This window comes from Thalassobaculum sp., from assembly GCF_040219215.1.
Classification (GTDB): domain Bacteria; phylum Pseudomonadota; class Alphaproteobacteria; order Thalassobaculales; family Thalassobaculaceae; genus Thalassobaculum_A.
On record NZ_JAVJSX010000044.1, the window covers coordinates 170,417 to 281,963 of the forward strand.

The 111,547-nt window shown below is 65.2% G+C and carries 111 protein-coding genes, 2 tRNA genes and 1 riboswitch (2 of these 114 cut by a window edge); of the genes, 39 read left to right on the forward strand and 74 right to left on the reverse strand.

Annotation, left to right across the window (positions count from 1 at the left end; all coding sequences use genetic code 11):
• Nucleotides 1–452, forward strand: partial view of an AMP nucleosidase gene (locus tag RIC54_RS26015; RefSeq protein WP_350094126.1) — the final stretch only. Its footprint begins 1,021 nt before the window's first position; the window shows 452 of its 1,473 coding nt (coding positions 1,022–1,473); its start codon lies off the left edge, out of view; it ends in the stop codon at nt 450–452.
• A 6-nt stretch (nt 453–458) separates the two neighbouring features.
• Here the strand turns inward: RIC54_RS26015 and RIC54_RS26020 are convergent, their stop codons facing one another.
• The 14 genes from RIC54_RS26020 to RIC54_RS26085 all read right to left on the reverse strand — a co-directional run bounded on the left by RIC54_RS26020 (nt 459) and on the right by RIC54_RS26085 (nt 13,726).
• Nucleotides 459–740, reverse strand: coding sequence for a hypothetical protein (locus RIC54_RS26020; protein ID WP_350094129.1), 282 nt, complete (start codon nt 738–740; stop codon nt 459–461).
• An 84-nt stretch (nt 741–824) separates the two neighbouring features.
• Entirely contained in the window at nt 825–1,871 is a 1,047-nt protein-coding gene (locus tag RIC54_RS26025) for a Leu/Phe/Val dehydrogenase (RefSeq protein WP_350094133.1), read from the reverse strand.
• Nucleotides 1,872–2,030: 159 nt separating this feature from the next.
• Nucleotides 2,031–3,047: a branched-chain amino acid ABC transporter permease gene (locus tag RIC54_RS26030; RefSeq protein WP_350094136.1), complete on the reverse strand. Its 1,017-nt coding sequence runs from the start codon at nt 3,045–3,047 to the stop codon at nt 2,031–2,033.
• A gap of 13 nt (nt 3,048–3,060) precedes the next feature.
• The gene (locus RIC54_RS26035) at nt 3,061–3,936 is read right to left on the reverse strand and encodes a branched-chain amino acid ABC transporter permease (protein WP_350094139.1); all 876 of its coding nucleotides are present in this window, start codon (nt 3,934–3,936) and stop codon (nt 3,061–3,063) included.
• 14 nt (nt 3,937–3,950) lie between these two features.
• Entirely contained in the window at nt 3,951–4,655 is a 705-nt protein-coding gene (locus RIC54_RS26040) for an ABC transporter ATP-binding protein (RefSeq protein ID WP_350151586.1), read from the reverse strand.
• Nucleotides 4,649–5,449 (reverse strand): ABC transporter ATP-binding protein, encoded by an 801-nt coding sequence (locus RIC54_RS26045; RefSeq protein ID WP_350151588.1) that lies wholly within the window; start codon nt 5,447–5,449, stop codon nt 4,649–4,651. Before RIC54_RS26045 ends, RIC54_RS26040 begins: the two co-directional genes overlap by 7 nt.
• 48 nt (nt 5,450–5,497) lie before the next feature.
• The gene (locus RIC54_RS26050) at nt 5,498–6,805 is read right to left on the reverse strand and encodes an ABC transporter substrate-binding protein (protein WP_350094148.1); all 1,308 of its coding nucleotides are present in this window, start codon (nt 6,803–6,805) and stop codon (nt 5,498–5,500) included.
• Between the two features lie 231 nt (nt 6,806–7,036).
• The gene (locus tag RIC54_RS26055; RefSeq protein ID WP_350094151.1) at nt 7,037–7,834 is read right to left on the reverse strand and encodes an ABC transporter ATP-binding protein; all 798 of its coding nucleotides are present in this window, start codon (nt 7,832–7,834) and stop codon (nt 7,037–7,039) included.
• Nucleotides 7,818–8,681, reverse strand: a complete 864-nt coding sequence (locus RIC54_RS26060; protein WP_350094154.1) for an ABC transporter ATP-binding protein — start codon at nt 8,679–8,681, stop codon at nt 7,818–7,820. The genes RIC54_RS26055 and RIC54_RS26060 overlap by 17 nt, the downstream gene beginning before the upstream one ends.
• Entirely contained in the window at nt 8,678–9,610 is a 933-nt protein-coding gene (locus RIC54_RS26065) for an ABC transporter permease (protein ID WP_350094157.1), read from the reverse strand. The genes RIC54_RS26060 and RIC54_RS26065 overlap by 4 nt, the downstream gene beginning before the upstream one ends.
• Before the next feature lie 10 nt (nt 9,611–9,620).
• Nucleotides 9,621–10,682, reverse strand: coding sequence for an ABC transporter permease (locus RIC54_RS26070; protein WP_350094160.1), 1,062 nt, complete (start codon nt 10,680–10,682; stop codon nt 9,621–9,623).
• Between the two features lie 9 nt (nt 10,683–10,691).
• Nucleotides 10,692–12,290, reverse strand: a complete 1,599-nt coding sequence (locus RIC54_RS26075) for an ABC transporter substrate-binding protein (protein WP_350094163.1) — start codon at nt 12,288–12,290, stop codon at nt 10,692–10,694.
• A gap of 156 nt (nt 12,291–12,446) precedes the next feature.
• Nucleotides 12,447–13,214, reverse strand: coding sequence for an SDR family NAD(P)-dependent oxidoreductase (locus RIC54_RS26080; RefSeq protein ID WP_350094166.1), 768 nt, complete (start codon nt 13,212–13,214; stop codon nt 12,447–12,449).
• Nucleotides 13,211–13,726, reverse strand: coding sequence for an acyl-CoA thioesterase (locus RIC54_RS26085; RefSeq protein WP_350094169.1), 516 nt, complete (start codon nt 13,724–13,726; stop codon nt 13,211–13,213). The genes RIC54_RS26080 and RIC54_RS26085 overlap by 4 nt, the downstream gene beginning before the upstream one ends.
• Nucleotides 13,727–13,909: 183 nt before the next feature.
• On the opposite strand from RIC54_RS26085, the gene RIC54_RS26090 reads away from it, so the two are divergent.
• The 3 genes from RIC54_RS26090 (at nt 13,910) to RIC54_RS26100 (ending at nt 15,878) form a co-directional block, all read left to right on the forward strand.
• Nucleotides 13,910–14,092 (forward strand): CbtB domain-containing protein, encoded by a 183-nt coding sequence (locus RIC54_RS26090; protein WP_350094172.1) that lies wholly within the window; start codon nt 13,910–13,912, stop codon nt 14,090–14,092.
• A 19-nt stretch (nt 14,093–14,111) separates the two neighbouring features.
• The gene (locus RIC54_RS26095; protein ID WP_350094175.1) at nt 14,112–14,834 is read left to right on the forward strand and encodes a CbtA family protein; all 723 of its coding nucleotides are present in this window, start codon (nt 14,112–14,114) and stop codon (nt 14,832–14,834) included.
• Between the two features lie 99 nt (nt 14,835–14,933).
• Nucleotides 14,934–15,878, forward strand: coding sequence for a 3-hydroxyacyl-CoA dehydrogenase (locus tag RIC54_RS26100; RefSeq protein WP_350094178.1), 945 nt, complete (start codon nt 14,934–14,936; stop codon nt 15,876–15,878).
• Nucleotides 15,879–15,887: 9 nt separating this feature from the next.
• Here the strand turns inward: RIC54_RS26100 and RIC54_RS26105 are convergent, their stop codons facing one another.
• Nucleotides 15,888–17,120, reverse strand: coding sequence for an MFS transporter (locus RIC54_RS26105; RefSeq protein WP_350094181.1), 1,233 nt, complete (start codon nt 17,118–17,120; stop codon nt 15,888–15,890).
• Between the two features lie 115 nt (nt 17,121–17,235).
• On the opposite strand from RIC54_RS26105, the gene RIC54_RS26110 reads away from it, so the two are divergent.
• Nucleotides 17,236–18,030 carry an aspartate dehydrogenase gene (locus tag RIC54_RS26110; RefSeq protein WP_350094184.1) on the forward strand — a complete coding sequence of 265 codons (795 nt, stop codon included), beginning with the start codon at nt 17,236–17,238 and terminating at the stop codon, nt 18,028–18,030.
• 21 nt (nt 18,031–18,051) lie between these two features.
• On the opposite strand, the gene RIC54_RS26115 is transcribed toward RIC54_RS26110, so the two are convergent.
• Both RIC54_RS26115 and RIC54_RS26120 read right to left on the reverse strand, forming a co-directional pair.
• Nucleotides 18,052–18,432, reverse strand: coding sequence for a VOC family protein (locus RIC54_RS26115; protein ID WP_350094187.1), 381 nt, complete (start codon nt 18,430–18,432; stop codon nt 18,052–18,054).
• Entirely contained in the window at nt 18,429–19,331 is a 903-nt protein-coding gene (locus tag RIC54_RS26120; protein WP_350094190.1) for an Fpg/Nei family DNA glycosylase, read from the reverse strand. The genes RIC54_RS26115 and RIC54_RS26120 overlap by 4 nt, the downstream gene beginning before the upstream one ends.
• A 105-nt stretch (nt 19,332–19,436) precedes the next feature.
• On the opposite strand from RIC54_RS26120, the gene RIC54_RS26125 reads away from it, so the two are divergent.
• The gene (locus RIC54_RS26125; protein WP_350094193.1) at nt 19,437–20,429 is read left to right on the forward strand and encodes an NAD(P)H-quinone oxidoreductase; all 993 of its coding nucleotides are present in this window, start codon (nt 19,437–19,439) and stop codon (nt 20,427–20,429) included.
• A gap of 63 nt (nt 20,430–20,492) precedes the next feature.
• Here RIC54_RS26125 and RIC54_RS26130 read toward each other — a convergent pair whose 3' ends face one another.
• Entirely contained in the window at nt 20,493–22,193 is a 1,701-nt protein-coding gene (locus tag RIC54_RS26130; protein ID WP_350094196.1) for a thiamine pyrophosphate-binding protein, read from the reverse strand.
• Nucleotides 22,194–22,407: 214 nt separating this feature from the next.
• The gene (locus RIC54_RS26135; protein WP_350094199.1) at nt 22,408–22,863 is read right to left on the reverse strand and encodes a VOC family protein; all 456 of its coding nucleotides are present in this window, start codon (nt 22,861–22,863) and stop codon (nt 22,408–22,410) included.
• Between the two features lie 167 nt (nt 22,864–23,030).
• Between RIC54_RS26135 and RIC54_RS27095 the strand changes: the two genes are divergently transcribed.
• Together RIC54_RS27095 and dapA (RIC54_RS26145) are read left to right on the forward strand one after the other, a co-directional pair.
• Entirely contained in the window at nt 23,031–23,393 is a 363-nt protein-coding gene (locus RIC54_RS27095; protein WP_502989690.1) for a GFA family protein, read from the forward strand.
• A 258-nt stretch (nt 23,394–23,651) separates the two neighbouring features.
• Nucleotides 23,652–24,569: a 4-hydroxy-tetrahydrodipicolinate synthase gene (dapA, locus tag RIC54_RS26145; protein ID WP_350094205.1), complete on the forward strand. Its 918-nt coding sequence runs from the start codon at nt 23,652–23,654 to the stop codon at nt 24,567–24,569.
• A 15-nt stretch (nt 24,570–24,584) separates the two neighbouring features.
• Here the strand turns inward: dapA (RIC54_RS26145) and RIC54_RS26150 are convergent, their stop codons facing one another.
• Genes RIC54_RS26150 through RIC54_RS26170 form a run of 5 tightly spaced genes read right to left on the reverse strand, consistent with a single transcriptional unit; the run spans nt 24,585 to nt 30,059 of the window.
• The gene (locus tag RIC54_RS26150; protein WP_350095040.1) at nt 24,585–24,785 is read right to left on the reverse strand and encodes a thioredoxin domain-containing protein; all 201 of its coding nucleotides are present in this window, start codon (nt 24,783–24,785) and stop codon (nt 24,585–24,587) included.
• A 60-nt stretch (nt 24,786–24,845) separates the two neighbouring features.
• Nucleotides 24,846–25,457, reverse strand: coding sequence for a sarcosine oxidase subunit gamma (locus RIC54_RS26155; RefSeq protein WP_350094208.1), 612 nt, complete (start codon nt 25,455–25,457; stop codon nt 24,846–24,848).
• Nucleotides 25,450–28,491, reverse strand: coding sequence for a sarcosine oxidase subunit alpha family protein (locus tag RIC54_RS26160; RefSeq protein WP_350094211.1), 3,042 nt, complete (start codon nt 28,489–28,491; stop codon nt 25,450–25,452). Before RIC54_RS26160 ends, RIC54_RS26155 begins: the two co-directional genes overlap by 8 nt.
• Nucleotides 28,488–28,766 (reverse strand): sarcosine oxidase subunit delta, encoded by a 279-nt coding sequence (locus RIC54_RS26165; protein WP_350094214.1) that lies wholly within the window; start codon nt 28,764–28,766, stop codon nt 28,488–28,490. Before RIC54_RS26165 ends, RIC54_RS26160 begins: the two co-directional genes overlap by 4 nt.
• A gap of 36 nt (nt 28,767–28,802) precedes the next feature.
• Complete coding sequence (locus RIC54_RS26170) at nt 28,803–30,059, reverse strand: sarcosine oxidase subunit beta family protein (RefSeq protein ID WP_350094217.1); 1,257 nt, start codon at nt 30,057–30,059, stop codon at nt 28,803–28,805.
• Nucleotides 30,060–30,160: 101 nt separating this feature from the next.
• Here RIC54_RS26170 and ggt point away from each other — a divergent pair, with 101 nt between their 5' ends.
• A complete protein-coding gene (gene ggt / locus RIC54_RS26175; RefSeq protein WP_350094220.1) occupies nt 30,161–31,936 on the forward strand; it encodes a gamma-glutamyltransferase in 1,776 nt (591 codons plus the stop codon).
• A gap of 6 nt (nt 31,937–31,942) precedes the next feature.
• On the opposite strand, the gene RIC54_RS26180 is transcribed toward ggt, so the two are convergent.
• Nucleotides 31,943–32,575 carry a hypothetical protein gene (locus RIC54_RS26180; protein WP_350094223.1) on the reverse strand — a complete coding sequence of 211 codons (633 nt, stop codon included), beginning with the start codon at nt 32,573–32,575 and terminating at the stop codon, nt 31,943–31,945.
• 156 nt (nt 32,576–32,731) lie between these two features.
• Between RIC54_RS26180 and RIC54_RS26185 the strand changes: the two genes are divergently transcribed.
• Together RIC54_RS26185 and RIC54_RS26190 are read left to right on the forward strand one after the other, a co-directional pair.
• Nucleotides 32,732–34,204, forward strand: a complete 1,473-nt coding sequence (locus RIC54_RS26185; RefSeq protein WP_350094226.1) for a peptidoglycan DD-metalloendopeptidase family protein — start codon at nt 32,732–32,734, stop codon at nt 34,202–34,204.
• 10 nt (nt 34,205–34,214) lie between these two features.
• A complete protein-coding gene (locus tag RIC54_RS26190; protein ID WP_502989691.1) occupies nt 34,215–34,637 on the forward strand; it encodes a bactofilin family protein in 423 nt (140 codons plus the stop codon).
• 14 nt (nt 34,638–34,651) lie between these two features.
• Here RIC54_RS26190 and RIC54_RS26195 read toward each other — a convergent pair whose 3' ends face one another.
• From RIC54_RS26195 to RIC54_RS26210, 4 genes are read right to left on the reverse strand one after another with little or no spacing between them, the layout of a single operon-like run.
• A complete protein-coding gene (locus tag RIC54_RS26195; protein WP_350094232.1) occupies nt 34,652–35,686 on the reverse strand; it encodes a threonine ammonia-lyase in 1,035 nt (344 codons plus the stop codon).
• Complete coding sequence (locus tag RIC54_RS26200; RefSeq protein ID WP_350094235.1) at nt 35,622–36,473, reverse strand: alpha/beta fold hydrolase; 852 nt, start codon at nt 36,471–36,473, stop codon at nt 35,622–35,624. The genes RIC54_RS26195 and RIC54_RS26200 overlap by 65 nt, the downstream gene beginning before the upstream one ends.
• Before the next feature lie 10 nt (nt 36,474–36,483).
• Nucleotides 36,484–37,188, reverse strand: coding sequence for a haloacid dehalogenase type II (locus RIC54_RS26205; RefSeq protein WP_350094238.1), 705 nt, complete (start codon nt 37,186–37,188; stop codon nt 36,484–36,486).
• Complete coding sequence (locus tag RIC54_RS26210; protein WP_350094241.1) at nt 37,185–39,395, reverse strand: lytic transglycosylase domain-containing protein; 2,211 nt, start codon at nt 39,393–39,395, stop codon at nt 37,185–37,187. The genes RIC54_RS26205 and RIC54_RS26210 overlap by 4 nt, the downstream gene beginning before the upstream one ends.
• Before the next feature lie 182 nt (nt 39,396–39,577).
• On the opposite strand from RIC54_RS26210, the gene dapA (RIC54_RS26215) reads away from it, so the two are divergent.
• The 3 genes from dapA (RIC54_RS26215) to RIC54_RS26225 are packed head-to-tail and all read left to right on the forward strand — an operon-like array spanning nt 39,578 to nt 41,374.
• Nucleotides 39,578–40,453, forward strand: coding sequence for a 4-hydroxy-tetrahydrodipicolinate synthase (gene dapA, locus RIC54_RS26215; RefSeq protein ID WP_350095043.1), 876 nt, complete (start codon nt 39,578–39,580; stop codon nt 40,451–40,453).
• Between the two features lie 19 nt (nt 40,454–40,472).
• Nucleotides 40,473–40,943 (forward strand): SsrA-binding protein SmpB, encoded by a 471-nt coding sequence (gene smpB / locus RIC54_RS26220; protein ID WP_350094244.1) that lies wholly within the window; start codon nt 40,473–40,475, stop codon nt 40,941–40,943.
• The gene (locus tag RIC54_RS26225) at nt 40,940–41,374 is read left to right on the forward strand and encodes a hypothetical protein (RefSeq protein ID WP_350094247.1); all 435 of its coding nucleotides are present in this window, start codon (nt 40,940–40,942) and stop codon (nt 41,372–41,374) included. Before smpB ends, RIC54_RS26225 begins: the two co-directional genes overlap by 4 nt.
• Here the strand turns inward: RIC54_RS26225 and RIC54_RS26230 are convergent.
• Together RIC54_RS26230 and RIC54_RS26235 are read right to left on the reverse strand one after the other, a co-directional pair.
• Nucleotides 41,371–42,027 (reverse strand): uracil-DNA glycosylase, encoded by a 657-nt coding sequence (locus tag RIC54_RS26230; protein WP_350094250.1) that lies wholly within the window; start codon nt 42,025–42,027, stop codon nt 41,371–41,373. The two genes, RIC54_RS26225 and RIC54_RS26230, sit on opposite strands and share 4 nt — an antisense overlap.
• A gap of 2 nt (nt 42,028–42,029) precedes the next feature.
• Nucleotides 42,030–42,683 carry a LabA-like NYN domain-containing protein gene (locus tag RIC54_RS26235; RefSeq protein WP_350095046.1) on the reverse strand — a complete coding sequence of 218 codons (654 nt, stop codon included), beginning with the start codon at nt 42,681–42,683 and terminating at the stop codon, nt 42,030–42,032.
• Nucleotides 42,684–42,850: 167 nt separating this feature from the next.
• On the opposite strand from RIC54_RS26235, the gene folK reads away from it, so the two are divergent.
• The 8 genes from folK to parC all read left to right on the forward strand — a co-directional run bounded on the left by folK (nt 42,851) and on the right by parC (nt 51,583).
• Entirely contained in the window at nt 42,851–43,360 is a 510-nt protein-coding gene (folK, locus tag RIC54_RS26240; RefSeq protein ID WP_350094253.1) for a 2-amino-4-hydroxy-6-hydroxymethyldihydropteridine diphosphokinase, read from the forward strand.
• 87 nt (nt 43,361–43,447) lie between these two features.
• Nucleotides 43,448–43,885 carry a DNA-directed RNA polymerase subunit omega gene (rpoZ, locus tag RIC54_RS26245; protein WP_350094256.1) on the forward strand — a complete coding sequence of 146 codons (438 nt, stop codon included), beginning with the start codon at nt 43,448–43,450 and terminating at the stop codon, nt 43,883–43,885.
• 63 nt (nt 43,886–43,948) lie between these two features.
• Nucleotides 43,949–46,090 (forward strand): RelA/SpoT family protein, encoded by a 2,142-nt coding sequence (locus tag RIC54_RS26250; protein ID WP_350094259.1) that lies wholly within the window; start codon nt 43,949–43,951, stop codon nt 46,088–46,090.
• A gap of 118 nt (nt 46,091–46,208) precedes the next feature.
• Nucleotides 46,209–46,946: a signal peptidase I gene (gene lepB, locus RIC54_RS26255; RefSeq protein WP_350094262.1), complete on the forward strand. Its 738-nt coding sequence runs from the start codon at nt 46,209–46,211 to the stop codon at nt 46,944–46,946.
• Nucleotides 46,943–47,626 (forward strand): ribonuclease III, encoded by a 684-nt coding sequence (gene rnc / locus RIC54_RS26260; RefSeq protein ID WP_350094265.1) that lies wholly within the window; start codon nt 46,943–46,945, stop codon nt 47,624–47,626. The genes lepB and rnc overlap by 4 nt, the downstream gene beginning before the upstream one ends.
• Nucleotides 47,623–48,549 carry a GTPase Era gene (era, locus tag RIC54_RS26265; protein WP_350094268.1) on the forward strand — a complete coding sequence of 309 codons (927 nt, stop codon included), beginning with the start codon at nt 47,623–47,625 and terminating at the stop codon, nt 48,547–48,549. Before rnc ends, era begins: the two co-directional genes overlap by 4 nt.
• 41 nt (nt 48,550–48,590) lie before the next feature.
• Nucleotides 48,591–49,352, forward strand: a complete 762-nt coding sequence (gene recO, locus RIC54_RS26270) for a DNA repair protein RecO (protein WP_350094271.1) — start codon at nt 48,591–48,593, stop codon at nt 49,350–49,352.
• A complete protein-coding gene (parC, locus tag RIC54_RS26275) occupies nt 49,349–51,583 on the forward strand; it encodes a DNA topoisomerase IV subunit A (protein ID WP_350094274.1) in 2,235 nt (744 codons plus the stop codon). The genes recO and parC overlap by 4 nt, the downstream gene beginning before the upstream one ends.
• Before the next feature lie 6 nt (nt 51,584–51,589).
• Here parC and RIC54_RS26280 read toward each other — a convergent pair whose 3' ends face one another.
• From RIC54_RS26280 to RIC54_RS26295, 4 genes are all read right to left on the reverse strand, one after another.
• Complete coding sequence (locus RIC54_RS26280; RefSeq protein WP_350094277.1) at nt 51,590–52,600, reverse strand: putative sugar O-methyltransferase; 1,011 nt, start codon at nt 52,598–52,600, stop codon at nt 51,590–51,592.
• A gap of 62 nt (nt 52,601–52,662) precedes the next feature.
• Nucleotides 52,663–54,243 (reverse strand): TRAP transporter large permease, encoded by a 1,581-nt coding sequence (locus RIC54_RS26285; RefSeq protein ID WP_350094281.1) that lies wholly within the window; start codon nt 54,241–54,243, stop codon nt 52,663–52,665.
• Nucleotides 54,236–54,784: a TRAP transporter small permease subunit gene (locus RIC54_RS26290; protein ID WP_350094284.1), complete on the reverse strand. Its 549-nt coding sequence runs from the start codon at nt 54,782–54,784 to the stop codon at nt 54,236–54,238. The genes RIC54_RS26285 and RIC54_RS26290 overlap by 8 nt, the downstream gene beginning before the upstream one ends.
• A 175-nt stretch (nt 54,785–54,959) precedes the next feature.
• Nucleotides 54,960–56,048, reverse strand: a complete 1,089-nt coding sequence (locus tag RIC54_RS26295) for a TRAP transporter substrate-binding protein (protein WP_350094287.1) — start codon at nt 56,046–56,048, stop codon at nt 54,960–54,962.
• 249 nt (nt 56,049–56,297) lie between these two features.
• Between RIC54_RS26295 and RIC54_RS26300 the strand changes: the two genes are divergently transcribed.
• A complete protein-coding gene (locus tag RIC54_RS26300) occupies nt 56,298–57,170 on the forward strand; it encodes a CgeB family protein (RefSeq protein WP_350094290.1) in 873 nt (290 codons plus the stop codon).
• Nucleotides 57,171–57,177: 7 nt separating this feature from the next.
• On the opposite strand, the gene RIC54_RS26305 is transcribed toward RIC54_RS26300, so the two are convergent.
• The 5 genes from RIC54_RS26305 to motA all read right to left on the reverse strand — a co-directional run bounded on the left by RIC54_RS26305 (nt 57,178) and on the right by motA (nt 62,550).
• Nucleotides 57,178–57,909, reverse strand: coding sequence for an arginyltransferase (locus tag RIC54_RS26305; protein ID WP_350094293.1), 732 nt, complete (start codon nt 57,907–57,909; stop codon nt 57,178–57,180).
• Nucleotides 57,910–57,922: 13 nt separating this feature from the next.
• Nucleotides 57,923–58,903, reverse strand: a complete 981-nt coding sequence (locus tag RIC54_RS26310) for an alpha-E domain-containing protein (protein ID WP_350094296.1) — start codon at nt 58,901–58,903, stop codon at nt 57,923–57,925.
• Nucleotides 58,900–60,348 (reverse strand): circularly permuted type 2 ATP-grasp protein, encoded by a 1,449-nt coding sequence (locus RIC54_RS26315; RefSeq protein WP_502989692.1) that lies wholly within the window; start codon nt 60,346–60,348, stop codon nt 58,900–58,902. The genes RIC54_RS26310 and RIC54_RS26315 overlap by 4 nt, the downstream gene beginning before the upstream one ends.
• Nucleotides 60,349–60,481: 133 nt before the next feature.
• On the reverse strand, nt 60,482–61,603 hold the full coding sequence (locus RIC54_RS26320; RefSeq protein WP_350094299.1) for a flagellar motor protein MotB: 1,122 nt from the start codon (nt 61,601–61,603) through the stop codon (nt 60,482–60,484).
• 86 nt (nt 61,604–61,689) lie between these two features.
• Nucleotides 61,690–62,550 (reverse strand): flagellar motor stator protein MotA, encoded by an 861-nt coding sequence (gene motA / locus RIC54_RS26325; RefSeq protein ID WP_350094302.1) that lies wholly within the window; start codon nt 62,548–62,550, stop codon nt 61,690–61,692.
• 213 nt (nt 62,551–62,763) lie between these two features.
• Here motA and RIC54_RS26330 point away from each other — a divergent pair, with 213 nt between their 5' ends.
• Complete coding sequence (locus RIC54_RS26330) at nt 62,764–63,240, forward strand: flavin reductase family protein (RefSeq protein WP_350094305.1); 477 nt, start codon at nt 62,764–62,766, stop codon at nt 63,238–63,240.
• Between the two features lie 19 nt (nt 63,241–63,259).
• On the opposite strand, the gene RIC54_RS26335 is transcribed toward RIC54_RS26330, so the two are convergent.
• Complete coding sequence (locus RIC54_RS26335) at nt 63,260–64,498, reverse strand: threonine ammonia-lyase (RefSeq protein WP_350094308.1); 1,239 nt, start codon at nt 64,496–64,498, stop codon at nt 63,260–63,262.
• 344 nt (nt 64,499–64,842) lie between these two features.
• On the opposite strand from RIC54_RS26335, the gene RIC54_RS26340 reads away from it, so the two are divergent.
• The gene (locus RIC54_RS26340) at nt 64,843–65,325 is read left to right on the forward strand and encodes a hypothetical protein (RefSeq protein WP_350094311.1); all 483 of its coding nucleotides are present in this window, start codon (nt 64,843–64,845) and stop codon (nt 65,323–65,325) included.
• Between the two features lie 4 nt (nt 65,326–65,329).
• On the opposite strand, the gene RIC54_RS26345 is transcribed toward RIC54_RS26340, so the two are convergent.
• From RIC54_RS26345 to RIC54_RS26355, 3 genes are all read right to left on the reverse strand, one after another.
• Nucleotides 65,330–67,681: a penicillin acylase family protein gene (locus tag RIC54_RS26345; RefSeq protein ID WP_350094314.1), complete on the reverse strand. Its 2,352-nt coding sequence runs from the start codon at nt 67,679–67,681 to the stop codon at nt 65,330–65,332.
• 90 nt (nt 67,682–67,771) lie between these two features.
• Entirely contained in the window at nt 67,772–69,301 is a 1,530-nt protein-coding gene (locus tag RIC54_RS26350; RefSeq protein ID WP_502989693.1) for an aldehyde dehydrogenase family protein, read from the reverse strand.
• Nucleotides 69,298–70,467 (reverse strand): CaiB/BaiF CoA transferase family protein, encoded by a 1,170-nt coding sequence (locus tag RIC54_RS26355; RefSeq protein WP_350094317.1) that lies wholly within the window; start codon nt 70,465–70,467, stop codon nt 69,298–69,300. The genes RIC54_RS26350 and RIC54_RS26355 overlap by 4 nt, the downstream gene beginning before the upstream one ends.
• A 162-nt stretch (nt 70,468–70,629) precedes the next feature.
• Here RIC54_RS26355 and RIC54_RS26360 point away from each other — a divergent pair, with 162 nt between their 5' ends.
• A complete protein-coding gene (locus RIC54_RS26360; protein ID WP_350094320.1) occupies nt 70,630–71,295 on the forward strand; it encodes a hypothetical protein in 666 nt (221 codons plus the stop codon).
• 46 nt (nt 71,296–71,341) lie between these two features.
• On the opposite strand, the gene ppa is transcribed toward RIC54_RS26360, so the two are convergent.
• From ppa to RIC54_RS26380, 4 genes are all read right to left on the reverse strand, one after another.
• Entirely contained in the window at nt 71,342–71,881 is a 540-nt protein-coding gene (gene ppa / locus RIC54_RS26365) for an inorganic diphosphatase (RefSeq protein ID WP_350094324.1), read from the reverse strand.
• Between the two features lie 199 nt (nt 71,882–72,080).
• The gene (locus RIC54_RS26370) at nt 72,081–72,878 is read right to left on the reverse strand and encodes an FAD binding domain-containing protein (protein WP_350094327.1); all 798 of its coding nucleotides are present in this window, start codon (nt 72,876–72,878) and stop codon (nt 72,081–72,083) included.
• 27 nt (nt 72,879–72,905) lie between these two features.
• Nucleotides 72,906–75,281: a xanthine dehydrogenase family protein molybdopterin-binding subunit gene (locus RIC54_RS26375; RefSeq protein ID WP_350094330.1), complete on the reverse strand. Its 2,376-nt coding sequence runs from the start codon at nt 75,279–75,281 to the stop codon at nt 72,906–72,908.
• A gap of 55 nt (nt 75,282–75,336) precedes the next feature.
• A complete protein-coding gene (locus RIC54_RS26380) occupies nt 75,337–75,798 on the reverse strand; it encodes a (2Fe-2S)-binding protein (protein ID WP_007669877.1) in 462 nt (153 codons plus the stop codon).
• 310 nt (nt 75,799–76,108) lie between these two features.
• Here RIC54_RS26380 and RIC54_RS26385 point away from each other — a divergent pair, with 310 nt between their 5' ends.
• The gene (locus tag RIC54_RS26385; RefSeq protein ID WP_350094334.1) at nt 76,109–76,789 is read left to right on the forward strand and encodes a GntR family transcriptional regulator; all 681 of its coding nucleotides are present in this window, start codon (nt 76,109–76,111) and stop codon (nt 76,787–76,789) included.
• A 29-nt stretch (nt 76,790–76,818) separates the two neighbouring features.
• Here the strand turns inward: RIC54_RS26385 and RIC54_RS26390 are convergent, their stop codons facing one another.
• The 13 genes from RIC54_RS26390 to RIC54_RS26450 all read right to left on the reverse strand — a co-directional run bounded on the left by RIC54_RS26390 (nt 76,819) and on the right by RIC54_RS26450 (nt 87,444).
• On the reverse strand, nt 76,819–77,895 hold the full coding sequence (locus tag RIC54_RS26390) for a methyl-accepting chemotaxis protein (RefSeq protein WP_350094337.1): 1,077 nt from the start codon (nt 77,893–77,895) through the stop codon (nt 76,819–76,821).
• Between the two features lie 133 nt (nt 77,896–78,028).
• Nucleotides 78,029–79,138, reverse strand: a complete 1,110-nt coding sequence (locus RIC54_RS26395) for an S-(hydroxymethyl)glutathione dehydrogenase/class III alcohol dehydrogenase (protein WP_350094340.1) — start codon at nt 79,136–79,138, stop codon at nt 78,029–78,031.
• A gap of 48 nt (nt 79,139–79,186) precedes the next feature.
• On the reverse strand, nt 79,187–79,858 hold the full coding sequence (locus RIC54_RS26400; protein ID WP_350094343.1) for an SRPBCC family protein: 672 nt from the start codon (nt 79,856–79,858) through the stop codon (nt 79,187–79,189).
• A 91-nt stretch (nt 79,859–79,949) separates the two neighbouring features.
• Nucleotides 79,950–81,665, reverse strand: coding sequence for a Na(+)/H(+) antiporter subunit D (locus RIC54_RS26405; RefSeq protein WP_350094346.1), 1,716 nt, complete (start codon nt 81,663–81,665; stop codon nt 79,950–79,952).
• A complete protein-coding gene (locus tag RIC54_RS26410) occupies nt 81,649–81,927 on the reverse strand; it encodes a hypothetical protein (protein ID WP_350094349.1) in 279 nt (92 codons plus the stop codon). Before RIC54_RS26410 ends, RIC54_RS26405 begins: the two co-directional genes overlap by 17 nt.
• 15 nt (nt 81,928–81,942) lie before the next feature.
• Nucleotides 81,943–83,433, reverse strand: coding sequence for a monovalent cation/H+ antiporter subunit D family protein (locus tag RIC54_RS26415; protein WP_350094352.1), 1,491 nt, complete (start codon nt 83,431–83,433; stop codon nt 81,943–81,945).
• Nucleotides 83,430–84,935: a monovalent cation/H+ antiporter subunit D family protein gene (locus RIC54_RS26420; protein WP_350094355.1), complete on the reverse strand. Its 1,506-nt coding sequence runs from the start codon at nt 84,933–84,935 to the stop codon at nt 83,430–83,432. The genes RIC54_RS26415 and RIC54_RS26420 overlap by 4 nt, the downstream gene beginning before the upstream one ends.
• Nucleotides 84,932–85,321, reverse strand: coding sequence for a cation:proton antiporter subunit C (locus RIC54_RS26425; protein WP_350094358.1), 390 nt, complete (start codon nt 85,319–85,321; stop codon nt 84,932–84,934). Before RIC54_RS26425 ends, RIC54_RS26420 begins: the two co-directional genes overlap by 4 nt.
• A 2-nt stretch (nt 85,322–85,323) precedes the next feature.
• Nucleotides 85,324–85,761, reverse strand: a complete 438-nt coding sequence (locus tag RIC54_RS26430) for a Na(+)/H(+) antiporter subunit B (RefSeq protein ID WP_350094361.1) — start codon at nt 85,759–85,761, stop codon at nt 85,324–85,326.
• The gene (locus RIC54_RS26435; protein WP_350094364.1) at nt 85,758–86,324 is read right to left on the reverse strand and encodes a DUF4040 domain-containing protein; all 567 of its coding nucleotides are present in this window, start codon (nt 86,322–86,324) and stop codon (nt 85,758–85,760) included. Before RIC54_RS26435 ends, RIC54_RS26430 begins: the two co-directional genes overlap by 4 nt.
• 3 nt (nt 86,325–86,327) lie before the next feature.
• Nucleotides 86,328–86,660, reverse strand: coding sequence for a monovalent cation/H(+) antiporter subunit G (gene mnhG / locus RIC54_RS26440; protein ID WP_350094367.1), 333 nt, complete (start codon nt 86,658–86,660; stop codon nt 86,328–86,330).
• The gene (locus tag RIC54_RS26445) at nt 86,657–86,953 is read right to left on the reverse strand and encodes an MrpF/PhaF family protein (protein ID WP_350151591.1); all 297 of its coding nucleotides are present in this window, start codon (nt 86,951–86,953) and stop codon (nt 86,657–86,659) included. Before RIC54_RS26445 ends, mnhG begins: the two co-directional genes overlap by 4 nt.
• Before the next feature lie 14 nt (nt 86,954–86,967).
• The gene (locus RIC54_RS26450; RefSeq protein WP_350094373.1) at nt 86,968–87,444 is read right to left on the reverse strand and encodes a Na+/H+ antiporter subunit E; all 477 of its coding nucleotides are present in this window, start codon (nt 87,442–87,444) and stop codon (nt 86,968–86,970) included.
• Between the two features lie 238 nt (nt 87,445–87,682).
• Here RIC54_RS26450 and RIC54_RS26455 point away from each other — a divergent pair, with 238 nt between their 5' ends.
• Nucleotides 87,683–88,561 (forward strand): branched-chain amino acid aminotransferase, encoded by an 879-nt coding sequence (locus RIC54_RS26455; protein WP_350094376.1) that lies wholly within the window; start codon nt 87,683–87,685, stop codon nt 88,559–88,561.
• Here RIC54_RS26455 and RIC54_RS26460 read toward each other — a convergent pair.
• Together RIC54_RS26460 and RIC54_RS26465 are read right to left on the reverse strand one after the other, a co-directional pair.
• Nucleotides 88,540–89,478 (reverse strand): ABC transporter substrate-binding protein, encoded by a 939-nt coding sequence (locus tag RIC54_RS26460; protein ID WP_350094379.1) that lies wholly within the window; start codon nt 89,476–89,478, stop codon nt 88,540–88,542. The genes RIC54_RS26455 and RIC54_RS26460 overlap by 22 nt on opposite strands.
• A 16-nt stretch (nt 89,479–89,494) precedes the next feature.
• Nucleotides 89,495–90,262, reverse strand: a complete 768-nt coding sequence (locus RIC54_RS26465; protein WP_350094382.1) for an ABC transporter permease — start codon at nt 90,260–90,262, stop codon at nt 89,495–89,497.
• A 64-nt stretch (nt 90,263–90,326) separates the two neighbouring features.
• Nucleotides 90,327–90,437, reverse strand: a riboswitch (TPP riboswitch).
• Between the two features lie 63 nt (nt 90,438–90,500).
• Between RIC54_RS26465 and RIC54_RS26470 the strand changes: the two genes are divergently transcribed.
• The gene (locus RIC54_RS26470) at nt 90,501–91,733 is read left to right on the forward strand and encodes an acetoin utilization protein AcuC (RefSeq protein WP_350094385.1); all 1,233 of its coding nucleotides are present in this window, start codon (nt 90,501–90,503) and stop codon (nt 91,731–91,733) included.
• Nucleotides 91,730–92,170, forward strand: a complete 441-nt coding sequence (locus RIC54_RS26475) for a DUF192 domain-containing protein (protein WP_350094388.1) — start codon at nt 91,730–91,732, stop codon at nt 92,168–92,170. The genes RIC54_RS26470 and RIC54_RS26475 overlap by 4 nt, the downstream gene beginning before the upstream one ends.
• Before the next feature lie 6 nt (nt 92,171–92,176).
• On the opposite strand, the gene RIC54_RS26480 is transcribed toward RIC54_RS26475, so the two are convergent.
• The 3 genes from RIC54_RS26480 to RIC54_RS26490 all read right to left on the reverse strand — a co-directional run bounded on the left by RIC54_RS26480 (nt 92,177) and on the right by RIC54_RS26490 (nt 95,204).
• Nucleotides 92,177–93,262 carry an Ldh family oxidoreductase gene (locus RIC54_RS26480; RefSeq protein WP_350094391.1) on the reverse strand — a complete coding sequence of 362 codons (1,086 nt, stop codon included), beginning with the start codon at nt 93,260–93,262 and terminating at the stop codon, nt 92,177–92,179.
• Nucleotides 93,263–93,275: 13 nt separating this feature from the next.
• Complete coding sequence (locus RIC54_RS26485; protein ID WP_350094394.1) at nt 93,276–93,938, reverse strand: class I SAM-dependent methyltransferase; 663 nt, start codon at nt 93,936–93,938, stop codon at nt 93,276–93,278.
• Between the two features lie 78 nt (nt 93,939–94,016).
• A complete protein-coding gene (locus RIC54_RS26490; protein ID WP_350094397.1) occupies nt 94,017–95,204 on the reverse strand; it encodes a Gfo/Idh/MocA family protein in 1,188 nt (395 codons plus the stop codon).
• A 99-nt stretch (nt 95,205–95,303) separates the two neighbouring features.
• On the opposite strand from RIC54_RS26490, the gene RIC54_RS26495 reads away from it, so the two are divergent.
• The 4 genes from RIC54_RS26495 to RIC54_RS26510 all read left to right on the forward strand — a co-directional run bounded on the left by RIC54_RS26495 (nt 95,304) and on the right by RIC54_RS26510 (nt 96,515).
• On the forward strand, nt 95,304–95,921 hold the full coding sequence (locus RIC54_RS26495; protein ID WP_350094400.1) for a GNAT family N-acetyltransferase: 618 nt from the start codon (nt 95,304–95,306) through the stop codon (nt 95,919–95,921).
• A 42-nt stretch (nt 95,922–95,963) separates the two neighbouring features.
• Nucleotides 95,964–96,040, forward strand: a tRNA-Pro gene (locus tag RIC54_RS26500).
• A 60-nt stretch (nt 96,041–96,100) separates the two neighbouring features.
• Entirely contained in the window at nt 96,101–96,406 is a 306-nt protein-coding gene (locus RIC54_RS26505; protein WP_350094403.1) for an ETC complex I subunit, read from the forward strand.
• Nucleotides 96,407–96,438: 32 nt separating this feature from the next.
• A tRNA-Arg gene (locus RIC54_RS26510) sits at nt 96,439–96,515 on the forward strand.
• A 31-nt stretch (nt 96,516–96,546) separates the two neighbouring features.
• On the opposite strand, the gene RIC54_RS26515 is transcribed toward RIC54_RS26510, so the two are convergent.
• Together RIC54_RS26515 and RIC54_RS26520 are read right to left on the reverse strand one after the other, a co-directional pair.
• A complete protein-coding gene (locus RIC54_RS26515; RefSeq protein WP_350094406.1) occupies nt 96,547–97,779 on the reverse strand; it encodes a putative sugar O-methyltransferase in 1,233 nt (410 codons plus the stop codon).
• 78 nt (nt 97,780–97,857) lie between these two features.
• Nucleotides 97,858–98,775: a DMT family transporter gene (locus RIC54_RS26520; protein WP_350094409.1), complete on the reverse strand. Its 918-nt coding sequence runs from the start codon at nt 98,773–98,775 to the stop codon at nt 97,858–97,860.
• A 73-nt stretch (nt 98,776–98,848) separates the two neighbouring features.
• Between RIC54_RS26520 and RIC54_RS26525 the strand changes: the two genes are divergently transcribed.
• Together RIC54_RS26525 and RIC54_RS26530 are read left to right on the forward strand one after the other, a co-directional pair.
• Nucleotides 98,849–100,741 (forward strand): ABC-F family ATP-binding cassette domain-containing protein, encoded by a 1,893-nt coding sequence (locus tag RIC54_RS26525; RefSeq protein ID WP_350094412.1) that lies wholly within the window; start codon nt 98,849–98,851, stop codon nt 100,739–100,741.
• A gap of 33 nt (nt 100,742–100,774) precedes the next feature.
• Complete coding sequence (locus RIC54_RS26530; protein WP_350094415.1) at nt 100,775–102,376, forward strand: rhodanese-like domain-containing protein; 1,602 nt, start codon at nt 100,775–100,777, stop codon at nt 102,374–102,376.
• A gap of 12 nt (nt 102,377–102,388) precedes the next feature.
• Here RIC54_RS26530 and RIC54_RS26535 read toward each other — a convergent pair whose 3' ends face one another.
• From RIC54_RS26535 to metC, 6 genes are all read right to left on the reverse strand, one after another.
• On the reverse strand, nt 102,389–103,492 hold the full coding sequence (locus RIC54_RS26535) for an HD domain-containing phosphohydrolase (protein ID WP_350094418.1): 1,104 nt from the start codon (nt 103,490–103,492) through the stop codon (nt 102,389–102,391).
• A 106-nt stretch (nt 103,493–103,598) separates the two neighbouring features.
• Nucleotides 103,599–104,720 carry a molybdenum ABC transporter ATP-binding protein gene (gene modC / locus RIC54_RS26540; protein ID WP_350094421.1) on the reverse strand — a complete coding sequence of 374 codons (1,122 nt, stop codon included), beginning with the start codon at nt 104,718–104,720 and terminating at the stop codon, nt 103,599–103,601.
• The gene (modB, locus tag RIC54_RS26545; protein ID WP_350094424.1) at nt 104,717–105,415 is read right to left on the reverse strand and encodes a molybdate ABC transporter permease subunit; all 699 of its coding nucleotides are present in this window, start codon (nt 105,413–105,415) and stop codon (nt 104,717–104,719) included. Before modB ends, modC begins: the two co-directional genes overlap by 4 nt.
• A 6-nt stretch (nt 105,416–105,421) precedes the next feature.
• Nucleotides 105,422–106,126 (reverse strand): molybdate ABC transporter substrate-binding protein, encoded by a 705-nt coding sequence (gene modA, locus RIC54_RS26550; RefSeq protein ID WP_350094427.1) that lies wholly within the window; start codon nt 106,124–106,126, stop codon nt 105,422–105,424.
• Nucleotides 106,127–106,368: 242 nt separating this feature from the next.
• A complete protein-coding gene (locus tag RIC54_RS26555) occupies nt 106,369–106,710 on the reverse strand; it encodes a winged helix-turn-helix domain-containing protein (protein ID WP_350094430.1) in 342 nt (113 codons plus the stop codon).
• Nucleotides 106,711–106,731: 21 nt separating this feature from the next.
• Nucleotides 106,732–107,928: a cystathionine beta-lyase gene (gene metC, locus RIC54_RS26560; RefSeq protein ID WP_350094433.1), complete on the reverse strand. Its 1,197-nt coding sequence runs from the start codon at nt 107,926–107,928 to the stop codon at nt 106,732–106,734.
• Between the two features lie 328 nt (nt 107,929–108,256).
• Between metC and RIC54_RS26565 the strand changes: the two genes are divergently transcribed.
• The 3 genes from RIC54_RS26565 to RIC54_RS26575 all read left to right on the forward strand — a co-directional run.
• On the forward strand, nt 108,257–109,297 hold the full coding sequence (locus RIC54_RS26565; RefSeq protein WP_350094436.1) for an amino acid ABC transporter substrate-binding protein: 1,041 nt from the start codon (nt 108,257–108,259) through the stop codon (nt 109,295–109,297).
• A 198-nt stretch (nt 109,298–109,495) separates the two neighbouring features.
• The gene (locus tag RIC54_RS26570) at nt 109,496–110,596 is read left to right on the forward strand and encodes an amino acid ABC transporter permease (protein WP_350094439.1); all 1,101 of its coding nucleotides are present in this window, start codon (nt 109,496–109,498) and stop codon (nt 110,594–110,596) included.
• Between the two features lie 3 nt (nt 110,597–110,599).
• Nucleotides 110,600–111,547: the 5' portion of an amino acid ABC transporter permease gene (locus RIC54_RS26575; RefSeq protein ID WP_350094442.1), read on the forward strand. It continues 402 nt past the right edge of the window; 948 of the gene's 1,350 nt are visible here — the first part of the coding sequence; its start codon is at nt 110,600–110,602; its stop codon lies off the right edge, out of view.

Here is a 111,547-nt window from a genome sequence, read left to right on the forward strand (position 1 = left end):
TTTGGGTCCCGATCCCGGCTCTCGCCGAGGTTCAGCAGGCGCTGGAGAAGGCGGTAGCCGACGTCACCGGCCTGGACGCGGTCGGGGTCAAGCGGATCATGCGCACCGGCACCGTGGCGTCGACCGACAACCGGAACTGGGAACTGCGCGAGCAGCATGAGCCGGACCGCGCCCTGTCCCTGTCGCGGGCCATCGCGCTCGACATGGAGAGTGCGACGGTGGCCGCCAACGGTTTCCGATTCCGGGTGCCCTACGGAACGCTGCTGTGCGTGTCGGACAAGCCGCTTCACGGCGAACTCAAGCTGCCGGGAATGGCCGACGACTTCTATCGCCGGCAGGTCGCCCAGCATCTCGATATCGGCTTCCGGACCATGGAACTGCTGCGCGCCTTGCCGCCGGAGCAACTGCAGTCGCGCAAGCTGCGCAGTTTCAACGAGGTGCCGCTGCAATAGCTCCGATCAGTAGTAGACCTTTCGGGATTTGGATATCTGCAGGCCGTCTGGGTCGAAGATCGTTATGATGGCCCCTTTGATAGTGATGGTGCCGTCTGCGATCTCGACCTCCAAGTTCGATCCCTTGGCGGGGCGCAACTTCATGCCCATGTGGCAAGGCGCGTTCGGCTTTCCGGCTTCCGGTGCAAAAAACTCCCGGATCGCTCGACCAACACGTCGTAGGGGTGCTGCGGTCACCTGACCGTCGGCGGGCAATGTCATTTGTGAAAGACAATGAGTACCGCACATCATTCACTCCCCAGCTTTGCATGTGTTCCAACGCTGTATCGGGGTGTGCGGGATTGGGCATTGATTCAGCGCAAATAAGGCAACCTATGCTGCCCGTAAGCGTGCTTCTGCCCGACGATCAGCGGCCAAAGATGTTGGAATTCGATCGCGATCCGACAACTCGAAGATCTCGGTCAGCGTGTCGTGAATGCGACCGACATGGGCGAAGGCGGCCTGCCGATCGTAGGGTCGGCCAGTTCGAGTCGACTCGTAGGCGACATGGATGATGCCGCCCGCGTTGATGGCGTAGTCCGGCGCATAGAGGATGCCCCGATCGAAAAGTGCGTCGCCATGGCGGGCTTCGGCGAGTTGGTTGTTGGCGGAACCGGCCACCACCGGTGCGCGCAGCTCCGGGATCGTCGCGTCGTTCAGGGTGGCGCCCAGAGCGCACGGCGAAAAGACCTCCGCTTCCTCAGCATGGATGTTCGCAGGGTCGGCTGATCTGGCGTCGAACTCCCGGACCGCCGAGGCGACGCGCACCGGATCGATATCGGCGACGATCAGTTTCGCGCCGGCTTCGGCGAGAAGGCCGGCGAGCCCGATCCCGACGTGGCCGAGACCCTGGATGGCCACCCGCAGGCCGTTGACGTCCGACACGCCGAGACGATGCCGCAGTGCAGCTTTGATCCCGACGAACACCCCTAAGGCGGTGGCCGGTGAGGGATCGCCCGCGCCGCCTTCGGCGATACCCGCCACATGAGCGGTCGTGTGCCGTACGACTTCCAGATCGGCCACCGACGTGCCGACATCCTCGGCAGTGACATAGGCGCCACCAAGGCTCTCAATCGCGCATCCGAACGCCTCCCACAGGGCATCGGTCTTATCGCGCGATGGGTCGCCGAGAATGACCGCCTTGCCGCCGCCGAAGGGTAGATCGGCAAGCGCAGACTTGTACGTCATGCCTCGTGACAGCCGCAGCGCATCGGCAATGGCGTCATTCTCGTGCGGGTACTGCCACATACGGCATCCGCCGAGGGCGGGTCCCCGTGTGGTGTCGTGAACCGCGATGATGGCGCGCAGTCCAGACGCTGGATCGGATGCGAATACAACCTGCTCGTGGTCCGCGAAATCCGGAGCGGTGAAGACGGACATGACCTTCCTCCCACGGTGTTGCGCTATGAAGGAAAGCTTGGGTAGCCGAAGCGGTTCCGCAACCGGAACGGCCGGAAAAGACCGAACCGGTCCTTTTCGCCGTGACTTGGTGGCCCCGCGTTGCCGGATGGATCCGGGCAGCGACAGAAAGCTGCCCGGTTATTCGCCAGGTTGAACGCGTGGCGGGGTGACGCGCGCGGTGAAGGATTCGATGGCTTTGCCGAGCACGCCACGGGGCATGTAGATGATGAAAAGGATCAGCATCAACCCGTAGATCGTCACGTCGAGGCCATGGAACTCGTTGCCGAACCCGAGGCGCAGGCCTTCGCCAAGCAGGATCGTGATGACCGCGCCGACCGTCGGGCCGAGCTGCACGAACATGCCACCGGCGATCACCGCAAAGACGATCTGCAGTGAGATCGCGATGCCCGACACGGTCTCGGGGTTGATGTACTGCTGGTATTGGCCATAGACGGCGCCACCGAAGGCGGTCATCGCCGCCGAGATGACGGTGACCGTCAGCTTGGTCCGGGTGACGTTGATGCCGACGGAGGCGGAGGCGTCCTCCTCCTGGCTGATCGCCTCCATGGCGTAGCGCAGCATCGACCGGTCGACCGCCCGCCAGATCAGCAGCCCGACCAGCCAGACGCCGACAATGATGTAGAACCACACCGACTTGGAGGCGAACTGCAAAGCGTAGAACGACACCGGATTCTCCGGCGACACCATGCCGGCCGGGGTTACGCCGAGCGAACCACCGGTGTGATCGCGCAGGGCGACAATGAGAAGCCGGGCCACCTCGGTCAATGCCAGCGTCACCAGCGCGAAATAGTGGCCGGTGATCTTGAAGCGGAAGCAGGGCAGGCCGATCAGCAGGCCCAGAACCGCCGACAGCAGAATCGAGATCGGAATGCCGACCCAAGGGGTCAGCCCGAAATGGTTCCACAGCATGGTGGTGCCGTAGGCGCCGACGCCGAGAAACGCGCCGTGCCCAAGCGAGACCAGCCCGAACCGACCCATGACCGACCAACTGGTGTAGATGAACGCCCACAGCAGGATCGAGATGGCGATGTGCAGCACATAGTCGCTGAAGCCCAGCAGCGGCAGGGTCAGCAGGGCGGCCAGCAGGATGCCCTTGAAGGCGTTGGTTCCAGTGAGGAAGCTCGAGGAGCCCATCAGTCGATCTCCCTCAATTCCGCGATCCGAGGATGCCCTGGGGGCGGATGAACATCATGACGATGAAGAACACGAAGGCCAGCACGTAGCCCCACTCGACCTCGGCGTAGAAGCCACCCAGCGCGATGAACTCGGCGAAGATGAAGGCGGCGATGAACCCGCCGATCATGTTGCCGAGCCCGCCCAGCACGCAGACCATGAAGGTGATCGGCCCGAAGGTCAGGCCGATCGCCGGATGGATGTCGTACAGCAGCACCAGCAGGCATGCGCCAAGCCCGGCGAGCCCGCCGCCAAGGGCGGAGGTCACCAGATAGATCTTGCGCGGGCTGACGCCCATGAGCGGCATCACGTCCCGGTCCTGGCTGATCGCCCGGATGGCGGTACCGAGGTAGGTCTTCTTCAGGAACAGCCACAGCCCGAGCACCGCGACCAGCGAGACGGCGAACGCGATGATCCGCGAGACCGGGAAGAACATGTTGCCGGCCTCGAAGCTGCCGAACGACACGCCGAGATTCCGGAACTCGACGGAGAACATCATGGTCGCCAGACCCTGCAGGAAGAACAGCACACCGCCGGTGACCAGCAACTGGTTGATCGGCTCGGTATGCAGGATCGGCCTGATGACCAGGTGGTGAAGGATGGCGCCAAGGATGGCGACCACCACCACGCCGGCGGCGAACGCCAGAGGCAGCGGCACGCCGTACTCGGTGTACATGAAGAAGATCGTGTACATGCCGAGCATGATCAACTCGGCGTAGCAAATCCACACCACGTCGATCACGCCGAAGATGATGTTCAGCCCGAGCGACAGCAGCGCCAGGACCCCGCCGAACAGCAGGCCCTGGATCACCGTTTCCCAGAGGAATGGATCGGTCAGCGAGAATTCCATGACAGACCCTCCCTTTACAGGCCGATATAGGCGCGACGGACTTCGTCGTTCGCCAGGAGATCAGCAGCAGGTCCGCTCATCTTGATGCGGCCGACTTCGAGCAGGTACGCGCGGTCGACCACCTTCAGGACCTGCTGGATGTTCTGCTCGACGATCAGCACGGTGTAGCCCTCCTCGCGGATCCTCCGCACCAGGTCGAAGACCTGCTGCACGATCACCGGCGCCAAGCCGGCGGATGGCTCGTCGAGCAGCAGCAGTTTCGGACCCGACATCAGGCCGCGTCCGATTGCGCACATCTGCTGTTCGCCGCCCGACAGGGTGCCGGCCAGCTGGTGGCAGCGCTCCTTCATGCGGGGGAACAGCTCGTAGACGAAATCGAGGCGCTCGTCGTAGTGACTGCGCGCGCTGGCGACGAAGGCACCCATGCGCAGGTTCTCTTCGACCGTCAGTCGGGGGAACAGCCGTCGGTGCTCCGGGACATGCGCGATGCCAAGTTCGATGATCTGGTGGCTCGGCACCTCGTCGACCGAACGGCCTTCCATGGCGATATGACCGCCGGTCATGGCAATGACCTTGGAGATCACCCGCAGCAGCGAGGTCTTGCCGGCGCCGTTCGGGCCGATCACCGCAACCGCTTCACCGGCGCGCACTTCGAGGCTGACGCCGAACAGGGCCTGGAAGGTCCCATAGCCGGCCGACACATTCTCAAGGGTCAGCATACGGCGGCCTCCGGGCCGGTCGGGGAACCGGCGCGGCGGCCGGCGACCTGGGTCTGAATGGTCTCGGCGTCGCTGCCGAGATACACCTCGACCACCTTCGGGTCGTGGGCGACGTCATGCGGCAGGCCGCTGGCGATCACTTCGCCGTGGTCGAGAACGACGCACCGGTCCACCACCCGCATCAGCACGCCCATGATGTGCTCGACCCAGATGATGGTGATGCCCTTCTCGCGACGAATGTCGCTCAGCATGTCGGCCGCCTGGTCCATCTCTTGCTCGTCGAGGCCACCCAGGCTCTCGTCGGCCAGCAGCAGGCGCGGCTGCGTGGCCAGCGCCCGGGCCAGTTCCAGCTTCTTCAGGCCGGCGGCACCCAGCCCGTCGACCCGTACGCCTGGGTCGTTCGGCAGGCGGGTGAGGGCCAGCGCTTCCTCGGCGCGGCGCCAGGCTTCGGAGCGCGATATCAGGCTGTTGGCTCCGTAGTACGCCGCCACCGCGACGTTCTCCAGGACCGTCAGTTTGCGGAACGGCCGGGGGATCTGGTAGGTCCGGGCGATGCCCATGTGACAGACCTCGGTCGGGGATTTCCCGCCGATCTCCCGGCCATCCAATACGATCGAACCGCCCGACGGCGTCAGGGCGCCGGCGATGAGGTTGAAGGTGGTGCTTTTCCCCGAACCGTTCGGCCCGATCAGGCCGAGGATCTCGCCCTCGTCCAGATCGAAGCCGATGCGGTCGACGGCGGTAAAGCCGCCAAACCGCTTCGTCAGGTCACGCACCTGCAACATGCTTCCCATCGCCGGTCCCCGCGTCGACGTCAGAACAAACGGATCAAGTCGTGGATGTCAGCGAGCGTAGGAATGCCCGCTCGGCAACGGCAGCACCGGATCCATCGTCTTGATTGCGGTCGGCCAGACGATCTTGGTCTCGCCGTTCACGTACTGCATGACGACCGGCGACGACCGGGCGTTCTGGCCGGCCATCTCGTCGCCCGGCGGGTTGAATTTCACGCCGTAGCCCTGGATCGTGCCGCCGACCGGGATGTCGGTGTCGAGTGCCGCCTTGCGCAGCGCTTCGGGGTCATAGCCGCCGTAGGTCTTGATGGCGCGCGGCAGCACGTCGGTGAAGAACACCCAGGATTGGTTGAAGCCCATGGAGGTGTGTGGCGGCACCTGGGCAGCGTTCGTCTGGGCTTTATAGCGCTTGATCATTTCAGCGGTCAGATCGCCGAGACCGGGAGCCAGGGTCTTCGGGTCGAGCAACTGTGCCGCGACCGGGTCGACGTTGTAGATGTAGTCGGCATCCTTGCCGAAGGTGTCCTTCAGTTTGTCGATCTGGCCGTAGCCGGCGCCATGACCGATCAGAGCCGCCCACTTCAGGCCTTGCTCCTTCGCCTGGCGCAGGAACAGCGTGATGTCCGGATTGTAGCCGGTATGCAGGATCACGTCCGGCCGGGCCCGACGCAGCTTGGTGACAAGGCTGGACAGGTCGGGAGCCGTCGCGGCATAGCCCTCCTTGAGGACCACCGTCATGCCGTTCTTCTTGCAGGTCTCGTCATTGCCGGCAGCCACGCCGGCACCATATGGGCCGTCCTCATGGATGATCGCGACCTTGAGGTCGGCCGGCTTGATACCGAGCTTCTTCTCGGCGTTCTCGTTCAGGAAGGTGCAGGAGGCCCAGCCGAACTGGTCGGTGTGGACCTGACCGCGGAACACGTAGCTCAGGTTCTTGCCCTTGAACACCGCGGAGGCCGTGCAGACGTTCGCCCACATGAACTTCTTCTGCGCGTCGATCTTCTGCGCCATCGGGACGCAGTGCGCCGACGAGTAGACGCCCATGATCAGGTCGACCTTCTCCTGGTCGAGCAGGCGGCTGGTCTCGTTGATCGCGACCTCGGCCTTAGACTGGGCGTCGGCGGTGATCGCCTCGATCTTGTGGCCCTCGACGCCGCCCTTCTCGTTGATCATGTCGATGGCGATCTGGGTACCGATGGCGGCGGCCTGTGATCCGCCGGCGGCGAACGGGCCGGTGAAGTCGTAGATCACGCCGATGCGGATCGGGTCGGCCGCCTGGGCAGCGGTGAGTGGCAGCGCAGCAGCCGCGACCCCCAGCATACCCCATGCGGCGCGACGCACGGATGTCGTGAACGTCATGACGCTTCCTCCTGAATGATGATGCCGGCCGGTGGCCCCGGCTCTGGAACGATGGCGCGGGCAGTGTCCGTGGCAAAACGCCACGGAGTCAACCGGCTGGCATATGAGATGGCGGTAAAGAAATTTGTTGACGCGGCGCCACCAATGGACCGGGACGGATGCTGTCCGCATGTGTCCCGGCGGGATATCCCGGTGCGCGGCCGTCAGAACAGGGGGGCTGTCCACCGGGACTCAGTTGAACGTCTCCAGCGCGTCCACCGCCGCCCTGTCGTACCCGAGAGAGGCTTTCAGAAGTTGGCGCGTATAGGGATGCGACGGCTCGGAGCGGCGGAGCTGGTCGACGGTCATCTCCTCGACCACCCGGCCGGCGTTCATCACCGCCATCCGGTCGCACATGTGGGCGATCACCGACAGGTCGTGGCTGACCAGAACGTAGGTCAGCTTGTGCTCGGCCTTCAGGCGCTGCAGCAGGTTCAGGATCTCGGCCTGAACGGACACGTCGAGCGCCGAGGTCGGCTCGTCCAGCAGCAGGATCTTCGGCTCCAGCATCAGCGCGCGGGCGATCGCCACCCGCTGGCGCTGGCCGCCTGACAGCTGATGCGGGTAACGGAAGCGGAACTCGGGACCGAGGCCAACATCGCGCAGGATCTCGTTGACCCGCTGGTCGATGTTCGCGACCTCATGGATCCGGCCCGGCTCGCTCAGTGTCCGGTCGACGGTGTGGCGCGGGTGCAGGGAGCCGTAGGGATCCTGGAACACCATCTGGACGGTTTCGTAGAACGCCTTGGTGCGCTTTGGTCCCAGGTCGCTGCCGTCGACGGAAATGCGACCGGTCCAGTTGCGGGCCAGCCCGGCGATGGCGCGCAGCACCGTCGACTTGCCCGAACCCGATTCGCCGACGAGGCCGAAGCTCTCGCCACGCCGGACGGTCAGGGAGACGTCGCGGACCGCATGAACTTCGTCCTCGTACTTGCCGAACCGGACATCCAGATGCTCGATCACCAAGGCGTTGTCAGAGGATGCGGGCATCGACACCGGGCTCCGTCTTCCAGGCTTCGTCGCGTGTCAGGGTCGACAGGCGCGGGATCGGCTGGTCGACCCGGGGTAGCGAGGCAAGCAGCCCGCGGGTGTAGGGATGCTGCGCCTTGTGCAGTTCCGATGCCTTGCAGGTCTCGACAATCTGCCCGGCATACATGATCACCACCCGGTCGCAGAACGACGCCACAAGGTTGAGGTCGTGGGACACGAACATCAGCCCCATGCCACGCTGGCTGACCAGGTCGTCGACGATCGCCAGGACCTGCATCTGCACGGTCACGTCGAGCGCCGAGGTCGGTTCGTCGGCGATCAGCAGGTCGGGATCCGGAATCAGCATCATGGCAATCATGATGCGCTGGCCCATGCCGCCTGACACTTCGTGCGGGTAGGCGCCGAACACCCGTTCAGGGTCGCGGATCCGAACTGCCTTAAGCATGTCCAGGGTGCGCAGCCGGGCCTCCGAGCGCGACGCGGCGGTGTGCACCTGATAGGCCTCGGCGATCTGCCGGCCGACCGTCATCACCGGATTCAGTGAGAATTTCGGGTCCTGCATCACCATGGCGATCCTGTTGCCGCGGACCGAGCGGTACTCCCGCTCGGACAGCGCCAGCAGGTCGGTGCCGTCGAAGTGCATCTTGCGCGCCTCGACGATTCCCGGCGGCCGGATCAGCCCAAGCACGGCGCGGCCGGTCATGGTCTTTCCCGAGCCGGATTCCCCGACGATGCCGACCTTCTCCCGGCCGACCGAGAAGCTGATGTTGCGCACCGCCTCGACCACCCGGTTGCGGGTCGGAAATCGGACGCTGAGGCCTTCGACCTCCAGCAGCGGCGTGCTCATCGGCCGGACCTCGGGTCGAGGGCGTCGCGCAGGCCGTCGCCCAGCAGGTTGAAGCCGAGGCTGACGATGAAGATCGCGAGGCCCGGCATGGCGGCAACCCACCACTGGTCGAGGATGAACAGCCGGCCGGTGGAGATCATGGCTCCCCATTCCGGCAGCGGCGGCTGCGCGCCGAGACCGAGGAAGCCGAGGCCCGCTGCGGTGAGGATGATACCGGCCATGTCCAGGGTGACCCGCACGATCACGCTCGATACGCACAAGGGCATGACGTGGCCGATCACGATGCGCAGCGGCGAGGCACCCTGCAGGCGGATGGCCGCGATGAAGTCGGAGTTGCGGATGGTCAGGGTTTCGGCCCGCGCAATACGGGCGTAGGGCGGCCACGAGGTGAGCGCGATCGCCAGCACCGCGTTGCCGATGCCCGGTCCGAGAGCGGCCACGAAGGCGAGCGCCAGCACCAGGCGCGGGAACGCCAGGAACACGTCGGTCATCCGCATCAGGACGACGTCGACCCAGCCGCCGGCATAGCCGGCCACTGTGCCGACGATCAGCCCGGCAACCGGCGCCGTGAACACCACCAGGGCGACCACGTACAGGGTGATGCGGGCGCCATAGAGTAGGCGGCTCAGGATATCGCGGCCGAGTTCGTCGGTGCCGAGCAGGTTGCCGTCGGTACCGGGCGGCAGCAACCGACGCCCGAGATCTTGGGCCAGCGGATCGTGCGGGGCCAGCAGCGGCGCGAAGATCGCGGCAAGGATGAGGGTGACGACGATGGCTAGGCCGAGCATGGCGAGCGGGTTGCGCGCCAGCCCGAGCCAGCCGAGGAACCACTGAACGCAGCGGGCCTGCATCCGGCTGCTCGGCGTCTCGCTGGTCAGCCAGGCAAACAGGGCGCTGCGGCGTCCGTGGGAGATGGCGTGATCGGTCATGCCGGCCTCCTCAACGGGCGCGTGGGTCGAAGACCCGGTACAGCAGGTCGGACAGCAGGTTCAGTCCGACGAACACGATCCCGACCATGACGGTTCCGCCCAGCACGGCGTTCATGTCGGCCGACAGCAGGGCGTTCGTGATGTAGAAGCCGATGCCCGGCCAGGCGAAGACGATTTCGGTCAACACCGACCCCTCGAGCAGGTTGGCGTAGCTGAGCGCGATCACCGTGATTAGCGGGACCATGACGTTGCCCAGCGCGTGGCGCCAGATCACCATCCACTCGGACAACCCCTTCACGCGCGCGGTCGTCACGTATTCCTGGGCGAGCTGCTCCAGCATGAAGCTGCGGGTCATCCGGCTGATGTAGGCAAGCGAGTAGTAGCCGAGCACGGAGGCCGGCAGGATGATGTGCGACAGCGCGTTGGCGAACACCTCGGTGTTACCGGCCAGCAGGCTGTCGATCAGGATGACGCCGGTGACCTGGGGCACCACGTCGTCGAAGAAGATGTCGAGGCGTCCGGGACCCGCGACCCAGTCGAGCTTGCCGTAGAAAATCATTAGGCCCATCAGGCCAAGCCAGAACACCGGCATCGAATAGCCGAACAGGCCGAGCAGACGGACCAGGTGGTCGGGCCAACGCCCGGCGTTGACCGCTGCGATCACCCCGGCCGGAATACCGATGAACACGCCAAACAGGGTCGCGACCGAGGCCAACTCCAGCGTGGCGGGAAACACCCGAGCGATGTCGTCGATCACCGGGCGCGAGGTCAGCAGCGAGTTCCCGAAGTTGCCGGTCAGGACTTCGCCGATGTAGTTCAGGAACTGAACGATCAGCGGATCGTCGAGGCCCATCGACGCCCGGGTCGCGTCATAGACCTCCTTGGTTGCGCGTTCGCCGACCACCGCCAGGACGGGATCGATCGGCATGACGCGACCGATCAGGAAGGTGATCAGCAACAGGCCGAGCAAGGTCACCGCCAGCGAGATCAGCAGGCGGCCACCCTTCAAAACGCCGGAACGGGAGGAGAGCCATGCTCTCCTCCCGCCCGAGGTGGAACCGGTGAGGCTCATCGGTTCTGGTTACTTCGTCACGGTCCAGTAGTAGACCGACGAGATCGCGCTGCCGGTCACTAGACCTTCCACGCCCTTGCGGACGCCGGTCTGCTCGATCTTCTGGAACAGCATCACGAACGGGCTGGTCTTCTGGTGCTCGGCCTGGATGGCGCGATACATCTCGGCCCGCTTGGCGGTCTCGGCCTCCTCAACGGCGGCTTCGGTCGCCTTCGACATCTGCGGGATGTCCCAGGCGTTGCGCCAGGCCAGCTTCCCGGTCAGCTTCGCTTCGTCGGTGTTGTTCGGGTTGTGCGCGAAGGTATCGGCGTTGGTGTGGGGATCCGGATAGTCCGGGCCCCAGGCGCCGAGGTAGATGTCGTGCTCACGTGCGCGGTACTCGCCCAGCGACTGCTTGCCGGTCATCGCGGTCAACTCGACCTTGACGCCCGCCTGGGTCAGCGTGCCCTGGATCGCCTGGGCGATCGCCATGGTCTGCGGGTCGTTGCGGTGGTTGATCTTCACCGCGAGGTCGCTGGCATGGCCGGCTTCCGCCAGCAGCGCCTTGGCCTTCGCAATATCGAGCTTGTACGGCTTGTCCTTCAGCTCGCCGAGGTAGGTCAGCGGCAGGAAGGCCTGATGGACGGTGTACTGACCCTTCAGGATCGTGTCGGTCATGCCCTTGTAGTCGACCGCCCACTTGAAGGCCTCGATGACCTTGGGGTCATTGAGCGGTGCCTTCTTCTGGTTCAGGGCCATGTACATGATGCGGCCGCGCAGATCCTCGGCGACCTTGATGTCGGCGTTGCTGGAGACCGCCGCGATGTCCTCGGGGCTCAGGTTGCGGGCAACGTCGATGTCGCCCTTCTCCAGCAGCAGGCGCTGGCTGGCCGACTCGGAGATGTGGCGGACGAACACCCGCTTCATCGCCGGCTTGGCGCGCCAGTAGCTCTCGTTGGCCTCAAGGACATAGGACTCGTTCGGCTTCCAGGCCTTCAGCGAATAGGCGCCGGTGCCGGCCGTGTTGGTCTTCAGCCACTCGTAGCCGAAATCGCCGTCCTTCTCGTGCTCGAGAGCGGTCTTCTTGTCGACGATCGAGCCGATGGTGGCGCTCAGGCAGTTCAGCACGAAGGACTGCGCATACTTCTTGTCGGTGACGATGACCAGGGTGCTGGCATCGGTCGCCTTGATCGTCTCGTTGACGTTGTCCTTGTTGAAGCCGAACTGCGTCAGGATGAACGACGGGGTCTTCTGCAGAAGGACGGCACGGCGCAGCGTGAACTCGGCGTCGGCTGCCGTGAACGGATTGCCGGACTGGAACTTCACGCCCTCGCGCATCTTCAGGGTGAAGGTCTTGCCGTCCTCGCTGACCGTCCACGAGGTCGCCAGGCCCGGCTGGTAGCCGGCGCTGAGGTTCTTCGGGTCGAACTCGACGAGATGGTCGTAGGTGTTCTGCAGCAGGTCGCCGCCGGAAAACTCGAACGCCTCAGCCGGGTCGAGCGACACGATGTCGTCGATGCTGGTGGCGATCACGAGCGTGTCTTTGGGCGTGGCCGCGAGCGCTGCCGTCGAGGTCATGGCGACCGCGGCAAGCATGCCCGCCGCGAACGCGGACGTGAACTTGGTCATCTGTGAAGCCTCCTGTTCGGGTCGGTGGCCGATGTCTGCCCCGAACCCGCCTTCCATGGACGGGGGATTGTTACAGCTTTGACCGTTGCGAGAGAAACTGATTCCGCTTGAATTCAATATGGTAGCGAGCTCGCCTGAAAGGCGGCCGTCGCGTGGTCAGGTCAGCTTCCAGCCACCGGCCACGTCGATGACCTGCCCGGTGACGAAATGGCCGGCCTCGGAGGTCAGGAACAGCGCGGATTCAGCCACATCACCGGGCGTGCCGAGGCGGCGCATCGGGGTGTCGAGCACGATCGCCTCGTTCACCGCCGGGTCGACGCCGCGCATCAGCGGTGTGTCGATCCGCCCGGGCGCCAGGGCGTTGACGTTGATGCCCGATGGGCCGAGTTCGCCCGCCAGATGCTTGGTGAAGCCGACCAGCCCGGCCTTGGTCGCCGGATAGTGGGCGCCGACGAATCCGACATGGGTCTTGGCCGCAACCGACGACTGGTTGACAATCGAGCCCCAGCCGCGCCGCGCCATGTCGGCGCCGAACACCCGCACCCCGTGGAACGCGCCGGTCAGGTTCACGCCCAGCACCCGCTGCCACTCCGCCGGATCCATGGTCAGGACCGAAGCCGGCTGCCCCTGGTGCTTCGGCGAGATCCCTGCGTTGTTGACCAGGATATCGACCGGGCCGAGTGCTGCCTCGATCTCCCGCCCGGCCGACTCGACCGCTTGGAACACCGCGACGTCGCAGGTCAGCGCCATGGCCTTGCCGCCGGCACCGGCGATCATCCCCGCGGTATCCTCTGCGGCGTTGCCGTTGGCATCCAGGATCGCAACGGCCGCACCCGCCCCGGCCAAGGCTTGGGCGATCGCCCGGCCGATCCCGGAGCCGCCGCCGGTGACGACGGCGACGCGGTTGGCGTGGGTCTTGCTCATCGGGATTCCTCCACCGGCGCGTCGAGCGCCCGGATCGCGTACCGGACAGGATCTGGGATCGCCACCTTTTCGCCGGTGGCGTTGATCATCAGCACCAGGACCGCCGCGCAGGTGCAGGCGCAGCCGTTTTCGCTCCAGGCGGCGTACTCCATCACGAACGAGGTCCGGCGCATCGACTTGACCCGGGCGGTGACGAATACCGGATCGTGATAGGCCAGCGGCCGAAGGTAGCGCGTTTCCAGGTTCATCATCACCGGCCCCGGCGCGTCGACCGAATGGCGGGGCAGGCCTGCGGCTTCCAGGTACAGGTTCCGCGCCGACTCGAACCACAACAGGAAGCTGGTGTGGTTGGCGTGCCGGAACGCGTCGACGTCGCGCCATTCGACCAGCCTGGACTGGCCGAAAGCCCAGCCCGGCTCGATCCCGAACCGGGCACGATCGGCTTCGGTGACACGCAGTTGCGCGAACGAGGGGACCGCGAGGTCGGCGGCGGGAGAGGGGATGTCGTTCATGGCACAGGGGGCGGTTGAGGTTTCGCGGCATCTTTGACGACGGAGTGCCGGCCCGCAACCGCGGTTCATCGGCTACGGTCGATTGCTCGCGTTGACCGGCGGTCGGCAGTCGACTAGGGATTCGAACGCGGGCGGGTGTTATGCTGCTGCCCGGCAGATCAATGAACGGCCATGGAGACCGGCATGACCACACAGGCTTTGAAGCAGGGCGCCGCCCGGGTGACCCGCCGCGAGGCGATGGTCGCCGCGTTCTTCGCGCTGTTCCTGGGCAGCGTGCTGACCTTCGGTACCGGGTTGGCGGGGGCGAGCGCGATGCACAACGCCGCCCATGACTGGCGCCATTCGATGGGCTTCCCCTGCCACTGACCGGCCGAGGATCGGCTCGATGATCCGCCAGGTACTGTTCTCCGCGGTGTTGGCCGGCCTGCTGGCAGGGTTGCTGACCTCCGCGCTGCAGGCGGTCACCACCACGCCGCTGATCCTGCACGCCGAGACGTTCGAGGCAGGCGAGGCGCCGGCGGCCCACGACCATGGTACCGCCGCGGCTGCCGGTCACAGCCACAGCCACGGCGAGGATGCCTGGGCGCCGGGCGACGGGATCGAGCGGACCGTCTACACCACGATGGCGAACATCGTCGGCGCCACCGGATTCGCGCTGTTGCTCACGGCCGGTTTCGTGCTGCGCGGCGATGCCGTCGACGGCCGGCGTGGCGTGTTGTGGGGCCTTGCCGGATTCGCCGCGATGACGCTGTCGCCGTCGCTGGGCCTGCCGCCGGAGGTTCCAGGCAGTGTCGCCGCCGAACTGTCGGCTCGACAGGTCTGGTGGATCTCGGCGGTGGTGACCGCGTCGGTCGGCCTGTGGTTGCTGGCATTCGGGCGTTCGGCGCTGTGGAAGATCGCTGGTGTGGCGGTTCTCGCCGTGCCGCACATTGTCGGGGCACCCCATCCGCACGGCGGTGAGGTGGGTGCGGCGCCGCCGGAACTGGCGGCCCAGTTCGCCGCGACCTCGATCGTCGTGTCGGCGGTTTCCTGGGCGCTGATCGGCTGGCTTGCCGGCACGTTCTTCGAGCGGTTCGGCCGGCCGCGGCTGGCGACCGCCACCGCCTGACACCGGGTCCTTTCGGGGACCGATCTCCCTCGCTACACTTCCTCGACTTCCGACGCGCCCACCGGTGCGTTCGTCCACAATGACGTTCGAGGATGCGCCATGCCTGAGACCTTCGCCGTTGCCGGCGCCGGCCTGATCGGTCGTGCCTGGGCCATCGTCTTCGCCCGTGCCGGCGGTCGGGTTCGGCTGTGGGACGGCGTGCCGGCCGCGCTGGACGCCGCAATGCCCTTGCTGCGCGCCAACCTGGACGACCTGGAGGCGCAGGGCCTGATCAACAGCGCGGCCGAAGTGGCCGGCCGGATCGAGACCGTGCCCAGCCTTGGCGACGCGCTGCGCGGTGCGGCATGGCTGCAGGAATGTATTGCCGAGCAGGTCGAGCCAAAGGCGACTCTGTTCGAGGAGGCCGATCGACTAGCCGAGCCCGAGGCGATCCTGGCGTCCTCGTCGTCGGCGATCACTGCGTCGCGTTTCACCGAAGCGCTGCCGGGCCGGCTGCGCTGCCTGGTCGCCCATCCGGTCAACCCGCCCTATCTGGTGCCGCTGGTCGAGCTGTGTCCGTCGCCGTGGACCGATCCAGCCGTGCTGACCCGGGCGCGGGCGGTGATGGAGGGGGTCGGCATGGTGCCGGTCGCGGTCAACCGCGAGGTCGACGGCTTCGTCCTGAATCGCCTGCAAGGCGCGCTGCTGGCCGAGGCGTTCAAGCTGGTCGCCGACGGGGTCATCTCGGCCGACGACCTGGACAAGACGGTCAAGGACGGGCTGGGCCTGCGCTGGTCGTTCATGGGGCCGTTCGAGACCATTGACCTCAACGCTCCCGCCGGGGTGGCCGACTACTGCGCGCGCTACGGCCCGTTCTACGAGCGGCTGCAGGCCGAGCAGGCGCCGGTCCTGGCGTGGGACGAAGGCCTGGTGAAACGGATCGAGGCCGAACGACGCAAGCAGTTGCCGGCGGACGGGCTGGCGCAGCGCCAGGTGTGGCGGGATCGCCGGCTGATGGCGCTGCTGCTCCACAAGCAACAGTCGGACGAGGACCACGGCGGATAGGTTCCGGCGTCACCGCTCGACCAGATCGTCCAACCGGTCGATCCGCCGGATTCCGGGGAACAGCCGCCACCACAGCGCGGTGATTCCGACCGTCACCACCCCGCCGACCAGGACCGCCGCCACCGTGCCGATGCCGCCGGCCATGACGCCGGCCCGGAAGTCACCCAGTTCGTTGGAGGCGTTGATCGACACCGAGTTCACCGCGCTGACTCGGCCGCGCATGCCGTCTGGCGTGGCGATCTGCACCAGGGTCTGGCGTATGTAGACGCTGACCATGTCGGCCGCGCCGTAGATCCCGAGGAACAGCAGCGACAGCCAGAACGTCTCCGACAGGCTGAACCCGACGATCGACAGGCCGAACACCGCCAGGGATGCGAAGAACATCGGCCCCATGTGGCGCGGTGCGGCCACCTGGGTCAGCGCCAGCCCGATGACCAGGGAGCCGACCGCCGGCATGGCGCGCAGCAGGCCAAGTCCGTCCGGGCCGACATGCAGGATGTCGCTGGCGAACACCGGCAGAAGCCCCATCACGCCGCCGAATAGCACTGCCATCAGGTCAATCGAGATCGCACCCAGCACCAGCTTGTTGGCCCAGACATAGGTGAAGCCGCCGAGCACGGTGGCGAGGCTGAACGGTTCGCGGGCCTGGACCTTCAGGCGGGCCGAGATGGCGGCGGCGCAGACGCCGGCGGTCGCGAACAAGGCAAGGGTCGTCCAGTACACGCCGTTGCCGGTCCAGGCGATCAGCAGGCCGCCCAACGCCGGTCCCAGCAGCTGCGCCGCCTTGCTGGCCGAGGACGAGTAGGCGATGGCGCTCGGGAACAGCGTCCGCGGCACCAGGTTCGGCAGAATCGCCTGACTGGCGGTGTGGTAGAACGAACGGGCGGCCCCGTGCAGCACCAGCACCGCCAGGATCGGCGCGACGGCCGCCGCGTCGGTCCACAGGATCGCCAGCAGCAGGCCGACGACGATCGCGTGCACCAGGTTGCAGGCCATCAGGATGCTGCGCCGGTCGAACCGGTCGGAGGCAAGCCCGGCCACCAGGAACAGCGCCAGCGCCGGTGCGAACTGCGCCAGCCCGACCAGACCGAGGTCCACCGGATCGTGGCTGATCTGGTAGACGTGCCAGCCCACCGCGACGGTCAGCGCCTGCACCGCAATGGTGTTGCTGCTGCGACCGGCCACAAACAGCAGGAAATCGCGGTTGCGCAGGAGCGGTGTCGGTGGAGAATCGTCGGTCATGGCTGCGTTGGTCCGAGGCGGGGCCGCAACTATACGGGTGATGCGGGACTTCGTCCTCCCGCAGCGTTAGGCTCCGTGCGATTACCCAAATCGAACACTGCAAGAGAGTGGTTTAATGCTGCGTCTTGGTTTGATCGGTGCGGGCGCGATCGGCGCGCATGTCATCGAGCTTGTGGCCCGCGACCTTTCGGATCGCGTGATGATTCCGGCGGTGCTGGTGCGTCGGCCGCGGCCGGTTGGTCCGGGGCCGAAGATGCTGGCTGACCCGGAGGCGTTCCACGCCGAGGCATTCGACGTGGTGCTCGAAGGGGCTGGCCATCAGGCGGTGCGCGACCACGTGCCCCGGCTGCTGGAGCGCGGGGTCGACGTGGTAATGACCTCGATCGGCTCGCTGACCGACGACGCATTGCATGCCCGCTGCCGGGCGGCGGCCGAGCAGGGTGGGGCGACCCTGACCCTGGCATCGGCCGGGATCGGCGCGCTCGACATCCTGTCGGGGGCGGCGATGGGTGGCCTGGATTCGGTTGAGATGGTGGTGCGCAAGGACCCGAGCGCCTGGTTCGGCACCGCGGCCGAAGGCGTCTACGACCTCGCCGGGATGCGCGAGCCGACGGTGATCTTCGAGGGCAGCGCCCGGGAAGGCGCCGCCACCTACCCGCAGAACGTCAACATCTCGGCCGCCGTGGCGCTTGCCGGCATCGGCCTGGACCGCACCCGGCTGACCATAGTCGCCGATCCGACCATCGACACTCACGTGATTGAGGTGCGGGCCCGCGGCGCCTTCGGTTCGTTCAGCTTCGTGGAGGACGTCGCGGTTGCCGAGGAGAACCGCAAGACCGGCAAGATCGTGGCCATGGCCGTGGCGAAGACCATCCGGCAGCTGGTGTCTCCAATACGAATTGGCGGTTAATCAATAAGATGTGATTTCAAGTTAATCTGATTTAGGAAACGTGACCGCTTCGATCTTGTTGCCGTTCGGATCGTGGATGAACGCACCATAGTAAGTGGTGACCGCGGCCTGCCGTGGGCCGGGGGCGCCGGAATCGGTGCCGCCGAACTCCAGCGCGGCAGCGTGAAACGCCCGCACGGCGTCTTCGTCTGGTGCGCGCAGGCAGACGTGGCTGCCGGTATCCGCCGCGACCGGTGTCATGCCTTCGCGCAGGTTCAGCCAGAACTCGGGATAGCGCTTGCCGAAGCCGACGGTGCGCTCGCGCTCGACCATCCGGACCAGCCCGAGCGGGGCCAGCACCCGGTCGTAGAACGCGGCCGACGCCGTCAGGTCGCGCACGGCGATGGAAACATGATCGATCACGGGCTGCCTCGCTTGCGTTCCAACTCGTCGATGGTCTTTGGCCAATCGGATTTGAGCACCTGGGACAGCGCTCGGTCCGCCAGCAGCTTGCCGCCGGTCTGGCAGCGCGGGCAGTAGTTGGTCTCACTGACGGCGTGAACGATGCGCTGGATCCGGGTGGCGCAGACCGGGCAGGGCTTGCCGTACTTGCCGTGGGCGGCCATCGCCGGGCGGAACGCCGTTGCCTTGGTCGGCCAGCCATTGCCGACTTCTTTGCGCCCGCGCTCGATCCAGGCCAGCAGGGTTCCTCGGGTCGCCTCGAACAGCCGGGTGACCTCGTCTTCGTCCAGGCGTTGCGACAAAGCGATCGGCGACAGCTTGGCTGCGTGCAGGATCTCGTCGGAATAGGCGTTGCCGATTCCGGAAAACAAATGCGGGTCGGTCAGTGCGCGCTTCAGCGTGTGGTTCTCCGCCCGCAGGGCCGCGGCGAATCCGTCACGGTCAACCTCCAGCGGCTCGACCCCGCCGGGATCATGGTCGGCCAGCGCCGCCGCGCCGCGCACCAGATGCAGGCTCGCCCGCTTCTTCGACCCCATCTCGGTCAGGATCAGCGTGCCGGTGTCGAAATCGAACGCCGCCAGCCCCTTCCTGCCCGGCAGGACGGCTGCCGGTGCGGCCCATTGCAGACGTCCGGCAATCATCAGGTGCAGCACCAGGAACAGGTCGTCGTTCAGCGCGATCACGATGCGCTTGCCGAGCCGGCGCAGGCTCTCGACCCGGTGCCCGATGGCGGATCTGATCGGCGGATCGACGCTGCGGACCAGGAACGGGCTGGCGACCCGCAGCCCGGTGATTTCGGCGCCGAGGATGCGGCGCTCCAGCGCCTCCAGGTAGATCGCGATGTCCGGCAGTTCCGGCATGGCATGAGTGTCGTCCGCCCGCCGGTCGCGGGCAAGCGGCCGACGGGCTTTTCCCGCACCGCCCGGCGGGCTACGTAAGGGACCGCAGTTTCAAGGGAGACGATCATGGCCGACCTGCCCGCGACAATGACCGCCATCGAGATCACCGAACCCGGCGCGCCCGAGGTGCTGAAGGCCGGGACCCGGCCGGTACCGGCGCCGGGCGACGGTGAGGTGCTGGTCAAGGTGGCGTTCGCCGGGATCAACCGACCGGACTGCCTGCAGCGTGCCGGCGGCTACCCGCCGCCGCCGGGCGCGTCGGACATTCCGGGGCTGGAGATCGCCGGGACCGTCGCGTCGGTCGGCAAGGGCGTGTCGCGCTGGAAGGTGGGCGATCAGGTCTGCGCCCTGGTGGCGGGCGGCGGTTACGCCGAGTACTGCGCGGCCCCGGCCGACACCTGCTCGCCGGTGCCGGCAGGGTACACGCTCGCCGAGGCGGCGGCCCTGCCGGAGAACTACTACACGGTCTGGACCAACGTGTTCGAGCGCGGCCGCCTGCAGAAGGGCGAGACCATCCTGATCCACGGCGGGTCGTCCGGCATCGGCACCACCGCGATACAACTGGCTCACGCGTTCGGCGCCCGGGTTATCGCGACCGCCGGCTCGGCCGACAAGGTCAAGGTTTGCGAGCAGTTGGGAGCCGAGCGCGGCATCAACTACCGCGACGAGGACTTCGTGGCGGTGATGAAGGAACTGGGCGGTGCCGACGTCATTCTCGACATGGTCGGCGGCCCCTACATCCAGCGCAACATCGACTGCCTGAAGCTGGAAGGCCGGCTGGTACAGATCGCCTTCCTGCAGCCGCCGGTGGTCAAGGAGTTCAACTTCCTGAAGGTCATGCTGCAGCGCCTGACCATCACCGGCTCGACCCTGCGGCCGCGCACCGTCGCCCAGAAGGCGGCGATCGCCCGGCAACTCGAGGAAAAGGTCTGGCCGCTGCTGGAAGCCCGCACGGTGAAGCCGCTCATCCACTCGACCTTCCCGCTCGACGATGCCGCCGGCGCCCACGCCCTGATGGAATCGAGCCAGCACATCGGCAAGATCCTGCTGGAGGTCTAAGGAGGCCGAATCCGCAGTGGCGTCCCGGCACCGCGCCGGGACGCCAGCATAGGCGGGTGCGGCTCAATGCGTCGCGTCGGCCGGGATCGGCTTGTCGAAGCCCATGATCGGCGCTGCCGCTTCCGGGTCGATCACCGCGTTGATCACGTAGGGACCGGGGCAGGCGAGACCACGGGCCAGGGCGCCGGCCAGGTCGGCCGGGTTGGACACGCTCTCGCCCGAGCATTTCAGGGCGCGCGCCACCTCGGAATAGTCGACCTCCATGAAGTCGCACTCGATGTAGCTGCCCATCGCCAGTTCTTCCCAGTGGCGCTGGAAGCCGAGGGTTGAGTTGTTGAACACCACCACCAGCACCTTCACCCCATAGCGCGCGGCGGTTTCCAACTCGTTCATCACATAGCCGAAGCCGCCGTCACCGGACACGCAGATGACGCTGCGCGCCGGGTCGGCGAGCTTGGCCCCCATGGCGGCCGGCAGGCTCCAGCCGATGCCGGCGGTGCCGCGCGGCGACAGGATGAAGCGCCCCGCGGTGGTGGTGTCGAGCTGGCTCATCGCCCAGCCGGTGACGTAGCTGGCGTCGGTGACGATCAATGTCGAAGCGTCGGACACGCGCCCGATCTCGGCGAACACCCGCTCCGGGCGCATCGGCTGGCGGTCGGAGGTGGCGACCGGGGCGATCTCGCGCGCCCAGGCTTCCTTCAACTCGGCCATCCGCCCGCCGTTGCCGCGGTCGGTGCGCTCCAGCCCGGCGGCACGGCAATGCGCCAGCAGGTCGCGCAGGGTGTCGCGCACGTCGCCGATCATCGGCAGGTCGGTGTGGAAGTTGCGGCCGACCTCGACCGGGTCGACGTCCAGGTGGATCAGCGTGGTGCCGGGTTTCGGCAGGGTCCAGTTGCTGTAGCAGATCTGCCCGGTGCGCGAGCCGAGCACCATCACCACGTCGGCCTCGGTTAGCAGGGCGTTCGACACCTTGCCGCGGCCGTACAGCCCGCCGGTGGTGGTGCCGAGCACGCCGGCCGAGAGCGGGTGGTCGTCGGCGATGGCTCCCTTGCCGGTCATGGTGGTGGCGACCGGGGCGGCAAACCGCTCGGCCAACTCAGCGATCTCGGCGAACGCGCCCGACGCAACGCTGCCGCCGCCGGCGACGATCAGCGGTCGCTCGGCCTTGGCCAGCAGTTCGGCGGCACGGGCCACCGAAGCGGCGTCGGCGCGCGACCGGATTGCGGGGAAATGCGCGTAGGCGGCGTCGGCGTGCGGATCGCCGTCGGTCTCGGTTGCCATCACGTCGCTCGGGCAGATCAGTGCCACCGGTCCTGGCCGACCGGTGGTGGCGATGCGGAACGCCGAGCGCACCAATTCGGCGGTGCGTTCGGGGTAGTCGATGCGGATCACCGCCTTCACGAACGGCGTCAGGGCGGCGGCGTGGTCGAGCGCGCTGCCGGCGTGCCGGCCTTTCAGCTTCAACGGGTGGTCCTGGACCAGCGCGATCACGGGCACCGAGGATTGCAGCGCTTCCAGCAGCCCGGTGATCAGGTTGGTCGCCCCCGGCCCGGAGGTCGACGCGCATACCCCCGGCCGGCCGGTCGCCTGGGCGTAGCCGTGCGCCATGATCGCTCCGTGCTTCTCGTCGCGTACCGTCACCACCTTGGTGACCGCCCGGTCGACCGCGTGGAACACGTGGATCGGATCCTCCATGCCGAACAGGCAGGTGACGCCATGGGCTTTCAGGGTTTCGTACAGGATGCGGCCGGCGGTGGCGTGCATGGGGGACTCCGGGGAATGCGTATGGGGATGGGGAGGAGGTTCGACAACTCTCCCCAACCTCACGGCGAATGGGAAGAGCAAACACGGCCGGCACGGTTCGTTCAGTCGGGAGATGTAGATTGGACTGCACCGGTAGCCCCAACTCCACCGCGCCGGTTCGCGGTGCGCTGTGGGTTCAAGGTACAGCCTGACGAAATCAGCCGTATCGACAGGACTAGCCGGAGGTGCCGCCCATAACTTCAGCTATCCGCCCCACAGCCTCATTGGCCGGGAAGTTCAATTCGACCTTCACGCCGTTCGGGTCGAGCAGGAACAGCTGATAGGCGGTGACCAGGTCGGCACGGCGTTCGGTGAAGGCCACGCCCTTGTCCTTCAGATGCGCAATGGTGGCGTCCAGGCCGGTGGCCCCGAAGGCCACGTGGTCGACCACCCCGGTCCCCTCGACCGCCTGGGACTGCTGCCCGACGTACTGCCGGCGCTGCGCGCTGACGGCGGCACCGCCCTCGGTCAGGTGCAGCACGTCCTTGCCGCCGAGATACAGCCAGCGAACAGGAAATCCGAAGTCCGGATGCGGACCCTCCTCCAGCCCGAGCACATCGACGTACCAGTCGACGGTGGCGTCCAGGTCAGCCACCTGGATCAGCAGGTGCTGGAGGTCGGTTAGCGGCATGGATCCCTCCTGGGGGCATCGGTCAAGTGATGACGCAATGCAGTCTAGCGACCGATCGGCAACAGGTGGCGAGGAATTGTTGGCGCTGTGTGCGGAGTGGGTCGCAGGCCTTGAAGGTTGGCGGTGCTTTGGCAAGATCGCGATGAACTTCGCAACGGAGGGAAACGGTGATCGAGGCTTCCTGCCACTGTGGTGATGTTCGGCTGACGTGCGAGAGCGCTCCAATCGACGTGACGGAGTGCAACTGCTCGATCTGCCGGCGCTTAGGGGTCCTCTGGGCTTACTACTCACCCGGCATGGTGCATTTGGCACCAGCCGACGCCGCTACCGATGTATACATGTGGGACGACCGGTCAATCCGATTTCATCGGTGCCGGACCTGCGGCTGCGTGACCCACTGGTCGGCCGTCGACAGCCGCGTTGACCGGATGGGCGTGAACGCCCGGCTGATGCCGCCGGACGCAATCGTCCGTGCCCGGGTCCGCCGTCTCGACGGCGCGGTGACTGAACGCTACCTGGACGAACCGTGACTGAGCCGATCAACCGCCGCACGGACCGATTGACAGCCGCCGCGCGCTCCCAGACAGTTCCGCCATGTGCATGTGTCGCTACAGCTTCGTCCTGAAAGCCAAACCGCTCCTCCACACGGGGAACGGTCTCCTTCGCACGTCCTGAGCGCACCGCGCATCACCTGAGCGAACGACTACCACCATCCCCGGCCGGTTCGGACGGGGATTTTCGCATGCGCTCCCACGCTCCACCGGCCCGTCCCCGAAGGAGCACGCACCATGCATTCCACTTCCCACTCCACGATGGCCGGTGTCTGGCTGCCGCTGGTCACGCCGTTCCGCGACGGCGAACTGGACGTCGCCTCGGTCCGCCGGCTGATCGATCACTACGCCGAACTGCCGGTCGACGGGCTGATCCTGGCGGCTACGACCGGCGAGGGCCTGACCCTCGACACGGACGAGACCGAGCGCCTGGTGGCGGTCGCCGCCGAGGTTGCACACGGTCGGCTGCCGATCTGGCTCGGCCTGTCGGGCAGCGACACGCGGCGAATGGCGGATACGGTGTCGCGCACCAGTGCCTGGCCGATCGACGGCTATCTGATCGCCTGCCCTTACTACTCGCGACCGACCCAGGACGGCATCATCGCTCACTTCACAGCTTTGGCCGGGCGCACTGCCAGGCCGGTCGCCCTGTACAATATCCCGTACCGCACCGGGGTGAACATGACCAACGACACCCTGCGGCAGCTGGCAGAGGTCGCGAACATCGTCGGCCTGAAGGATTGCTGTGCCGATGCGGCCCAGTCCTTCGATCTGCTGACCCGGCGTCCCGACGGCTTCTCGGTGATGACCGGCGAGGACGCGTTGTTCTACAGCGCGCTGGTGCATGGCGCCGACGGCGGCATCCTGGCCTCGGCCCATGTCGAGACCGCGGCGTTCGCCGGGATCCGCGCGCTGCTGCGTGACGGCGACCAGGGCGATGCTTTGGCGCGCTGGAGCGACCTGGCCGAGGTGCCGAAGCTGCTGTTCGCCGAGCCGAGTCCGTCGCCGATCAAGCACTGGCTGTGGCGCGCCGGCCTGATCGCCAGTCCGGAAGTACGGCTGCCGATGATGAGCGTCAGTGATGGGTTGGCGAAGCGGATCGACGCCGAGATGCTGCGGCGCGGTGCGCTGGGAGCGGAATCGGCGGTGGCATAGCGCTGCCGTTCGTCGTCATGGAGGTCCCGGATGCGTTCCGCCTGTCGGCGGTCCGCTCCGGGAGGTCACCGGTGAGGCATAGAGCGTTCCGGCATCTGAAGTCTTAAGGGCGGGGATCTTGCCGAGCGGGTTCAGGGGCCGGAGCGCCGCTTCATCGGCAGGGTTGGTGAAAACCTCTCGAACGTGATCAACGAGCCCGGTTTCGGCCAGGGAGATCTCTTGACCTTACGGACGTAGGGCGAGGGGTATGAAGAGTGTCGGCGCATTGGTCTTGCGCTAAACCAGCCGATAGCCGAACTCGGCGGCGGCTTCGCACAGGCTTTCATGCAGGCTCTGGGCAAAGCCGCGCATGGCGTGGATGTCGAAGGTGCCGGTGCCGCGGCGCCGGTCGATGGTGACCGACAGGTGGAACAGCCCGGTCTGGGCGGCCGCGTTCTCGGCAAAGGCGCGCGGGTGCAGGTCGATGCCGGTGCCCTTGGCCAGTGTTTCGCGCACCCGTGGTCCGCTCAGCCGCAGGATGGCGCGGCCATGACCCTGGTCGACCAGGCTGCCGCCGGCCGGCTCGACCGCCGCACGCAGCCTTGCCTCAAGTTCGGTGCCGTCGCCGCCGAGCAACATCCATCGCTCCGGTCCGATCCAGATCGCCCGGAACTCGCCGCCCGAGCTGGCATGCCCGGGATCGGGCAGGGCGATGCCGAGGCTGTCGGACACGGCGCGGGCGACCGCGGCAGCGGTGTCGCGCCGGGAGTCGAGCTGGATCGCGATCAGGCCCAGGCGGCGGGTGAAGGTGACACCCGGCCCACTCGGTCCGGGGATGCCGTAGTCGCCGGGGATCCAAACGGCGTCGAGGGCAGAGCGGCGCGGCGGCAGTGTCGTGATCTCAGCCATGGAGCTTCTTGCCCTCCGGGTCGACGAAGCAGGTTTCGGTCACCCGCGCCCGGACACGGATGCCCCGCAGGGGAAACACCGCCCAGATCTCCTGGCCGATGCGCTCTCGCCCCCGGGCGAGCAGGCCGAGCGAAATCGGATGACCGACCGTCGGCGAGAGATAGGCGCTGGAAGTGACGTGCCCGAGCTTCGGCATCGGGGTGGCTGCGTCCGGATCGTCGACCAGGATCGATCCGGCGCGGATCCGCGAGACCCCGTCTACCGGCACCAGCCCGACCAGCTTCGGTCGGTCCGGATCGGTTAAGGCCGGCTTGTCGAGCATGCCGCGACCGACGAACCACTTCTTGGTGCTGGCCATGCGTCCCAGGCCGAGATCGTCGGGGGTGGTGCGGCCGTCGAGTTCCGGTCCTGCCACATGGCCCTTCTCGATCCGCATGATCCCCATGGCCTCCAGCCCGTAGGGGCGGATGCCGTACTCGGCCCCGGCGTCCATCAGGGCTTCCCACACCGCGATCCCCCAGTCGGCCGGTGCGTTGATCTCGTAGCCGAGCTCGCCGGAGAAGCTGATTCGGAAGATCCGCACCGGCACGCCCCGGATGGTCGCGGCGACGGTGACGCCGAGATAGGGCAGGGCTTCGTTGGAGACATCGGTGCCGGGATCGACGGCGGCAGCCAGCACCTCGCGCGCCTTCGGCCCGGCCAGCGCCATGCCGGCCCACTGCTCGGTCACCGACGATACCCGGACGTCCAGGTCCGGCCAGACCACCTGGAGATACCACTCCAGGTCGGCCAGCACCTTGGCGGCATGCACCGTGGTGGTGGTCGTCAGGAAGTGGGTGTCGGACAGACGCGAGGTGGTGCCGTCGTCGTCGACCAGCCCGTCTTCGCGCAGCATCAGACCGTAGCGTGCCTTGCCGACAGGCAGCGCGGCGAAGCCGTTGCTGTACACCCGGTTCAGGAACTCCGCCGCGTCCGGTCCCTGGACGTCGATCTTGCCGAGGCTGGAGACGTCGGAGATCCCGACCTTGGTTCGGGTGGTCACCACCTCGTCGGTGATCGCCCGGTCCATCGTCTCCTTCGACGCTGTCTCGCCCGGCTGCAGATAGTATTGCGGACGCAGCCACGGCCCGGCTTCGACGAACACCACGCCATTGGCGGCGTGCCAGTCGTGCAGGGCGGTACGGCGGATCGGTGCCAGGTGGCGGCCGGTCGTGCGGCCGGCAAACGCGCCCATCGCGACCGGGGTGTAGGGCGGACGGAAGGTGGTGGTGCCGACCGTCGGGATCGACTGCCCGCGCGCCGCCGCCATCAGGGCATGGCCGTTGATGTTGGAAGTCTTGCCCTGGTCGGTGCCCATGCCCAGCGTGGTGTAGCGCTTCAGGTGCTCGACCGACACGAAGCCCTCCCGGTGGGCCAGTTCGATATCCTCCACCGTGACGTCGTCCTGGTGATCGACGAAGCGCTTCACCTTCTTGCCGGGGCTGCCCGGAACCGACCAGATTGCCTGCAACGGGGCGGTCGGCGCTTCGTCGGTCATGGGCACATCCGGTGCGGTGCCCGTGCCAAATCCGCACGCCGCCGCCGCCTCGGCGCCGGCCGTAAAGCCGTCGGACAGGCAGTCGGACAGCGCGAACCGGCCGCGCGCGGCACCGATCGTTACGATCCCGCCACGCACCGCTCCCGGCAGGAACGCTGCGATCTGGTCGTTCCATTCGGCCTTGCCACCGGCGTGGCTGTGCAGGTGGATCGACGGTGTCCAGCCGCCGGAATGGGCGATCAGGTCGCACGGCACGAACCGGCTGTTGCCGACCGTCCCGCCCTGGCCGTCCAGCCGGGCGACGTCGCAGCCGACCAATCCCATGCGGCCATACGCATTGGTAACGGCGCTGCCTTCTGCGACGTCGAATCCGGTGGAGAGCGCCCGCTCTCGCCAGGTGCCGTGACCGCCGCTTCGGGTATCGAGGATCTGCGTCACGTCGATGCCGGCCGCAGCCAGATCGAACGCTGTGCGGTAGCCGTCGTCGTTGTTGGCGACCACAACGGCGCGACGGCCCGGGGTCACGGCGAAACGGTTGAGGTACGTGCGCACGGCACCGGCCAGCATGACGCCGGGCCGATCATTGCCGCCGAACACCAGCGGCCGCTCGATCGCCCCTGCCGCGACGATTACCCGCTGCGGGCGGATGTGCCACAATCGCTGCCGCGCCACATGGGCCGGCGGAACCGGCATGTGGTCGGCCAGCCGCTCGACCGCGCCCACCAGATTGTTGTCATAGACGCCGAAGGCCGTGGTGCGGGTCAGAACCCGGACCTCGGGCAAGTCGGCCAACTCGGCCGCCACCGACGCCGCCCAGGTCATCGCCGGCTTGCCGTCCAGGGTGTCCCGCTCGCCGCGCAGCCGGCCGCCCAGTCCGTCGGTCTCGTCCACCAGGATTACCCGCGCACCGGTACGTCCGGCGGCCAGGGCAGCGGCCAGTCCGGCCGGCCCTGCGCCGACCACCAGCACGTCGCAATGGGCGTTCATGGTCTCGTAACCGTCAGGATCGTGCTCAATCGTGCCGGCCCCCATGCCGGCGGCGGCCCGGATGCGCTTCTCCCAGAAATGCCAGCCGGGGAAGCCCATGAAGGTCTTGTAGTAGAAGCCGGCGACCAGGAATCGCGACAGCAGGTCGTTCACTTCCATGGCGTCGAAGTGCAGGCACGGCCAGCGGTTCTGGCTGGTCGCGGTCAACCCGTGGAACAGCTCGACCATGGTGGCGCGGGTGTTCGGTTCGCGCCGCGCGCAGGTGCGCAGCTCGACCAGCGCGTTCGGCTCCTCCGGTCCGGCCGACATGACGCCGCGCGGGCGGTGATACTTGAAGCTGCGGCCCACCACCGTCACGCCGTTGGCCAGCAGGGCCGAGGCCAGGGTGTCGCCCGCGTAGCCGCGATAGCTGCGCCCGTCGAAGGTGAAGGACAGCGGCTTCAAACGGTCGATCGCGCCTCCGGTCGGCAGGCGATGGCTCTGCTCTGTGGCCAGGCGTCCGAAGATCATCGCGCGGCCTCCAACGTGTCGTCCGGCCGGCCGGCAGCCAGGACCTCATGGGTGGCGGTGTCACGCAGAACCTTCAGGTAGGAGCGGCAACCCTGGACATGGTGCCAGTATTCAAGATGGGCGCCACGTGGGTTGTCACGCAGGTAGACGTAGCGATGCCAGTCCTCGGGGCTGGCCGCGGACGGGTCGGCCGGCCGGACCTTGGTGGCGTCGCCGACATAGCTGAACTCGTCGTGGTCGCGCGGGCCGCAGTGCGGGCAGGGGATGCGGATCATCGTGGGTCCTCGGCGTGGGCGTCGTCGGGCGGGAGGTCAGTGCAGCTTCGGGGTCGGCCCCTTGCCGCCCTCGTCCAGCAGATGACCGGTGGCGAAACGCTCCAGCGACAGCGCCTCGTTGAACCGGTGCGGCTTGTCCTCGGCGATTGTGTGGGCGAACACCCAGCCGGAGCCCGGTGTCGCCTTGAAACCGCCGTAGCACCAGCCGGCGTTCAGGTAGAGGTTGTCGATCGGCGTCTTGGAGATGATCGGGCTGCCGTCCATCGACATGTCCATCACCCCGCCCCAACTGCGCAGAATCCGCACCCGGCGGATGTTCGGCATCATCGCGCAACCGAGCGCCATGACGTTCTCGACGGTCGGCAGATTCCCGCGCTGGGCGTAGGAATTGTAGAAGTCCAGGTCGCCGCCAAGGACCAGCCCGCCCTTGTCGGACTGGCTGATGTAGAAGTGCCCGGCGCCGAAGGTCACCACGCCGTCGATGAGTTTCTTCAGCGGCTCCGACACGAACGCCTGCAGAACGTGACTTTCGATTGGCAGTTCCAGGCCGACCATCTGGGCCACCCGCGAGGTGTTGCCGGCGACGGCCATGCCGACCCGGCCGCACCCGATGGTGCCACGGCTGGTCTTGACTGCGGTGACCCGGTCGCCGTCGCGCTCGAACCCGATGACCTCGCAATTCTGAATGATGTCGACGCCGAGCCGGTCGGCGCCGCGGGCGAACCCCCAGGCCACCGCGTCGTGGCGGGCAGTACCGCCGCGCGGTTGCAAAAGGCCGCCATAGATCGGGAATCGGGCGTTGTCCGAGAAGTCGAGATACGGGTACAGCTTCTGGACATCGCGGCGATCGAGCAGTTCGGAATCGACCCCGTTCAGGCGCATGGCGTTGCCACGCCGGGCGTGAGCATCCATCTGTCCGTCGGAATGCGCGAGGTTCAGGACCCCTCGCTGGCTGAACATGACGTTGTAGTTGAGGTCGGCGCTCAGCCCTTCCCAGAGCTTCAGGGAGTGTTCGTAGAAATGATTGTTGCCGTCGAGCAGGTAGTTGGAGCGCACGATGGTGGTGTTGCGACCGACGTTGCCGCCGCCGATATAGCCCTTCTCGAGAATCGCGACGTTGGTGATGCCGTGGTTTCGGGCCAGGTAGTAGGCGGTCGCCAGCCCGTGGCCGCCACCGCCAATGATGATCACGTCGTAGGTTTTCTTGGGCTCCGGGTCGCGCCAGGCGCGTATCCAACCTTTGTGGCCACCGAGCGCTTGGCGCACCAGACTGAAGACGGAATATTCGGCCATCGGACCCTCCCTGCGGTGCCACTCTGCCGCAAGCCGGCGCGGGTGGCGAGAGTCGCGTCGGACGCTTATTGTCCAAAAGACGACCGACGGAGGATCAACACTTGAACCAGCGGCAGCGTCTTCCGACAGGGCTCGGAGCACGGCCCGATCGACGGGCGTTTCTGGCCGGTGCCAGCGGTTTGGTATTGCTCGGCTCCACGTCTCCGGCCTGGGCCACACTGGGGGCACCGGCGCTCGACGGCTCCGACCGGATCATCCCTTCCGAAGCCCGCTACGGAATGGTGGCCAGCCGGGAGGCGATCGCGGCGCGGGTCGGCGTGGACGTATTGTCTGCAGGAGGCAACGCGGTCGATGCTGCGGTGGCCACGGCGTTCGCCCTGGCAGTGACCTTGCCGCAAGCCGGCAACCTCGGCGGCGGCGGCTTCATGCTGGTCCGGCCCGCCGGTGGAATGCCGCCGGTGGCATTGGACTTCCGGGAGACCGCACCTGGCAAGGCCACGCGGGAACTGTTCCTGGGAGCGAACGGCGAGGTCGACAACCAGCTGGCGCGGTACTCCCACCGGTCCGTCGGCGTGCCGGGTTCCGTCGCGGGCTACGCCGATGCGTTGGCGCGATGGGGGACATGGCCACTGGACCGTGCGATCGAGCCGGCGATCCGGCTGGCACGAGACGGATTCCCGATGACCCGATCGCTGTCGCGCGATATCGCCCGGTCGTTCGATCGACTGTATCGCTGGCCACAGTCTCGGGGGATCGTGGCCAAGGAGGACGGCAGTCCGTACGAGCCAGGTGAGATCTTTCGGCAGCCGGATCTGGCGAACACCCTGTCGCTGATCGCGCGTGACGGGCCCGACGGGTTCTATCGGGGGCCGATCGCGGTGGCGATTGCCGATGAGATGCGGCGCAATAACGGCCTGATCAGCGAGGCCGACCTGGACGGTTACCGGACGGTTGTTCGGGAGCCGGTGCGCGGCACCTATCGGGGGGTGGAGATCGTGTCGATGCCGCCGCCCAGCTCGGGCGGCGCGTTGCTGATCCAGATGCTGAACGTCTTGGAGGGATGGCCGATCGGCGACCTCGGATTCGGGTCGGCCGAAACTATCCACCGGATGACCGAGGTGATGCGGCGCGCCTACGCCGATCGCTTCAAGCACTTCGCCGACCCGGCGTTTCATCAGGTACCGCTGACCGGGCTGATCTCCAAGGATTACGCAGAGGCGCGGCGGGTCAGCATCGACCTCGCGAATGCCACCGCGTCCGCGACGCTCGGACCCGGACAGCCGAACGTGTACGAGAGCAACAACACCACGCACCTGTCGGTGATGGACCGCGAGGGCTGTGCCGTAGCCCTCACGACCACCCTGAATTTTGCGTTCGGTACCGGGATCGTAGCCGAGGGCACCGGGATCTTTCTGAACAACGAGATGGACGATTTCACGGCGCTGCCCGGCGCCTCCAACGGCTTCGGGCTGGTCCAGGGCGAGGAGAACGCGATCGAACCCAACAAGCGGCCGCTGTCCTCGATGTCGCCGACCCTGGTGCTGGACGGTCCCAACACGGCGATCGCCACCGGTGGCCAGGGCGGCAGTCGGATCATCACTGCGGTCCTGCAGACCCTGATGAACACGCTGGACCATGGGATGAACCTCGCCGAGGCGACGCTGGCACCGCGGATCCATCATCAATGGCTGCCCGACGAGTTGGCGGTCGAAGAGGGGTTCTCGCCGGATACCCTGGCCCTTCTTGGGCGAATGGGGCATCGGGTCGTGGTGAAACGGCCACTGTCGACCGTCCAGAGCGTGCGCCGGGTCATCGAGGGGTACCGGGGAATGTCGGATCCACGCCGGCCGGAGGGACTGGCTGCCGGACCGGACTGACCGGGGTCAGCCACGCCGCGCGCGCTCGTCCAGGCGAAGGGTGATCGATGCCGCGATCGATGCGGCTTCGGCCGCCATTGCGTCGACCAGGGTTCGGGACAAATACCCGCCCAGGTAGCCCCGAAGCCGCTCTTCGATCGTCCGGCCCGGTGAACTGTCGGACGCGGAAGCCCGGTCTACAAGTTCGACAAGCCGTCGCTCGACCAACTGCAGGCGTAGCGGATTCGCCGCGAGCCAACGCGGTGCGTGCCGGCGTACCGACTCGATCGAAGGGTCCTCGGCGACGAATCGGCGCGTCATGGAGCCGTCGCGATCCGGTCCGAGGCGGGCGATCAGTTCCACGGACACCCACGCGAACCACCAGCGCCACGGGTCGGCGCGAAGGGTGCCGTCATCGTAAACGTCCTGCATGTAGTGCAGCGTCACCATGGGGGCATCGGACTTCAGGCGAACGATCTGCGGTGGCAGCGCCGTCACCGTAAGAACCCGCAGATGCTTGTCGATCGGCGCTTTGGCGCCCGGCGTGGGCAGGATTCCGACCGAGCGTTGCAAGGCTTCCAGGTCTCGGATGTCGAACCAATGGCGCACCGCCATTGCCACGCCACGGATCTGGTCATTCAGGTCCAGATCGTCCGCCAATTCCGACTCCAATTTGAAGCAGACGGTCCATCTGCGGTAACTGCCTTGCCTATGATAGCGGCGAAAGCTAACTTTCGCCTGCACGTGGGAGAGACGTAGCGGGGGATCGGGCGGGCAGGTCCGACCTAAACGACGTAATCGACGGGGGAAGGCCGTATGACAGACGACGCCAGGGGATGGGCGCCTCGCCTGAAGGGCGTTGTTCGTCGTGTGGTTCCTGAACGGCAGGTCATTCTTCGCACCGACGGCGAGACCCGGTATGTCCGACTGACGACCGGTGTTCAACTCGCGGTCATTGCCGGATGGCTGGCGGTGGCCGGCTGGGTTGGCTTTGCGACTGTCGGCTACTACACACAAGGGACCATGATCCTTGCCAAGAATCAGGCAATCGATCGGTCGCGCCATGCCTACCGCAAGCTGCTCGACCAGGTGTCGGACTATCAGCTGTCGATCGTCGGCATCACGCGGGACCTGAAGGAAACCGAAGCGCATCTGCGCCGCCTGTTCAGCCAGAACGAGGCGTTGAAGCAGGACCTGACCTCGACGGCCGTGGCCTTGCGGACGTCGGAGGTCGAGCGTTCGCGCATCGCGTCGTCACGTGTCGCTCTCGGCGACCAGTTGGAGTTGCTCGGTTCCGAACTACGTCAGATTACCGGCAAGAACAACGCGCTCGAGGCGCATATAGGCACGCTGCGCCGTCACCTGGAGACGATCGAGGCCGAAAAGGCGGAGATCGCGGCTGAACGCGCGGCACTCGACGATCGCATGTGGGCGCTCCACAACGATCTCGAAGCGTCGAACTCAAAGGTTGCGCTGCTTCAGAACAATGTCCGGGCGCTCAAGGGCGATCTGCGCACGGTGATCCTGGAGCGCAGCGCGATCGCTTCCGACAATGACGGCTTGCACGGCCAACTGTCGGCCCTGCAGCGGACGCTGGAGGAGGAGCGGGACCTGCATCGCACCGAGCTGCGGCGCATTGCGGACCGAGCGCAGCAGAACATTCGGACGGTCGAGGAGGTCATCCGTCGGACCGGCCTGAAACTCGATACGATCGTTCCGCTGCCGGACAAGGAACTGATGGGGCAGGGCGGGCCGTTCGTACCCTACCACCCTGACATGCGGACAGATGACGAAGACGACGACACGCTTCGCGGCTCGCTGAACCAGCGCCTGGAGCGGTGGTCGAAGCTTCAGGGGGTGTTCGTCGCGTTGCCGCTGGTCTCGCCGCTCACCGACTACCGGATCACCAGCCGCTACGGCCCGCGGGTCGATCCGTTCAACGGCCGCACGGCCATGCATGATGGCCTGGATATGGCGGGACCCTACAAGCAGCCGGTGACGAGCACTGCGGATGGAGAAGTGGTGTTCGCCGGCCGGCGCAGCCGTTACGGGCGGGTGGTCGAGATCGACCATGGACACGGCTTGATGACGCGATACGCCCATCTCGCTAAGGTTACCGTTCGTCGCGGTGAGACGGTCAAGATCGGTCGCACGATTGGGCTTCTTGGGTCGAGCGGACGGAGTTCCGGGCCGCATGTCCACTATGAGGTCCGCTATCACGGCAAGGCTCTGAATCCGGCCAAATTTTTGAAGGCGGGCAGTTATGTTCAGTCAAAAGAAATCAACTAAGCCGGAGGCTGTGGCGTTGAAGCCCGCGGCCCCTTCGATCATCAGTTCCGATCTCTCGATCAATGGAAATTTGAACAGCGGCGGCGACATTCAGGTCGACGGCACGGTTGAGGGCGACATCGTCTCCAAGAAGTTGACGGTCAGCAGTTCAGCGGTGGTTCGTGGCGCGATCGAAGCCGAGACAGTGGTGATCGCCGGATCGGTCACTGGTCAGATCAAGGCCAGACATGTCACGCTGATCAAGACCGCCCGCGTGATCGCCGACGTGGTGCAGGAGCGGCTGTCGATCGAGCCGGGTGCGTTCTTCGAGGGCAACTGCCGACACTTCCCGCCCGAGGGCGAGAAGAAGGTCCTGTCGCGGCTGGAACCGATCAAGCCGGCAGTGCGGCGCGACGGCGAGGCGCTGGTCGCCACGGCCGAACCCGTCACCTGACGCAGGTTTTCCGGTCAGCCACTCAGGACCTGGCGAAACATCGCGGGGTCCACGTTGCCACCCGATGCAACAGCGACGATCGTCTGACCGGCGGTTGGGAATTTTCCCGATAGCGCGGCGGCGATCGCTACCGCCCCTCCGGGCTCGACCACCAGCTTGAAATGTTCGAACGAGGCGCGCATGGCGTTTCGCGCGTCATCGTCGCTGACAGCGAGGCCGCCCGCGAGAAGGCGTCGATTGAGTTCGAACGTCAGGATACCGGGGGTCGGCGACAGCAGGGCGTCGCAGATCGACCGCGCGTCCGACGGATTGGCCTGTCGGCGACCCGCTTGGAGGGAGCGGCGGGTGTCGTCGAACTGTTCCGGTTCCACACACCAGACCGGCACGCCCGGCAGTGTTTCGGCCAGTGCAAGGGCGGTACCGGACACCAATCCGCCGCCGCCACAGCACACCAGAACCGCGTCAGGGCGCACGCCGAGCGCCTTCACCTGCTCGGCAATTTCGAGGCCGACCGTTCCTTGCCCTGCAATGATCCCGGGATCGTCGTATGGCCGCACGACGGTCGCACCGGCGCGGTTGGCAATCTCGGCGCCGATGGCGTCGCGATCGTCGCGATGCCGGTCGTACAGCACCACCTTGGCGCCCAGGGCCTCGGTGTTCGCGCGCTTGATGGCTGGTGCGTCCGACGGCATCACCACCGTGGCGGGCAAACCCATGATCCCGGCGGCGGCGGCCACTCCCTGAGCGTGATTTCCGGATGAGAATGCGACGACGCCGTTGCTCCGTGCGGCTTGGGGGATCAACGAAATACGATTGTATGCGCCGCGGAACTTGAACGAGCCGGTTCGCTGCAGCGGCTCCGCCTTGATCAGCAGACGGCCACCGATCTGTGCGTTCAAGAGCGGCGCTTCGAGCAGCGGCGTGCGAACCGCAACGCCTAACAGCCGTTCGGCTGCGGCACGGATATCAAGGACAGTGGGGAGGTCAGACGTTGGCGAGGAAGTCATCGAGTGCCTTCGTAAGGGGCGGTTCACCAAGTGTCGGGGCATGCCCGACACCGTCCAGGGTCACCTGTCGTATGCACGGATGAACCCGTCCCATCTGCTCGAATGTGTCGGCGGACAGCAGCATCGAGACCGATCCGCGGAATGCAAGGACGGGAATCGGGCGCAGCGCAAGGAACAGCGGCCAAAGATCGGTCGCGCGCGCCGTACCGTGCTGCAGCGGCTTGACGACGGCCGGATCCCAGTCGACGTGGAGCAGGCCGTCGTCGCCCCGTCGGAACGTGTTCTCCGCGAACGCTAGCCACTCCTCGTCGGTGCGCAGCGAGAGGTCCGGAATCATCCGCCGAAGTTCGGCAACGGCGGCCGGCCAGTCCGGTTGCGGGCGGTCACGCCCCATATAGTCGATCAGGTAGTTCGCTCCGTTCGGTACGGCTGCAGGCCCGACGTCGTTCAGGACCACTCCGGCAAGCGCACCGGGCATGACGACGGCCAACGCCATGGCCAGGATTCCGCCGAGCGATGTGCCTATGGCAATGAAACGGTGAAGGCCGGTGGCGATCGCCACATGCTGGATGTCGGCGACGAGTGTGCGTGGGTCATAGGCGCGCCAGTCGCTCTCGCGCTCCGAACGGCCGCGCCCGCGATAGTCCAGCGAGACCAGGCGGCGCGGTGCCAGGCGATCCGCGATGTGCGCAAAATCCCTGGAGGTCCGTGCAAAGCCCGGCAGCCCGAGCAGCGGCAGCCTGGGGTCGAGAGGGTCGCCCCAGTCGGCGACGAACATGCGCCGACCCGTCCGGTTGGTGACGAAGCGCTCACGCGGCGCGGCGGGCATGGGGCAACCCTCAGAGGCCGACCAAGCCGGGAAGCGTCGTCAGGCTGGTAACCTCGATATCGGGCGATCCCGGAAGCCGCTCGCGGGCTTGTCCGAACCGGTTGCACCAAACCACCTTGAACCCGTAGGCGGACGCGGCGGCGGCGTCCCAGGCGTTTGACGACTGGAAGCTGACGGCTGCAGGACGTGAGAGGCCGAGCCGGTCCACCGCGAGCTGGTAGACGCTTGGGTGTGGCTTGAAGACGCCGACTTCCTCAACGGACAGCACGGCATCCAGGACCGAGTCGAGGCCGTTGTGGGCACACACCTTCTCCAGCATCATCGGCGATCCGTTGGACAGGATCGCGGTCTTCATCCCGCCTGCCTTCAGTTCCTTCAGCACACTAGGCACTTCCGGGTAGCTGTGGAGAGTCAGGTAGCTGTCCATCAACGCCCGCTGCAGGCCGGAGGGCGCCTTGCCGGCTCCGAACGCGGTGTCGAGGGCGAAAGCAAGGGCGTCTTCGGTCACCTGCCAGAAGTCGACATGGTGGCCCATCAGCGAGCGCAGCCATGTGTACTGGAGCTGGCGGGTTCGCCAGGCGTCGGACATGGCTTGTGCTGGTGCAGCGGCGAGTTCGAACCGGTCGCGGCACTGGGCTACGGCTGAATGGACATCGAACAGGGTTCCGTAGGCATCGAACACGCAGGCCTCGATGCCCGACAGTCGGTCCGTCATTGCTTCTTCTCCTTCGTCAACGCCGCCTGTTGACGGTCGAGCAGCACGCCACAGCTGTAGACGCACCATACAGCCTGCGGTCGCCAGTCCGCCGGCAACGCATCGACAGCCGGGTCTTGGGGCAGCTTGCCCCGGTACACATGCAGACCCTCCAGGACCCGCTGGACGTAGTTCCTTGTTTCGGAGAAGGGGATCTTCTCGATCCAGTCGATAACGTCGATGTCAGGGGAGGCAGGATGCCCGTGACGGGCAATCCATTGGTCGACCCGATGTGGTCCGGCGTTGTACGCGGCGATCGCAAGCACGTAATGCCCACCGAACCGCTGGATCACTTCGTTCAGATACGCGCGTCCCAGCACGATGTTGTAGTCGGGATCGGTGACCAGCGACCCTAGGTCGTAGCTGACGCCGACCGCCCGTGCCGTCTGCTTGGCGGTGCCGGGCATGAGCTGCATCAGACCACGGGCACCGGCGCGGCTGACGACGTCGACGTCGAAGCCGCTCTCCTGCCGGATGATCGCATGGACCAGCGCCGATTCCGGGGGGGAATCGGGAACCGGATTGAGCAGGGGATAACCAAGATCGATCAGCGTTGCGCCGCTGCGAGCCGCCCGACGAGCGGCGTACACGGAGGCTGAGATATATCCGCGCCGCGCTGCCATCTCGGTGATCATCAGCGACTCATCCTCGTCGCTCGCCCGGTACGCCAAGGTGCGCAGGAACCGTTCCGCCAGCTTGCGCCGGTCAACGCGGATCAAGGCCTCGGTCGCCTTGACGAGGCTGCGGGAACGGAAATTCTTCACCTTGAGCGGATCGACCGGCGGGGTCGGTATCAATGCGATCTCGGTCGCGCCCAACCGGGCCGCCGCCAACTGTCCGTAGAACGTCGTCGCGTGTTCGGCACCACGAGCGTACCACTGCCGGGCGTCGGCCTCGGCCAGTAGGGCGTCCGCCGCCCGGCCGGCCCAATATCCGGCGCGACTTCGGCTGATCGGCGTCGACACGTTCTCGTACAACGTCTGGAAATGCTTGAGCGCGTCGCTTGGCTGGTCCAGGAACCGTAGCGCCAGCCATCCGGCCAGCCATTCGGCTTCGGCAAACGCGACACCGCCGCGCTGGATATGCGACGCCGCCAGCAGATACGCGTCCTTCGGATTGCCCTGGTCCAGCGCCTCGCGAATGTGCCAGGAACGCTCCCGCCACCACAGCGCCTCGAATTCCTGGTTCCGCGGGGCGTCGAACAGCAGTTCGCGCGCACCCGTCGTCAGGCCTTTCTGCCGCCGCCAGCGAATGCGCTCGTACAACAGGCCGGGATCGTTGCGCAGGGACTCGGGGACCGCATTGACCGCTTCGTCCACCCCGGCTCGGGAGAAACGCAGGCGCAATCTGGCGGTCGCAAGCCTGCGCCAGCCCTCCGGCACGAGGGGCATCATCCGGTCCACGTCATCGGACTGGCCGCGCCACAGCATTTCGTCCATCCGCTCCTGGTGGTCGATCGGGCGCAGGTGATTGCCGAAGCGGATCAGAAAATCCTTCTGGGACTTCTCGCCCAGTTCCAGTTCACGCCACGCCTTGCGGATCTCGGCGACGAACGCGTCGGACGGGCCGACTTCACGTAGCGCTTCGAGGTAGGCGAGGCGGGCGGTCCCGGTTCGCGGCCGGTGGGCTTGAAACCAAACGACCTGCGTCGATGCCGGAAGGTTGGCCGGCATCAGGCGTTCGGCCAGCAGTTCGAGCTGGGTCTCGCCGGGCCAACCCGGGTGCTGCGTCAGGAATTCGGCGACGGTGGCGAAATCGGTCGGACGTTTCGTGTCCAGCAGGCTGAGCCAGTTGAGGACGGCCGACAGTTCAGGGTCCTTCGGTCGGCCGGGCACCGCCAGGGCCAATGACCAATCCTCCGACTCGGCGTAGGCAAGCGCCGTGCGCCAGGCCGAGTCGCCAGGGGGAAGCCGGCCCGGTGCGTGTGCCGGCCGGGGCGTTGGTCGGGGTGGGACGACGGTCTGATGGGCGGCCTTGGCCGGCGCCTTCGCCACCTGGCTGGGGACAGCGGCCGCCTTGAGCGGAGGTCGAGGCGCCGGGCGCTGCACCTTGGCTTCCGCTGAAGCCGACTGGTTGCCGAGCAACAGGACGCTGACCGATACAGCGAGCCCGTATCGGAAGAACGTGTGCAACAGGGAGGATGATGGTCGGCGCTGGGGCCAGGTCATTTTGAGTTCGCCGCTTCGTTCATTCGAATGCCGCAATGCACAAGACCATACTGCGTTCCGGGCATCAGTGGGAGGGGCACCGAGCCTTGCCCCTCAGGAATCGGCGGCGTAAGGTCCGGCTCCGCGACATGTGATGTCGTTGCTTCGGGAGAGAGCCGATGAGTTATGCGTTCGGAGAGCCTATGTTCAAGGGGTCCCTGGTTGCCCTGATCACGCCATTCAAGGACGGTGCGGTCGACGAGAAGGCATTCCGAAAACTTGTCGACTTTCAGATCTCGAACGGCACGCACGGCCTGATCCCGGTCGGCACGACCGGTGAAAGCCCGACGCTCGACCACGCCGAGCACAAGAAAGTGGTCGAGCTCTGCGTCGATCAGGCGAACGGCCGGGTCCCGGTGATAGCGGGTGCAGGTTCGAACTCGACGGCCGAGGCCGTGGACTTCACCCGGCACGCCAAGGAGGCCGGCGCGCAGGGCGTGCTTCATGTCACGCCCTACTACAACAAGCCGACCCAGGAAGGCCTGTACCAGCATTTCAAGGCGATACACGACAGCGCCGACATTCCGGTGATCATCTACAACATCCCGGGCCGGTCGGTGGTGGACATGACGGTCGAGACGATGGCGCGTCTGGCAGAGCTGCCACGCGTGACCGGAGTGAAGGACGCGACCGCAGATCTGGTGCGGCCGATCAAGACGCGAATGGCGATCGGCGCCGACTTCACCCAGTTGACCGGTGAGGACGCATCGGTCGTGCCGTTCCTGGCCCACGGCGGCCACGGCTGCATTTCGGTGACGGCCAACGTCGCGCCGAAGCCGTTGTCCGACTTGCATACGGCGTGGCAACGCCGCGACCTGGACACGGTGTTCAGCATCAACGAGCGGCTGCAGCCGTTGCATTCGGCGTTGTTTTGTGAGACGAGCCCCGGCCCGGTGAAGTACGCGGCCAAGTTGCTTGGCTTGTGTGACGGGTCGACCCGACTGCCGATCTGCGAGATCGCCGATTCGAGCAAGCGTCGGGTCGAAGACGCGATGCGGCATGCCGGATTGCTGAACTGACGGATGAAGTGAGGGCGTGATGGCGGGCAGCCAAGGCGCCCGCCGGGAAGTCGCACGGAACCGGCGGGCGCGTTTCGACTACATGATCGAGGATACCGTCGAGGCCGGCCTGATGCTGACCGGCTCCGAGGTGAAGTCGCTGCGCGAAGGACGCGCGTCGATCGGTGAATCCTATGCCGGCGAGGATCGGGGCGCGCTGGCGCTGATCAACGCCCACATTCCGGAATACAAGCCTGCCGCGCCGTTCAATCATGAGCCGCGACGGATTCGCCGTCTGCTGGTGCATCGCCGCGAGCTTGACCGGTTGCTCGGCATGATCCGGCGCGACGGGTACACGCTGGTCCCCATGTCGCTGTACTTCAACGATCGCGGCATCGCGAAGCTGGAGATCGGCCTCGCCCGAGGCAAGAAGATGGCCGACAAGCGCGAAGACACCAAGAAGCGGGATTGGGAGCGCCAGAAGGCCCGGATCATGCGGGAGAAGGCGTGAGCGGCGGATCGCTGCACCGCAAGCCCGACGCTCCGCTCAACGGTGATCTTCAGGCGCGCCGCCGCAAACGGGTGCGGTTACTGGTTGCCGGGCTCGCTTCATTGGCGCCTGTGTTTTGGCTGACCGCGTCGAACATCGCCGGCTTGGTATCGGCTCTGCTTGATCCATCAAGCACCTGCTGGAGCAGGGTGTCCGACGCACAGTGGATCTTTCCCTTCGAACTCTCGCTCGTCCTGCTCTGGTCGTCTCTGGAGATCTGGGGGCCGATCATCCTGCTGGCCGTCTTCATGTTCACGTTCTTCGAGTGGCTGCGGCTTCGTGACGTGGCCGTCATTGTTGCGGTGTATGGGGCCGGGTTCTATCTGCTGGCCTACCAGACCGGCTGGATCGCACGGATCTACATGCAGCAGTACCAGATCGGCTGTACCTAGCGGGGCAGGGTCCTGCGAATGTCCTGAAACACCGCGTTGAACATGTCCTCGGTGAGGACACCGGTGTTCGTGTTGTAGCGCGAACAGTGGTACGAGCTGATCAGGGTGCGCCCGTCGGGAAGTACCGCCTTGGCGCCATGGCCAAACTTGTAGGCCGACTTCTTGAGGCCGAGCGCCGCCAATGTGGCGCCGTGGGCCAGCGAGCCCAGCGTCAGGATCACCCGAAGCGCCGTCATCTCGGCGATCGTCGCGATCAGGAACGAGCGGCAGGCATTCACCTCCGCGCCGACCGGCTTGTTCTGAGGAGGCACGCACCGAACCGCGTTGGTGATGCGGCAGTCGGTCAACTCCAGGCCATCGTCGGAACGCCGGTCATAGTCACCTCGGGCGAAACCGTGCCGGATCAGGGTCGCGTACAGCAGGTCTCCGGCGTAGTCGCCGGTGAATGGCCGTCCGGTCCGGTTTGCCCCCTTCAGGCCGGGCGCCATGCCGACGATCAGCAGGCGTGCGTCCGCGGCTCCAAAGCTGGGAACCGGTGCGTTGAAGAAGTCCGAGAACGCGGCCTGATTGTCCCGTCTGAACTGCACCAGACGCGGGCAAAGCGGACAGTCAGCCGGCGGGTCGGACAGGGCCCCGCCGCGAGCAGCGGACACGGTCAGACCCGGGGCGTGCGGCGCGTAACAACCGCCGGCATTTCGTCCTCGTAGTCTTCCTCGTCCTCGTCGGGCGCTGTCTCGGAGGATTGCGGCGCCGGTCGGTCGCGCCGTGGCGGCCGGTCGGAGTGCACGCGCTCGATGTCGCCCGCAAGTTGGTCGAGATCGATGAACTGGTCGGCCTGCCGCCGAAGTTCGTCGGCGATCATCGGGGGCGAGGACCGGATGGTGGAAACCACCGTCGCCCGCACACCCTTGCGCTGGACCGCCTCGATCAGCGAGCGAAAGTCACCGTCGCCTGAAAACAGCACAACATGATCCAGGCGGTCGACCATCTCCATCATGTCGACCGCGAGTTCGATGTCCATGTTCCCCTTGATCCGACGACGACCCTGTGAGTCCGTGAACTCCTTGGCCGGCTTGGTGACCAGGCTGTAGCCATTGTAGTCGAGCCAATCCACCAGTGGCCGGATCGGGGAATATTCCTGATCTTCCAGCAGGGCGGTGTAGTAGAACGCCCGGATCAGATTGGCCTTGCTGCCGAACAGCACCAGCAAGCGCTTGTAGTCGATGTCGAAACCAAGGGCGCGGGCGGCGGAGTATAAATTGGCCCCGTCAATGAACAGCGCAACTTTCTCGTGTGGATAGAACAGCATAGTGAAACCTTTCAAATAATCATCGATGGACGATCAAATTTAAGACGTAATAGCGTGTCTCAAAGCTGAGGCAGAGGCAGCCGGCGACTGCCTGTATAGTATTCAACACATCGTACCTGTGTACAGGTGAAAGACCGGTTTTCAAAGCATCTGATGCGAGTTGCCCGATGATAGTGATCGCGGTTGGCGCAAATCTGCCGGCTGATGGATACGCCACCCCCCTTGCCACCTGCGAGGCGGCGGTCAAGCGGCTGGCCGAAGACAACCTGATAAGGGTTGTTGCTGAATCGCCGTGGTATGAGTCCGAGCCGGTCCCGCCATCCGATCAACCCTGGTACGTGAACGGTGTTGTGTTGGTGGAGAGCGCCCTCCGTCCGAAACAGTTGTTGGCGCGGCTGCATGAAATCGAAGCGGAGTTCGGACGGGTCCGACGGACTCAGAACGAAGCACGGCCACTGGATTTGGATCTGATCGACTATGGCGGTGCGGTCCGCGACGGCGAGGATGGCGGGCCGGTGCTGCCGCATCCGCGTGCCCGCCAGCGTGCCTTTGTCCTGTTGCCGCTTGCCGACGTCGCCCCGTACTGGCGCGACCCGGTCGGGGGAATCAGCGTGGCCGAGTTGATTGACAGCCTGGCAGCGCATGGTTCGACCATACGAAAGATCGGCCCACGCTAAGGAGCGAGGTTATCCCTTGTTTCGCAAGGTCGGCATCGTTATATTCCGCGGCTTGCCGACTTCCCCGGATTGTTTCGAGAGGCTACCATGGCGCGGGTTACCGTCGAGGACTGTATTGTCCAGATCCCGAACCGCTTCGACTTGGTGATGGCTGCGGCCCAGCGGGCACGCGACATTTCGGCCGGGTCGGCGATCACTGTCGACCGCGACAATGACAAGGACCCGGTGGTCTCCCTGCGTGAGATCGCCGACCAGACCGTCAACGCCGCGGTTTTGCAGGAAAGCCTGATCAAGGGCCTCCAGAAGCACGTCGAAGTTGACGAGCCGGAGGATGACGATCTCGAGCGCCTGATCGGCAGCGAAGGCCTGGGCGGCGGTGCGGCCGGCCTGGACGGGCGGCTCGCCGACGGCGAGACTTTGGGTGAGGATGCAGCGTCGGGCCTCGGTATGGACGTTGAGCAGGACGGCGAGAAAAGCGGTGGCTTTGAAGACGTGGACGACTCAATGCTCAGCGACGAGGACTGACTCGCCCGTCTCAAAAACGCATGCCCGCCTTCCCACTTCAATGAAGTGGTTCGGAGGTAGGGCATGATCCGGCAGTACGAACTGGTCGAAACGGTTCGCGCCTACGATCCGACAGCGGATGAGGCGGCGCTGGACCGCGCGTATGTCTATGCGATGAAGATGCATGGCACCCAGACGCGTGCGTCCGGTGATCCATATTTCTCCCATCCGCTTGAGGTCGCCGGGATTCTGACCCGGATGAAGCTCGACCACGCGACCATCATCACGGCGTTGCTGCACGACGTCATCGAGGACACCGACGCATCCCTCGAGGATATCCGCCGGCTGTTCGGCGACGACATCGCCCGTCTGGTCGACGGCGTGACCAAGCTGACGCGGATCGAACTGCAGTCGGATCGCACCAAGCAGGCCGAGAATCTTCGCAAGCTGGTCCTGGCAATGAGCCAGGACATCCGGGTGCTGCTGGTCAAGCTCGCCGATCGGCTGCACAACATGCGCACCCTGCATTTCATCGATAACCCGGACAAGCGCCGGCGGATCGCCGCCGAGACGATGGACATATACGCGCCGCTGGCGGCTCGGATCGGCATCAACGACATCAAGGACGAGCTTGAGGATTTGGCGTTCGCGGAGATCAATCCGGACGCCCGTACTTCGATCAAGGCCCGGCTCGACTTCATGCGTGCCGAGGGTGGCGGGCTGGTCGAGCGGATCATCGAGGAACTGCGTGCCACGCTTGCCGAGGGCGGGGTCGAGGCGCTGGTCGCCGGCCGGACCAAGACGCCGTACTCGGTCTGGCAGAAGATGCAGCGCAAGAATGTCGGCGTCGAGCAGTTGTCGGACATCATGGCGTTTCGGCTGGCGGTCGCGGATGTCGCGGCCTGCTACCATGCACTTGGCCTGATCCACGCCCGCTATCCCGTGGTGCCGGGCCGTTTCAAGGACTACATCTCGACGCCCAAGCCGAACGGCTATCGGTCCCTGCATACGGGTGTATTCGGGCCGCAGCGCCAGCGCATCGAGATCCAGATCCGAACGGCTGACATGCACCGGGTCGCCGAACTGGGTGTTGCGGCGCACTGGTCCTACAAGCAGGGAGCAGGCGCCAGCGAAGGTCGGCAGTATCGATGGATTCGCGAACTGCTGGACATCCTGGAGCAGGCGGCCGGACCTGAGGAGTTCCTCGAGCACACCAAACTCGAGATGTATCTGGATCAGGTGTTCTGCTTTACGCCAAAGGGCGATCTGATCGCGCTGCCCCAAGGGTCGGTCCCGATCGACTTCGCCTATGCCGTGCACTCCGAGATCGGGGATACCTGTGTCGGCGCGAAGATCAACGGCCGCCTGGTCCCGTTGCAAACCCAGTTGAAGAACGGCGACCAGGTGGAGGTGGCAACCTCCAAGAACTCGACCCCGTCGCCGACCTGGGAGCAGTTTGTCGTCACCGGCAAGGCCAAGGCGCGGATCCGCCGGTTCGTGCGCCTGAAGCGTCGCCAGCAGTTCTCGGACCTCGGCAAGGCGATGCTGCAGAAGGCGTTCCGGCAGGAAGGCCACCCGTTCAGCGAGAAGACCGTGGCCCCACTGTCGGAGAAGTTTCGCGCGGAGAGCGTCGAGGATCTCTACGCCGGCGTGGGCGAAGGGCTGACCAGCGCAATGGAGGTTGTGCACGCCGCCTACCCACCGGCGCGGCCGGTCGAGAAGCCGGCCAACGTGGTGCCGATCTCCCGTGCGCGGGCGAAACCCCGAAAGGCGAGCCGCGACGCGATCCCGATCACCGGACTGATCGACGGCATGGCGGTGCACTTCGCCCGTTGCTGCCATCCGCTGCCGGGTGAGCGGATCGTCGGGATCGTGACGACCGGGAAGGGGGTCACGATCCATACGATCGACTGCGAGACCCTTGAGAACTATCACCACGAGCCGGAGCGGTGGCTTGATATCGGCTGGGACGCGGAGCGGTCGTCCGCCCATGTCGGGCGTCTGGACGTGGTGATCGCCAACGAGCCCGGCAGTCTCGGCTCGTTGTCCACGGTGATCGGCAAGAACAGCGGCAACATCATCAACCTCAAGATCGTCACCCGGTCGGTCGACTTTTTTGAGATCCTGATCGACGTCGAGGTCGGTGACGTTCGCCATCTGACGACTATCATTGCCGCGCTGCGTGCGACACCGGTCATCAATTCGGTGGAGCGCGCGCGCGGATGAAGAGGGTGTCAGGTGCGCTTATCTGGCGCAGGTTCTTGCCCCGGCTCCGGAAATTCGTCATACCGGGCTCAACCGAGCTACCGGTTCCAGTTCTCCGATGCGAGTGAGACACCAGCACATGGCGGCCAGAAAGTCGGGCGGCTTCGGCGAGATGATCCGCACGATCCTGATCGCCGTCGGCATTGCTCTGTTCATCAGAACCTTTGCCTACGAACCGTTCAACATTCCATCCGGGTCGATGATCCCGACGTTGCTGGTGGGCGACTACCTGTTCGTGTCGAAGATGTCCTACGGCTACAGCCGTCACTCGCTGCCGTTGTCGCTGCCGTTGATCCCGGGGCGCATCCTGTTCTCCGAACCGGAGCGCGGCGATGTCGTGGTGTTCAAGCTGCCGACCGACAACAAGACCGACTACATCAAGCGGGTCGTCGGGTTGCCGGGCGATACCATCCAGGTCAGGGACGGCATTCTCCACATCAACGGCGAGGCGGTTGCGCGTCGGCAGGTTGAAAACTTCCGCGACGAGGACCGCTTCGGGCGACCGGCCGACGTCAAGCAGTACATCGAGACCCTGCCGAACGGTCGCGAGCACCCGATCCTGGAGATCGGCGACGATCTGCCGAACGACAACACCGGCGTGTACCGGGTTCCGGAAGGCCACTATTTCGCCATGGGCGACAACCGCGACAACTCGGTCGACAGCAGGTTCGCCAAGGTCGGGTTCATTCCACGAGACAACCTCGTGGGCCGTGCCGAGGTGATCTTCTACTCCACCAGCGCCACGTCGGACGTCTGGGAGGTCTGGAAGTGGCTGCCGGCGACCCGTTTCGGGCGGCTGTTGGACGGGATCGTATGAGCGAGCCCGACAGGGATCTGAGCCATCTGGCCGAGACGCTCGGCCACACCTTCAACCACCCCGACATCCTGCGTCGTGCGGTCACTCACGCCAGTGCCGAGCCAAGGGCCTGGAACGCCTATGAGCGGTTGGAGTTTCTGGGCGACCGTGTGCTGGCCCTGGCGGTTGCGGAGCAGTTGCTCGATCGGTTTCCGCACGAACGCGAGGGGGCGATCGCCAAGCGCCACGTCAGTCTGGTGCGCCGCGAGACGCTCGCCGATGTGGCCCACACCATCGATCTCGGCCGCTATCTGATCGTGTCGCGTGGCGAGGACGATGCCGGAGCGCGCGCCAGCGATACCATCCTGTCGGACGCCATGGAGGCGGTCATCGCCGCGCTTTATCTGGACGGCGGGCTGGCGGCGGCGCAGAAGTTCATTCTCAAGCACTGGAATCCGCTGCTGGAGATGGACCACCGACCACCCCAGGATCCCAAGACCGGGCTCCAGGAGTGGGCACAGGGCCGGCGTCTTCCTCTGCCGGTCTACACGACGGTGGAGCAGACCGGGCCGGCGCACGCCCCGGAGTTCACGGTCGAGGTCGTGGTCGAAGGTCTGGCACCGCAGCGCGCCAGTGGAAAATCGAAGCGGTTGGCCGAGCAGTTGGCTGCGGCCGCCATGTTGGAGGCTATTCCGAAATGACCGCGTCACCCACCGACAGCCCGGAGGGGCCGACCCGCTGCGGCTTCGTGGCGCTCGTCGGGGCTCCGAACGCCGGCAAGTCGACCCTGACGAACAGTCTCGTCGGGGCCAAGGTGTCGATCGTGACCCATAAGGCCCAGACCACCCGGTCCCGGATCCGCGGGATCGTGATGGCGGGTGCGACCCAACTGATCCTGGTCGACACGCCGGGCATCTTCAAACCGCGCCGCCGGTTGGACCGGGCGATGGTGCACGCCGCGTGGGCGGGTGCCGGCGATGCAGACATCATCGTTCTGGTGGCCGACGCGGCCCGGGGCCGGATCGAGGAGGATACCCAGCGAATCATCGACGGACTGAAGGCCAACGGCCAGCGCGCGGTTCTGGCGCTCAACAAGGTCGACGGGATGAAGCGCGAACGGCTGTTGCCGATCGTCCAGGCCTATTCCGAGGCTTTCGATTTCGAGTCGGTGTTCTTGATCTCCGCACTGACCGGGGATGGTTGTGACGACCTGACCCGATACCTGGCGGAGCGTATGCCGCCGGGACCGTGGCACTACCCCGAGGACGAACTGTCGGATGTTCCGATGCGCCTGCTGGCGGCCGAAGTCACCCGAGAGCAGGTGTTCCTGAAGCTGCATGACGAACTGCCGTACGAGACGACCGTTGAGACCGAGATCTGGACCGAACGCGACGACGGGTCGGTGAAGATCGATCAGACGATCTACGTCGAGCGCGAGAGCCAGCGCATGATCGTGCTCGGCAAAGGTGGCCAGAAGATTCGCGAGGTCGGCCAACTCGCCCGCGCACAGCTTGAAGAGATGATGGAGCGCCGGGTTCACCTGTTCCTGTTCGTGAAAGTGCGCGAGGACTGGCAGGAAGATCGCGAACGTCTCACCACCTGGGGGTTGGAGTGGGACGTTTGACAACGGCGGCCGGCGCATCCGTGAGAACAGATGGCTGACCCATGGTCGACTGGACCGACGAAGGGATTGTCCTGGCGGCCAAGGCGCACGGCGAGGGCTCGGCGGTTGTCGTTCTGCTCACCCGGGATCACGGCCGGCACGCCGGATTGGTGCGCGGAGCGTTTTCCGGCCGCGCTCGCGGGGTCTACCAGCCGGGCAACCGGGTGACTGCTGAGTGGCGGGCACGGCTCGCCGATCATCTTGGCAACTACACGTGTGAACTGGGGCACGGTCACGCCGCGGCGGTGCTTGACGATCCACTGAAGCTGGCAGGGTTAAGTGCTGCCTGCGCGGTAGCCGAGGCGTCGTTGCCGGAGCGGGAGCCGCATCCGCGGGTCCATGACGGGCTGGTGGCCCTGCTCGACGCAATGGCCCAGCCGGATCTGGGTGACGCCTGGATCGCGGTGTATGTGCGTTGGGAGATCGGAGTGCTGGCGGATCTCGGCTACGGCCTGGACCTGGAGAGCTGTGCTGCGACCGGCGCGAACGACGATCTGGCCTACGTCAGTCCTCGCACCGGGCGTGCCGTGTCGCTGGCTGCCGGCGAGCCATTCCGTGACCGACTGTTGTCTCTGCCCCGATTCCTGATCGGGCGCGGCGGCGGCGATCCGGACGACCTGTTTCGCGGATTGGCGTTGTCGGGATTCTTCATGGAACGCCATGTGTTTGCGACCCACGGCCGGCAGCCACCGCCGGCCCGCACGCGTTTCGTTGAACGGTTCGCGCGGGACGCTACAGTATCTGGTGGAGGTTTGAGTACATGACTACGACATCTGTGGAAGATCCGCCGCCGATCCACGACACGTGGCTGGCCGACGCGCTGAGCCAGCGCTATCTCGCCTATGCGCTGTCGACCATCATGTCGCGGTCGCTGCCGGATGTTCGTGACGGCCTGAAGCCGGTGCATCGGCGGTTGCTGTTCGCCATGCGCCAGCTTCGCCTCGATCCCGGCTCCGGTTTCAAGAAGTCGGCGCGCGTGGTCGGCGACGTGATGGGCAAGTTCCATCCGCACGGCGACTCGTCGATCTACGACGCCCTGGTTCGATTGGCGCAGGATTTTGCGGTTCGTTACCCGTTGGTCGACGGGCAGGGCAATTTCGGCAACGTCGACGGCGATAACGCCGCGGCCATGCGCTACACCGAGGCGCGGCTCACCGAGATCGCGGCCTTGCTGCTCGACGGCATCGACGAGGACACCGTCGATTTCCGCCAGACCTACGACGGCGAAGGCGAGGAGCCGGTTGTCCTGCCGGCCGCTTTCCCGAATCTGCTGGCCAACGGTGCCCAAGGCATTGCAGTGGGCATGGCGACGTCGATTCCGCCGCACAACGTCGATGAGCTGTGCGCCGCGCTGCAGCACCTGATCAAGCATCCCGAGGCGCGCGACGAGACATTGGTCGACCTCGTCCCGGGCCCGGACCTGCCGACCGGCGGGGTGTTGGTCGAGTCGCGCGAGTCGGTTCTGGAAGCCTATCGCACCGGCAGGGGCAGTTTCCGGGTTCGGGCGAAGTGGGAGGTCGAGCCGCTCAAGAACGGCACCTGGCAGATCGTCGTCACCGAGATTCCGTATCAGGTCCAGAAGTCGCGTCTGGTCGAACGGATGGCCGAGCTGTTGCAGAACCGCAAGCTGACGCTGCTCGACGACATTCGCGACGAGTCGGCGATGGACATCCGGCTGGTTCTTGAGCCGAAGAGCCGCAACGTCGACCCCGACGTCCTGATGGAGAGCCTGTTCCGGCAGACTGACCTGGAAAGCCGGATCTCGCTCAACCTGAACGTTCTCGACAAGGACAACGTCCCGCGGGTGATGAATCTGCGCGAGGCGTTGCAGGCATTCCTCGACCATCGCCAGGACGTGCTCGTCCGTCGCACCAGGCACCGCCTGGAGAAGATCGCCCATCGGCTCGAAGTCTTGGGCGGTTACCTGATCGCCTACCTGAATCTTGACGAGATCATCCGCATCATCCGCGAGGAGGACGAGCCGAAGGCCGTGATGATGCGGACCTTCGAGCTGTCGGACGTGCAGGCCGAAGCGATCCTCAACATGCGGCTGCGGGCGCTTCGCCGCCTGGAGGAAATCGAGATCCGCAAGGAATTCGAGAACCTGTCGGCCGAGCGCGACGATCTGAACGCGTTGCTCGGTGACGAGGAGCGGCAGTGGCGGGTCGTGAGTGATCAACTCGGCGAGATTCGCCGGGGCTTCGGCAAGGCAACGGAGATCGGCCGGCGCCGCACGGTGATCGGATCGACTCCGAACCCCGTCATCGTGCCGACCGAGGCCCTGGTCGAGCGCGAGCCGATCACGGTGATCTGTTCGGAGAAGGGCTGGATACGGGCGCTAAAAGGGCACATCGGGCTCGACCAGGAGGTCAAGTACAAGGAAGGCGACGGCGAGCGGTTCCGACTGCACGCCGAAACCACCGACAAGATCCTGGTGTTTGCGACCGACGGGCGGTTCTACACCATCGGCGGCGACAAGCTGCCGTCAGGCCGAGGACACGGCGAACCGCTCCGCCTGATGATCGACCTGGCCAATGACGAGGACGTGGTGGCGATCCGGCCCTACCGGACCGGTGACCGCTTGCTGGTAGCTTCCAGCGAAGGCCGTGGCTTCGTGGTGCCGGTGGACGATGTGGTTGCCCAAACCCGTGCCGGAAAGCAGGTGCTGGTGGTCGACAGCGGCGCCAGGGCGAACATTTGCGTCACGGTGGCCGGCGATACGGTTGCGGTTGTCGGAACCAACCGAAAGCTGCTGGTGTTCGATGCCGCGGACATTCCGGAAATGGTGCGCGGCAAGGGCGTCATCCTGCAGAAGTACAAGCCGGGCGGCCATCTTGCGGATGCTGTGGTGTTCAACGCGGCAGACGGGTTGTCGTGGGTACTGCAGGGAGGTCGTCGCCGCACCGAGTCCGATCTTGGCATCTGGCGGGGTAAGCGGGCTGGCGCGGGGAAGAACCCGCCTACCGGGTTCCCGAGGCCACCTCGGTTTACGTAAGTCCGGCTACTGCTTTAACCGCAAGACCTCGGCGATCTGGTCGACCGATCCGGATTTGTGTTCCTGTCCGTCGATCCAATGAGATTTTGACGCAGAAGCCACGAACCGGCGGGATTCAGTTTCGTAGACATCCCGGAATGGATAGTCGTCGAGCGCGACTTCGCCGTCGTGGTACGGGGTCAGTCTGTTGACGTGATAGATTGATCGAACCCCAAGCTGATGCAATGCGGTACCGTAGAAGGCTAGATTGTCCGCCTGCATGTGCTGGAATGACAAGAAGTTGCAGCACGCGTCGATCGAGTAGGGAATATCGGCAAGTCGCCAGGGTGGGACAATGGTAATGCGCGCCGTGTCGGGGATCGGCGTGTTGTCCCATGCGAGGTGGACGTCTCCCGGAAACACCCTGGTCAGGTAACGAGCCGCAAGCAGCAGATTGAACGGCAGGTCGCAGTAGGTGATGCGTGTGCCAGGGGCGAGTTTCAGCACGTCCCTGACAAAGCGCCCGTGCCCACCGCCGATCTCCAGAACCGACGATGGTACGCCTTTAAGTGCCGCCCTCATCATGAGCGCTCGTGGCGCAACCCGGATTGTGTGGCTGCTCACCAGCAGGGGCTGCCCGTCGATCGTCAAGGTCAGCAGCAGTCCGCCTACGACATTGTCGGCGGTGATCAGCGGCAGCCAGGTTTTGGGAGCCACGCCTGCGGCGTTGAAGGCGGACCACATTGATCGAAACAGATCGGAAAGCGTCTGCAGGTGCTGGCTGCGCTGCTCGTCCGAGAGTTCAGGCCTGCGGAGAATGGCGCCTTCGGTCGACGGCATGAGGCCGAAGAAATCGTTTCGGACCTCGAACCCGATACCGCCGAAAATATAGTCGGCAAACCGATCGATAATCTCGGCCGTGAGCGGGAAACGGCGCTTCTGCCCATCTTCCCGAAACGATCGCCAGCCAAGATCAGCGTTCCGGTCGGCCTCCGCGCAGAGGTCTGAATAGCGATGAATTAGGTACGCTGAGTCCATAAACCGTGCCAGGCCTGTCCGTTATCGATCCGTCTGAGGAATCGCGCATCCAATCGCCTCGCTCACCCGAACACGATTTTTGGCAGCCAGGTCGCCAGCGACGGGAACATCGCGAGCATGCCCAGCGCGCCGATCTGGATCAGCACGAACGGGATGATGCCGCGGTAGATGTGCATCGTCGTGACCTCCGGCGGCGCCACCCCACGCAGGTAGAACAGGGCAAATCCGAACGGCGGCGTCAGGAATGACGTCTGAAGGTTCATCGCCATCAGCACGCCGAGCCAGACCGGCGACATCTCCGGGTCGAGCAGGAACAGCGCCGGCGCGACGATTGGAACCACCACGAACACGATCTCGATGAAGTCCAGGAAGAAGCCCAGGACGAACATCACCAGCATGACCACCAGGATCCCGCCCCAGACACCGCCGGGCAGGGAGTGAAGCATGTCCTTCACGTACTGGTCGCCGCCGAGGCCCTTGAACACCAGGCCGAAGAGTGCGGCGCCGATCAGGATGACGAAGACCATCGACGAGACCTTGAGCGTCGCACGGTTGACGTCGACCAGGATGCCTTGCTGATAGGTGCGGGACAGGCAGACGAGGATACCCCAGATCAGCACGAGGCACGCACCGGCCGCCGCCACCACCGCGACCATGTCCGTAGCCGGGATCACGTCTCTATTGATCCGCAGGTCGAACGTCGACGACAGGACGAGCATCAGGACCAGGGACAGGGCCGACAGGTAGATCGGCCAGCCATGGCTTTCATCAAGGCGAATGCCGGCAAGCATCAGCGAGCCGACGGCGCCAACTGCCGCGGCTTCCGTGGGAGTTGCCACCCCAGCCAGGATCGAGCCGAGCACGGCGACGATCAGGACGATCGGCGGTACGAACGCGTGGAACACGTTGCCCCAGAACTTGGGATCGTCGGCGTCTTCAAGGTCGACGATCGCCGGGGCAGCCTTCGGACGCACGATCGCGACGATCGTCACATAGAGCATATACATGCCGACGAGCATCAGGCCGGGCAACAGCGCGCCGGCGAACAAGTCGCCGACCGAGACGGGTTCGGGAGACCAGTTGCCGGCTTCCCGCTGGGCATCCGTGTAGGCGTTGGATATCTGGTCACCGAGCAGGACGAGAACGATCGACGGCGGAATGATCTGGCCGAGCGTGCCGGACGCGCAGATGACGCCGCAGGACAACTCGGTGTTGTACCCGCGCTTCAGCATGGTCGGCAGCGACAGCAGGCCCATGGTGACGACGGTGGCGCCGACGATCCCGGTAGACGCCGCCAGCAGCGCACCGACCACGCAGACCGCGATACCCAGCCCGCCACGCAGCTTGCCGAACAGCTTGCCCATGGTCTCGAGCAACTCCTCGGCAACCTTGGAGCGTTCGAGCATGACGCCCATGAACACGAAGAGCGGCACCGCCAGCAGCACGTCGTTGGTCATGGTGCCGAACACGCGCTGCGGGATGAAGAAGAAGAACGAGGCATCGAAATGGCCGAGGCCCAGAGCCAGCAGGCCGAACAGCAAAGCGCTGCCGCCGAGCGACAGAGCCACCGGAAATCCGCACAGCAGGACCCCGCATGCACAGACAAACATAATGATCGAGAGGAGGGCCGCTTCGTTATCCATGGGGCACACTCCGGTCGTCGTGATGCGCGATCGGCGTTCCGCCCATCACGGTAATCAGGCTGCGGATGAACAGCGACACGCCTTGCAGTCCCAGCAGAACGCAGAACACAAGGATGATTGATTTCAGCAGGTAGACCGCCGGGATGCCGCTGGTCTCCACCGAGCCTTCCATGCTGGCCCAGGCCTGTACGACATAGGGATAGGAGGCGATGAAGATCAGGATGATGACCGGGAACAGCAGCAGCAGTGAGCCGAACAGATCGACAAGCGCTTTGGTGCGGTCTTTGGCATCACGGTAGAAAATATCGACACGGACGTGTCCGTCGTGCAGCAGGGTGTAGCCTGCGCCGATCATGAAGAGGATGCCGTGCATGTAGGTAACCGACTCCTGCATCATGATGGAGCCGATACCGAAGACATACCGCATGACCACCACGATGAACTGGACGACGACCATCGTGATCGCGATCCAAGCGGTCGCTCGTCCTATGCAGTCGTTCATCCGGTCCACTGCGGCGGCGACTTTGCCGAGTTCGTGCACGAGACACCCCTTTCACGACCAGTGACCGACCCTACAGGTCGGTATCTTGCCGGGCCTTATAGCGCAAACCGTCCGGTCCGGCGCTTTCAATCCGTCAGCCAGAATGACGGGACCCCGCGGCTGATGTCGCGGGGTCCCGATCTAAGCGTACAGGGCGGCAGCCGCCCTGTCGGGATCAGCCGTACTTGAAGTTCAGACGGCGGGCCGCGAAGTAGGACTCTTCCGCCAGCTTCGACCAGCCGATCGAGTTCTTGCGGCTCGCCAGGAAGCTCTCATAGACCTCCTTGGTCGCGGCATCGCCCTGGCCGGTTTCGGCCATGACTTCACCGGAGGCCGTGCCGAACGCGTTCAGAACGTCGTCGGAGAACTTCTTGAGCTTCACGCCGTGCTTGGTGAGGAGCGTCTGGAGCGCATCGCCGTTCTTGGCATTGAACTCGGCGAGCGACCGGTTGGCCTCGGCCATGCAGGCGGTCTGCACGATCGTCTTCTGGGTCGCGGTGAAGCTTTCCCACACATCGGTGTTGATGCCGAGGCTGTTCGACGTGCCCGGCTCGTGGAAGCCCGGGTAGTAGTAGAACTTGGCGACCTTGTAGAAACCGAACGCCAGATCGTTCCACGGGCCCACCCACTCGGTGCCGTCGATGGCACCCGACTGCAGCGCCGGGAAGATTTCGCCGCCGGGAAGATTGACGATGGCAACGCCGAGGCGCCGCATAACTTCGCCGCCGAGGCCGGGCATGCGGAACTTGAGGCCCTTGAGGTCCTCAATGGTGTTGATTTCCTTGTTGTACCAGCCGCCCATCTGGACACCGGTATTCCCGGACAGGAAGGCCTTGATCTTGAACGGGGCCGCAACCTTGTCCCACACTTCCTGACCGCCGCCCCAGTAGATCCAGGCGTGCAGTTCGTCGGCGGTCATGCCGTACGGCACCGCGGCGAAGAAGTTGAACGCCTTGCTCTTGCCCTGCCAGTAGTACTCGGCGCCGTGGTACATGTCGGCAGTGCCGCTCGATACCGCGTCGAAGCTCTGGAACGGTGGAACAAGCTCGCCGGCGGCGAAGAGCTTGATGGTCAGCTGACCGTCGGTCATCGCCGTGATGTTGTCGGCCAGACGCTGGGCAGCGGTGCCAAGCCCCGGGAAGTTCTTGGGCCAGGTCGTGACGAGCTTGAGCTCGCGCTTGCCCTGCGCGATTGCCGGTGTGGCAAGCGAAGCAGCGGCGAGGCCGGCTACGCTTGCTCCGGCAAGAAATGAACGACGCTTCATGGTGTTCTCCCATCCGTGTTGCCGTCCGGCGCCTTGGCGCTCGGATTTTCCCCCATTCTGCCATCCGATCAGCGACCGAGCGGCACGTGGCCCTGAACCACGCAGGTTGCGCGGATTATAGTGAAGGGGCTTCGCGGTGCAACAAGCGACCGGCGGTCGATCACCGTCACCGGAAAGTGCCGGTGTTGAACCCGCGGTGGCGCTCCTACACAGTGCGCCGTCGCCAAACAACCCTGAGCGGGTAGCGTCATGCGGATCGATCTGTGCTGTGTTGGAAGCCGCTTCAACATGTACCGCAACGCGATTGCGCTGCTCTATCACGGGCTCGTCGGGGCCGGGCACGACGTCACCGTTTCGCAGAACCAGATCGGGAACGCGGCGCTGACGATCATCGTACCTCCAATGGCGTTCCGAGTTCCTGGCCTGGTCGAGGAACTGCGCCGCCGCCGGCAACCCTATGTCGTTCTGGGCATTGAGACGTTCGATGGCTTCTCCCACGGACAGTCGGCCGATGCGGCGGACGACGTCGGCGCGTTCCGGGCGTTCTTCGAATCGGCAAGTGCCGTGCTGTGCCTGTTCAAGCAGGATGTCGAGCGCTACCGCGCGATCTCACCGCAGCCGCTCTGGCTACGGTACGGGGTTCACCCTCAGCTGGAGGAGGTAGCGGATCTACCGGACCGGCCGGTCGACGTGTTCTTCTTCGGTGATGTCGAACCCTATCCGGAACGCCGGCGCACCCTTCAGGCGTTGCGCTCGGCCGGTCTGGTGACCGACGTGCTGGACGGTTCGTCCCAGGCGCCGCACGAACTGATCCGCAACGCTCGAATCGCACGCGCCAAGATCAACCTGAACCTGGCGCATGCCGACCATGTGAGCCCGCAGCGTGTGGTCTACCTTGCCAACAACCGGCTCTGCTGTGTCTCGAACACCGTGCCGGACGCGGACGGCTATCTCACGGCGGCACACCCGGTCATCTCTACCGATAGGATGGTCGAGGCCTGCAAGGCTATCGTGGCCGACGGAAGCTGGCGGCGGCTCGGCAATGAGGCGTATGACCGGGTCAGCGGTTGGACGATGGTCGAGACCCTATCGGCCGCGATCGATCAGGCGCTCGTGCGATAGCCGATCGTCAGGCGGCGTCGCTGTCCAATTCCGTCCAGCCGTCCCCGGACAGGCATTCAACGGGCTGGTAGCTGGTCTTGTAGGCCATCTTGCGACTGCCACCGACCCAGTAACCCAGATACACGTATGGCAGTCCCTGCGCTGCCGTGTGGCGTACCAGATCGAGGATCATGAAGCGGCCCAGCGCGCGCTTGTCGGCCCCGGGCTCGAAGAAGCTGTACACGGCGGACAAGCCGTCATCCTGCCGGTCGATCAGCATGGCGGCCCACAGATTGTCCCGGGCATCGCGATACTCGAGCAAGCCGGTCTCGATCGGCGAGCGTTCGACCATCGCGGCATAGTCCGGATAGTCCATCAGTGCCATCTCGCCGTCGCCATGACGGCCGACCTGGTAGCGTTCGAACAACTCGAACTGCTCGCGGGTCGCCTCGTTCGGAACGACCTCGCAACGCAGATCGGCGTTTGCCTTGAGCACCCGGCGGTGTCCACGGGTCCAGCGAAAGTCGGTGGTCCGCAGGCGGACGGGTACGCAGGCCGAGCAACTGGCGCAGGCCGGGCGGTAGGCGAGGTGCTGGGTGCGCCGGAACCCGGCCTTCGCCAACTGGTCGTGGGCATGGCGTCCGCGGCGGGTCGACAGATCGCACACCAGCCGGCGCTCCTGCAGCCCCGGCAGATACGGACACGGCATCGGCAAGGTGTGGAAGAACGTCAGCGGTGGGGCGAGAGTGGCGTCAAGCATGAGTGCCGGCGCCTCAATCTGCGTCGGAGTCTGGGACGACACCGCAGAATTCCTGCCGCACTGCCGCCGTGATCGCGATGAGCTGCCGTTGCAGATAGTCGGAGAACTCATGAAGGCCGAACTGCACGACGCTGTCCTGGTTGTGTCCGGCCAAGGCCGCACGGGCTTCGTCCAGCAGTTCCATCGAGACGTTCCCGGCCCGCAGACCGAACCCAGCCTTCAAATGGTGCAGATGGCCGTCGATCTCGGACAGGCACAAGGCGATGGATCGCGGGAAGCTCATGTTGAACAGCAGGAAGGTCGCCACCTGTTTGGGAGACATGCCGCGCGGATGGACACGCCGGAATGCGTGATAGCCTGCCACCGACCGTAGAAGCGCATTCCATTGGCTGACGTCGACCGGGCTGCCGACGCGTTGGTCGGCGGGCAGCAGCAGATGGTATTTGATGTCGAGCAGGCGGGTGGTCTGGTCGGCCCGCTCGACCTGCCGGCCGATCAGGTAGAAGAACCAGGACTGATCCCGAAAGAACGTGCCCTCGGTGATTCCAGTGTGGGTCTGACACTCCTCTTTGATGAATGCGCACACCCGTGACAGCTCGCTCGGCTTCAGGTCGTCCGGCGTCAGGGCGTTCATCAGATTGTTGAAGACGTTGAGGTGGCTCCACATCTCCGTTGAAATCATCGGGCGGAGCGACCGGGCGTTTTCCTTGGCGGCCCGGATGGCCGAGATGATGGACGTCGGGTTGTCGCGATCCAGGGCATAGAAATGAACGACGTTGGCGTAGGACGCGACGTCATACGCCTTGTCGAACCTCTCCTCGTCGGCATTGAGCTGGACGATGGACCGCCAGTTCTGGCTGCCACGCGAGTCCCGGGAGAAGTGAAGGTTGACGTCCAGAATTCGAGCCAGACTTTCGGCGCGCTCGACGTAGCGGCCCAGCCAGAAGGCGCAGTCGGCGTAGCGGGCGAGCAGGAGGTTCGTTCCGATCGTCATGGCTCAAGCACCCAAGTATCCTTGGAACCGCCGCCTTGGCTTGAGTTCACCACCAGGGATCCGCGGCGCAGGGCAACCCGCGTCAGGCCGCCGGGGAGCACCCAGCAGGACTGCCCGGTCACCACGAAAGGCCGCAGGTCGACATGGCGCGGCTCGATCATGCCGTCGATCAAGGTCGGGCAGACCGAGAGGTCGATCATCGGCTGGCTGATGAAGTTGGCGGGATTGGCCTCGAGCTTGACCCGGATGTCGTCGATCTCCTCCTTGGTGGCGCGCGGGCCGATCACGATGCCGTACCCGCCGGATTCCCCGACAGGCTTGACCACGAGATTCTCGAGATTTGACAACGTGTAGGCCAGACCCTCGCGTTCCCGGCAGATGTGCGTGTCGACGTTGTCGAGGATCGGATCCTCATCCAGGTAGTAGCGGATGATGCGCGGCATGTAGGCGTAGACAGCCTTGTCGTCGGCACAACCGGTGCCGACGGCGTTCGCCAGACCGACATTGCCTTTTGCGTAGGCGCCGAACAGGCCCGGAACACCCAGCATGCTCTCTGGATTGAACACATCGGGGTCGAGGAACGCATCGTCGAGCCGGCGGTAGATCGAATGGACCGGCGCCTTTCCGGCGGTCGTTCGCATCCATACGCGATCGTCCTCGACCAGCAGATCGGAGCCCTCGACCAGCGGCACGCCCATTTCCCGGGCCAGGAACACGTGCTCGAAATAGGCCGAGTTGAATACGCCCGGCGACAGCAGAACGACCTGCGGATCCGGAACTGCGCTCGGTGCGAGGTCGGCAACCGCCTCAAGCAGCTTCTGGCCGTAGTCGCTGACCGGCCTGATGCCGATCTCGGCCATGAGGTCCGGGAATGTCCGCTGCATCATGTGGCGGTTCTCGACGACGTAGGACACGCCGGACGGCGTACGGGCGTTGTCCTCCAGGACCTTGAACTGCCCGAACTGGTCTCGCACCAGATCGACACCGCACACGTTCACGTAAGATCCGTGCTGAACGGCAATGCCGCGCATTTGTTCGCGGTAGTAGGCGTTGCCGTAGATCAGTTCGGCCGGCACCGTGCCGTCCTTGAGGATGTGCGCCTCGTGATAGACGTCGTGCAGGAACAGGTTGATGGCATTGACGCGTTGTTTTGATCCGCGCTCGATGATGTCCCAGTCGCGCGGTGAGATGATGCGCGGAATGACGTCGAACGGCAGGATGCGATCGATGACGTCGCGCTCGGAGTACACCGTGAAGGTGATCCCCAGGTTGTAAAGCTCGCGTTCAGCGATGTCCGAGCGCCGGACGAGGTCGGATAGGGTCACGCCACCGAGGCGATCCCGGACCATCGACGCATGCTCGGCCGGCGCACCGTCGCCACCGAACATTTCGCACCAGTGACCCTGTCGGTCATAGGCCGTAAGCAGATCGACGCCGTCGTTCATGGTCTCCCCGTGTCAGCCAACCGATGATGCGCTGCAGGCACCGGAATGCCGCTCATTCGCCTCAAGGCTAAGTGCAAAGGCATCCGATCACAACGGGCCGGCCGTTCGAAGTATCGAGAACCGGACAAATGGTTCAACCGCCGGCGCGTGCCGGAACCGCGGGACCGCCGCGGTCCTCGGCACGGGGAACGTTCGGACGGGCCGGTGCAGCGGGCCCACCACGATCATCCTGCTGAGCGCCAGGAGCGGGCGTGCCGGTCGGCGCGCCGGCCGCCTGGCCCGCGCGCTTCCGGGCTTCAGCCTCGGCGGCTTTCATGGCCCCGGTGTCGCTGGACGACAGATGCTTCAGGATGATGCTGATGCGACGGTTGGTCGGATCGGATGGATCCTCGGCCACCAGTGGATCGCGATCGGCCTTGCCGACCACTTCATCGATGCGATTCTCGTCGATGCCGTTGGCCACCATGACCCGTCGGGATGCGTTGGCGCGATCGGATGACAAATCCCAGTTGGTATAGGTCGATCCCGGCGAGAACTGCTTTGAATCGGTGTGCCCGGTGATCTCGATCTTGTTGGGGAGGGCGGCAACCACTTCCGCGACCTTGACCAGCAGCTTGCGGGTCTGCTCGTACATCGACGCGCTGCCGTTGGGGAACAGTGCGATCCGTTCCTGATCGATCAGCTGGATGCGCAGGCCTTCGGGCGTGGCGTCGACCTTGATGGACTCCGCGACATCCGAAAGCTCTGGAGACTTCTCGATCGCCTCCTTGATCGCCGCTTCGGCTTCCTCGAACTGCTGCTGCTCGCGTTCGCGCATCAACTGCTCGACGACTTCCTGGTTGACCGTGCCCTCTTCGTCCTCTCGCGAGCCGAGACGGGACTCGATGTTCTCGGGGTCGTCAGAATCAGGATCGAGGGATTCAGTGCGCTCAGCCTGCGGCCGCGCCACCTGGGGAGTGGAGATCTGCGGCGGCGAACTGGGTGACTTCAACGCACCGGGTACCGTGATCGACGTGCCGCCCAGGAGGCCGCCGGAGCCCGAACGTGTAGAGCGCGATATCGCCGTCGGATCGAAGTAGTTCGAGATACCCATCTTTTGCTCCTCCGTCGTGGCGTTGAGCAGCCACAACAGGAGGAAGAAGGCCATCATTGCAGTCACGAAGTCGGCATAGGCGACTTTCCAGGCGCCACCGTGGTGGCCGCCATGACCACCTTTCTTGACCTTCTTGATTACGATTGTCGCGTGGTTGTCCACCGACCGGCACCTTCTTCAAGTCTGTAATCGCCGACGACCATGCAAGGCCGGGGCCATGATCGGGCGCGCGAGCCGCCCGAACCGGATCAGACCGGCGGCAGCGCCGCCACCGCTTCTTCCACCTCGAAGAACGACGGGCGGTCCTTGGACATCAGGGCCTTGCGGGCGAATTCGACTGACACCGCCGGCGCGTAGCCGGATACATGGGCCAGAAGTCCAGCTCGGATGCAGCCGAGATACTTGGCGTCGGCGGTGAACACCGCGCCCATGGTCGCGGACAACGGGCTCACGAAACCGTATGCCAGCAGAATTCCAAGGAACGTACCGACGAGCGCGCCACCGATCAGCTTGCCCAGCACCTCCGGCGGTTCGGTAATCGAGCTCATGGTCTTGATGATACCAAGCACCGCCGCAACGATTCCCAAGGCCGGGAAACCGTCACCCATTGTCTGGTAGGCGCTCTGGACCTGCGCGTCCTCGGCGTGGTGCGTCTCGAGCTCCTCGTCCAAAAGGTCCGCAAGCTCATGCGGATTGTCGGTGCCCAGAGTCATCATCCGGAGGTAGTCACACAGGAAGTCCATCGCGTGATGGTCCGCAGAGAACTTCGGAAACGCCTGGAACAGACTGCTTTCCTCAGGCCTCTCGATATGCGCTTCGATCGCCAACATTCCCTTGGTCTTGGCGAGCTTGAAGATCGCATAGAGCAGGGACAGCAGTTCCAGATAGTCTTCCTTGCTGTACTTCGGGCCTTTCAGCGCCGCCTTGAAGCCGTAGCCGGCCTTGCTCAGGATGTATTTGGGATTGGCGACAATGAACGCGCCGACCCCGGCGCCGCCGATGATCACGAGCTCAAAAGGCTGCCACAGCGGCCCGAGCTTGCCGCCCATCGCCATATAGCCGCCGAGCACCGAAACCGTCACGACGACCCAGCCGATGATCACGAACATGATCGGCTCCTGTATCCGATTTCCCGTGGGGCATCTTCCCCGCGACGTATTGATAATTCGCTAACTTAGCTGATTTGCCAAGATGAAGCGGCAAACCATTGGACATTCGTATCAATTCGAATGGTGTGTATAGCACATCGAGTCCCGTGGATTTGAATCGAAGCAGGGCACGCGATATGTAGAGCGGGCATCGTCCGCCATTCGGGGCCCAGCATGTCCATTGATCCGACCGCGTTTCGGGCCGTCCTGGGGCGCTACGCGACGGGAGTCGCGATCGTAACCACGCGCGGCCCCGACGGGTATCCGGTCGGCCTGACAGTAAACAGTTTCACCTCGGTCTCGCTCGATCCGCCCCTGGTGCTGTTCTGCCTGGATCGGCAGGCGGGAAGCGGACCGGCATTTGCAGCGACGGACTGTTTCGCCGTCAACATCCTCGGCAACGACCATGCCCCGGTGTCCAATCGCTTCGCCGACCCGGCGGCTGAGCGGTTCGTGGAGGACCAGACGGTTGAATGGGAAACCGGCGCTCCGGTTCTGGCCCACGCCTTGGCGGCGCTCGATTGCCGGCTTCACGCGCGTCACGATGGCGGCGACCACGTCATCCTGGTCGGGCGTGTGCTGCGGGCAGAGGTCATCGTCGACTCGCCGCCACTGGTCTACTGGCGGGGCGGCTACCGCGGCTTGACGTGATCGCCCTGTCCGGCGGCGGTCAGATCACGGCACCGTCGATCGCACTGGTTCCGAGCAGCCTCGCCGGCATGCCGAGTTCGGCGAACCGAGCCAGGATCTCGCGTACGTGGTCGGCATTGCGGGTCTCGATGACGGCGTCGAGATCGGCCTGCTTGACCGGAACGTCCTGAAACAGCCGCTGGTGGTAGATCTCAACGATATTGCCGCCGGTTTCGCCGATGACCTGCGCGACCGTGGCCAAAACCCCGGGTTCGTCGGAGATCTCGATCCGCAGCCTCACCAGGCGGCCGTCGCGCACCAGGCCACGCATCATCACCGAGGCCAGGATACGGGAGTCGATGTTGCCGCCGCAGATAACCGTCGCGACCCGCTGTCCGGCGAACCGTTCGGGCTCATGGATCAACGCAGCGATGCCCGCCGCACCCGCCCCTTCGACCACCAGCCTCTGCTCCTCGATCAGGAGTTGTACCGCGCGCTCGATCGCGCGTTCCGGGACCACGACGATGTGATCGACCAACTCGGATACGATCGCCTGGGTCAGCCCGCCGGGATGCTTGACCGCGATGCCCTCGGCCAGGGTCGAGCCACCGGAAGTCGGAGGGAGCCCGCCCAGCGCCTCGACCATGGATGGGAAGCTGTCAACCTGCACTCCGACGATGGTGATTGCGGGTTTCAAGGCTTTGGCTGCTATCGCAATGCCGCTGATGAGGCCGCCGCCGCCGATCGGGACCAGAAGCGTGTCGACATCCGGTACGGCGTCGAGAACCTCCAGCCCGATTGTCCCCTGGCCCCGGATGATGTCCGGGTCGTCGTAGGGATGAACCAGAACGAACCCCTTCTCGGCGACCAATCGTTCCGTCTCAGCTCGGCAGTCCGCCAGGGTCCGGCCGCGCAGAACGACCTGCGCGCCATGCGCGCGCGTGCGTTCGACCTTCGAGAAGGGCGTGGTTTCCGGCATGACGATGGTGGCCGGAATACCCAGGCGTGCCGCGTGGTAGGCCACGCCTTGGGCGTGGTTGCCGGCCGACATGGCGATCACGCCTCGGCGGCGCTCGTCTGCGTCGAGGCCCGACAGCTTCACCAGAGCGCCACGCTCCTTGAAGGAACTGGTGTGCTGCTGGGTCTCCAGTTTCAGCGAAAGGCGGCAGCCGAACATCCGGGAAAGGGTGGGACTGGCCACGGTGGGCGTGTGGACCACGGAACCGCGAATGAGGCTGGCGGCACTCTGGATCGCGTGCAGATCGACCGGAAACGGCATTGCTCATTCTCACGTCTATGTTTCAGCAACGAACAATTTGTCCGCCGCTCGAAAGGATTCATTAGGAAGACGGCCGTAGTCTATCCCGTGAAGACCTTGACTCACGTTGGCATTCGACACCGCTCGTGATACATCTTGATCGGGAGGGTGGGGAAAGTGACGCATGGCAGCGCACCCGGCTTCCCGGTCGCCGCCGTGACGCGGAGGGCGGCGAAGTGGCTGCATCGGCCCAACGACCAGTATCTGCTGCGCTTTCGGCTGCTTTGGCGGTTGCCGCTGTGGTGTGTTTCGCCGGGACGTCCTTTGCCGACGAAGCCAAACCGCCCGCCGGAGATTGGTATGTCGTGGGCGGAACCGACGACAGCCCCAAGACCCTTCGCGACTACCTCACATTTGATCCGAGAGCAGGCCGCGTCGATTTCGGCGTCGTGTTTTCCCAGATATCCGGCAATGAGATGATGGCCTTCACGTCCGGGCCGACGTCGCCGCGAACCGAGCGCTTGGACGATCGCGCCTTGATGGTGTCGGGAACCTACGACTTCCAGACCGGTACCCTGGTGACACCGCGAATCGTCGGTGGTGTGGGCGTCAGTTATCTCGGAATCGATGGTGCACCGGGTGCGGCGGGAACCGTCGACCCAAGCGTCCGGGACGAGATGGCGGCAACCGCGCACATCGGCTTTGGCGCCGATTTCGATCTCGGTGACACGTGGGCGGTGTCGGCGGCATATCAGGCGCTGTATGTCGGCGAGAACGATCGGGAAGGGCGGCTCGGTGAGAGCCGGCTCGATCAGAAGTTCGTGGTCGGTGCGAAGGTACGATTCTAGCGCTCTACGGCTCCAACCGCAGGATGGCGTGCGGGGTTTCCGGTTGCTCGGGTATCTCGAACAGCCGACCGGAAGTCCAGTCGGGCTGCCAGGTTGAATAGAATGGTGAGAATGGGTTCCCCGACGGGCCGAGCGCCGCTACGAACCCCGAACGATCCAGATCCGACAGATCGTAGACCACCCGCAGCGACGCACCGTGAGCGTGCTTGAACGCCGGCTTGTCAGCGCGCGACCAACTGCCCCGGCTGACGGTGTAGTCGCCGCCACCGGTCTCCGAGCGTCGCTGAAGAAGGCGATCGAGAACCGGGACCCGGCTCCAGACCCGGTGTTCGAATTCCGCGTGATGGGCATCGCCCCAGCGCCACTTTGCAACGTCGCCGCCGAACTGGCGTGTCATGGTCGCCATTGCCTCCGACAGCGCACCGGCGGCGATGTCCGAGCAGCTCTCCACCGCTTCGGTGCGCTGGTCGTCGCACCAGCGCCGCTCTGCCGTCAGTACCTTCAACATGGTTTCGGCTCGGATCCGACTGTACTGAGGCATGAGCGGGCCGAGATCGTCGGCGAACAGCCGTTGGTGCAGGACATCGATCCAGGCCGCAAAGACGACCGGTTCGGGTCGATCCAGTGCCATGTCGCCGTCCCAGGTGCGCAGCAGGTCGATTGCCGCCTTTGTGACGGAGTCGGGTGCGGTGTGTCCGATCGTTTGCAACAGCACGGGCACAAGGTCGCGGGCAAACAGCGACACCGTGTCGGACTGGATCGACGACATCGCAATGACCGAGCCGTCAGTGTCGCGAAGGCGTTCGATGATCCGTTCGGCGCGGTAGGGGGCGTCGAACTCGCGGCCCAGGTATAGTCCGGGATCGATACCAATCACGCGGTTGTTGGCATTCACCAGCGCGCCGCCCGCCGGATCGACGGTCGCAGGCAAGGCATGGAACGGCGCCCACCCCATCCAGTCCTGCTCGCCGGTCCAACCGGCCGACGGCAGGAAACCGTTGCCGGATCGCCGAATTGGAACCCGGCCGGCTGAGATCAGGCCGATGCGGCCATCGGAATCGGCAAACGCAACGTTCTGCTGGGGCGCGTGGAAGCCGTGAAGAGCGCTGATGAACTCAGAGGCGTTCGTCGACGCCGCCATCCGGAACAGCGCCTCGGCGGTATCGTCGTCCTCACGGAGTACTGGAGAAGCCAGCGCCAGAACCGCGCCGTTCGGTGTGGCAGCGCCTGCAGTCGCCATCGCGTCTGAGACGACCGGCCCGTGCCGGGTCGAGCGCACGGTCTGCTCGACCATCGTGTCACCGGCGCGAATTCTCTCGATGCGGGTCTCGAAAGCCGCTGTGCCATCGGGCGTGAGATAGCGCGCAGGGTCTGCCGGATCGATCTTCTCCACGAACAGGTCCTGGGTGTCGGACGGGGTGGTGGTCATCGACCAGGCGACGCGTCCGTTGTGGCCGATGACCAGGAACGGCACGCTGGGCACGAACGCACCGACCCGCCGATAGCCGGGCGCCTCGATGCGAGCCAGGGTCCAATGAACTGGATCGGTCAGCGCCAGGTGCGGATCGCCGGCCAGCACGGGCTTGCCGGTCGGCGTGCGCGATCCGGACAGGGCCCAGACGTTCGAGGCGAGGCGGGGCGCAACTTCAGACGGCAGGGCATCGGCTAGGCCGGCCAACTTGATCGCATCGACGGCCTCGGTTCCCGCCAGTGATGGCGCGGTCGGAGCCGAGGTCTCGTCGGATCCGGCTGCCCAGAGGATCTCAAGATCGGCCAGCGTGAGCCCGGCTTTCAGCATCCGTGCCCGCAGGATCTCTCCAAACCAGTTTCCGGCAAGCTGGAGTGACATCAGCCGGCCCCACACCAGGCTGTCGGCCGGGCGCCACGGTTCCGGATTGAAGCCCAGCGCGATGAACTCAAGGGGCAGGGCGCCGGTCCGGCTGTCGAGGTAGGCGTTCACGCCCGCCGCATAGGCATCGACATGGGCGCGCGGTTCCGGTGACAGGCGCTGCAGATTGACCTCTGCCAAGCGGTGCAGGCCGAGCGTTCGGATCATCCGGTCGACGTTGAGTCCGGGTTCCCCGACGATCTCCGCAAGCCGCCCCATGCCGATCCGGCGGGTCAACTCCATCTGCCAGAGGCGGTCCTGGGCGTGCGCGAAACCGAGCGCATAGCTTGCGTCGGTCGGTGTACCTGCCTTGATGTAGAGGACTCCGCGGGAGTCGCGGGTCACCTCGACCGGACCGTCGAGCCCGGCGAGACCGTCGATTCGGCCGTCGATCGTCGGAACAGAGGTCTGCAGCCACCACACCCCGCCGGCTGCCAGCGCGTTAAGCGCCAGCACTACCAGGACCAAGCCGACGACCAGCCGACGGCGGAGGGACCAGCGTCCTTTCGGAGAACTGGTCCCGCCGTTCGTCGGGGGACGCGACGGTGCCGTCACGCGTCAGGTCTTGTTGAAGATGATCGTCTTCTTGTGGGTGAAGTGCTCCAGCATCGACTCCAGCGTGGCTTCCTTGCCGAGGCCGGAGTTCTTGACGCCGCCATAGCTGAGGCCGGGCTGGACGACCAGGTTCTGGTTCACCTGGACGAAACCGGCTTCCAGTCGCTCGGTGAAGCTCAGCGCCGCCTTCAGGTCGTTGGTCCAGACCGTGGCGGCCAGGCCGTACTCGGTGTCGTTGGCCGCGGCCAGCACCTGCTCCTGGTCGGACCAGCGGAAGATGCAGGTCACCGGACCGAAGATCTCCTCGCGGGCCAGTCGGCTGTCGTGACCGATCTCGGTGAACACCACCGGGCGGACGAACAGACCGTCCTTAAAGGCAGGGTCGGTCGGCATGGCGGAGCATTCGATCGGCTTGGCGCCGGGCTCCTTCCTGCCGTGATCGATGTAGCCCTGGACCTTCTTGAACTGCTCCGGCGAGATGATGGTGCCGATGTCGGTCTTCTCGTCCAGCGGATCGCCCATCACCATTGCGTCGACCTTGCCGCGCAGCTTCTTGACGAACTCGTCATAGACCTTGTCGTGCACGAAGATCCGACTGGCCGCCGTGCAGGACTGGCCCTGACGGGTGAAGCGCATGCCGATCACCGCGCCATCGACCGCCTTGTCCACGTTGGCGTCCGGGAACACGATCATCGGCGACTTGCCGCCGAGCTCCAGGGTCACGGGGATCAGTTTGTCGGCGGCGGTCTTGTAGACGATCTTGCCGGTCTCCACGGAGCCGGTGAAGGTGATCTTGCCGACCTTCGGGTGCGCGACCAGCGGCGCGCCGCACTCAGGGCCGAAGCCCGAGAGCATGTTGAAGATGCCGGCCGGCAGCACTGAGTTGAGGATCTGGCAGACCCGCAGCACGGTCAGCGGCGCTTCCTCGGCCGATTTCACGATGACCGCGTTTCCGGCGAGGATCGCCGGGGCGATCTTCAGAGCCATCAGCAGCAGCGGCACGTTCCACGGGATGATCGCCCCGACCACGCCTACAGGCTCGCGCACGGTGATGGTCAGCATGTCCGGGTGGTGCGGAACCGTCTCGCCCTTCAACTCGGAGCCGAGGCCGGCGTGGAAGTAGAACGCGTCGGCCAAGATCGAGGCTTCGACCCGGCTTTCGGTACGCAGTGCCTTCCCGGTCTCCAGCGCGATCAGCCGGCCGAGTTCCTCGACATGCTTCTCCAGCGCTTCGGCACACCGATAGAGCAGCTTGCCACGGTCGCGGGCGCGGGTCTTGGCCCAGGCCGTCTGCGCCTCGGTCGACGACTTCACGGCCCGGTCGACATCTTCGGAGTCACCGGCGGCACCGAACCCGATCACCGCACCGGTCGCCGGATAGATCACCTCGAAGGTCTTGCCGGAGGCCGCGGGTACCAGCTTGCCGCCGATCAGGTGTCGGCCGGACAGTGACTTGGCCAGGGCATAGGGGTCCAGGTTCGGCTCGATGGACGGCGACTGGCCGTAGTCGAGATCGCTTACCATCAGGTTCATCGTCCGATCTCCTTCAGAATGGTTGCGCGGTCCTGGTCCAGATTCGGGGCCGGAGCGCGGGTGGTGGGGTCGGCAAAGCCGGAAATCTTGATCGGGTTGCCGATCACCTTCATCGGGCCGGTGATTGGATCGTCGACATCGACGATCATGTTCCTGGCGGCGGCCTGGGGATAGTTGACCGCCTGGCCGATGTTGTTGATCGGGCCGGCCGGTACGCCCGCGACATCCAGGACCGACATCCAATGCTCGGTGGTGTCGGCTTTCAGGACGGCCTCGATCTCGACCTTCAGTGTCTCAACGTTCTCAGCCCGTAGAGGGTTGCTGACGAAACGCGGATCGTCCTTCCAGTCCGGCCGGCCCAGCCCGTCGGCCATCTTGCGGAACAGACTGTCGTTGCCGGCGGCGATGATGATGTAGCCGTCTGCCGTCTCGAACGCCTCGAACGGGGTGATCGACGGGTGACGTGCGCCAAGCGGTCCGGGCGCGACGCCCGAGGTGAAGTACCGCATTGCGGCGTTCTCCAGCAGGGCAAGCTGGCAGTCGAACATGCCGATGTCGACCTTCGTGGCCTCGCCGGTCATGGTCCGGTGATAGAGCGCCGACAGCAGGCCGACAGCGGTGTACAGGCCGGATCCAATGTCGCCGATCGACATGCCGATGCGTGTCGGCGGCGTGCCGGGATGCCCGGTCACGCTCATGATCCCGCCCATGCCCTGGACCACCATGTCATACGCTGGTCGGGTCATGTCCGGGCCGGAGTGTCCGAAGCCCGAGGCCGCCGCGTAGATCAGCTTGGGGTATTTCGGGTGCAGGGTGTCCCAGCCGTAGCCCAACTTCTCCATCGTACCAGGCCGGAAGTTCTCGACCACCACATCGGCGGTCGCCAGCAGGTCGTCGAAGATCGCGCGGTCATCGTCCTGCTTGAGATTGAGGGCGATGCTTTCCTTGCCGCGATTGATCGACTGGAAATACGCCGACTTGCCGTTCACGAACGGTCCGTAGTGGCGGGCGTCGTCTCCGGTCTCCGGGGTCTCGACCTTGATCACCCGGGCGCCAAGTTCGGCGAGCATCAAGGTGCAGTAGGGCCCGGCAAGGATCCGGCTGACATCGACGACGGTGATCCCCGAGAGCGGACCGGTACGGACGGATTGGCCGTCAGCGGCCATGAGCGTGCCTCCCTACTGCGTGCATTGGTTTCCGGCGGTTTTAGACCACAGCCGGAGGCTCGACAAGGCAACGGAGACGGCACGCACGCTGCGGGTGGCCAGGGATGGACGAATCGCCTTATAGAGCCGTTTGAATCGCTTCATGACAGTGAGGGTGGGGGTATGTCTCGTACTATGATTGCTGCCGGGCTGGCTGTGGTGCTGGCCGGTTGCACGGCAACGCCGCAGAACGGTGAGAAACTGGTGGATGACGTCCGTCTGCAGCCCGTGGCGCTCAGTTCGGATGGCGGATCGGCGCGCTGCTCCGCGCATCCTGTCCTGATGCACCGATCGCGGGCGCGGTCGGACTGGAGCGCAACGACGGACGTGCCGGGCACGCTGTACGTGCCCCGAAATGCCCGGGTGGTCGAACTGGTCTGTACCCCGGTTGCCGGCGGCTCGCCGACGACCCGCTACCTGGCGTCGGAGGAGACTGCCGAGGGCAAGCGTGCCGTCGCCGCGACCGGTGCCATGTTCCTGCTCTTGGGCGGCCTTCCTGCGCTTGCCACTGGTGCCGCGCAACGCACCGACGTGTACGCGTTCTCGGATGCGGTCAAGGTCGACTTGCCGCCGCGAGCGTCAGCTTCGGCCACCGACCGCTCGGCATACGTGACCCGGCGAGCGACAGAGGTCGGCCACGATACCGACGAATGGCACCGGCTGCGGTGGGAGATGTGCAAGGATGAGAAGTCACCTGGCGAGAAGGCACTGGACGACCACTGCGAGAAAGACCTGAACGAGATCAAGAAACGCCGGGAACAACTGCTGGCCGATCTGAAGGCCGGTTAGACCGCACGAGAAACCGTGACGGCCGGCCCGTCGGGCCGGTCGTCGCCTATTCCGCGGCCTTCGATTCGGCGGAACGGATTCCGGCGCGAATGAAGTCGAGCGCCTCTTCGGTGTCGCCCCAGCCCTTCACCTTCACCCACTTGTTGGCCTCCAGGTCCTTGTAGTGGGTGAAGAAGTGCTGGATCTGGTCGATCAGGATCTTCGGCAGATCGCGCCACGAGCCGATGTCGGCGTAGTACGGGTGCAACTTGTCCACCGGAACAGCCAGGATCTTCTCGTCTTGGCCGGCCTCGTCTTCCATGATCAGGACGCCGACCGGGCGGACCCGTACGACCGACTTCGGCAGGATCGGCACCTGGCCCGCGACCATGACGTCGACCGGATCGCCGTCGTCCGACAGGGTGTGCGGCACGAACCCGTAGTTCACCGGATAGCTCATCGCGGTGTGCAGGAACCGGTCGACGAACAGGGCACCGGACTCCTTGTCCAACTCGTACTTCACCGGGTCCGATCCCAGGCCGACCTCGATGATCACGTTGATGTCGTAGGGCGGGTTGTGGCCGATGGCGATCTTGTCGAGTCTCATGTCCTGGTCCTCGTGACCTCAAAATGCTGCGGCGCAACATACCCAGTGAGACGACGCGATCAAGAGACTAAATGCCGCGCGACCGTGCAAATCATGTGACGGCCTGTGTCTCTTCGCGCACTCGACGGCGCATGCGGGTCTCCGGAACGCAAAAGGCCGGCCCCGAGAGGCCGGCCCATTGTCTGGATGAGACGGCCCGTCAGCCGGCGGCGGCAACCGCCCGCTTGGCCATGACCGTGATAAGATGGGCGCGGTAGTCGGCGCTGGCATGGATGTCGGCATTCAAGGTGCCCGCGTCGACCTTCAGGCCGGCGACCGCATCAGCCGACCAATTGGTCGACAACGCCTTCTCCATTTCCGGAACCCGGAACACGCCGTTCTGCCCGGCGCCGGTCACCGCGACCTTGGCACCGCCGCCCGCCTTGGCCACGAACACGCCGACCAGGGCGTAGCGCGATGCCGGGTTGTCGAACTTCATGTACGCGGCCTTCTCGGCGGTCGGGAACGACACCGAGACGATGACCTCGTCTTCGGCCAGACCGGTTTCGAACAGGCCGGTGAAGAAGTCGTCGGCCTTCACCTCGCGCTTGTCGGTCTTGATGGTCGCCCCGAGCGCGAGGCAGGCGGCCGGATAGTCGGCAGCCGGGTCGTTGTTGGCGATCGAGCCGCCGATGGTGCCGCGGTTGCGGACCTGCGGGTCGCCGATGCCGCCGGCCAGGGCCGCCAGCGCCGGGATTGCCTTGGCGACCTCGGCCGACTTGGCGACCGCGGCGTGGGTAGTCATGGCACCGATCGTCACCGTGTTGCCTGAGACGGTGATTCCGACCAGTTCCTTGACCCCGCCGAGATCGATCAGGTCGGAAGGTTGTGCCAGGCGCTGTTTCAGCGTCGGTATCAGGGTCATGCCGCCGGCCACGAACTTGCCGTCTTCCGCCCCTTTCAGGGCGGCGATGGCGTCCGCCACGGACGACGGTTTGTGATAATCGAATGCGTACATCGTCGGTCTCCTAGTTCTCGTCCGTGGTCATTCAGCCGCAGCCGCTGGCCGGGCGCTGTTGATGGCCGCCCACACGACCTGCGGGCTTGCCGGCATGGTCATGTCGCGGATGCCCAGATGCCAGAGCGCGTCGACGACGGCGTTGATGACCGCCGGCGGCGAGCCGATCGCACCGACCTCGCCGCAGCCCTTCACGCCCAGCGAGTTGTGCTGGCACAGGGTGCTCTCGGTGCCGACCGAGAACGACGGCAGGTTGTCGGCGCGCGGCATGGTGTAGTCCATGTACGAGCCGGTCACGAGCTGGCCGTCATCGTCATAGACGCAGCCCTCCAGCAGGGCCTGGCCGATACCCTGGGCCAGGCCGCCGTGGATCTGGCCGGCGACGATCATCGGGTTGATGACCCGGCCGACATCGTCGACCGCCGTCATCCGCTCGACCTTGACCACGCCGGTGTCCGGGTCGATCTCGACCTCGCAGATGTGGCAACCACCCGGGAAGGTGAAGTTCAACGGGTCATAGAACGCCTTCTCGTCCAGGCCGGGCTCGAGCTCCTGGTGCGGGAAGTTGTGCGGGACATACGCCGTCAGCGCGACCTGTCCGAACGGCAGGGTCTTGTCGGTGCCGGCGACCGTGAAGACGCCGTCCTTGAACTCGATGTCGGAGTCCGAGGCCTCCATGATGTGCGCGGCGATCTTCTTGGCCTTGGCGATCACCTTGTCGAGCGCCTTGACGATCGCCTCGCCGCCCACGGCCAGCGAACGCGAGCCGTAGGTGCCCATGCCGAACTGCACCTTGTTGGTGTCGCCGTGGCTGATCTCGATGTTCTCCATCGGAAGCCCGAGCTTTTCGGACACCAGCTGGGCGAAGGTCGTCTCGTGGCCCTGGCCGTGGCTGTGCGAACCGGTGAACACTGTGACCGACCCAGTCGGATGGACCCGAACCTCGGCCGACTCGTAAAGGCCGGCGCGGGCGCCGAGCGAACCGACAACCGCCGACGGCGCGATGCCACAGGCTTCGAGATAGGTGGAGTAGCCGAGGCCGCGATGCTTGCCCTTGGCCGCGGACGCCTTGCGACGGGCCTCGAAACCGTCGACGTCGGCCGCCTTCTGGGCCGCGTCGAGGGTCGCGATGTAGTTCCCGCTGTCGTATTGCAGCGCCACCGGCGTCTGGTAGGGGAAGGCGTCCGGCGGGATGAAGTTTCGCCGGCGGATATCGACCTGACTGATGCCCATCTCGCGGGCGGCACGGTCGACCAGGCGTTCAATGAGATAGGTTGCTTCCGGCCGCCCGGCGCCGCGATAGGCATCGACCGGAACGGTGTTGGTGAAGATAGCCTTCACGTTGCAGTAGATCAGCGGTGTCGTGTAAACGCCGGCCAGCAGGGTGGCGTAAAGATAGGTCGGCACGCAGGTCGCGAAGGTCGACAGATACGCACCCATGTTGGCCTTGGTGTCGACTTTCAGCGCCAGGAACTTGCCTTCGCTGTCCATCGCCAGTTCGGCGTGGGTGATGTGGTCGCGCCCGTGGGCATCGCTGATGAAGGCCTCAGAGCGGTCGGCCGTCCACTTGATCGGCCGGCGCACCCGGCTCGACGCCCAGGTGACGATGGCCTCCTCGGCGTAGTGGTAGATCTTGGATCCGAAGCCGCCGCCGACGTCCGGTGCCACCACCCGCAGCTTGTGCTCGGGGATCGACAGCACGAACGCACCCATCAGCAGGCGGATCACGTGGGGATTCTGGCTGGTGGTGTACAGCGTGTACTCGCCGGTCGCCTGATCGAACTCGCCGATCGCGGCACGCGGTTCCATGGCGTTCGGAACCAGCCGGTTGTTGACGATGTCGATCTTGGTGACGTGGGCGGCCTTGGCGAACGCCGCGTCCGTCTGGGCCGCGTCGCCGATCTCCCAGTCGTAGCAGAGGTTGGTGCCGATCTCGTCGTGCACCAGGGTCTTGCCGCCGAGCGCCTTGTTCATGTCGATGACGGCGGGCAACGGCGAATAGTCGACGACGATCTTCTCGGCTGCGTCCTTGGCCTGGGCGTAGGTGTCGGCGATGACGACCGCGACCTGGTCACCGACGCAACGGACCTTGCCCTGGGCCAGGGGAGGATGCCCGGGCTCGTGCATCGGCGAGCCGTCTTTGGAGTGGATCTGCCAGCCGCAGGGCAGGGATCCGACCTGCATGTCGGCACCGGTAAAGACTGCGGCCACACCCGGCGCCGACGCGGCGGCCGACGTGTCGATGCGGTTGATCTTGGCATGCGCGTGCGGGCTGCGCAGGATGTAGGCGTAGGTCTGACCCGGACGATTGATGTCGTCGGTATAGTTGCCGCGACCGGTCAAGAACCGCTTGTCTTCGACGCGCTTCACGGCCGCGCCGATACCGGTACCTCCATCAGGCATGTCTCGCTCCCCTGTCTGGCCGAATCCCGTTGGTTTTTCTTATAGGTGGGACCGGTCACATCGTCTGTTGCGCGTGCTGAATAGCCTTCACGATGTTGTGGTACCCGGTACAGCGGCAGATGTTGCCCTCAAGCCATTCCCGGATCTCGTGCTCGCTCGCCTTCGGCTTCTTCTTCACCAGGTCGACCGCGCTCATGACCATGCCGGGAGTGCAGAAGCCGCACTGCAGGCCATGGTGCTCCTTGAACGCCGCCTGCATCGGGTGCAACTCGTCGCCGTTGGCGAGACCCTCGATCGTGGTGACCTCGGTGCCCTCCGCCTGAACGGCGAGCATGGAACAGGACTTGGCCGAATCACCATTGATGTGGACGACGCAGGCGCCGCACTGGCTGGTGTCGCAGCCGACATGGGTGCCGGTCAGGTGGAGGTTCTCGCGCAGGAATTGAACGAGCAGGGTACGGGCCTCGACCTCGCCCGATACCTTCTTGCCGTTCACCGTCATGGTAACCGTGGGCATGCCCTGATCTCCCTCGTGAAGCGTGCGGTCAGTTTCGTTTGTCGCCGGGGATTCCGATCTGGCGGCAAAGCGGCCGCCGTCCCCATTCCGGCACAGTCTCTTTCCGCGCCCGTCACAGGTCAAGCGGCGACCGGCGCTTCGTTAACCACAAGCCGGGTCGCCGGGGGGATCGATCGGCGGGTTGATTGCGTGCCTGGACCGCGGCAGCGGAATGGAATGGTCCTCATCGACCACATATGTGGTAGATCTGCCACGCCGAATACCGAAGGGCATCGGGAACCGGCGACGAACACTGGAGAGCACTGAAGGTATGGCTGAGCCGATGCGGGTCCTGCAACGACCGAAATCCTTGACTACGCTGGCCGCGGATCAGATCCGTAGCCGTATCGTGCGTGGCGAACTCGGCCTCGGGACGCCGCTGTCCGAAAACGCGCTGGCCCTGGAGCTTGGCGTCAGCAAGACCCCGATCCGCGAGGCGCTGCTGCAGCTCAAGATGGAGGGGCTGGTGTCGATCCAGCCTCAGCGCGGCAGTTTCGTGTTCGAGATGAGCATGGATGAAATCCAGCAACTCGGCGAACTCCGCGAGACCCTGGAGGTCACGGCGCTGGATCGGGCGATGGCCCGCAACCCGGAGCCGATCGCGACGGCGCTGACCGTCATCGTCGATGCGATGACCGATGCGGTAGCCGCCGACGACTGCGGACGGTATCGGATCCTTGATGCGGACTATCACCGGGTGCTCTGCGACCACTCGGGCAACCGATATCTGGCGGACTGCTATGCCGGGTTTGCGTTCCGCATCCAGGCCCTGCGGGCCAAGCTGGCGACCGATCCGGCGTTGAACGCGATGTCGCTGCGCGATCATCGGGATCTGCGGGACCTCATCAAGGCCGGCGACGCCGCGGGCGCGCGCACCCTGCTGGTCGCGCACATGCGGCGCACGATCGTCGACTACGAGGCCAGCATGGCGGAGTTGGCGGTCGTTGCCTGATGATCCGGGCCGAGCGTGCGTCTTAACAGCTAGGCGGCGTGCTGCTGGTTGATGCCCGCAATCGTTTGATCGACCTCGCTCGACACGCCGGCCATGCGCGATGCAATTTCGGCCGTGGCGAGCCGCTGTTCCTGTGTCGCAGAGCCGGTCTCATCCATCAGCACCACCATCGTGTCGACCTTCTCCGTCACGTCGGTGAACGCGACGCCGACGATGCCGAGCAAGGCCCGCAGTCGGTCGGTGTTGCTGCCGATGGATTCTGCCGCCGTTCGGGCGGCGTTGGCCAACTCCTTTACCTCGCGGGCGACCACGGCGAACCCGCGGCCGGCATCGCCAGCCCGGGCGGCCTCGATCGTCGCGTTCAGGGCCAGCATGTTGGTCTGGCCGGCGATCGACTTGATCGAGCCGAGCAGGGCCAGGATGTCGCTGATCGCCCGTTTGAACTCGTCGATCTGCTGAACCGTGTCGCCGACCGTGCCGGCAATGGTGCGCGCGTGCCCTAGGCTGCGCGAGACGTTCGACTCCACGGTCGCCATGCTGGCCGACAACTCCTCGGAGGCGGCGGCGACCCCGTTTATCGTGGCCCCGACGCTGGTGCCCAGCGAACTGGTCAAATCGGCGATAGTGCGTGCGGATCGGCGGCGCAAGGCCTGATCGAAGGCGGTAGTGGCGATTACCGTCTCGGTGCTCATCAATCGCGAGACCGCAGACACCGCCTTACGGTGACTGTCACCGACCGGGTCATCCGCCAGGATACGGGTGTTGATCTGGTCGGAGAGCTCGGCGAAGAACATGCCGTAGACAGCGGGGTCCAAGCCGGCTTCCAGATCGCCCTCGGCAAAGCCCAGAACACGGTCGTAGTGCTGCTGGTCGACGCCGACCTCGAACACTGCGCGCCAGCGTTCGCCGTGGGCCGCGGTCCACGCCGCCTGATCCTGCCCCCACAGGAAGGACTTCAGGGACGGATGGGCAACGCAGACCTTGTAGGTCGCGGGCAACGCGGCCGGAAGCACTGCCGCCACGTGATCATCCCAGGCGCGGCCCAGCCGTTGGCGGTCTTCCGGCAAGGCAAGGCGGCAGCCTGACAGCAGCGATGCTAGATCCAAATGCGTTCTCCATCGATCGTCGGCGTTACAACTCTCCGAAACGTCAATGCCGGAGCGCGTAACGATGTTACGTCGGTGGAGATGCGGTGGCCGCCGGGTTTGTCCAACCACGCCTGCGTGAGGCGGCGTATCGTCAGTATACGACGACGCTGCGGATCGACTTGCCTTCGTGCATCAGGTGGAAGCCGTCGTTGATCTGATCGAGGGGCATGGTGTGGGTGATCAGGTCGTCAATGTTGATCTTGCCGTCCATGTACCAGTCCACGATCTTCGGCACGTCGGTACGGCCGCGGGCGCCGCCGAACGCGGTGCCCCGCCACGAGCGGCCGGTCACCAGCTGGAACGGACGGGTGGAGATCTCCTGGCCGGCGCCGGCCACGCCAATGATGATGCTCTCACCCCAGCCTTTGTGCGCGCATTCAAGAGCTTGCCGCATCGTGTTAACGTTGCCAATGCACTCGAACGAGTAGTCCGCACCGCCGCCGGTCAACTCCACCAGATGCGCCACCAGGTCGCCCTGAACCTCCTTCGGGTTCACGAAGTGGGTCATGCCGAACTTTGCCCCCAGTTCGCGCCGCGCCGGGTTCAGGTCGACGCCGACAATCATGTCGGCACCGACCAGTCGGGCGCCCTGAAGGACGTTGAGCCCGATGCCGCCCAGCCCGAACACCACCACCTTGGAGCCCGGCTCGACCTTGGCGGTGTTGATCACCGCACCGATCCCGGTGGTAACGCCGCAGCCGATGTAGCAGACCTTGTCGAACGGGGCGTCGGGGCGGATCTTCGCCAGCGCGATCTCCGGCAGGACCGTGTAGTTCGAGAATGTCGAGCAGCCCATGTAGTGGAACAGCGGCTTGCCGTTCATCGAGAACCGCGAGGTACCGTCCGGCATCAGGCCTCTGCCCTGGGTCGTGCGGATCGCCTGGCACAGGTTGGTCTTGGGGTTCAGGCAGTATTCGCACTCCCGGCATTCCGGGGTGTACAGCGGGATCACGTGATCGCCGGCCTTCAGTCCCTTCACACCGGGCCCGACCTCGACGACGACACCGGCGCCCTCGTGCCCCAGGATCGACGGGAAGATGCCCTCCGGATCGCCGCCCGACAGCGTGAACGCATCGGTGTGGCAGATCCCGGTCGCCTTGACCTCGACGAGGACTTCGCCGGCCTGCGGGCCCTCCAGATCGACGTCGGCGATCTCAAGCGGCTTGCCGGCTTCGATGGCGACGGCGGCGCGCACTTTCATGACAATCTCCGTTGTTCTCAGACGGTCCTACAGGCGACGGTCGAGCGGTCAGCTGTGGGCGGAGACCAGGAACAGCACCACGGCGGCGGCGACGGCGCCCCAGCTCACCAGAACGGCCCAGTGCATGCCGGGATAGACATTCTCGTCCGGGATACCCAGGCGCTTCATTTCTTCCTTCATCGGGTTGCTCGATGCCACCGCGGTATCCTCCTTGTGATGGCCGGCCTGGGCCGGCGCAACGGCCGCTCCGGCGGATGCTGTGCTTCCAGCACCCCGGCTTGCCGCAATCTCGCTGAACTTGGCGAAGAAATCGTTGGCGTACTTCTTGGCCGTGGAATCGATCAATCGGGCACCGATCTGGGCCAGCTTGCCGCCAACCGAAGCGGTGACTTCGTAGCTGAGGACCGTGGCGGCCCCACCGTCGGCGTCCTCCAGCTTGACCTTGGCTCCGCCCTTGGCGAAACCGGCGGCGCCACCTTTTCCCTCGCCGGAGATCGTGTAGCCGTTCGGTGGATTGATGTCCGACAGGGTCACCTGACCGCCGAACTTGGCCTTCACCGGCCCTACCTTGACCGAGACCTTGGCGGTGAAACCGGTGTCGCCGGTCTTGTCGATCTCCTCACAGCCCGGAATGCACTCCTTCAGCACATCCGGATCGTTCAGCGCGTCCCAGACGATCTGGCGGGAGGCCGGGATGGTGTGCTGGCCGGTCATATCCATTGCAAGAGACCTTTCGTCGGCGACGCCGTGGATCGGACATCGCTTAACAAATTTGGCGAAGGACCGCCAGAACCCGCAGCAAACCTGGGCATCAGTTTGCCGAGTAACCAACCAGCAGCGTCACCAGCAGCAGCACCGCGACCCAGGCCACACCGTTGCCGACCCGAACCGTGCGTCCGACGATGCCGTACGGGCCGAAGTTTCGTGATGCGGCATCGATCGAGGCAGAGACAATGGCCCGGCCGCCACCGGTCAGGCGGGACCAGACCGTCTCGATGCCCATGCCAAGATTGTGGACGACGCCCGGCAGGATCCGCCGGTAGATCCAGTCGGAGTCGAGGTTGGTCGAGCGCAGCTCCGGCGGATACAGCCCCGTGCGCATCAGGAAGGTGAAGGCGAGGGCGGCGTACAGCAGGAGCTGGAGTTGGGTGATGACGTGGGCGGCTGTATACGGAACATAGTCAACCGGGAACGGCAGCATCGCGTACAGCGGCTCCGGCCAGACGCCGATGCCGATGCAGAGCCCGGCCGTTATCGCCATGGCGAGCAACATGTTCCACGGGGCTTCCTTCGGCCGCAGTCCGCTGTCGTGGGCGAAGAAGGCAAAGAACGGCACCTTGATTCCGGAGTGGTGGAACACGCCCGCCGATGCGAACAGCAAAATCGCCCAGGTGATGAAGTGACCCTCGCCGCCGGCGGCGGTCAGGATCATCGACTTGGAGATGAAGCCGGAGAACAGCGGGAAGGCCGAGATGGACGCTGCACCTACGATGCAGAAGCCGGTCGTCCACGGCATGGTCTTATAAAGGCCGCCGAGTTCGGACCCCTTGCACGTGCCGGTACGGAACAACACGGCGCCCATCGACATGAACAGAAGCGCTTTGTAGAGGATGTGCGAGAACGCGTGCGCCGCAGTGCCGTTCAGAGCCAGCTCGGTCCCGATTCCGACGCCGACGACCATGAAGCCGAGCTGGTTGTTCAGGCTGTAGGCAAGCACTCGACGCAGGTCGTTCTCGATCACCGCATAGAAGATCGGGAAGGCGGTCATGGTCGCGCCGATCCAGATCAGCATGTCGGTCCCGGCATACGACCGGGCCAGCGCGTACACGGCCAGTTTCGTGGTGAAGGCTGACAGGATCACGGTTCCGGTGACCGTCGCTTCCGGATAGGCGTCTTGCAGCCAGTTGTGCAGCAGCGGGAAGGCGCACTTGATGCCGAACGCCAGCAGAATCAGGGCGCCGCCGACCGACCCCAATCCAATGTGGCCGAACTCAATCGAACCGGTCTCGTGGAAGTGGAACAGGACACCGGCGAGCAGGATGACGCCGGAGCCGATCTGGATGATCAGGTACCGCATGCCCGCGCGGAACGAACGATCGGTACCGGCCGCCCAGACCAGGAAGACCGAGGCGATCGCCGTCAGTTCCCAGAACACGAACAACGAAACCAGGTCACCGACATAGGCGGCGGCAATCGCACTGCCGGCATAGACCTGGGTCGCCGTGCGTTGCAACCGGTCTCGTTCATGCCACGCGTACAGGTTCCCGAGAAACAGGGCGATCAGGAAGATCGTTCCAAACACCGTGCTGAGCTTGTCGACCCGCAAGAGCTGCAGGTCGAGCTCCATGAACGCAAAGGCCGCGTGCTCTCCGTTCGGCAGTCCCAAGACGTAAACGAGCGTCGCCGCGCTGAGCGCCAACACGTAAATCCGTGCGATCCCGGCAGTCAGGAAAGGAACCAGAAGCCCGCCCAGGATGACGATCAGGCCGGGACTGATGGGCATCGCCAGCTCAGCTATCGCGGTCATAGTAGTCCTCGTCGCGCATCAAGATCGTCCGCATCCACTTGGCTGCGAGGACCAGTCCCACTGAACCGATGAAGCCGTAAATGGCATAGAAGCCGAACAGATACTCGACCGCGAAGGTCGGGTGTTTCTCATACAGCACGTCGGACAGGAACAGCAGCGCGCACACCGCGACCAGTGTCCACACGACCTTGGTGACGTTGCGCGGATAGTCGAGCCAGCGCGGCTTTTCGCCAGGAACGGGAGAGGAGGGGTGTTCCGCCATCGTTGCCTCCCAGCGTCAGGACACGATCGGGCGGAGGAGGTCGATCACCTCGTCCGCGTAGAAGAACAGAATGACGCAGCCGGCCGCGGTCAGGCAGGGCGGCAGCACGCACAGCAGCGGCGCCTCCTCCAGTCCGTCCTTCGCCGGAGCGGCCGCTGCGCCGACCGACTGGGGCACCGGATTCGGCGAGGGTCGGAAGAATCCGCGTGCCACCACCGGGATCAGGTAGGCGACGTTCAGCAGCGAACTGATCATGTAGAACGCGACCACCATCCACACGCCGGTCTCGACCGCGCCCATCGCGAGGTACCACTTGCTCCACACTCCGGCGAGCGGCGGCAGCCCGATGATGCTGAGCGAGCCGACCAGGAATGCGGCGTAGGTGAACGGCATCTTTCGGCCGAGACCATCCATCTGGCTGATCTCGGTCTTGTGGGTCGCGACATAGATCGCCCCGGCGCACATGAACAACGTGATCTTGCCCATTGCGTGGGTCGCGATGTGCAGAGCGCCGCCGAGGATGCCGAAGGAGGTCGCCAGGGCCGCACCAAGGACGATGTAGGACAGCTGGCTGATGGTCGAGTAGGCGAGCCGGGCCTTCAGGTTGTCCTTGGTCATGGCGACCAGCGAGGCGGCCAGCATGGTGAAGGCGGCGACCCCGATCAGCCACTGCGACGCTCCGGTTTCGGCAAGCAGGTCGATGCCGAAGATGTACACGATCACCTTCAGGACGGTGAACACCCCGGCCTTGACCACGGCCACCGCGTGCAGCAGGGCGCTGACCGGCGTGGGTGCCACCATCGCCGACGGCAGCCAGCGGTGGAACGGCATCAGCGCCGCCTTGCCGATCCCGAACATGTAGAGTGCCAGCAGGATTGGCAGCAGCGTCGGATCGATCTTGTCGCGCAGGATGCCGCCGACGGTGAAGTCGAGCGTGCCGGCCGCGATCCAGGTCCAGATGATCGCCACCATCTGGAAGCCGATCGAGGTGCCCATCAGCAGGCCGAGATAGACCCGGGCACCGCGCTTCGCCTCGTCGGTGCCCTTGTGGGCGACCAGCGGGTAGGTCGACAGCGTCAGGGTTTCGTAGAAGATGAACAGGGTGAACATGTTGCCGGCAAACGCGATGCCCATCGAGCTGGAAATCGCGATCGCGAAGCAGATGTAGAAACGGGTCTGGTTCTGCTCGCCGTTTCCGCGCATGTAGCCGATCGAGTACAGCGAGTTGATGATCCACAACCCGCTGGCGACACAGGCGAACAGCATGCCGAGCGGCTCGACCTGCAGGTGCAAGGGAAGGCCGGGGGCGACTTCGACCAGGGTGGCCGCCGCCTGACCACCGGCCAGGACGTCCTTCAGCAACGCGAACACAGAGGCCGCCAGCAGTCCGGCCGTCACCAGCGTGACCGCTTCGCGAACATTCGGCCGACCGCCGGTGAGCGCCATGAACACCGCGCCGACCAGCGGCAGCAGCAACGTAACGGCCAGGAGGAACGACGGGTTCATGGCGTGCCTCCCAGCAGGCCAATGGCGGCGGTGCGGGCGACCCCGACCGTGTACTCGGCGCTGATGCCGAAACCAATATTGGCCAACACCAGCACCCAGGTCGGGACCAGCATCGACAGCGGCGCCTCGCGCACCACGCGGCCCGCGGGTGGCTCTTTCAGATAGGCGGCCTCGACGATCTTCCAGACATAGATGATCGCCAGCAGCGAGCTTGCCAGGATGACCACGGCGATCGGCCAGCGCCCATCATCCAGCGCAGCCGTGATCAGGTACCATTTGCTGATGAAGCCGACGGTCAGCGGCACGCCGATCAGGCTGAGGCCGCCGGTGACGAACGCCGCCATGGTCCATGGCATTTGTCGGCCGAGCCCCTGCACGCCCCGCATGGTCACGTCGCCGACCCGCAGCATGATGCAGCCCAGCGCCAGGAACAGCGCGCCCTTCATCAGGGCGTGGTTGAACAGGTGCAGGATGGCCGCGGTCAGGCCCTCGACACTGCCGTATGCGATGCCCAGCACCATGTAGCCGAGTTGTGCCACGCTGGAGTACGCCAGCAGGCGCTTGATGTTGTACTGGTAGATCGCGGCGATGGTGGCCGCGACCATTGCGATCAGCGCGAGGGGCAACAGGACGTAGTCCAGCGTCAGCGCCATGAACCCATAGGACGGCGCGAACACCACGAACAGGAAGCGCAGCAGGACGTAGACGGACACCTTGGTCGAGGTGGCGGCCAGGAAGGCGGTACCGGTCGACGGCGCGTAGGTGTAGGCGTTCGGCAGCCACGTGTGCAGCGGGAACAGTGCCAGCTTCAAGCCCATGCCGACCACGATGAACGCGAACGCTACGTGGACCGTGCGGTTGTCCTGGAGGGCCGGTACCCGCTCGCTCAGGTCGATAATGTTCAGGGTGCCGGTGACCATGTACAGCAGCCCGACGCCGATCACGAAGAACGTCGCGCCGACGGTGCCCAGCACCAGGTAGTTGTACGCGGCGGTCAACGCCCGACGGTCCATCCCGGCGCCGGCCGACACCAGGATGTAGGACGACAGCGAGGTGATCTCCAGGAACACGAAGACGTTGAACGCGTCGCCGGTAATCGTCACGCCGAGGAGGCCGGCAAGGCACAGCAGGTAGGCGGTGTAGTACAGGCCGTGCTGGCTGGCCGGGATCTCCGCCATCACGCTGCGCCGGGCGTACGGCATCACAGCCGCGCCGATGCCGGAGACAATCACCAGCACGATCGCGTTGGTGGCATCGACCACGTACTCGATGCCCCACGGTGCAATCCAGCCGCCCATCGCATAGCGGATCGTGCCGTCGGTCAGCACCGCTTCCAGCAGCATCAGGGACATGGCGAACGCCGCCCAGCTGACGAGGGTCGCAAAGCCCCAGCAGACCGAACCACGGCGCAGCAGGAAGCAGATCGGCGCCGCCAGCAGCGGCACCACCACCTGAAGGGCGGGAAGATGCGGGATGATCCCGGACAGGGTTGGACCGGTCATCGCACGCGTCCTTCGAGATCGCGCGTCATGTCCTGCTGCTCGGCATCGTCGATCTCGTCGTCCTCGATCGAGTCGTAGGCCTCGCGAATCCGCACGACGAAGGCGAGGCCGAGCGCGGTGGTGGCAATGCCGACGACGATGGCCGTCAGGATCAGCACGTGCGGGATCGGGTTGGAAAAGATCTCATCCTTGCCGGTCAGGATCGGCGCGGTGCCGCCCGAGACCTTTCCCAGCGAGATGTACATGATGAACACCGACGTCTGGAACACGTTCAATCCGATGATCTTTTTGACCAGATTGCCGCGTGCCACGACAATATACAGACCGGTCATCATCAGCAGGATGACGATCCAGTAGTTGTACTTGGCTAGGAACAACTCGAGCATCGTCACCAATCTTCGTCGTCGATGTCACGGGTTCGGCCGGCATAGGCCAGGAAGATCAACGTCATGACCGACGCCACGGTGAGGCCGACCCCGAACTCGACGGTGATGATGCCAATGTGCTGACCGGTGGTGTCGTTGGCCGCCAGCCAATCGTAGTCGAGATAGTTGCCGCCCAGAACCATTGACGCGTAGCCGACCAGGGCGAAGACCATCACTCCGAGCGGCGCGATCACGAGCAGGACTTCCGGCTTGAACACCTGCCTGGCCCGTTCGATGCCGAAGATCAGGGCGTACAGGACGATGGCCGCCGCCACGATCACGCCGGCCTGGAAGCCGCCGCCCGGGCTGAAGTCGCCATGGAACTGAACGTACAGCCCGTACAGGATGATGAACGGGATCAGGATCTTGGAAACGACGCGCAGGACCAGGTGATGCCTCATGCGTCACGCTCCGGCCGGCGGGTTCCGGCCTCTTCATCCTCTTCGCGCCGACGCCCCAGCAGCAGCAGCACCCCGACACCGGCGGTGAAGATCACCGCTGTCTCGCCCAGCGTGTCGTAGCCGCGGTAGCTGGCCAGCACCGCCGTGACGATGTTCGGGATCTGGATGTCGTCACGGGTGCCGGCGATGTACTCCGGAACGATGTGCCGCAGGGCCGGCGCGTTGGGATCGCCGAACGCCGGCATGTCGACGGTTCCGTAGACCAGCAGCGCGCCCGTCGCCAGAACCACCAGGAACGGCCCCCAGCGGAAGTCCTTCCGGACTTTCTCGCGACGCCGGGTAAGGGTCAGCGTCCCCAGCATCAGGACGGTCGAGATGCCCGCACCGACGGCGGCCTCGGTGAACGCCACGTCGACCGCGTCCAGGTTCACCAGCAGGGCCGCGGACGTCAGGCTGTAGCCCCCGGCCAGCATCGTGGCGACGAACAGGTGGCGGGTTGTCAGGATGGCGATCGCGGTAATCCCGAGCAGGCCGAGCAGAACGACGTTGATCAGCAGTTCCATCGCTCAGCGCTCCTTCTCGGGAAGGTCTTCCGGCGGGACGCCGAACGGGCGCAGCCCGACGGTGTAGGCGGCATTGGCGACTGCGTGGGTTGCGGTCGGGCTGGTCAGCAGGATCAGCAGAAGCATGAACACCAGCTTGACCGTGACCAGCGTCCAGCCGCCCATGAACATCATGCCGACCAGCATGAGCGACAGGCCCAGCGTGTCGGTGATGCCGGCGGCATGCAGCCGGGTGTAGAAGTCGGGCAACCGCCACAGGCCGAACGAGCCGATCAGCACGAAGACCGCGCCGGCCGCCAGAAACACCCCGGCCAGGATGTCCGCGATAAGGCTCATCGCTGAGTCTCCGCTTTGCGCTCGATCGAGCTGGCGCCGCCCAGATTGCGGTAGCGGAAGAACTTCAGAACAGCCAGCGTCCCAATGAAGTTGACCAGGGCGTAGAGCAGCGCGATGTCGAGAAAATCGGGCCGTCCGGCGAGGAAGCCCATGGCCGCGATCAGCAGGACGATCTTGGTGCCGAAGCTGTTCACGGCCAGAACACGATCGTACAGGCTGGGTCCGGCAATGGCACGGACCAGGGTGATCAGCAAGGCGACCAACAGACCGGCGGTCGCGGCCGCGAGCATCATCAGCGAATAATCCATCAGCGCGCGCCCAGGGCGGTGACCCGGTCGCCCATGTCGCCGCCGGTCAACCCATCGGCCATCTCCTGAGTGATGGCGTGGACGATGAACTCGTCGTCGTCGATGTCGACCGTGACGGTGCCGGGGGTAAGGGTGATCGAGTTGGCGTAGATCACCACACCTACATCGGTGCGCTGGGTCGCCTTGACCCGCACCATTCGCGGGCTCAGCGCCATGGTCGGCGAAAGGATCAGCTTGGCGACATCGATGTTGGCTTTCACGATCTCGATCAGCAGCCAGGTCCAGTAGCGGATGATCGGCAGATCGACACGAAGCGAGACACGCTCGCCGTCGAACTTGTCGGTGCGCAACGCGAGATAGACCGTGACGATCACCGAGATGGCGCCGAGCGACAGCAACAGCGGTTCGGTGAAATACCCGGACAACAGCAGCCAGAACGCGGCCAGACTTGCCCCAAGGACCGATGCGTGAAGCATTCCGCCGTGTTCCCCTCCGAACCTTGCCACGCCGGCATCTTACGCACCGAGCGGACAATTCATGCCACAGGTCCGACGCGGGCGCCAACCCCACGGAATGCAATCTTGAGCATCTGGATCAAATGTCGCGGTGACACCGTGCCCGTGCAAAGGTCTTTGCAAAATTAGGTATGTAATACTGACCTAAAATGCCGCAATGATCCCATGGTGAAACAATCGTTCGTTATCGGAGGGTATCATGAACGGCATACACTTCTATGAGGGCGCCTGGAGCAATGAACCACCACGCGTGGCGGGGCCGACCGACCTCGGCTTCTGGTCATCGAACTCGGTGTTCGACGGAGCCCGAGCGATCCGCGGCTGTGCCCCGGACCTGGACCGGCATTGCGCCCGGCTGATCCGTTCGGCTGAAGCGATCGGCCTGTCACCGGACCGGACGGCTGAAGACGTGCTGACGCTGTGTGTCGAGGGGATCCGGTCGTTGCCAGCCGATGCCGACTACTACGTGCGGCCGATGTTCTTCTGTCGGGGGGGCGACATCCTGCCGGAAACCGGCACGACGCTGTTCGCTCTGTCGATCTACGAGATGCCCATGCCTGCCGAGAACGCCGGACGGGCGACACTGTCGCCGTTCCGCCGAGCTGCGCCGGACCAGGCTCCGACCGACGCCAAGGCCGGGTGTCTGTACCCGAATTCGCAGCGGGCCCGGCGCGACGCGATGAACCGTGGCTTTAAGCTGGCGGTGATGCTCGATCCGGATGGCAACGTCGCCGAGTTCAGCCACGCCAACCTATGGATCGCGAAAGGCGGTGTCGCAATCACGCCGAAGCCGAACGGCACGTTCCTGGACGGGATCACCAAGAATCGGGTGACCGGGTTGCTGGGGAACGCCGGCGTGCGGGTCGAGCAACGGGTGATGACGGTCGCCGACCTCGACACCGCCGACGAAATCTGGATGTCCGGCAACGCCGGAAAGGTTCAGACCGTCACCGGATGGGAAAACCGCGACCTGCAGCCCGGCCCGGTGTTCCGGCAGGCCCGTGCACTCTATCAGGAGTTCGTCGAGACCTGCCGGATCGTCGAGGTGCCGCAGCTTCAGCGGACGGTGATGGCGTAGCTCTCCACCGGCGGGGTGGACTTCACCAACCCGGCGTCCTTCAGGAAGGTGGCCATACGCTCATACCGGCGGACGTCTAGGGCCGCCGGGCGGAGCGCGAAACGCGGCAGCGTGTCGCGCCAGGCCCGGCGGTTCAACTCGTCGTCGACCTCCGGGTGGTTCTTCACGAACAGCGCCCAGGCCTTGTCCGGGTGATTGACCATGAACTGCACGGCCCGTTCGGTCGCATCAAGGAAACGTGCCAGGCGCGGGTCGGACGACAGGTCGCGGTGGGTGACATAGATCAGCTGGTCGAACGGCGGAACCCCGTGCTCCTCGACGTAGAACGCCCGGCCGGGCCGTCCGACGATATCCATCTGGTTCAGCTCGAAATTGCGGTAGGCGCCAATCACCGCATCGACCTGGCCGGAGATCAGCGACGGCGACAGCGAGAAGTTGACGTTGACCAGCTCGACGTCCGCGGTGGTCAGCCCGACGGTCCGCAGCATGGCGTTCAGAGTCGCTTCCTCGGTGCCTGCGACCGAGAACCCGATTTTACGGCCCTTCAGGTCGGCCAGGGACTTGATCGGACCGTCAGCCAGCACGGTGAGGGTATTCAAGGGAGTGGCGACCAAGGTGCCGAACCGGACCAGCGGCAGGCCCTCGGCGACCTGCAGGTGCAGTTGCGGCTGATAGGACACCGCAATCTCGGCCTTGCCGGCGGCCACCAGCTTGGGCGGGTCGTTCGGATCGGCCGGGGCGATCAACTCGACCTCCAGGCCTTGCTGGCCGTACAGGCCAAGTTCCTGTGCGACGATCAGCGGGCCGTGGTCCGGGTTCACGAACCAGTCCAGAAGCACGGTCAGCTTGTCGGCGGCGCGGGTTGGCGACGTGATCAGCAGCATCGCGCAGGCGAGCAGGGTGGTCAGCAGGCGCATCGGGGTCTCCGGTTGGTCAACGGGTGTCGTCCGTCTCACCGGCCTGCCAGGGCATGGCCCGTCGCAAGGCCGCATCGACGGCGGTGTAGAGCGCGACCGAAAGGATCGCGAGGGTAAACAGGGCGGCGAACATCAGGTCGATCTGCATGCGGCCGTTGGCATGCAGCATCAGGTAGCCGAGACCGGCCGAGGACCCGACCCACTCGCCGACGACGGCGCCGATCGGGGCAACCGCTGTAGCGACGCGCAGGCCGGACGCCAGGGCGGGGAGGGCTGCCGGTATGCGGACACGCCGGAACAGGCGCGGCCCCTGGCAGCCCAGCGTGCGGGCAGCGTCGATCCAAAGCGGCTCGACCCGGCGCAGACCGTCGTAGAACGCGGTGGTGACCGGGAAGAAGATGATCAGTGCGGCCATCACCACCTTGCTGGCGATGCCATAGCCCAGCCACAGCACCAGCAGCGGCGCCAGCGCGAACACCGGGATCGCCTGGCTGACCACCAGGACCGGTAGCAGCCAGGGGCGTACCGGCCGGAAGGTGTGCAGCACGGTGGCGGTCGACAGCCCGACGGCGGCTCCGAGCACCAGCCCCAACAGGATCTCGGTGACCGTGATGCCAGCGTGGTGCAGCAGGATCGGGCTGCGCTCGACCCACGCCACAGCGACCCGGGCCGGACCAGGCAGGATGTAGGGCGGCGCGGCGGTGACCCATACCACGATCTGCCACAAGGCGATCAGCCCGACGGCGATCGTCGCGGGCCGCGCAAGGCGGGACAGGTGCGTCATCGCCGGGAACGATGTTCCCGAACGGACGCTGCGTATGGGTCGGACAGGCCTGTTGCGCGATCGCGCATCGCTGCCTCCTTGCTCCCTCCGCCGGCGTGATCCGGATCAGGTTCGTGGGGTCGTCCGGTTTCCCGGACCTCTCAGCCGCCCGATTGCGGCTCCCCCGAAGTGGCGACGCGATCATGCGGCGGGACCACCCCCTTGGCAAGGGCGTTGCGGTGACGCAGGTTTGCGGACCATGGATATCGCCCAGGCCAGCCCCAAACACCTGCCGGATGCGTACCGCGTCGCTCCCGAAGTGACCGCGCGTCGCGACCCGGCGTGGACCCGCTTTGACCCACGACGGCTTCCGGCGCGGTTTCCGACGCAGCCGATCCTGGTCGGAAACGAGATCTACCGGCATTCGGTGTACGGGCAGAACCATCCGCTCTCGATCCAGCGGGTGACGCCTGCCATCGATCTGGCGCGCGCCCTCGGATGGCTGGACGATGCGGCTTATGCCGAGAGTCCCCAGGCCGAACCGGACCAGTTGCATCGCTTCCACGACCCGGACTACGTGGCCGCCGTGGTCGAGGCCGAGCGCACCCGGCACGTGCCGGAGGCGATTCGCGAGCGCTACAACATCGGACGCAACGGCAACCCGGTGTTCGCCGAGATCTTCCGCCGGCCGGCCACGTCGTCCGGCGCGTCGATCTTCGCCGGATCGGCTCTTGCGAAGGTGCAGCGTGGGATCATCCATTCACTGGCGGGCGGTACCCATCACGGGCGCCGCGACATGGCCTGGGGGTTCTGCTTCTTCAACGACCCGGTCCTCGGGATCCTGGCGATGCTGGATCATGGGCTGGAGCGGATCGCCTATGTCGACCTGGACGCCCATCACGGCGACGGGGTTCAGGACGCGTTCCACGACGACGGCCGGGTGCTGACGATCTCCATACACGAGGACATGCGCTGGCCGAAGACCGGTCCGCTGTCCGATCGCGCCGGAGGACTGGCCCGCAACCTGCCGGTTCCGGCGGGTCTCAACGACAGCGAGTTTGCCCTGTTGGTCGCCCAGGCGGTGGTTCCGCTGGTCGACCGGTTTTTCCCCGACGCCTTGGTGGTCCAGACCGGCGCCGACGGGCTGGCCGACGATCCGCAGGCCAAGCTGGACCTGTCGAACCGGGCGCTGTGGGATGCCGTGGCAGCGTTGATTCCGACTGCCCCGCGGGTGCTGGTGGTCGGCGGTGGCGGCTACAATCCGTGGTCGGTGGCGCGGGCCTGGACCGGAATCTGGGCGACCGTGAATGGCCATGACCCGGACGTCGCGCTGACGCCGGAAGCGGAACGGATCCTGCGCGACCTGACCTGGAACCACAGCCGCGGCCGCAATCCGCCGGAACATTGGTTCACCACGCTGGCCGACCGGCGCAACCCGGGGCCGGTGCGAGACGACATCCATCGGATCATCGAGGCGGTATTGAAACCATGAGAGCCCTGTTCCTTGCCCTCTCGCTGCTGTTCTGCACCGATGCAGCGGTCGCCCAGGAGCGTGCTGCGCTGACCATCGAAACGGCATCGGGCAGCCGGCACGTCTTCCAGGTCGAAGTCGCCGATACCGATCAGGAACGCAGCCAGGGCCTGATGTACCGCCAGGAAATGGCCGCCGACCACGGCATGCTGTTCGTGTTCGACCGGCCGAGCCGCATCACCATGTGGATGAAGAACACGCCGCTGCCGCTCGACATGCTGTTCATCGGCACCGACGGCCGAATCGTCGACATCCACCAGCGCGCGGTGCCGTTCTCCGTCGATACCATCGCCTCTGGGCGACGCGCCCTGTATGTGCTGGAGGTCAACGGCGGGACCGTCGACCGGCTCAGGATCACCGTCGGCGACCGGGTGTCGGGTGCCGGTGTCGGCGGATGAGGGCGCCTATCGTGCCGACTGAAGAAGCGTGTTGGTGTCGACCCCCAGCCGCGTCCCGGCCTCGACGATCAGCGCGACGGCCTCGTCGTTGAGCGGAATGCCCTCGCGGCGATTGCGTTCGGCAAATTCGGCTTCCAGATCTCCTGGCAGGTACAGCCGCTCAACCCCGTCGGCGCGCCGGCTGTCTCGATACTGACGGGCGATTCGGTCGACATGCTCGGCGAAGTCGGCGATGTCACGGAACGCCGACACGTTAATCGCCAGGTAGAACTGTCCGTCGGCGCCCGGCGTAGCGCCATCGAGCATGTTTCCCGACTCGGTGCCATAACCGGCGCCCGACAGGACCGAGGCCAGCAGGCCGACCATCACCGCAAGGCCGATGCCCTTGTGTCCGCCGATCGGCTGGATCAACCCCTCCAGCGCCGCCGCCGCGTCGGTGGTCGGTGCGCCGGCCGCATCGAACGCCCAGCCTTCCGGGATCGGCTGTTCCTTCTGGGCATAGACCCGGATCTTGCCATGGGCGGTCGCTCCCAGCGCGACATCAAGCACGATCGGACCGCGTCCGCCGCCTGGCACCGCGATCGAGATCGGGTTCAGCCCGACGATTTTGTCCACCCCGCCCCAGGGCGCCATGGTCGGCAGGGCGTTGCTGCCGGCAACGCCGATCATTCCCTGCATGGCAATTCGCATCGTGTACCAGTCGAGCGCCCCGCTGTGGTTCGAGCCGCGCACGGCAGCGAACGCCACATTTACGGTGCGCGCCCGGTCGATCACGGCGTCCACAGCCAGCGTTCCGGCAATCTGGCCCATGGCGTTGTCGCCGTCGATCACCAGCGCGGCACCGGAATCCGACACGATCCGCGGCCGTCCCCGTGGGTCGACTCCGTCCTCGGTCATCTTCTTCACATAGTCCGGGACCCGAAGGACGCCGTGCGAGTGGATGCCGCGCCGGTCGGCATGGACCAGGGATTCGGCGAGCGTCACGGCGTCGGCCCCGGTCATGCCACAGGCCGCGAACACCTGGGACACGACATCGCGCAGGACAGGCTCGGGATACCGCCGTTCGGTCTCCTCGCCCGGATACCGCGCCATGACGAGTCCTCTCCTAGCGCTTGCGGGCCAGTGTCAGGCCATCGCCGATCGGCAACAGTGCCATGGTGACCCTCTGGTCGCCGTGGATCTTGGTGTTGAGGGTCCGGATAGCCCTGGTGTCGGCGCTCTGGTCGCGATCGTCGACCACGGCTCCGGACCACAGCACGTTGTCGACCGCGATCAAACCGCCGGTCCGCACGAGAACCAGCCCTCGCTCATAGTAGGCGTCGTAGTTCGATTTGTCGGCATCGATGAACATGAAGTCGACGGTTCCGGCCCAGCCGCTGGCGATCAGGCCATCCAGGGTCTCGACCGCCGGCGCGATCCGCAGGTCGATCTTGGAGGCGATCCCGGCCTCCTCCCAGAACGGGCGGCCGATGGATGTCCACTCGTCGCTGACGTCGCAGCATACCAACTGGCCGTCGACCGGCAGGGCCAACGCGGTGCGCAGCGCGGAGTAGCCGGTAAAGGTTCCGACCTCGATCGCCCGGCGCGCGCCGAGCAACTCGACCAGCAAGGCCAGCGCGTTGCCCTGGTCCGGTGCGATCTGCATGCCGGCCGTTGGCATGCCCCGGGTCTTCTCCCGAAGCTTGCGTCCGACTTCCGGCTCCCGACCGCCGACTTCGTTCACGTAGGTGTAGAGAGTGTCATCGAGCGAGAGGGTGCGCGGGGACATGCGGGACTCCAGGTCGGACAAGGCGGTTCGGGGTAGGTTGGGCGGAACGGCGCCCGTCGCAAGCGACTATGGCTCGTTTCAGGCCTTGGGGATCGCCGTCTCTGCCCCGGCGGCCTCGGCTGAGACGTAGCCGGCATAGACTGTCGCGATAGTGTCGGCCGCCAGTTCGGAATCGCTTTCCACCGGGTCGCCATAGGCGACACTGCGGTAGAACGCCTCGATCTCCTGGGGGAAGCCGTTCAGGTGATCCTCATCCGGCGCGGTTGGCGCCCAGCCCTGCTTGGTGCCGAGCTTTTCGACCAGGTAGACGTCCTTGAACACCTCCTCGACCGGATTGTAGGTCTGCATGGCGTTGTTCGGGTTGATGTTGCAGACCGCGCGGTGGTTGTTGGCGATCACTTCGAGCCGGTTCTTGATGCCGCCCATGATGATCTCAGAGGCGAACACCGTCGCCAGCGTGCCGTCCTCGAAGGTCACGTGCAGCATCGCGACATCCTCGATGTCATGGTAGTCGGTGCGCAGATGCCCGGCGTCCTGATAGTCGGGCAGGCGGGTCAGCTCGTGGATGCGGGCGCTGATCGTGGCGGGACGGATCGGCTTGCCGCCGCGAACCCGGCCCTCGACCCGCTTCAGGTAGAGCACCGCGCTGAGCGGATGGCAGCCCTTGCCCACCATCGAGCCGCCGCCGGCGAACTTCCAGTAGCCGTACGCGGGCGAGTGTGAGCCGGAGTGGCCTTGTTCGCCGTGCATCCAAAGGATCTGCGCGCCGGTTTTCTCGATGATGTCGCGCTCCTTCTGGACCGAAGGCGCGTAGACCCAGTTCTCGGAGTACAGGACCTTGGCCGTGGACTTCGCCTCGGCCTCCAGGATCCGCCTGACGCTGCCCATGGCGGCGTCGAGTGCCTTTTGCTTGGGATAGCCGCGGCCGTCGAAGTCCTCAGAACCGTCACCGAAGAACCCCGTGAACGGCTTCTCGACGATCGGCCACACGCCGCGTGCCAGGGCCGCGACCGCCACGGTTTCGTGGGTTACCGGCGGAGTGCAGACATGCACCACGTCGACTCGGTCGAGCAGGGAATCGAGATCGTCGAACACCGTCAGGCCGAGCGGCTTGGCAAACGCCTCGGCGCTGTCGCGGGTGCGCGACACCACGCCGATCACCTCGGGTTCTGTTCCGAACACCCGCTCTATTGCCTGGCAATGGAACTTTGCGGCGAACCGCGACCCGACGATCCCGGCCCGTACCCGCTTCTTCTCTCGTTTCATCGCATCCCCCGGTTTGCACGGCAGCACCGTGCCGCCGGTGGCGGGTTTGGGCAAGGTTCGCTATAGCGTCGTTCGAACTTTCACCGAACGAGCGGTACCGTGCTCATCCATACCGAGCGCTTCGTAATCCGTGATTTCGACGAACGCGACCGGGTGGCGTTCGTCGCCTATCAACGCGATGAACGGTACCGTCGGCTCTATGACCTTCCGGACGATGGCGGGCAACGGGCCGACGAACTGTTCGACCGCTTCGCCGTCTGGAAGCAAGAGTTGCCGCGCCGCAATGTCCAGGTTGGAATTTTCGACCGCGTTTCGGGCCGGCTGTGCGGGTGCTGCGGCCTTCGCCAGAGCGATGTGCCGGATGGCAGCGCTGTCTTTGGTATCGAGCTCGCACCGGACAGTTGGGGGCGGTATCGGTTGGCGATCGACGTCGCCGCCGCGCTGGTCGACTATGGGTTCTCGGTACTGACTCTGGACCGGATCACGGGCGATACCGCGAGCGGCAACCGCCGGGTTGAGCGCCTCGCGCGCTGGTTCGGCGCGACGATCGTGGCCCGGCGCACCGGCCCGGACTGGATGGCCGCTCGAGGCTGGGTGGAGGTCGGTTGGGCCTTGTCGCGCAAGGCGTGGGTCGGCTTGCGAAGAAAACCCAGCGAGGCCGATGCGTCCGACGATACGTCGGATCCAGCCGGAATTACGAACTCAGTGCTTGATTGAGCGTTCTTGGAAGGCTAGGAATTCCGCGACTTTGAAAGGTCTCGGGGTGTAGCGCAGCCTGGTAGCGCATCTGCTTTGGGAGCAGAGGGCCGGCGGTTCGAATCCGTCCACCCCGACCATTTCAATCGGGCCGGGATCGGCGGTCGGCCGACCGGGCAGGCATAGGGGGAGTGGCGATCATGCAGGTGCGTATCTACAAGCCGGCCAAGAACGCCATGCAGTCAGGCCGCGCCAAGACCAAACGCTGGATCCTGGAGTATCGGGCCGAGACCGCCCGTGTCCCCGAACCGCTGATGGGATGGGTGTCTTCGGGCGACACGACCAACCAGGTGCGGATCCCGTTCGATAGCCGCGAGGAGGCCGTGACGTTCGCCAAGCGGCATGGCTTCGCCTATTCGGTGGTCGAACCGCACGAGCGTGCACCGAAACCGAAGGCCTATGCCGACAATTTCGCGTTCAATCGCAAGATCAACTGGACACACTGAAGGCCGTCGCTCCGGCTCTTCATTTGAAACGGGCGCCCATAGCTCAACTGGATAGAGCACCCGCCTTCTAAGCGGGCGGTTCGAGGTTCGAGTCCTCGTGGGCGCGCCACTCCCACCGGGCAGTTCGAGTGCGAATGCCGTCAGTCACGCGCCTTGGCGATGACCTCGATCCATTTGCCATCGAAATCGTGGGTTTCGACGATCTCGAAATCTTTCATGAATGCATACTGCTGCGCGGGCACGACCATCGTGTCGATATCGGGGTCGTCGATATAGACGTTTCGATTGACGTGATACAGGCGGCGGGTACCCAGCGTCCTCATGGCATTGCCGTAGAACAGATGGTTGCGCTCGTCCATGTGTTGAAAGCTCATGGTGTTCAGCGCCAGGTCAACCTTCAACGGTAGCGTACGCAAGCGCCACGGTGGAACGACGGCCGCCCGGTGTCCGGCAGACAGCGTATCGCCGTCCTCCCACAGCCCGGTGACCGCGTCGCCATACAGTGACCTCAGATAGGTGTAGGTGAGTACCATGTTCACCGGAAGGTCGGTGAGAACGTATGTGACATCCGGCCGGATCGCCATCAGGCGCGACGCGACGGAGCCAAAGCCCCCGCCGATCTCCAGCACGACGCCGTTCTTCGGGATCAGAGACATGATCCGACACGCATAGTACGCCGAGTGCAGGCTCTTGCTGGTGATCGTTCCAACTCCCGGAAGTTCCAGGACCCGGGCGCCGAAACGATCGTCGTCGACGACCGCCGCGTCGTACCAGTCGATTCCCGGAGCGCTTTGACGAAACAGTCGGGTGATAAGACCGGCATACTGCCCCCACGCCGACTGGGTAAAGCGGGCCCGCTCGTCGTCACGATACGGTGGGTAGAACCGGTTGAAATCGAGTGGTGGGAAATTACTCGGCCGGTCCGGCGCGGTTTGCGTGCCGCTTGACACCTCCGAGCTTCGAAATCTGGCAAGGCGTTCCGGCGTCAAAGGAAAGCGATACTTGCTGTCTTCGACCCGAGAGGGCGTCCAGCCCTCCCACGACCGCATTTGCATTTCGCTCAGGAGCCAACCATAGCGTGCTTCGGCGGCATCGAGGTCGACCGGGTGATGTGCACGCGGCGGAAGGGGCTTGCGCCGCCGCGGAGTACGGGTGTGTAGCTCGCGCGCCCGGCCGTTGGTCTTCAACAACAGCAGGAAATTGTTCCACATGCGGCGGGAATTCGGCTCGAGCAGGCAGGCTCTCTGGGCAGCTCGAATCGCGGCATCGGGATCGTGATCCATCGTCGCGATCATGGCAGCGTCATAGCCGGCCCACTGCGCCGGTGCCTGTACGATCGAGCGACGGTGGTGATCGGAGGGAACGTCAGGCATCTGGATGGTCATCCGTGCGTTAGGGTGAACGTCTGTCGCACGGCGGACCCACCGGATGCAACGTGCCGGTGGGAAGTCCTACGGTCGCTTCGCAGTGATCTCACGGCGCCAGATGTAGAGACCGCTGCCGATGACGATGGCTGAGCCCAGCCAGATCGAGGGGCCCGGAAGATCGCCCCAAACCAGCGCCCCGAGCAGCAGTGCCCAGACCAGGCTGGTGTACTTGAACGGTCCGACCAGTCCGACTTCGCCGAGGCGAAGGGCCTCGATCATCATGGCCTGAGCGAGGCCGACGAGCACGGCCGTTCCAGCGAACAACCCGGCATCCTCCCAGTTCAGCGCCACCCAGCCGAACGGAAGCGTCATCAGGCCGGCGAGTGCCACCACCGAGGTCGAGACCACCAGGATTGCCAGGGTCGACTCGCCACCTGTGCCCATGCGTCGGGTAACCACATCCCGCAAGGCTCCGAGCAGTGCCGCGCCCAGCGGGATAAGGGCGACCAGCCGAACCATCTCGGGGGTCGGGCGCACCATCACGATGACGCCGGCAAAGCCGACTGCGACCGCGGTCCAGCGTCGCCAACCGACACGTTCACCCAGCAGCAACGCCGCCAGCATCGTGCCGAAGATCGGCCCGGCGAACGAAATCGCGATGGCGTCGGCGATCGGCATCAACGAGAGCGATGTCACGAACAGAAACGTCGAGGCCGCCATCAACGCACCGCGGCCCAGATGCGGCCGCCAGTCGTGGACCCGCAGTTCGGCCAAGCGGCCCCGGGCGGCTGCCCAGCCGATCGCCAGCATCACCACCAGCGCGCCGCGAACCGCCAGCACCTCGCCGACCGGCAACCGCTGCGTCAGCCATTTGGCGATGGCGTCGTTGATGGTAAGCACCGCCATCGCTGCGACCATCAGCAGGATTGCGTGCGTCGGCCCGCCAACAATTTTGGCTGGATTTGCATGGTTGCGACGAGAGGTGGTGCCGGAAAGCATCATCCCCTCATACGCGGTGACGATAGGTCAGGGAAGCTGTTGGACGCGTTGATGTCCCGGTGCTATCACCGCCGCCATGCTGTCGATACGCAACATAACCGTCCGTGTGGCGGGCCGAATTCTGCTGGATGATGCCTCGGCGACCATCCCACCGGGACATCATGTCGGGCTGATCGGTCGCAATGGCACCGGAAAGTCGACGCTGCTGCGGGTGATCGGCGGCGAACTGCAGCCGGACCTGGGCTCGTTCGAGCTGTCTGGGGTATTCTCCGGTCCGAACGCCATCGGCTGGGTTCGCCAGGAGGCCCCCGGCGGGATCGAGAGTCCGATCGAGCATGTCCTGGCAGCCGACCGCGAACGGGCGTCGCTGATGGCGGAGGCGGAGACCGCGACCGACCCGCATCGGATCGCCGAGGTCCAGACCCGGTTAGCCGACATCGGCGCGCATGCCGCACCGGCGCGTGCGGCCCGAATTCTTGCCGGACTCGGGTTCGACGAACCGATGCAGAACCGCTCCCTGTCGGAGTATTCCGGCGGCTGGCGGATGCGCGTGGCCCTGGCGGCGGTGCTGTTCCAGGAGCCGGAACTCCTGCTGCTCGACGAACCGACCAACCACCTCGACCTGGAAACCACCGTCTGGCTGGAGGGACATCTGAAGGCCTATCCGAAGACCCTGATCGTGGTCAGCCATGACCGCGACATGCTGAACGAGGTCGTCACTTCGATCCTGCATGTCGAGCAACTGCGGCTGACGCAGTACTCGGGGAACTACGACACCTTCGAGCGAGTGCGCGAGGCGCGGCTGGCGCTGCTGGACGCGCAGCGGGTGAAGCAGGACGCCCAGCGCAAGCATTTGCAATCGTTCGTCGATCGGTTCCGCTACAAGGCCTCCAAGGCGCGACAGGCCCAAAGCCGCATCAAGATGCTGGAGAAGATGGAAGTGCTTCCGGCGGCACTGGCCGATCCGGAGACACGCTTCACCTTTCCGACCCCGGACAGCCTGGCACCGCCGTTGCTGTCGATGGAGAAGACGGCCGTCGGCTACACACCCGGCAAGCCGATCCTGTCACGACTCAATCTGCGCCTGGATCCGGACGACCGGATCGGTCTGCTGGGATCGAACGGTAACGGCAAGACAACGCTGGCCCGCATGATTGCGGACGAACTGGCGTCGGAGGGTGGCGAGGTCCACCGGGCGGCGCGCCTGCGGGTCGGCTATGTTGCCCAGCACCACGCCGACGAACTGGATCCGACCGAAACGGCGGTCGATCTGTTGCGCCGACGATTGCCAACGCTCCAAACGGACCGCGTGCGCGCCCGCCTTGGCGCGGTTGGCCTGACCCAGGACAAGCAGACCACCGCGGTCGGCAAGCTGTCGGGCGGCGAGAAGGCTCGCCTGTCCCTGGCGCTGGTCATGGCGTTCGACCCGCATGTCCTGGTGCTGGACGAGCCGACCAACCACCTGGACATCGACGCTCGTCTGGCGCTGGTCCAGGCGCTGAACGATTTTCCCGGTGCCGTGGTGCTGATCAGCCATGACCGGCGGCTGATGGAGCTGACGGTCGATCGCCTCTGGCTGGTGGCGGACGGCACGGTGAAACCGTTCGATGGCGACATCGCAGCCTACGCGGCGCAGGTCCGCGACGAACGCCGCGGATCGGCTCGCCGCGCCGATTCCGAAGACGGCAGCCGGGTCAACAAGAAGGACCAGCGCCGTCTGGCGGCGGAAGCGCGTCGGCAGAACGTGGAGGCCCGCAAGACCGCGCAGGAAGCCGAGAAGCGGCTGGAGAAACTGACGGCCGAACGCGATGCGCTGGTGACGAAGCTTGGCGATCCCAAAACCTACAGCGGATCGACGGCCGAGATGCACAAGCTCATTCAGAAGAAGGCGGCGCTCGACGCACAGGTCGCCGAAGCCGAGGAACGCTGGCTGGCCGCAGCCGAAGCGCTGGAGTCTGCATCCGCCTGAACCGAGACGGATCTACACCCGGGAGGAAGACCGATGGCCAAGACGATCGACGCGCAAACCCTGCACGCGCGACTGGAGGGGCCGGAGGAGATCGCGCTGATCGACGTCCGGGAGCAGGCCCCCTATGCCGCGTCACATCCAATCCTGGCCGCCAACATTCCGCTCGGCCGGCTTGAGCTCGTGATTGGCGACCGGGTACCGCGCCGATCGACCCCGATCGTCGTCGAGGATGCTGGCGAAGGGCTGGCGCAGGCCGCTGCAGCGAAGCTCGAAGGCTTTGGCTATACCGACATTTCGGTGCTCGAGGGTGGAACACCGGCCTGGGCCGCGGCCGGGCTGGAACTGTTCAGCGGCATGCACGTGCCCTCCAAGGCTTTCGGCGAGTTCGTGGAGCACGCCTATGGCACGCCGTCGGTATCGGCCGATGAACTGAAGGGGATCATGGATTCCGGCCGCAAGCTGGTGGTCCTCGACTCCCGCCCGATGGATGAATTCAAGGTGATGAACATACCGACCGGCATCGACGTGCCGGGGGCGGAACTGGTCTACCGACTGGAGACGGTCGCTCCGGATCCCGACACGCTGGTGGTGGTGAACTGCGCCGGCCGGACCCGCTCGATCATCGGCGCCCAGTCGCTGATCAATGCCGGTGTGCCGAACGAGGTTGTGGCGCTGCGCAACGGCACGATGGGATGGCACCTGTCCGGACACAAGCTGGAACACGGTCAGGCGCGATCGGCGGCGGAACCCGACGCGGCGGCGCTGGAAGCAGCCAAGGCACGGGCAGCCGCGGCCGCCGCGCGTTTCGGAGCCCGCCGCGTCGACGCTGCGACCCTTGAAACGTGGCGTGCCGAGCGTGATCGCCGGACGCTGGCGATCCTGGACGTCCGGACCATCGAGGAGTTCGAGGCATCACGGATCGCCGATTCCCGGCACGCGCCCGGCGGCCAGCTGGTCCAGGGAACCGACCTTTACCTCATGGTGCGCAATTCCCGGGTCGTGCTGGTCGACGACAAGCGGGTTCGGGCCGACATGACGGCCAGCTGGCTGGCCCAGCTCGGTTGGTCTGACGTGTACGTCCTGGACAGTGGGCTGGACGGCCAGAAGCTGGCGTCGGGCGCCTATCAACCGCCGGTTCTGGGCGCCGATGCCTTGCCTCCGGTGGCATCGATCGCGCCGGCGGAAGCCAAGCGGCGCATGGATGCCGGAACGGCGGTGATGCTCGATCTGGCACGCGGCCTGGATTACCGGGACTCGCACCCCGAAGGCGCCTGGTGGGCATCGCGGACGGCCATTGCCGACAACCTGTCGAAGATCCCGTCCGGGGCCGCGCTCATCCTGGCGGCACCCGAGGAGATGTTGGCTCGCCTGACCGCCGCCGATCTCGCGAGCAGTGGCCGCGACGTGCTACTGCTGGAAGGTGGGCGAGGCGCGTGGAGTGCGGCCGGGCTGGCGATGCAGAGTGGAATGACGGCGTTGCTGTCGGAGCCGCAGGACGCCTATCTGCGCCCCTATGATCGTACAAATCGTGCCGAAATCGAGAAGGCGATGAACGCCTATCTGGATTGGGAGGTGGCGCTGGTCGAACAGATCAAGAAGGCCGGCGGACTGGAGTTCAAGCACTATCCGGCTTGAGCAGACGTCAGGTCAGGCGGCGACCGTTGCGCGGGGGTCCGAGCCCACCAGGTCGAGCGCCACTTCGCGGAAGCACCGGTACAGCTTCGGCTCCAGGTGCGGCCCCGCCATGGTGTCCATGATTGCGGTCGCCTGGTGGACTGGCATTGCCGGCTTGTAGTCGCGCCGGTCGGTGAGGGCGGTATAGATGTCCACCACCGCGGTCAACAGCGACAGCTCGTCGATCTGACCGCCTTTCAGTCCGTTGGGATAGCCGGTACCGGCCAACTGCTCGTGGTGATGCCGGACGGCGGCAATCAGGCCGGGGCGATCAGCATAGACATCGGCCAGCATTGATGCGCCGAGATCCGGGTGAGTACGCATGATCGCCATCTCATCATCGGACAGCCTGCCGGGCTTCGCCAGAATATCGATGGGGATCCTCAGTTTACCGACATCGTGGGCCAGCCCGGTCTCGGCCATCAGTGCCACGTGGTCGGTGTCGAGTCCGAGATGGCGTCCGAAGGTCGCCATCAGGATCCCGACGCGCAGGCTGTGGGCAAAGGTATAGGCGTGATGCCCCTGCAGCAGCCCGAGAACGTTCGTGACGGAGCACTCGTCGGCGAACGTCACCACCCGGGTGGCCGTCTCCGACAGCAGGGATCGGGTGTGGCTGTTGATCACACCGTCATCCATGCTGCGAAACAGCCTGCGGCTGTTGTCGAGCAGGACCTTGGCTTCCGGCTCCTCGGCTGCCAGGCGGCGATCGTCCCGGGCGCTGTACAGGTCCCAGAAGCGGTGGAGAACTGAGCCGGCAGATGCGCTGCGAAGGACCCAGCCATCGATTACGCCGGCCTGTCGCGCTTCCTCCACCGCTGAGCTGTCATGGTCGGCGATGACGAGGATGAGAGCGTTCTGGCCGCCCGGCCGCTCGCGGGCACGTTCGCAGATCTTAAGGCCGCGGCCGCCCGGCAGCACGTCCTCGACAACCACGATGTCAGGGCTGGATTCAAGCGCTGCGTCGGCATCCCAGCGATTGTCGACGCAGGACACTTCGAACGAGTCTCGGAACGCGACCAGGATCGCGTTGTATCGTGCCGGGTTGGCAACGCCGAGGAGGAGCCGTTCCAGTGTCATTCCGCGCCCTGTCGTTCCGCCGCTCTTCTTGCTTGTTGGGCGGAGTATGGCGCTGATCGCTTAAGAAGCCATGAACACATACGTGACTTCCACAGGTCAGGCCGGATCACGCCGGCTCATCCTCGGATCCGGGTGGAGGGCCCAGGCTGTGCCGGTCGATGGCGCCGGCCTTGACCAGTGCATAGACAGGGCATCCTTCCTCAAGGCGCAGTGCGGCTGCTGATTTGCGGGTAATGCGGGCCCACAAGTGCTGGCCATCCAACAGCGATATTCGGATGTCAACGTGCGGGCCGTCGGTGGCGGCGATGTTCACGATGGTTCCCGCCAGTGCGTTCAGAACGCTGGTGGCGGATGGTGGCGTCACCGCGATGGCAACGTCGCGGGCTCGAATGCGGACGCGCAGGCCCTGTCCGACAGCGAGGTCGGTCGCGGGGACGGTGAATGTCTGCTGTCCGAGTTCGATTAATGCCAGACCCCATTCCGGCTCGATCGACGCTACCCGGCCGCGCAACACCGCGCCGGCTTCATGCCGTCCGGTCAACGGGCGGAGGTCGATTCGGCTGGTCAGGTCTTCGACCGGGCCGACGGCGGCAATTTGGCCGTCGGAAACCAGAACCAGGGTATCGGCCAGACGGACGACCTCGTCCATCTGATGGCTGACATACACGATCGGTACGCGCCGCAATGCCCTGAGTTCAGCCAGCATCGGCAGGACCTCGGCCTTTCGGGCGCCGTCCAGCGCCGCGAGCGGTTCGTCCATCAGCAGGGCCTGAGGCTTCATCAGCAGTGCCCGGCCGATCGCGACCCGCTGGCGCTCGCCGCCGGACAAGCCCGGGGGGCGCCGGTCGAGCAGCGGGGAGAGCCCAAGCAGCGCTACCACGTCGTCAAATGACGGAGGTTCGGCGGTCAGTGTCGGGTCGCGGGGCGCGCCGTACAGCAGGTTCGCCCGCACGGTTAGATGCGGGAACAGGCGCCCGTCCTGGAACACCACGCCAAGCCGACGTTGCGGAATCGGAACGTCGATCCGTGCCGTGGAATCGAAGAAGGTCACATCGTCGATCGCGATGCGCCCGGCGGTTGGCTGGAGCAGCCCGGCAACCGCATTCAGGATCGAGGTCTTACCCGCACCTGACCGGCCGAACAACGCGGTCACGCCGTCGGTCGGCACGTCGAACGCGGCTTCGAGCGCGAATCTGCCAAGGCGTGCGCGGATGTCGATATGGATCACGACCCGCCCCCGAGGCGTTGACGCAGACGCCGTGCCATCAACTCCGACAGGGCAAGGGCGGCAAAAGCGACCGCCAACGACAATATCATGAGGCGCAGCGCGGCCGGTTCGCCGCCCGGCACCTGGGTGAACGTATAGAGCGCCAACGGCATCGTGCGCGTCTCGCCGGGAATGTTCGACACGAAGGTGATGGTGGCGCCGAACTCGCCCAGTGACCGTGCGAACCCGAGAACCGCTCCTGCCAGGAGGCCGGGAGCGGCGAGAGGCAGCGTGATCGTGGCGAGCACCCGGATCCGGCCGGCACCCAGGGTCCGCGCTGCCGCCTCCAGCCCTGGATCGATTGCTTCGATCGATAGCCGGATGGCCCGAACCATCAGCGGAAACGCCATGACCGTGCTCGCGATGACCGCACCCTGCCAGGTGAACGCCAGAGAGATCCCGAAATGCGCGTCCAGCCAGGCACCGACCGGTCCGCGCCGCCCCAACAGCAGCAGCAGCAGGTAGCCGACGACCACCGGGGGCACCACGAGCGGGATATGAATGAGACCGTCGACCAGCGCCTTGCCTGGAAAGGGAATCCGGGCAAGAAGCCAGGCGGTCGCCACAGCCGCCGGCATGCCAACGGCCACGCTCCAAGCGCCGACCTGAAGGCTGAGGACCAGCGCGCTCCATTCTTCGGGAGAGAGTTCCGGCACGGCCACCTACCGGACCGCCGGCTCGAACCCGTGGCGCGAGAAGGCGGCCAGCCCCCTGTCCGACAGGAAGAGGGCCAGGATCTTCTGGGCGGCCGGCCTCAGTGCTCCGCCGGCCGTGAGTGCGATCGGATACACAATGGGTTGGTGCGACCCGTCCGGAATCATCGAGACCACCGAAACACCGGCGGCGGCTCTGGCGTCGGTCGCGTACACGATACCCAGCGGTGCCTCGCCACGCTCAACCAGGGCCAGCGCGGCCCGGACATCCGCCGACGGTGCCAAACGGGTCGAAACCGCAGTCCACAGGCCGAGCGCGTTCAGCGCCTGTTTGGCGTAGATGCCGGCCGGTACGCTATCGGGCTCGGCAATCGCCAGTCGCCGGCCGGCGAGCGCCGAAGCAAGGTCGGCACTCGCCGACAGCGGATCGGGAATACCGTCGGGCACCGACCCGGCGGGGGCGACCAGCACCAGCCTGTTGCGCATGAGGTCATGGTGTGACGGGACCGAGATGTCTCCAGAGGCAGCGAGGCGGTCCATCCAGTCTGCATTGGCGGACAGGAACAGGTCGGCCGGCGCACCGGCCTGGATCTGCCGGGCAAGCGCGGAACTGCCGGCGAACGATGCCTTCAGGTCGATTCCCGGATCGACTTCAGCGGCGAGTCTGGCGATCGAGAGAACCGCTTCCCGGGTGCTTGCCGCGGCAAAGATCAAGACGGACTCACGGGCGCTGGCTGAAAGCGGCGCCGCGAGGCACGCCACGGCGCACAGGAAGAATGCAGCGACCGACCGTGCCGACCGAACGGACTGGCGTCCTGCGAAAAGCATCATGGGAATGGTGGCCGAACCGTTATGCACGAAGGTATATAGCGCCATCCATGCGACATTTGTCCAGTATGGAACGTGGCATCCGTTCAAGGTTCTCAGAATATCATTATATTCAATAAATCAAACTGCTATGGTGGATTCTTAAGAATCATAGCGAACTGGTCGAGCGCGTCTGACACCGCGGCGTCCGCCTGGGCCTCCATTGCACGATAACGGTCGAGCGCATCCCGCCCCAACTCGGTCAGCATGGCCCCGCCACCGCCGCGTCCACCGGCAACACGCTCGATCAGCGGGGAGCGGAAGTCGCCGTTCATGGCTTGAACCAGCTGCCATGCGCGTCCGTACGACATGCCCATGGATCGAGCCGCCGCGGCGATCGACCCGGTTTGGCCGATCGCCTCCAGCAGACTGGCCTTGCCGGGGCCAAGCGCGACCGCATCTCCGATCAGCAGGCGGATCCGTGGTCGCATCTGAGCTCCCTCAAGCGACGATCAGGCTGCAGCTTGCGCGGCCGCATTCAACCGTTCAAAGCCGGCATCGAGATCGGCAATCAGGTCGGCCACGTCTTCCAGGCCGGCGTGAATCCGCAGGAGCTGTCCCGGGTCGTCCCAGGTGGTGGCGGTTCTCAATGCCTTGGGGTCGCCGGGCAGAATCAGGCTTTCGAAGCCGCCCCAGCTGGCGCCCATTCCATACAGGCCGAGGCCGTCCAGGAACGCGGCGAGAGCCGCTCGCGGCACGGGCTTCAGGACAAACGCAAACAACCCGCAGGCGCCCGTAAAATCGCGCTGCCAGAGAGCGTGATCCGGGTGACTCGGCAGGCCTGGATGCAGGACCTGCGATACTTCCGGCCGGCCTTCGAGCCAACGGGCCAGTTCCAGGCCGTTCGCCTCGTTCTGCTTCAAGCGTACGGCCATGCTGCGCAAACCTCGCTGCGCCAAGTACAGATCGTCCGGCCCGCAGCAATTGCCATGCAGCCTCACCATGTCGCGCACGGTGCCTGCGTACTCCTGCGTGCTGGCGATCATGCCCATCATCACGTCTGAGTGCCCGCAGATGTACTTGGTGACCGCTTCCACCACGATGTCGACGCCCTTGGCGAAAGCGTCGAAATGCAGGGCCGTGCCCCAGGTATTGTCGGTCAGCACGACCGCCCCGTGAGCGTGCGCCGCTTCGGCGATCGCCGGAATGTCCTGCATCTCGAAAGTGAGAGAGCCTGGAGCCTCGGTGTAGACGGCTCGCGTGTTTGGCTTCAGCAGGGCGGATATCCCGGCACCGATTCGCGGGTCGTAGTAAGTGGTCTCGACGCCGTAGCGGGACAGCATCTGGTCGCAGAACTTGCGAGTCGGAAAGTATGTACTGTCGGTCATCAGCACGTGGTCGCCGGCCTTCAACACCGCCATCAGTGCGCAGGCGATCGCGGCCATGCCCGACGACACCGCAACCGCGTCGGCCGCACCGTACAGATCCGCCACGGCTTCCTCGAAGGACCGGCTGGTCGGAGTTCCGGCCCTGCCGTAGCGATAGCCTTGAAAGTCCGGCTTGCGCGACGCCTCCCATACCGCCAGTGACGGCTGAAGGATGGTTGAGGCGTGATAAACGGGCGGGTTGACCACACCGTGATTGTCGTGGGGGTGGCGTCCGGCATGCACCAGGCGGGTGCGTGCCGTCTTGCCCTTCCAGTCGTGCATGACCTCTATTCCTCCGAGACGTCGGCCTCCGAATGACCTCGGAGAGCGACAGCGAGCCTAGCGGCAAATGCTCGTTCTGATCCACACCGGTGGCGGCAAGGCTTGCCATCCGGTCGTGTAGCATGGTGTGATGTCGGTGTTTCGGGCGGTTGTCTGCTTTTGCGGCACTCCGCATCGCACTGCACTCGCGGTAAGCAGGTGCGGACCCGGGGAGGGGGATAAAAGCGCGAAACGTAAGCGATTGTGGTCTGGCAAGGTCCTTGCGAAGGGGACGCACATGACTGCAGCGTTTGGATTTCGTCATAAACGATAACTGGGTGGGTTTCACATGAAGAAGGTCAGCCTTTTCGGTCTGGGCGCGGGGCTTTTGGCCGCCCTGACGTTCACTGCCGAGCCGGTATCTGCGCAGCAGAGCACGCTCGACATCGTTAAGAGCCGCGGGCATCTGCGGTGCCAACTTGGTACGCCGGCGCCGGGCTGGTACATGCTGTCCGACAGCGGCAAGTGGTCGGGCTTCGACTACGAGAACTGCCGCGCGGTTTCGGCTGCGATTTTCGGCGATCCCGACAAGATCGAAGTTCAGTCGGTCACGTCGGCTGTGCGCTTCACGGCGATGGGCAACGGTGAGTCCGACATGCTGTCGCGGACCACGACCTGGACGCTGTTCCGCGACACCCAGTTGGGTCTCGATTTCACCACCGTCAGCTTCTACGACGGCCAGGGCTTCATGGTCCTGAAGGACGCCGGCATCAAGAGCGCGCTTGAGCTCAAGGGTGCGACCGTCTGCGTCGCGACCGGCACCACCACCGAGCTCAACCTGACCGACTACAGCCGGACCAACGGTCTGGACATCAAGCCGGTCGTGTTCGAGGACAGCAACGTCCGCGACAACACGTTCTTTACCGGTGGCTGCGACGCCATCACCAACGACAAGTCGAGCCTGGCCTCGACCCGCGCCAAGGCACCGGACACGACGATCTTCAAGATCCTGCCGGAGACGATCTCCAAGGAGCCGCTCGGCCCGGTCGTTCGCCAGAACGATTCGCAGTGGAAGGACATCGTCCAGTGGTCGGTCTACGCGATGATCGCGGCCGAGGAATACGGACTGTCGTCGTCCAACATCGACAAGGTGCTGGGCGAGACCTCAAATCCTGAGATCAAGCGCATGCTCGGCGCCGAAGGCGACCTGAACAAGGGTCTCGGGCTGGATCCGAAGTGGGCCTACAACATCATCAAGTTGGTGGGCAACTACGGTGAGAACTACGATGAGTTCATGGGCGAGAAGACCGTCATGAACATCCCGCGGGACGGTTCCCCGAACGCCCTGTGGACCAAGGGTGGCCTGCTGTACTCGCCGCCGTTCCGGTGAGCGATTGATTGGCGCAGCGCCCGGTCGAGATGTCGACCGGGCGCTCGCGTTTCAGCACGCGCGTTTCATTGATCCGATTTGACGGCGGAGGGCCCCAACATGGCCGTTCTCGAGAAGGGATCCCCTCGAGGTAGGAGTCGCTCGCTCTCAGAGTGGCTGAACGACGAGCGAGTCCGTTCGGTTCTGTATCAAGCGATCGTGGCGATCGTCGTCATTGCTGTCGCCCGATACCTTTTCACCAATACTTCCGAGAACCTGCAAGCCCGGGGCATGTCGGCGGGGTTCGATTTCCTGACATCGTCGGCCGGCTTTTCGATTGCCTGGTCCGTGCTGCCGTATACAGCCGGTGACTCCTATTTCCATGTCTACCTGGTGGGCATCGGCAACACGCTGATGGTCGCGCTGGTCGCCATTCTGTGCACGACGCTCCTCGGCTTCTTCGTCGGAATCATGCGGCTGTCCAAGAACTGGCTGATCTCGCAGATCGCCGCCTGGTATGTTGAGATTCTGCGCAACACGCCGCTGCTGCTGCAGATACTGTTCTGGTTTCTCGCGGTGTTCTCGCTGCTGCCGAGGCCGAACAAGAGCCTGTCCTTCCTCGACCTGTTCTTCCTGAACAACCGTGGGCTCTACATGCCGGCGCCGGTTCCGGGCGAGGGGTTCAACGTCACCCTGATCGCCGTGCTGGTGGCCATTGCCGCGACCTATGCCCTGGCTGTCTGGGCAAGGAAGCGTCATTTTGCGACCGGGCAACGGTTTCCGGCGTTCTGGACGGGCCTTGGGGTCCTGTTCGGGCTTCCGCTTCTGGTTTTCCTGGTCACGGGTTCACCGCTGTCTTTCGACTATGCGGCGCTCAAGGGCTTCAATTTCCAGGGTGGTGCCAGCGTTCCGCCTGCGTTCTGCGCGTTGCTGCTGGCTCTGGTGATCTATCATTCGGCCTACATGGCGGAAGCCGTTCGGGCCGGCATCATGTCGGTGAGTCACGGTCAGACGGAGGCTGCCTATTCACTGGGCCTGCGCCCTGGAATGACTTTGCGGCTGGTGATCATTCCGCAGGCGATGCGGGCGGTCGTGCCGCCGATGATCAGCAACTGGATGAACGTCGTGAAGAACTCGTCGCTGGCTATCGCCATCGGCTATCCAGATCTGGTTGCGGTCTACATGCAGACCTCGCTGAACCAGTCTGGGCATGCGATCGAGATCGTCGCGATGGTCATGCTGTTCTACATGTCGGTCAGCCTGAGCATTTCGTTCGCGCTGAACTACTACAACAAGATCGTTCAGCTGAAGGAGAGATGAGCCATGGCTGAACTGACGCACACGGACGCCGTCTTCCGCCCGAAGCCGAGCCAGCCGCCTCCGCCGAACACGGTCGGAGCGATCGGCTGGCTGCGCAAGAACCTGTTCGGTGGGCCGTTCGACTCGCTCATGACGATTGTCGGCGCGAGCCTGATTGCCTACTTCGCCTATGCGCTGTTCCAGTACGGCGTGGTCAACGCCGTATGGGAGGCCGACTCCTATCGTGAGTGCCTGGATGCCACCAAGGGCGCCGGGGCCTGCTGGGCCGGTGTCGACAAGTGGATGAACAACTACCTCTACGGCCGATACCCTGATGCCGAGCAGTGGCGCGTCAATCTTGGTGGGCTGATCCTGGCGGTTTGGCTCGCACCATTCTGGTTTCCGAAGGTCACGCACAAGATCATGGTCGGCGTGTCGGCCGTCCTGACGTTCCCGTTCCTGGCAGCGCAGATGTTCCTGGGCGGTGATGCCATTTGGTTCATGCAGGGGATGGTCGCGGTCGCGCTTACCCTGTTCGCGGCGGTCTGGCTGCATGTCATCGCGTGCTACACCGGTTACAAGTCACTGGGCGATGCTCTCGTCCGGTTGACCGGTTTTGCCGATAAGGACGACCGCCTGCACAAGTACGTGTTCCTGGTGGCGTTCGGCGCGGTCTGGTTCGCAGCGTTGATCTTCCAGGCGAACTGGGACCTCAAGCCGGTTCAGACCACGAACTGGGGCGGTTTGTTCCTGACGCTGGTGATCTCAGGCATCGGGATTTCCACTGCGCTGCCAAGCGGCGTCATTCTGGCGCTCGGCCGGCGTTCAAAAATGCCGGTGATCAGGGTGTTCTGCACGGCGTTCATCGAACTGTTCCGTTCGGTGCCGCTGATCACCATCCTGTTCATGGCGGTCACGATGATGCCGCTGTTCCTGCCCGTAACGCTCAATCCGGACAAACTCGTGCTGGTG

Coding starts and splice junctions, on each gene's coding strand:
- RIC54_RS26450 (WP_350094373.1), bottom strand. CDS start 87,444: ATGCTTCACGCATCGGTCCTTGGGGCAAGTCTGGCCGCGTTCTGGCTG.
- RIC54_RS26465 (WP_350094382.1), bottom strand. CDS start 90,262: ATGACGCACCTGTCCCGCCTTGCGCGGCCCGCGACGATCGCCGTCGGG.
- RIC54_RS26200 (WP_350094235.1), bottom strand. CDS start 36,473: ATGCCCGCCGCGCCGCGTGAGCGCTTCGTCACCAACCGGACGGGTCGG.
- rpoZ (WP_350094256.1), top strand. CDS start 43,448: ATGGCGCGGGTTACCGTCGAGGACTGTATTGTCCAGATCCCGAACCGC.
- RIC54_RS26060 (WP_350094154.1), bottom strand. CDS start 8,681: ATGAGCACGCCGCTGCTGGAGGTCGAAGGCCTCAGCGTCCGATTTCCG.
- RIC54_RS26285 (WP_350094281.1), bottom strand. CDS start 54,243: ATGGATAACGAAGCGGCCCTCCTCTCGATCATTATGTTTGTCTGTGCA.
- RIC54_RS26045 (WP_350151588.1), bottom strand. CDS start 5,449: ATGGGAAGCATGTTGCAGGTGCGTGACCTGACGAAGCGGTTTGGCGGC.
- RIC54_RS26410 (WP_350094349.1), bottom strand. CDS start 81,927: ATGGCGGAACACCCCTCCTCTCCCGTTCCTGGCGAAAAGCCGCGCTGG.
- RIC54_RS26040 (WP_350151586.1), bottom strand. CDS start 4,655: ATGCTGACCCTTGAGAATGTGTCGGCCGGCTATGGGACCTTCCAGGCC.
- folK (WP_350094253.1), top strand. CDS start 42,851: ATGATAGTGATCGCGGTTGGCGCAAATCTGCCGGCTGATGGATACGCC.
- RIC54_RS26295 (WP_350094287.1), bottom strand. CDS start 56,048: ATGAAGCGTCGTTCATTTCTTGCCGGAGCAAGCGTAGCCGGCCTCGCC.
- RIC54_RS26455 (WP_350094376.1), top strand. CDS start 87,683: ATGAACGGCATACACTTCTATGAGGGCGCCTGGAGCAATGAACCACCA.
- RIC54_RS26435 (WP_350094364.1), bottom strand. CDS start 86,324: ATGGAACTGCTGATCAACGTCGTTCTGCTCGGCCTGCTCGGGATTACC.
- RIC54_RS26360 (WP_350094320.1), top strand. CDS start 70,630: ATGTCTCGTACTATGATTGCTGCCGGGCTGGCTGTGGTGCTGGCCGGT.
- RIC54_RS26430 (WP_350094361.1), bottom strand. CDS start 85,761: ATGAGGCATCACCTGGTCCTGCGCGTCGTTTCCAAGATCCTGATCCCG.
- RIC54_RS26555 (WP_350094430.1), bottom strand. CDS start 106,710: ATGCGACCACGGATCCGCCTGCTGATCGGAGATGCGGTCGCGCTTGGC.
- RIC54_RS26400 (WP_350094343.1), bottom strand. CDS start 79,858: ATGGATATGACCGGCCAGCACACCATCCCGGCCTCCCGCCAGATCGTC.
- RIC54_RS26185 (WP_350094226.1), top strand. CDS start 32,732: ATGACAGACGACGCCAGGGGATGGGCGCCTCGCCTGAAGGGCGTTGTT.
- RIC54_RS26525 (WP_350094412.1), top strand. CDS start 98,849: ATGCTGTCGATACGCAACATAACCGTCCGTGTGGCGGGCCGAATTCTG.
- RIC54_RS26085 (WP_350094169.1), bottom strand. CDS start 13,726: ATGAACGACATCCCCTCTCCCGCCGCCGACCTCGCGGTCCCCTCGTTC.
- rnc (WP_350094265.1), top strand. CDS start 46,943: ATGAGCGAGCCCGACAGGGATCTGAGCCATCTGGCCGAGACGCTCGGC.
- dapA (WP_350094205.1), top strand. CDS start 23,652: ATGCATTCCACTTCCCACTCCACGATGGCCGGTGTCTGGCTGCCGCTG.
- metC (WP_350094433.1), bottom strand. CDS start 107,928: ATGCACGACTGGAAGGGCAAGACGGCACGCACCCGCCTGGTGCATGCC.
- RIC54_RS26105 (WP_350094181.1), bottom strand. CDS start 17,120: ATGACCGACGATTCTCCACCGACACCGCTCCTGCGCAACCGCGATTTC.
- RIC54_RS26165 (WP_350094214.1), bottom strand. CDS start 28,766: ATGATCCGCATCCCCTGCCCGCACTGCGGCCCGCGCGACCACGACGAG.
- RIC54_RS26110 (WP_350094184.1), top strand. CDS start 17,236: ATGCTGCGTCTTGGTTTGATCGGTGCGGGCGCGATCGGCGCGCATGTC.
- ppa (WP_350094324.1), bottom strand. CDS start 71,881: ATGAGACTCGACAAGATCGCCATCGGCCACAACCCGCCCTACGACATC.
- RIC54_RS26030 (WP_350094136.1), bottom strand. CDS start 3,047: ATGGGCTCCTCGAGCTTCCTCACTGGAACCAACGCCTTCAAGGGCATC.
- RIC54_RS26025 (WP_350094133.1), bottom strand. CDS start 1,871: ATGTCCGTCTTCACCGCTCCGGATTTCGCGGACCACGAGCAGGTTGTA.
- RIC54_RS26315 (WP_502989692.1), bottom strand. CDS start 60,348: ATGAACGACGGCGTCGATCTGCTTACGGCCTATGACCGACAGGGTCAC.
- RIC54_RS26505 (WP_350094403.1), top strand. CDS start 96,101: ATGCAGGTGCGTATCTACAAGCCGGCCAAGAACGCCATGCAGTCAGGC.
- RIC54_RS26355 (WP_350094317.1), bottom strand. CDS start 70,467: ATGGCCGCTGACGGCCAATCCGTCCGTACCGGTCCGCTCTCGGGGATC.
- RIC54_RS26020 (WP_350094129.1), bottom strand. CDS start 740: ATGTGCGGTACTCATTGTCTTTCACAAATGACATTGCCCGCCGACGGT.
- RIC54_RS26100 (WP_350094178.1), top strand. CDS start 14,934: ATGCCTGAGACCTTCGCCGTTGCCGGCGCCGGCCTGATCGGTCGTGCC.
- RIC54_RS26250 (WP_350094259.1), top strand. CDS start 43,949: ATGATCCGGCAGTACGAACTGGTCGAAACGGTTCGCGCCTACGATCCG.
- RIC54_RS26160 (WP_350094211.1), bottom strand. CDS start 28,491: ATGATCTTCGGACGCCTGGCCACAGAGCAGAGCCATCGCCTGCCGACC.
- RIC54_RS26065 (WP_350094157.1), bottom strand. CDS start 9,610: ATGACCGATCACGCCATCTCCCACGGACGCCGCAGCGCCCTGTTTGCC.
- RIC54_RS26520 (WP_350094409.1), bottom strand. CDS start 98,775: ATGATGCTTTCCGGCACCACCTCTCGTCGCAACCATGCAAATCCAGCC.
- RIC54_RS26155 (WP_350094208.1), bottom strand. CDS start 25,457: ATGGCTGAGATCACGACACTGCCGCCGCGCCGCTCTGCCCTCGACGCC.
- motA (WP_350094302.1), bottom strand. CDS start 62,550: ATGTTCGTGATCATCGGCTGGGTCGTCGTGACGGTTTCGGTGCTCGGC.
- RIC54_RS26475 (WP_350094388.1), top strand. CDS start 91,730: ATGAGAGCCCTGTTCCTTGCCCTCTCGCTGCTGTTCTGCACCGATGCA.
- RIC54_RS26420 (WP_350094355.1), bottom strand. CDS start 84,935: ATGACCGGTCCAACCCTGTCCGGGATCATCCCGCATCTTCCCGCCCTT.
- RIC54_RS26415 (WP_350094352.1), bottom strand. CDS start 83,433: ATGAACCCGTCGTTCCTCCTGGCCGTTACGTTGCTGCTGCCGCTGGTC.
- lepB (WP_350094262.1), top strand. CDS start 46,209: ATGGCGGCCAGAAAGTCGGGCGGCTTCGGCGAGATGATCCGCACGATC.
- RIC54_RS26425 (WP_350094358.1), bottom strand. CDS start 85,321: ATGCTCGAGTTGTTCCTAGCCAAGTACAACTACTGGATCGTCATCCTG.
- RIC54_RS26405 (WP_350094346.1), bottom strand. CDS start 81,665: ATGACCGCGATAGCTGAGCTGGCGATGCCCATCAGTCCCGGCCTGATC.
- dapA (WP_350095043.1), top strand. CDS start 39,578: ATGTTCAAGGGGTCCCTGGTTGCCCTGATCACGCCATTCAAGGACGGT.
- smpB (WP_350094244.1), top strand. CDS start 40,473: ATGGCGGGCAGCCAAGGCGCCCGCCGGGAAGTCGCACGGAACCGGCGG.
- recO (WP_350094271.1), top strand. CDS start 48,591: ATGGTCGACTGGACCGACGAAGGGATTGTCCTGGCGGCCAAGGCGCAC.
- RIC54_RS26280 (WP_350094277.1), bottom strand. CDS start 52,600: ATGGACTCAGCGTACCTAATTCATCGCTATTCAGACCTCTGCGCGGAG.
- RIC54_RS26090 (WP_350094172.1), top strand. CDS start 13,910: ATGACCACACAGGCTTTGAAGCAGGGCGCCGCCCGGGTGACCCGCCGC.
- RIC54_RS26055 (WP_350094151.1), bottom strand. CDS start 7,834: ATGCCCGCATCCTCTGACAACGCCTTGGTGATCGAGCATCTGGATGTC.
- RIC54_RS26485 (WP_350094394.1), bottom strand. CDS start 93,938: ATGTCCCCGCGCACCCTCTCGCTCGATGACACTCTCTACACCTACGTG.
- RIC54_RS26350 (WP_502989693.1), bottom strand. CDS start 69,301: ATGAACCTGATGGTAAGCGATCTCGACTACGGCCAGTCGCCGTCCATC.
- RIC54_RS26035 (WP_350094139.1), bottom strand. CDS start 3,936: ATGGAATTCTCGCTGACCGATCCATTCCTCTGGGAAACGGTGATCCAG.
- RIC54_RS26530 (WP_350094415.1), top strand. CDS start 100,775: ATGGCCAAGACGATCGACGCGCAAACCCTGCACGCGCGACTGGAGGGG.
- RIC54_RS26080 (WP_350094166.1), bottom strand. CDS start 13,214: ATGAGCAAGACCCACGCCAACCGCGTCGCCGTCGTCACCGGCGGCGGC.
- RIC54_RS26535 (WP_350094418.1), bottom strand. CDS start 103,492: ATGACACTGGAACGGCTCCTCCTCGGCGTTGCCAACCCGGCACGATAC.
- RIC54_RS26120 (WP_350094190.1), bottom strand. CDS start 19,331: ATGCCGGAACTGCCGGACATCGCGATCTACCTGGAGGCGCTGGAGCGC.
- RIC54_RS26375 (WP_350094330.1), bottom strand. CDS start 75,281: ATGCCTGATGGAGGTACCGGTATCGGCGCGGCCGTGAAGCGCGTCGAA.
- RIC54_RS26515 (WP_350094406.1), bottom strand. CDS start 97,779: ATGCCTGACGTTCCCTCCGATCACCACCGTCGCTCGATCGTACAGGCA.
- RIC54_RS26565 (WP_350094436.1), top strand. CDS start 108,257: ATGAAGAAGGTCAGCCTTTTCGGTCTGGGCGCGGGGCTTTTGGCCGCC.
- RIC54_RS26195 (WP_350094232.1), bottom strand. CDS start 35,686: ATGCCCCGACACTTGGTGAACCGCCCCTTACGAAGGCACTCGATGACT.
- RIC54_RS26470 (WP_350094385.1), top strand. CDS start 90,501: ATGGATATCGCCCAGGCCAGCCCCAAACACCTGCCGGATGCGTACCGC.
- RIC54_RS26205 (WP_350094238.1), bottom strand. CDS start 37,188: ATGACGGACCGACTGTCGGGCATCGAGGCCTGCGTGTTCGATGCCTAC.
- RIC54_RS26480 (WP_350094391.1), bottom strand. CDS start 93,262: ATGGCGCGGTATCCGGGCGAGGAGACCGAACGGCGGTATCCCGAGCCT.
- RIC54_RS26380 (WP_007669877.1), bottom strand. CDS start 75,798: ATGCCCACGGTTACCATGACGGTGAACGGCAAGAAGGTATCGGGCGAG.
- era (WP_350094268.1), top strand. CDS start 47,623: ATGACCGCGTCACCCACCGACAGCCCGGAGGGGCCGACCCGCTGCGGC.
- RIC54_RS26070 (WP_350094160.1), bottom strand. CDS start 10,682: ATGAGCCTCACCGGTTCCACCTCGGGCGGGAGGAGAGCATGGCTCTCC.
- RIC54_RS26135 (WP_350094199.1), bottom strand. CDS start 22,863: ATGCCGCTAACCGACCTCCAGCACCTGCTGATCCAGGTGGCTGACCTG.
- RIC54_RS26445 (WP_350151591.1), bottom strand. CDS start 86,953: ATGATGCTCGCGGCCGCGACCGCCGGTCTGTTGGTCGCCTTGCTGATC.
- RIC54_RS26075 (WP_350094163.1), bottom strand. CDS start 12,290: ATGACCAAGTTCACGTCCGCGTTCGCGGCGGGCATGCTTGCCGCGGTC.
- mnhG (WP_350094367.1), bottom strand. CDS start 86,660: ATGAGCCTTATCGCGGACATCCTGGCCGGGGTGTTTCTGGCGGCCGGC.
- RIC54_RS26300 (WP_350094290.1), top strand. CDS start 56,298: ATGCGGATCGATCTGTGCTGTGTTGGAAGCCGCTTCAACATGTACCGC.
- RIC54_RS26460 (WP_350094379.1), bottom strand. CDS start 89,478: ATGCGCCTGCTGACCACCCTGCTCGCCTGCGCGATGCTGCTGATCACG.
- RIC54_RS26095 (WP_350094175.1), top strand. CDS start 14,112: ATGATCCGCCAGGTACTGTTCTCCGCGGTGTTGGCCGGCCTGCTGGCA.
- RIC54_RS26130 (WP_350094196.1), bottom strand. CDS start 22,193: ATGCACGCCACCGCCGGCCGCATCCTGTACGAAACCCTGAAAGCCCAT.
- RIC54_RS26490 (WP_350094397.1), bottom strand. CDS start 95,204: ATGAAACGAGAGAAGAAGCGGGTACGGGCCGGGATCGTCGGGTCGCGG.
- RIC54_RS26395 (WP_350094340.1), bottom strand. CDS start 79,138: ATGAAAGTGCGCGCCGCCGTCGCCATCGAAGCCGGCAAGCCGCTTGAG.
- RIC54_RS26385 (WP_350094334.1), top strand. CDS start 76,109: ATGGCTGAGCCGATGCGGGTCCTGCAACGACCGAAATCCTTGACTACG.
- RIC54_RS26305 (WP_350094293.1), bottom strand. CDS start 57,909: ATGCTTGACGCCACTCTCGCCCCACCGCTGACGTTCTTCCACACCTTG.
- RIC54_RS26170 (WP_350094217.1), bottom strand. CDS start 30,059: ATGGCCGAATATTCCGTCTTCAGTCTGGTGCGCCAAGCGCTCGGTGGC.
- RIC54_RS26210 (WP_350094241.1), bottom strand. CDS start 39,395: ATGACCTGGCCCCAGCGCCGACCATCATCCTCCCTGTTGCACACGTTC.
- parC (WP_350094274.1), top strand. CDS start 49,349: ATGACTACGACATCTGTGGAAGATCCGCCGCCGATCCACGACACGTGG.
- RIC54_RS26330 (WP_350094305.1), top strand. CDS start 62,764: ATGTCCATTGATCCGACCGCGTTTCGGGCCGTCCTGGGGCGCTACGCG.
- RIC54_RS26370 (WP_350094327.1), bottom strand. CDS start 72,878: ATGTACGCATTCGATTATCACAAACCGTCGTCCGTGGCGGACGCCATC.
- RIC54_RS26125 (WP_350094193.1), top strand. CDS start 19,437: ATGGCCGACCTGCCCGCGACAATGACCGCCATCGAGATCACCGAACCC.
- RIC54_RS26235 (WP_350095046.1), bottom strand. CDS start 42,683: ATGCTGTTCTATCCACACGAGAAAGTTGCGCTGTTCATTGACGGGGCC.
- RIC54_RS26050 (WP_350094148.1), bottom strand. CDS start 6,805: ATGACGTTCACGACATCCGTGCGTCGCGCCGCATGGGGTATGCTGGGG.
- RIC54_RS26335 (WP_350094308.1), bottom strand. CDS start 64,498: ATGCCGTTTCCGGTCGATCTGCACGCGATCCAGAGTGCCGCCAGCCTC.
- RIC54_RS26310 (WP_350094296.1), bottom strand. CDS start 58,903: ATGACGATCGGAACGAACCTCCTGCTCGCCCGCTACGCCGACTGCGCC.